Annotated in this window: 99 protein-coding genes and 6 pseudogenes (2 of these 105 only partly in view); 46 read left to right on the top strand and 59 right to left on the bottom strand. The window is 73.3% G+C overall.

The window, feature by feature from the left end; all coding sequences use genetic code 11:
• The 3 genes from D9753_RS20140 to D9753_RS20130 all read left to right on the top strand — a co-directional run.
• Positions 1-393 carry the final stretch of an MFS transporter gene (locus tag D9753_RS20140; protein ID WP_205614210.1) on the top strand. 1,458 nt of this gene lie to the left of the window's left edge, so the window shows 393 of its 1,851 coding nt (coding positions 1,459-1,851); the start codon falls outside the window, past its left edge; the stop codon is at positions 391-393.
• 241 nt (positions 394-634) lie between these two features.
• Complete coding sequence (locus D9753_RS20135) at positions 635-2,206, top strand: sodium:solute symporter family protein (RefSeq protein WP_121788257.1); 1,572 nt, start codon at positions 635-637, stop codon at positions 2,204-2,206.
• A 40-nt stretch (positions 2,207-2,246) separates the two neighbouring features.
• Entirely contained in the window at positions 2,247-2,510 is a 264-nt protein-coding gene (locus tag D9753_RS20130) for a hypothetical protein (RefSeq protein WP_121788256.1), read from the top strand.
• A 112-nt stretch (positions 2,511-2,622) separates the two neighbouring features.
• Here D9753_RS20130 and D9753_RS20125 read toward each other — a convergent pair whose 3' ends face one another.
• Positions 2,623-3,738 (bottom strand): ADP-ribosylglycohydrolase family protein, encoded by a 1,116-nt coding sequence (locus D9753_RS20125; protein WP_121788255.1) that lies wholly within the window; start codon positions 3,736-3,738, stop codon positions 2,623-2,625.
• 187 nt (positions 3,739-3,925) lie between these two features.
• Here D9753_RS20125 and D9753_RS20120 point away from each other — a divergent pair, with 187 nt between their 5' ends.
• Positions 3,926-4,429, top strand: a complete 504-nt coding sequence (locus D9753_RS20120) for a DUF2165 domain-containing protein (protein ID WP_121791182.1) — start codon at positions 3,926-3,928, stop codon at positions 4,427-4,429.
• On the opposite strand, the gene D9753_RS20115 is transcribed toward D9753_RS20120, so the two are convergent.
• The 3 genes from D9753_RS20115 to D9753_RS20105 are packed head-to-tail and all read right to left on the bottom strand — an operon-like array spanning position 4,422 to position 8,524.
• Positions 4,422-4,985 carry a hypothetical protein gene (locus D9753_RS20115; RefSeq protein WP_121788254.1) on the bottom strand — a complete coding sequence of 188 codons (564 nt, stop codon included), beginning with the start codon at positions 4,983-4,985 and terminating at the stop codon, positions 4,422-4,424. The two genes, D9753_RS20120 and D9753_RS20115, sit on opposite strands and share 8 nt — an antisense overlap.
• 59 nt (positions 4,986-5,044) lie before the next feature.
• On the bottom strand, positions 5,045-7,630 hold the full coding sequence (locus tag D9753_RS20110; RefSeq protein WP_121788253.1) for a bifunctional FO biosynthesis protein CofGH: 2,586 nt from the start codon (positions 7,628-7,630) through the stop codon (positions 5,045-5,047).
• A gap of 48 nt (positions 7,631-7,678) precedes the next feature.
• Entirely contained in the window at positions 7,679-8,524 is an 846-nt protein-coding gene (locus D9753_RS20105) for an LLM class F420-dependent oxidoreductase (protein WP_121788252.1), read from the bottom strand.
• A gap of 354 nt (positions 8,525-8,878) precedes the next feature.
• Here D9753_RS20105 and D9753_RS20095 point away from each other — a divergent pair, with 354 nt between their 5' ends.
• Together D9753_RS20095 and D9753_RS36610 are read left to right on the top strand one after the other, a co-directional pair.
• A complete protein-coding gene (locus tag D9753_RS20095) occupies positions 8,879-11,845 on the top strand; it encodes an AfsR/SARP family transcriptional regulator (RefSeq protein ID WP_121788251.1) in 2,967 nt (988 codons plus the stop codon).
• Positions 11,846-12,041: 196 nt separating this feature from the next.
• Entirely contained in the window at positions 12,042-12,215 is a 174-nt protein-coding gene (locus D9753_RS36610) for a hypothetical protein (RefSeq protein WP_163010742.1), read from the top strand.
• A 232-nt stretch (positions 12,216-12,447) separates the two neighbouring features.
• Here D9753_RS36610 and D9753_RS20090 read toward each other — a convergent pair whose 3' ends face one another.
• Positions 12,448-14,799, bottom strand: coding sequence for an outer membrane protein assembly factor BamB family protein (locus tag D9753_RS20090; RefSeq protein WP_121788250.1), 2,352 nt, complete (start codon positions 14,797-14,799; stop codon positions 12,448-12,450).
• A gap of 169 nt (positions 14,800-14,968) precedes the next feature.
• The gene (locus D9753_RS20085) at positions 14,969-15,703 is read right to left on the bottom strand and encodes a VOC family protein (protein ID WP_121788249.1); all 735 of its coding nucleotides are present in this window, start codon (positions 15,701-15,703) and stop codon (positions 14,969-14,971) included.
• 134 nt (positions 15,704-15,837) lie between these two features.
• Between D9753_RS20085 and D9753_RS20080 the strand changes: the two genes are divergently transcribed.
• A complete protein-coding gene (locus tag D9753_RS20080) occupies positions 15,838-16,473 on the top strand; it encodes a TetR family transcriptional regulator (protein WP_121788248.1) in 636 nt (211 codons plus the stop codon).
• Positions 16,474-16,562: 89 nt separating this feature from the next.
• On the opposite strand, the gene D9753_RS20075 is transcribed toward D9753_RS20080, so the two are convergent.
• A complete protein-coding gene (locus D9753_RS20075) occupies positions 16,563-17,015 on the bottom strand; it encodes an Lrp/AsnC family transcriptional regulator (protein ID WP_121788247.1) in 453 nt (150 codons plus the stop codon).
• 82 nt (positions 17,016-17,097) lie between these two features.
• Here D9753_RS20075 and D9753_RS20070 point away from each other — a divergent pair, with 82 nt between their 5' ends.
• From D9753_RS20070 to D9753_RS20060, 3 genes are all read left to right on the top strand, one after another.
• Positions 17,098-17,715 (top strand): LysE family translocator, encoded by a 618-nt coding sequence (locus D9753_RS20070; protein ID WP_121788246.1) that lies wholly within the window; start codon positions 17,098-17,100, stop codon positions 17,713-17,715.
• A gap of 113 nt (positions 17,716-17,828) precedes the next feature.
• The gene (locus tag D9753_RS20065) at positions 17,829-18,497 is read left to right on the top strand and encodes a pyridoxine/pyridoxamine 5'-phosphate oxidase (protein ID WP_121788245.1); all 669 of its coding nucleotides are present in this window, start codon (positions 17,829-17,831) and stop codon (positions 18,495-18,497) included.
• 151 nt (positions 18,498-18,648) lie between these two features.
• The gene (locus D9753_RS20060) at positions 18,649-19,836 is read left to right on the top strand and encodes a flavin-containing monooxygenase (protein WP_121788244.1); all 1,188 of its coding nucleotides are present in this window, start codon (positions 18,649-18,651) and stop codon (positions 19,834-19,836) included.
• Positions 19,837-19,851: 15 nt separating this feature from the next.
• Here D9753_RS20060 and D9753_RS20055 read toward each other — a convergent pair whose 3' ends face one another.
• Positions 19,852-21,093, bottom strand: coding sequence for an MFS transporter (locus D9753_RS20055; RefSeq protein ID WP_121788243.1), 1,242 nt, complete (start codon positions 21,091-21,093; stop codon positions 19,852-19,854).
• Positions 21,094-21,254: 161 nt separating this feature from the next.
• On the opposite strand from D9753_RS20055, the gene D9753_RS20050 reads away from it, so the two are divergent.
• Positions 21,255-22,247 (top strand): GlxA family transcriptional regulator, encoded by a 993-nt coding sequence (locus D9753_RS20050; protein WP_121788242.1) that lies wholly within the window; start codon positions 21,255-21,257, stop codon positions 22,245-22,247.
• 395 nt (positions 22,248-22,642) lie between these two features.
• Here D9753_RS20050 and D9753_RS20045 read toward each other — a convergent pair whose 3' ends face one another.
• The 3 genes from D9753_RS20045 to D9753_RS20030 all read right to left on the bottom strand — a co-directional run bounded on the left by D9753_RS20045 (position 22,643) and on the right by D9753_RS20030 (position 25,900).
• Complete coding sequence (locus D9753_RS20045; RefSeq protein ID WP_163010741.1) at positions 22,643-23,116, bottom strand: ATP-binding protein; 474 nt, start codon at positions 23,114-23,116, stop codon at positions 22,643-22,645.
• Between the two features lie 706 nt (positions 23,117-23,822).
• Positions 23,823-25,385, bottom strand: coding sequence for a maleylpyruvate isomerase N-terminal domain-containing protein (locus tag D9753_RS20035; RefSeq protein ID WP_394346735.1), 1,563 nt, complete (start codon positions 25,383-25,385; stop codon positions 23,823-23,825).
• Positions 25,382-25,900, bottom strand: coding sequence for an RNA polymerase sigma factor (locus tag D9753_RS20030; RefSeq protein WP_121788239.1), 519 nt, complete (start codon positions 25,898-25,900; stop codon positions 25,382-25,384). The genes D9753_RS20035 and D9753_RS20030 overlap by 4 nt, the downstream gene beginning before the upstream one ends.
• A gap of 380 nt (positions 25,901-26,280) precedes the next feature.
• Here D9753_RS20030 and D9753_RS20025 point away from each other — a divergent pair, with 380 nt between their 5' ends.
• On the top strand, positions 26,281-26,655 hold the full coding sequence (locus D9753_RS20025; RefSeq protein WP_121788238.1) for an STAS domain-containing protein: 375 nt from the start codon (positions 26,281-26,283) through the stop codon (positions 26,653-26,655).
• A gap of 180 nt (positions 26,656-26,835) precedes the next feature.
• Entirely contained in the window at positions 26,836-27,348 is a 513-nt protein-coding gene (locus D9753_RS20020) for an EF-hand domain-containing protein (RefSeq protein WP_121788237.1), read from the top strand.
• A gap of 31 nt (positions 27,349-27,379) precedes the next feature.
• Here D9753_RS20020 and purU read toward each other — a convergent pair whose 3' ends face one another.
• The gene (gene purU, locus D9753_RS20015) at positions 27,380-28,264 is read right to left on the bottom strand and encodes a formyltetrahydrofolate deformylase (RefSeq protein WP_121788236.1); all 885 of its coding nucleotides are present in this window, start codon (positions 28,262-28,264) and stop codon (positions 27,380-27,382) included.
• Positions 28,265-28,325: 61 nt separating this feature from the next.
• Complete coding sequence (locus D9753_RS20010) at positions 28,326-28,826, bottom strand: SCO4402 family protein (protein WP_121788235.1); 501 nt, start codon at positions 28,824-28,826, stop codon at positions 28,326-28,328.
• A 117-nt stretch (positions 28,827-28,943) separates the two neighbouring features.
• Between D9753_RS20010 and D9753_RS20005 the strand changes: the two genes are divergently transcribed.
• Entirely contained in the window at positions 28,944-30,269 is a 1,326-nt protein-coding gene (locus tag D9753_RS20005; protein ID WP_163010740.1) for an ABC transporter substrate-binding protein, read from the top strand.
• 31 nt (positions 30,270-30,300) lie between these two features.
• Here D9753_RS20005 and D9753_RS20000 read toward each other — a convergent pair whose 3' ends face one another.
• Positions 30,301-32,088, bottom strand: a complete 1,788-nt coding sequence (locus D9753_RS20000) for a hypothetical protein (RefSeq protein ID WP_121788234.1) — start codon at positions 32,086-32,088, stop codon at positions 30,301-30,303.
• Between the two features lie 201 nt (positions 32,089-32,289).
• A complete protein-coding gene (locus D9753_RS19995; protein ID WP_121788233.1) occupies positions 32,290-33,675 on the bottom strand; it encodes a tetratricopeptide repeat protein in 1,386 nt (461 codons plus the stop codon).
• Positions 33,676-33,942: 267 nt separating this feature from the next.
• Between D9753_RS19995 and D9753_RS19990 the strand changes: the two genes are divergently transcribed.
• Entirely contained in the window at positions 33,943-34,608 is a 666-nt protein-coding gene (locus D9753_RS19990) for a bifunctional DNA primase/polymerase (RefSeq protein ID WP_121788232.1), read from the top strand.
• 161 nt (positions 34,609-34,769) lie between these two features.
• Here the strand turns inward: D9753_RS19990 and D9753_RS19985 are convergent, their stop codons facing one another.
• The 3 genes from D9753_RS19985 to D9753_RS19975 form a co-directional block, all read right to left on the bottom strand.
• Entirely contained in the window at positions 34,770-35,576 is an 807-nt protein-coding gene (locus D9753_RS19985; RefSeq protein ID WP_121788231.1) for a class I SAM-dependent methyltransferase, read from the bottom strand.
• Positions 35,577-35,687: 111 nt separating this feature from the next.
• Positions 35,688-36,581: an alpha/beta fold hydrolase gene (locus D9753_RS19980; protein ID WP_121788230.1), complete on the bottom strand. Its 894-nt coding sequence runs from the start codon at positions 36,579-36,581 to the stop codon at positions 35,688-35,690.
• A 276-nt stretch (positions 36,582-36,857) separates the two neighbouring features.
• Positions 36,858-37,550: a metal-dependent transcriptional regulator gene (locus D9753_RS19975; protein ID WP_121788229.1), complete on the bottom strand. Its 693-nt coding sequence runs from the start codon at positions 37,548-37,550 to the stop codon at positions 36,858-36,860.
• Positions 37,551-37,765: 215 nt separating this feature from the next.
• Between D9753_RS19975 and D9753_RS19970 the strand changes: the two genes are divergently transcribed.
• Positions 37,766-38,521 (top strand): SIS domain-containing protein, encoded by a 756-nt coding sequence (locus D9753_RS19970; protein WP_121788228.1) that lies wholly within the window; start codon positions 37,766-37,768, stop codon positions 38,519-38,521.
• 9 nt (positions 38,522-38,530) lie between these two features.
• Here the strand turns inward: D9753_RS19970 and D9753_RS19965 are convergent, their stop codons facing one another.
• The 3 genes from D9753_RS19965 to pdxH form a co-directional block, all read right to left on the bottom strand.
• A complete protein-coding gene (locus D9753_RS19965; RefSeq protein ID WP_121791179.1) occupies positions 38,531-39,940 on the bottom strand; it encodes a PAS domain-containing protein in 1,410 nt (469 codons plus the stop codon).
• Positions 39,941-40,053: 113 nt separating this feature from the next.
• A complete protein-coding gene (locus tag D9753_RS19960) occupies positions 40,054-40,512 on the bottom strand; it encodes a GNAT family N-acetyltransferase (protein WP_240468228.1) in 459 nt (152 codons plus the stop codon).
• 360 nt (positions 40,513-40,872) lie between these two features.
• Positions 40,873-41,559 carry a pyridoxamine 5'-phosphate oxidase gene (gene pdxH / locus D9753_RS19955; protein ID WP_121788227.1) on the bottom strand — a complete coding sequence of 229 codons (687 nt, stop codon included), beginning with the start codon at positions 41,557-41,559 and terminating at the stop codon, positions 40,873-40,875.
• A gap of 176 nt (positions 41,560-41,735) precedes the next feature.
• Between pdxH and D9753_RS19950 the strand changes: the two genes are divergently transcribed.
• Entirely contained in the window at positions 41,736-42,854 is a 1,119-nt protein-coding gene (locus D9753_RS19950; protein WP_121788226.1) for a citrate synthase 2, read from the top strand.
• A 49-nt stretch (positions 42,855-42,903) separates the two neighbouring features.
• On the opposite strand, the gene D9753_RS19945 is transcribed toward D9753_RS19950, so the two are convergent.
• From D9753_RS19945 to D9753_RS19905, 9 genes and pseudogenes are all read right to left on the bottom strand, one after another.
• Positions 42,904-43,950, bottom strand: a complete 1,047-nt coding sequence (locus D9753_RS19945) for an isopenicillin N synthase family dioxygenase (protein ID WP_121788225.1) — start codon at positions 43,948-43,950, stop codon at positions 42,904-42,906.
• Between the two features lie 219 nt (positions 43,951-44,169).
• Positions 44,170-44,811, bottom strand: a complete 642-nt coding sequence (locus D9753_RS19940; protein ID WP_121788224.1) for a TetR/AcrR family transcriptional regulator — start codon at positions 44,809-44,811, stop codon at positions 44,170-44,172.
• Entirely contained in the window at positions 44,799-45,536 is a 738-nt protein-coding gene (locus tag D9753_RS19935) for an enoyl-CoA hydratase family protein (protein ID WP_121788223.1), read from the bottom strand. The genes D9753_RS19940 and D9753_RS19935 overlap by 13 nt, the downstream gene beginning before the upstream one ends.
• Positions 45,533-45,843: pseudogene (locus tag D9753_RS19930) on the bottom strand (AMP-binding enzyme); the annotation flags it as partial. The gene D9753_RS19935 and the pseudogene D9753_RS19930, both read right to left, overlap by 4 nt.
• A gap of 73 nt (positions 45,844-45,916) precedes the next feature.
• On the bottom strand, positions 45,917-47,077 hold the full coding sequence (locus tag D9753_RS19925; RefSeq protein ID WP_121788222.1) for an acyl-CoA dehydrogenase family protein: 1,161 nt from the start codon (positions 47,075-47,077) through the stop codon (positions 45,917-45,919).
• A gap of 7 nt (positions 47,078-47,084) precedes the next feature.
• Entirely contained in the window at positions 47,085-48,932 is a 1,848-nt protein-coding gene (locus D9753_RS19920) for an acetyl/propionyl/methylcrotonyl-CoA carboxylase subunit alpha (RefSeq protein WP_121788221.1), read from the bottom strand.
• A gap of 8 nt (positions 48,933-48,940) precedes the next feature.
• Entirely contained in the window at positions 48,941-50,539 is a 1,599-nt protein-coding gene (locus D9753_RS19915; protein ID WP_121788220.1) for an acyl-CoA carboxylase subunit beta, read from the bottom strand.
• On the bottom strand, positions 50,536-52,269 hold the full coding sequence (locus D9753_RS19910) for an acyclic terpene utilization AtuA family protein (protein ID WP_240468227.1): 1,734 nt from the start codon (positions 52,267-52,269) through the stop codon (positions 50,536-50,538). Before D9753_RS19910 ends, D9753_RS19915 begins: the two co-directional genes overlap by 4 nt.
• Positions 52,266-53,135, bottom strand: a complete 870-nt coding sequence (locus D9753_RS19905) for a TIGR03084 family metal-binding protein (RefSeq protein WP_121788219.1) — start codon at positions 53,133-53,135, stop codon at positions 52,266-52,268. Before D9753_RS19905 ends, D9753_RS19910 begins: the two co-directional genes overlap by 4 nt.
• 165 nt (positions 53,136-53,300) lie before the next feature.
• Here D9753_RS19905 and D9753_RS19900 point away from each other — a divergent pair, with 165 nt between their 5' ends.
• The 3 genes and pseudogenes from D9753_RS19900 to D9753_RS19890 all read left to right on the top strand — a co-directional run bounded on the left by D9753_RS19900 (position 53,301) and on the right by D9753_RS19890 (position 55,944).
• Positions 53,301-54,422, top strand: coding sequence for a lipid II:glycine glycyltransferase FemX (locus D9753_RS19900; protein ID WP_121788218.1), 1,122 nt, complete (start codon positions 53,301-53,303; stop codon positions 54,420-54,422).
• 32 nt (positions 54,423-54,454) lie between these two features.
• Positions 54,455-54,744, top strand: a pseudogene (locus D9753_RS38720) (ATP-binding cassette domain-containing protein); the annotation flags it as partial.
• A 270-nt stretch (positions 54,745-55,014) separates the two neighbouring features.
• Entirely contained in the window at positions 55,015-55,944 is a 930-nt protein-coding gene (locus D9753_RS19890; RefSeq protein WP_121788217.1) for an EamA family transporter, read from the top strand.
• Positions 55,945-56,263: 319 nt separating this feature from the next.
• Here the strand turns inward: D9753_RS19890 and D9753_RS19885 are convergent, their stop codons facing one another.
• Complete coding sequence (locus D9753_RS19885) at positions 56,264-59,146, bottom strand: FAD-binding and (Fe-S)-binding domain-containing protein (protein ID WP_121788216.1); 2,883 nt, start codon at positions 59,144-59,146, stop codon at positions 56,264-56,266.
• Positions 59,147-59,302: 156 nt separating this feature from the next.
• On the opposite strand from D9753_RS19885, the gene serC reads away from it, so the two are divergent.
• Positions 59,303-60,421: a phosphoserine transaminase gene (gene serC / locus D9753_RS19880; protein ID WP_121788215.1), complete on the top strand. Its 1,119-nt coding sequence runs from the start codon at positions 59,303-59,305 to the stop codon at positions 60,419-60,421.
• Positions 60,422-60,524: 103 nt separating this feature from the next.
• Here the strand turns inward: serC and D9753_RS19875 are convergent, their stop codons facing one another.
• Complete coding sequence (locus tag D9753_RS19875) at positions 60,525-61,373, bottom strand: helix-turn-helix domain-containing protein (RefSeq protein WP_121788214.1); 849 nt, start codon at positions 61,371-61,373, stop codon at positions 60,525-60,527.
• 18 nt (positions 61,374-61,391) lie between these two features.
• Positions 61,392-62,160: pseudogene (locus D9753_RS19870) on the bottom strand (DUF6879 family protein).
• A gap of 174 nt (positions 62,161-62,334) precedes the next feature.
• Here D9753_RS19870 and D9753_RS37145 point away from each other — a divergent pair.
• The 3 genes from D9753_RS37145 (at position 62,335) to D9753_RS19855 (ending at position 63,412) form a co-directional block, all read left to right on the top strand.
• Complete coding sequence (locus D9753_RS37145) at positions 62,335-62,646, top strand: hypothetical protein (RefSeq protein ID WP_205614208.1); 312 nt, start codon at positions 62,335-62,337, stop codon at positions 62,644-62,646.
• Positions 62,630-62,863, top strand: a complete 234-nt coding sequence (locus D9753_RS19860; RefSeq protein WP_121788213.1) for a DUF397 domain-containing protein — start codon at positions 62,630-62,632, stop codon at positions 62,861-62,863. The genes D9753_RS37145 and D9753_RS19860 overlap by 17 nt, the downstream gene beginning before the upstream one ends.
• A 78-nt stretch (positions 62,864-62,941) precedes the next feature.
• Positions 62,942-63,412 (top strand): hypothetical protein, encoded by a 471-nt coding sequence (locus tag D9753_RS19855; protein ID WP_121788212.1) that lies wholly within the window; start codon positions 62,942-62,944, stop codon positions 63,410-63,412.
• Positions 63,413-63,460: 48 nt separating this feature from the next.
• On the opposite strand, the gene D9753_RS19850 is transcribed toward D9753_RS19855, so the two are convergent.
• Positions 63,461-65,044 carry an alpha/beta hydrolase gene (locus D9753_RS19850; protein ID WP_121788211.1) on the bottom strand — a complete coding sequence of 528 codons (1,584 nt, stop codon included), beginning with the start codon at positions 65,042-65,044 and terminating at the stop codon, positions 63,461-63,463.
• Positions 65,045-65,233: 189 nt separating this feature from the next.
• Positions 65,234-66,204 (bottom strand): annotated as a pseudogene (locus tag D9753_RS19845) (WD40 repeat domain-containing protein).
• A 100-nt stretch (positions 66,205-66,304) separates the two neighbouring features.
• On the opposite strand from D9753_RS19845, the gene D9753_RS19840 reads away from it, so the two are divergent.
• Both D9753_RS19840 and D9753_RS19835 read left to right on the top strand, forming a co-directional pair.
• Positions 66,305-67,027 (top strand): GDSL-type esterase/lipase family protein, encoded by a 723-nt coding sequence (locus D9753_RS19840; RefSeq protein ID WP_121788210.1) that lies wholly within the window; start codon positions 66,305-66,307, stop codon positions 67,025-67,027.
• Positions 67,028-67,093: 66 nt separating this feature from the next.
• The gene (locus D9753_RS19835; RefSeq protein WP_121788209.1) at positions 67,094-68,089 is read left to right on the top strand and encodes an aldo/keto reductase; all 996 of its coding nucleotides are present in this window, start codon (positions 67,094-67,096) and stop codon (positions 68,087-68,089) included.
• A 352-nt stretch (positions 68,090-68,441) separates the two neighbouring features.
• On the opposite strand, the gene thpR is transcribed toward D9753_RS19835, so the two are convergent.
• A complete protein-coding gene (thpR, locus tag D9753_RS19830) occupies positions 68,442-69,014 on the bottom strand; it encodes an RNA 2',3'-cyclic phosphodiesterase (RefSeq protein WP_121788208.1) in 573 nt (190 codons plus the stop codon).
• A gap of 38 nt (positions 69,015-69,052) precedes the next feature.
• Between thpR and D9753_RS19825 the strand changes: the two genes are divergently transcribed.
• Complete coding sequence (locus tag D9753_RS19825) at positions 69,053-69,568, top strand: GNAT family N-acetyltransferase (protein ID WP_121788207.1); 516 nt, start codon at positions 69,053-69,055, stop codon at positions 69,566-69,568.
• Between the two features lie 59 nt (positions 69,569-69,627).
• Here the strand turns inward: D9753_RS19825 and D9753_RS19820 are convergent, their stop codons facing one another.
• Together D9753_RS19820 and D9753_RS19815 are read right to left on the bottom strand one after the other, a co-directional pair.
• Entirely contained in the window at positions 69,628-70,974 is a 1,347-nt protein-coding gene (locus D9753_RS19820; protein ID WP_394346734.1) for an MFS transporter, read from the bottom strand.
• 27 nt (positions 70,975-71,001) lie between these two features.
• Positions 71,002-71,439 (bottom strand): MarR family winged helix-turn-helix transcriptional regulator, encoded by a 438-nt coding sequence (locus tag D9753_RS19815; protein ID WP_121788205.1) that lies wholly within the window; start codon positions 71,437-71,439, stop codon positions 71,002-71,004.
• A gap of 154 nt (positions 71,440-71,593) precedes the next feature.
• Between D9753_RS19815 and D9753_RS19810 the strand changes: the two genes are divergently transcribed.
• The gene (locus D9753_RS19810; RefSeq protein WP_121791176.1) at positions 71,594-71,776 is read left to right on the top strand and encodes a ribbon-helix-helix protein, CopG family; all 183 of its coding nucleotides are present in this window, start codon (positions 71,594-71,596) and stop codon (positions 71,774-71,776) included.
• A 25-nt stretch (positions 71,777-71,801) separates the two neighbouring features.
• Here the strand turns inward: D9753_RS19810 and D9753_RS19805 are convergent, their stop codons facing one another.
• Positions 71,802-73,253, bottom strand: a complete 1,452-nt coding sequence (locus D9753_RS19805) for an NCS2 family permease (protein WP_121788204.1) — start codon at positions 73,251-73,253, stop codon at positions 71,802-71,804.
• A 191-nt stretch (positions 73,254-73,444) separates the two neighbouring features.
• Here D9753_RS19805 and D9753_RS19800 point away from each other — a divergent pair, with 191 nt between their 5' ends.
• Entirely contained in the window at positions 73,445-73,711 is a 267-nt protein-coding gene (locus D9753_RS19800) for a DUF2530 domain-containing protein (protein WP_121788203.1), read from the top strand.
• Positions 73,712-73,770: 59 nt separating this feature from the next.
• Complete coding sequence (locus tag D9753_RS19795) at positions 73,771-76,167, top strand: HAD-IC family P-type ATPase (protein WP_121788202.1); 2,397 nt, start codon at positions 73,771-73,773, stop codon at positions 76,165-76,167.
• 138 nt (positions 76,168-76,305) lie between these two features.
• Here D9753_RS19795 and D9753_RS19790 read toward each other — a convergent pair whose 3' ends face one another.
• The 5 genes from D9753_RS19790 to ppk2 form a co-directional block, all read right to left on the bottom strand.
• Entirely contained in the window at positions 76,306-77,193 is an 888-nt protein-coding gene (locus D9753_RS19790; protein WP_121788201.1) for a hypothetical protein, read from the bottom strand.
• A 40-nt stretch (positions 77,194-77,233) separates the two neighbouring features.
• The gene (locus tag D9753_RS19785; RefSeq protein WP_449455871.1) at positions 77,234-78,091 is read right to left on the bottom strand and encodes a calcium-binding protein; all 858 of its coding nucleotides are present in this window, start codon (positions 78,089-78,091) and stop codon (positions 77,234-77,236) included.
• Between the two features lie 22 nt (positions 78,092-78,113).
• Entirely contained in the window at positions 78,114-81,245 is a 3,132-nt protein-coding gene (locus D9753_RS19780; protein ID WP_121788200.1) for a sacsin N-terminal ATP-binding-like domain-containing protein, read from the bottom strand.
• Between the two features lie 153 nt (positions 81,246-81,398).
• Entirely contained in the window at positions 81,399-82,361 is a 963-nt protein-coding gene (locus D9753_RS19775) for a YihY/virulence factor BrkB family protein (protein ID WP_121788199.1), read from the bottom strand.
• A 36-nt stretch (positions 82,362-82,397) separates the two neighbouring features.
• Entirely contained in the window at positions 82,398-83,393 is a 996-nt protein-coding gene (ppk2, locus tag D9753_RS19770) for a polyphosphate kinase 2 (RefSeq protein WP_121788198.1), read from the bottom strand.
• 191 nt (positions 83,394-83,584) lie between these two features.
• Here ppk2 and D9753_RS19765 point away from each other — a divergent pair, with 191 nt between their 5' ends.
• Positions 83,585-85,213, top strand: a complete 1,629-nt coding sequence (locus D9753_RS19765) for an alkaline phosphatase D family protein (RefSeq protein WP_121788197.1) — start codon at positions 83,585-83,587, stop codon at positions 85,211-85,213.
• 1 nt (position 85,214) lies between these two features.
• Here the strand turns inward: D9753_RS19765 and D9753_RS19760 are convergent, their stop codons facing one another.
• Complete coding sequence (locus D9753_RS19760; protein WP_121788196.1) at positions 85,215-85,454, bottom strand: DUF397 domain-containing protein; 240 nt, start codon at positions 85,452-85,454, stop codon at positions 85,215-85,217.
• Positions 85,451-86,296, bottom strand: a complete 846-nt coding sequence (locus tag D9753_RS19755) for a helix-turn-helix domain-containing protein (RefSeq protein WP_121788195.1) — start codon at positions 86,294-86,296, stop codon at positions 85,451-85,453. Before D9753_RS19755 ends, D9753_RS19760 begins: the two co-directional genes overlap by 4 nt.
• 112 nt (positions 86,297-86,408) lie before the next feature.
• Here D9753_RS19755 and D9753_RS38045 point away from each other — a divergent pair.
• Positions 86,409-86,807: pseudogene (locus D9753_RS38045) on the top strand (ATP-binding protein); the annotation flags it as partial.
• Between the two features lie 35 nt (positions 86,808-86,842).
• On the opposite strand, the gene D9753_RS19745 reads toward D9753_RS38045, so the two are convergent.
• Entirely contained in the window at positions 86,843-87,769 is a 927-nt protein-coding gene (locus tag D9753_RS19745) for a DUF3027 domain-containing protein (RefSeq protein WP_121788194.1), read from the bottom strand.
• A 313-nt stretch (positions 87,770-88,082) separates the two neighbouring features.
• Here D9753_RS19745 and D9753_RS19740 point away from each other — a divergent pair, with 313 nt between their 5' ends.
• The 4 genes from D9753_RS19740 to D9753_RS19725 all read left to right on the top strand — a co-directional run bounded on the left by D9753_RS19740 (position 88,083) and on the right by D9753_RS19725 (position 91,603).
• Positions 88,083-89,483 carry an MFS transporter gene (locus tag D9753_RS19740; protein ID WP_205614207.1) on the top strand — a complete coding sequence of 467 codons (1,401 nt, stop codon included), beginning with the start codon at positions 88,083-88,085 and terminating at the stop codon, positions 89,481-89,483.
• Between the two features lie 62 nt (positions 89,484-89,545).
• Entirely contained in the window at positions 89,546-90,019 is a 474-nt protein-coding gene (locus D9753_RS19735) for a DUF2771 domain-containing protein (protein ID WP_121788192.1), read from the top strand.
• Positions 89,992-90,735: a futalosine hydrolase gene (locus D9753_RS19730; protein ID WP_205614407.1), complete on the top strand. Its 744-nt coding sequence runs from the start codon at positions 89,992-89,994 to the stop codon at positions 90,733-90,735. The genes D9753_RS19735 and D9753_RS19730 overlap by 28 nt, the downstream gene beginning before the upstream one ends.
• Positions 90,725-91,603 (top strand): 1,4-dihydroxy-6-naphthoate synthase, encoded by an 879-nt coding sequence (locus tag D9753_RS19725; protein ID WP_121788191.1) that lies wholly within the window; start codon positions 90,725-90,727, stop codon positions 91,601-91,603. The genes D9753_RS19730 and D9753_RS19725 overlap by 11 nt, the downstream gene beginning before the upstream one ends.
• 9 nt (positions 91,604-91,612) lie before the next feature.
• Here the strand turns inward: D9753_RS19725 and D9753_RS38715 are convergent, their stop codons facing one another.
• Positions 91,613-91,996 carry a cold-shock protein gene (locus D9753_RS38715; RefSeq protein WP_121788190.1) on the bottom strand — a complete coding sequence of 128 codons (384 nt, stop codon included), beginning with the start codon at positions 91,994-91,996 and terminating at the stop codon, positions 91,613-91,615.
• A 163-nt stretch (positions 91,997-92,159) separates the two neighbouring features.
• Between D9753_RS38715 and D9753_RS19715 the strand changes: the two genes are divergently transcribed.
• On the top strand, positions 92,160-92,411 hold the full coding sequence (locus tag D9753_RS19715; protein ID WP_121788189.1) for a hypothetical protein: 252 nt from the start codon (positions 92,160-92,162) through the stop codon (positions 92,409-92,411).
• Here D9753_RS19715 and D9753_RS19710 read toward each other — a convergent pair.
• Positions 92,387-93,019, bottom strand: coding sequence for an HAD family hydrolase (locus D9753_RS19710; RefSeq protein WP_121788188.1), 633 nt, complete (start codon positions 93,017-93,019; stop codon positions 92,387-92,389). The two genes, D9753_RS19715 and D9753_RS19710, sit on opposite strands and share 25 nt — an antisense overlap.
• An 88-nt stretch (positions 93,020-93,107) precedes the next feature.
• Positions 93,108-94,199, bottom strand: coding sequence for a hypothetical protein (locus D9753_RS19705; RefSeq protein WP_121788187.1), 1,092 nt, complete (start codon positions 94,197-94,199; stop codon positions 93,108-93,110).
• Positions 94,200-94,297: 98 nt separating this feature from the next.
• Between D9753_RS19705 and D9753_RS19700 the strand changes: the two genes are divergently transcribed.
• A complete protein-coding gene (locus D9753_RS19700; protein ID WP_121788186.1) occupies positions 94,298-97,006 on the top strand; it encodes a helicase-associated domain-containing protein in 2,709 nt (902 codons plus the stop codon).
• A 101-nt stretch (positions 97,007-97,107) separates the two neighbouring features.
• Positions 97,108-98,752, top strand: a pseudogene (locus D9753_RS19695) (DNA repair helicase XPB).
• Here D9753_RS19695 and D9753_RS19690 read toward each other — a convergent pair.
• On the bottom strand, positions 98,718-99,917 hold the full coding sequence (locus D9753_RS19690; protein WP_205614206.1) for a glycosyltransferase 87 family protein: 1,200 nt from the start codon (positions 99,915-99,917) through the stop codon (positions 98,718-98,720). The pseudogene D9753_RS19695 and the gene D9753_RS19690 sit on opposite strands and share 35 nt — an antisense overlap.
• A gap of 240 nt (positions 99,918-100,157) precedes the next feature.
• On the opposite strand from D9753_RS19690, the gene D9753_RS19685 reads away from it, so the two are divergent.
• Entirely contained in the window at positions 100,158-102,200 is a 2,043-nt protein-coding gene (locus tag D9753_RS19685; protein WP_121788185.1) for a HelD family protein, read from the top strand.
• A gap of 99 nt (positions 102,201-102,299) precedes the next feature.
• On the opposite strand, the gene D9753_RS19680 is transcribed toward D9753_RS19685, so the two are convergent.
• The gene (locus D9753_RS19680; RefSeq protein ID WP_121788184.1) at positions 102,300-102,998 is read right to left on the bottom strand and encodes a copper homeostasis protein CutC; all 699 of its coding nucleotides are present in this window, start codon (positions 102,996-102,998) and stop codon (positions 102,300-102,302) included.
• Between the two features lie 123 nt (positions 102,999-103,121).
• On the opposite strand from D9753_RS19680, the gene D9753_RS19675 reads away from it, so the two are divergent.
• Positions 103,122-103,766, top strand: a complete 645-nt coding sequence (locus D9753_RS19675) for an HD domain-containing protein (RefSeq protein ID WP_121788183.1) — start codon at positions 103,122-103,124, stop codon at positions 103,764-103,766.
• 36 nt (positions 103,767-103,802) lie between these two features.
• Positions 103,803-104,894, top strand: coding sequence for a GNAT family N-acetyltransferase (locus D9753_RS19670; RefSeq protein WP_205614406.1), 1,092 nt, complete (start codon positions 103,803-103,805; stop codon positions 104,892-104,894).
• Here D9753_RS19670 and D9753_RS19665 read toward each other — a convergent pair.
• Together D9753_RS19665 and D9753_RS19660 are read right to left on the bottom strand one after the other, a co-directional pair.
• Positions 104,876-105,151 (bottom strand): DUF4031 domain-containing protein, encoded by a 276-nt coding sequence (locus D9753_RS19665; protein ID WP_121788182.1) that lies wholly within the window; start codon positions 105,149-105,151, stop codon positions 104,876-104,878. The genes D9753_RS19670 and D9753_RS19665 overlap by 19 nt on opposite strands.
• A gap of 7 nt (positions 105,152-105,158) precedes the next feature.
• Positions 105,159-105,542 carry a hypothetical protein gene (locus tag D9753_RS19660; RefSeq protein ID WP_121788181.1) on the bottom strand — a complete coding sequence of 128 codons (384 nt, stop codon included), beginning with the start codon at positions 105,540-105,542 and terminating at the stop codon, positions 105,159-105,161.
• Between the two features lie 56 nt (positions 105,543-105,598).
• On the opposite strand from D9753_RS19660, the gene D9753_RS19655 reads away from it, so the two are divergent.
• The 4 genes from D9753_RS19655 to D9753_RS19640 all read left to right on the top strand — a co-directional run bounded on the left by D9753_RS19655 (position 105,599) and on the right by D9753_RS19640 (position 109,751).
• Positions 105,599-106,504 carry a MurR/RpiR family transcriptional regulator gene (locus tag D9753_RS19655; protein ID WP_121788180.1) on the top strand — a complete coding sequence of 302 codons (906 nt, stop codon included), beginning with the start codon at positions 105,599-105,601 and terminating at the stop codon, positions 106,502-106,504.
• 123 nt (positions 106,505-106,627) lie between these two features.
• Positions 106,628-107,551, top strand: coding sequence for an N-acetylmuramic acid 6-phosphate etherase (gene murQ, locus D9753_RS19650; protein ID WP_121788179.1), 924 nt, complete (start codon positions 106,628-106,630; stop codon positions 107,549-107,551).
• Between the two features lie 16 nt (positions 107,552-107,567).
• Positions 107,568-109,091, top strand: coding sequence for a PTS transporter subunit EIIC (locus D9753_RS19645; protein ID WP_121791171.1), 1,524 nt, complete (start codon positions 107,568-107,570; stop codon positions 109,089-109,091).
• 90 nt (positions 109,092-109,181) lie between these two features.
• Positions 109,182-109,751 carry a hypothetical protein gene (locus D9753_RS19640; RefSeq protein ID WP_121788178.1) on the top strand — a complete coding sequence of 190 codons (570 nt, stop codon included), beginning with the start codon at positions 109,182-109,184 and terminating at the stop codon, positions 109,749-109,751.
• A 28-nt stretch (positions 109,752-109,779) separates the two neighbouring features.
• Here the strand turns inward: D9753_RS19640 and D9753_RS19635 are convergent, their stop codons facing one another.
• From D9753_RS19635 to thrC, 5 genes are all read right to left on the bottom strand, one after another.
• Positions 109,780-110,901 carry an NADH:flavin oxidoreductase gene (locus tag D9753_RS19635; protein WP_121788177.1) on the bottom strand — a complete coding sequence of 374 codons (1,122 nt, stop codon included), beginning with the start codon at positions 110,899-110,901 and terminating at the stop codon, positions 109,780-109,782.
• A gap of 233 nt (positions 110,902-111,134) precedes the next feature.
• On the bottom strand, positions 111,135-112,757 hold the full coding sequence (gene groL, locus D9753_RS19630) for a chaperonin GroEL (RefSeq protein ID WP_121788176.1): 1,623 nt from the start codon (positions 112,755-112,757) through the stop codon (positions 111,135-111,137).
• Positions 112,758-113,124: 367 nt separating this feature from the next.
• Positions 113,125-113,328, bottom strand: a complete 204-nt coding sequence (locus D9753_RS19625) for a cold-shock protein (RefSeq protein ID WP_121788175.1) — start codon at positions 113,326-113,328, stop codon at positions 113,125-113,127.
• A gap of 440 nt (positions 113,329-113,768) precedes the next feature.
• Positions 113,769-114,044 (bottom strand): MoaD/ThiS family protein, encoded by a 276-nt coding sequence (locus tag D9753_RS19620; protein ID WP_121788174.1) that lies wholly within the window; start codon positions 114,042-114,044, stop codon positions 113,769-113,771.
• On the bottom strand, positions 114,041-114,224 hold the final stretch of the coding sequence (gene thrC, locus D9753_RS19615) for a threonine synthase (protein WP_163010739.1). 1,100 nt of this gene lie beyond the right edge of the window; only the last 184 of its 1,284 coding nucleotides appear in the window; its start codon lies off the right edge, out of view; the stop codon is at positions 114,041-114,043. Before thrC ends, D9753_RS19620 begins: the two co-directional genes overlap by 4 nt.

The raw sequence follows: 114,224 nt of genomic DNA, 5'->3' as shown, positions 1-114,224 counted from the left end.
CTGGAGCAGGTGTGGGGCGACGCCAACTGGCAACTGTTCAAGGTGACCGATCCGGCGCCGCTCGCCGAGCCGAACGCGGTGGTGGACCGGGCCGAGCAGGGCGAGATGACGCTGGAGGTGCGCAGGGCGGGGCGGATCCTGATCCGGATCCCGTACTCGCCGTGGCTGAGCGTCGTCGACGAGCACGGCAAGAGTGTGCGGCCGCCGCGGCTGTCTCCCGACGCGCCGAAGACGTACCGGAACGTCGACGGGTGTCTGATGCAGACGCCGGAGGACGCGAACGGGGACCGGTGGACGGTGTTGCTGGCGCCGCACACGGGGACGTATCACCTGGCCGCGCCCTATCAGCTACCGCGCGGTACGCCGTGTCCGGACGAGCTGAAGAGGCCGTGAGGGTAGTGGCGGCGGGCCGCGTGCGGGTCCGTCCGCCCGCCTGACGCAGGCCCCGCGGTCGCTCGTGAGCGGCCCGGCCCGCCGCCGTGCCGGCGCGGTGCCGGGCCGCTTTCGTTCGTGGTGCGGCCACGGCCATCACGTTCATGTAGATGAACTCAGATCAGTACCACGGACGATTTTGCCTCGACTTGACTTACCGCTCGCTTGTCGTGTTCATGTGCTCGGACCCACGATCGGGCACATGAACAGTCTCGACTGGGCCGTGCTCATCGGCTACTTCGGCGTGATGGTCGCGATCGGCGTCTGGTCGCACAAGCGCGTGGACAACGTCTCGGACTTCTTCACGGCCGGCGGCAGGATGCCCTGGTGGCTGTCCGGCATCTCGCACCACATGTCGGGCTACAGCGCGGTGATGTTCACCGGGTACGCGGGCATCGCCTACACCTACGGCGTCACCTCGTTCGTCACCTGGTCCTTCCCCATCGCGTTCGGCATCGCCATCGGCTCGAAACTGTTCGCGCCGCGGATCAACCGGCTGCGCTCCCGGCTCCATGTGGCCTCCCCGCTGGAGTACCTGAAGAACCGGTACGACCTGCGCACCCAGCAGGCGCTCGCCTGGTCCGGCATGCTGCTGAAGATCGTGGACGTCGGCGCGAAATGGGCGGCGATCTCCACCCTGCTGTCCGTGTTCACGGGCGTGTCGCTGAACCAGGGCATCCTGATCACCGGCGCGATCACGGCGGTCTACTGCACGATCGGCGGCCTGTGGGCGGACGCGCTGACCGAACTCGGCCAGTTCGTCATCCAGTTGCTGGCCGGTGTCTCCATGTTCGTCGCGGCCGTGCTGAAGCTCGGCGACCGGGACATCGGCTTCCTCGACGCCTGGCACGAGCCGGCCCTGCACGGCCACGGCAAGCCGCTGGTCGGCCCGTACACCACGGTGTTCCTGCTGGCGTTCCTGTTCATCAAGCTCTTCGAGTACAACGGCGGCATGCTCAACCAGGCCCAGCGCTACATGGCGACGGGCAGCGCGCACGAGGCCGAGCGCTCGGCCCGGCTGTCGGCGATCCTGTGGCTGGTCTGGCCGGTGGTCCTGTTCTTCCCGATGTGGATGTCCCCGCTGCTGGTCCACGCGCAGAAGCCGGACGGCTCCGACTCCTACGCCCTGATGACCCAACAGCTACTGCCGCACGGCCTGCTCGGCCTGGTCATCGTCGGTTTCTTCTCGCACACCATGGCCATGTGCTCCTCCGACGCGAACGCGATCTCGGCGGTGTTCACCCGGGATGTGGCGCCGGTGCTGTCGGCGCGGGCACGGGCGTGGGGCGAGCGGTCGGGGCTGGTCGCGGCCCGGGTGACCACGGTCGTCTTCCTCGGCCTGTCCATGGCGGTGGCCACGCAGGTCAACTCGCCCGCGTTCAAGGACATCATCACGGTCGTCATCAAGTGGGTGGCCGGTCTGATGGGGCCGATCGCGATCCCGATGATGCTCGGTCTGCTCCGCCCGTTCCGCCGCTCCGGCCCGACGGCGGCCCTCACAAGCTGGGCGGCGGGCCTGCTGGCCTTCTGGCTGGTCAACTACCCGGTCAACTGGAACATCGACGGAGGCGTCCCGCTCCAGTACCAGGTCTCGGTGCCGCTCGCGGTCTCCCTGGTCCTGTACGTCCTGATCGGCTATCTGAAGCCGGAGGAGACCCCGGCGCGGCTGGCCGTCATCGAGAAGGTCAACACGGACGGGGACGCGGCGGCAACGGTCCCGGTGCCGGCCACGGCGGGAGACGACATCATCGGAGCGCCCAACAAGCCCCTGTAGCCTGCCGGTTGGTCACCAGCTTGGCATGAACGGGGAAAACATGGGTCTGGACTCAGTGCGCGCGGCCTCCAGGGTGGTGGGCCGCCGCACCACTCTTCGCTATCTCGCCGCCGGTGTCGGAGCGTCCCTGCTCGCCGCGTGCAAGGGCAACGGCACGGGCGGCTCCAGCGGTGAGTCGCCCGGTGAGTCGGACACCGGTTCGGGCGAGCGGCTCGAGGTGGAGTACACCAAGCAGGCGGGTGTGCGCATCCGTCACACGGAGACGAGCGGCAGCATGACCGTCCACCACTGCGTGCGGGCCTGAGAGCCGGGAGGGGGGAGCCGCCCACGCCGCGAGGTGCTCCCGGGCGGCGGTGACCGTCTCGGGGGCGCTGTCCACGCGGCCCCCGGGGAGCGGTCCCCGGCTTCTGGCCGCGTCACGCCCTCGGGTACCGGGCCAGCCAGCCCGGTGACGACCCGGCGGGGCCGTGCAGGGCGGGGCCCTGGGTCATCTCCATCGCGAAGTCGTCGGCGAGTTCCAGCATCGTCGGGCGGCCCTCCAGCTCGGCCAGCCAGGCCGGGGGGAGGGCCGTCTCGCCGTGCAGGGCGCCGAGGAGGCCGCCGGTCAGGGCGCCCGCGGCGGCCGAGGGGCCGCTCTGGTTCACCGCCAGGCACAGCCCGTGCCGTACGTCCTCACCGACCAGCGCGCAGTACACGGCCGCGGCCAGCAGCCCGTCCGCCGTGCCGTCCCCGGCCAGCTCCTCCACCCGGTCCGGGTCCGGGACGCCTTGCCGTACGGCGCTGAGGGCGTGCCGCAGGGCGTCCGCGACCGGCTCGTGGCCGGGGCGGACGGCGAGCAGGTCGAGGGCCCCCCGCACGGCACCCTCCAGGCTCTCGCCCCGGGCCAGCCCGTGCACGATCACGGCGTACGCGGCCGCCGACAGACAGGCGAGGGGGTGGCCGTGGGTCTGGGCCGCGCACTCCACCGCAAGCTGGACGACGAGCTGCGGTTCCCAGCCGACCAGCAGTCCGAACGGCGCCGACCGGGCGACGGCCTCCGGCCCCGGTTCGCCGGGGTTCTTCGGCCGCTCCAGCGTGCCCATGACGGCGTCGCCGAGTCCGATGAGCAGCGCCCGGGTCGGCTCGCGGCGGGCGTACAGCCACTCCTCGCGGGCCAGCCACCCGTCGTCCTTGCGGCGTTCGTCCGGTCCCCAGTCCGTCTGGGTGGCGGCCCAGCGCCGGTACGCCCGGTGCAGGTCGGTCGGCGGGTGCCAGGCGCCGGTGTCGCGGCGCACCTGGGCGCGTATCAGGCCGTCGACGGTGAACAGGGTGAGCTGGGTGTGGTGGGTGACCGTGCCCTGCCGCCCGTGTCCGAAGGCGAGGTCGAGCAGCCCCTCGGGGCCGTAGGCCGCCCGGATCCCGTCCAAGGACAGCGCGTCCGCCGGGCCGCCCAGCGCGTCGCCCACGGCGGTGCCGAGGAGGGTGCCGCGCACCCTGCTGCGGAAGTCCTGCTGTTCGGCACGGCCCCAGACGGCGCCGGACGTCGCACCCACCAGGCCTCCTCACGGCACCGTCCATCCGTACGACGCTAGGCACTGTAATCGACCGGGGACGGTCCGTTCAGTGGGGCGAAGCGGGCCGAAGGGGACGGGGGCGGCGCGGGGTGGCGGATTCCGTGCGCGGGGATCGCGGCACCCCCACGCGAGCCGCCCGCGGTCGGGCAAGATGCCAGCCATGGACATGACCACGCGCACCTCGCGCACCTCCAGTACCGCGGCCGGCCTCCTCACCGGCATCATCGCCCTGTACATCGCCCTGGTGGCCGTCGGGAACATCACCGACTTCGGCACCAACCAGCAGTTCGTCCGGCACGTGCTGGCGATGGACACGACGTTCCGGGACGACGCCCTGATGCGGCGGGCCATCACGAGCACCGGCCTCCAGGACACCGCTTACGTCCTGATCATCGCGTGGGAGACGGTGGCGGCCCTGGTCCTGGTGTGGGGCACGTACCTGTGGGCGCGGGGGCGGCACGGCCTCGCCCGGCGCGTGTCCACCTACGGGCTGCTGATGCTGCTGCTGCTCTTCGGTGCCGGGTTCATCGCGATCGGCGGCGAGTGGTTCGCGATGTGGCAGTCGAAGAGCTGGAACGGGCTGGACGCGGCGACCCGGGTGTTCCTGATCACCGGAGTCGCCCTGATCGTCAACCACCTGCCCGGCGACGGGCGGCCGGACGCTAGTTGACGACCGCGACCCTGGTGCCCTGGTCGCCGAAGGCCCACAGCGCGGCGCCGTCCTCCTTGTGCATGCGTATGCCGCCCAGCTTCTGGCCGTTCGCCGGCGGCGGCGAGGCACCGTCCAGGGCGTTGGAGAAGGCTATGTTCACGCCGGACGCCTTGGTGAAGTACATGACGTGCTCGATCTCCACGCCGTCCGAGCCCTTGAGGGACTGGGTGCGCAGGGTGACCGAGTAGCGGCCGGGCCGCGGGTCGACCGTGCCCGGCCACACCGGGAACGTGCGGCCGGCCCGGCCGGTCGCGTCGACCAGCCACACCCGCTTCGCGCCGAGCGAGTAGACGATGCGACGGCCCTCGCCGGACGCGTCCGGCAGGGCCGGCACGGCCGGCGTCCTCGGGGTCGGGGAGGCGTGGGCGCTCGCCGACGCCGACGGGCCGGGCCGGGCCGTCGCGGCCGTGGGATGCGGCGCGTGGTCCGCCTGCACGGCGAGGGCGACGACGACCGCGGTCGCCCCCGCCGTCAGACCGGTGACCCAGGCCCACGAGGGCAGTAGGGCAGCCACGGGTACGCATCTCCTCCGCTACGGGGCCCCTTCTGGGATCGGGGGTCGGATCATCGTACTCAGTCCAGGACGGGCAGCAGTTCCGGCAGGTGCCCGTCGGACGCCTCGGCCGCCCGCCGCCGCTCCCCGGGGACCTCGCCGTAGAGGGTGGTGCGCGGTTTCGCCGGGCGGCCGGCCGCCTCCGCCACCGCCACCAGGTCGCGGACCGACTTGTACGAGCCGTAGGAGGAGCCCGCCATCCGGGAGATGGTCTCCTCCATGAGCGTGCCGCCCAGGTCGTTCGCGCCGGAGCGGAGCATCTCCGCCGCCCCCTCGGTGCCCAGCTTCACCCAGCTCGTCTGGATGTTGGGGATCCAGGGGTGCAGGAGCAGACGGGCCATCGCGGTCACCGCCCGGTTGTCCCGCGTCGTCGGGCCCGGGCGGGCGATGCCCGCCAGGTACACCGGCGCGTTCGTGTGGATGAAGGGCAGGGTCACGAACTCCGTGAAGCCGCCCGTCTCCCGCTGGATCCCGGCCAGGGTGCGCAGGTGGCCGAGCCAGTGGCGGGGCTGGTCCACATGCCCGTACATCATGGTGGACGACGAGCGGATACCCAGCTCGTGCGCCGTCGTGATCACCTCGATCCAGGTGGCCGTGGGCAGTTTGCCCTTGGTCAGCACCCAGCGGACCTCGTCGTCCAGGATCTCGGCCGCGGTACCGGGGACGGAGTCCAGACCGGCCTCCTTCGCCGCGGTCAGCCACTCGCGCACGGACATCCCGGTCCGGCTCGCGCCGTTGACGACCTCCATCGGGGAGAAGGCGTGCACGTGCATGCCGGGGACGCGTTCCTTGACCGCCCTGGCGATGTCGAAGTACGCCGTGCCCGGCAGGTCCGGGTGGATGCCGCCCTGCATGCACACCTCGACCGCGCCGACGTCCCACGCCTGCTGCGCCCGGTCCGCCACCTGCTCCAGTGAGAGCGTGTACGCGTCCGCGTCCGTGCGGCGCTGCGCGAAGGCGCAGAACCGGCAGCCGGTGTAGCAGACGTTGGTGAAGTTGATGTTGCGGGTGACGATGTAGGTGACGTCGTCGCCGACGACCGTCCTGCGGACGTCGTCGGCCACCCGGCACAGCGCGTCCAGTGCCGGGCCGTCCGCGTGGAACAGGGCGAGCGCCTCGGCGTCGGTCAGGCGCGTCGGGTCGTCGGCGGCGGTGCGCAGCGCCCCGCGCACGTCGGCGTCGATGCGCTGCGGCGCCATGCCGGGGGCCGCCGCCTCGCGCAGGGCCTCCCAGTCGCCGTAGACCTCGTCGAAGTCCCCGCGCCGGTCGGCCGTGCGGCCCTCGGTGTCGATGGACGTGTGCAGGTCGGTGCGGCCCGTCGCCGTGAAGGCCTCGTCGGGCTCCTGCCACGGCCGGCCCTCGACGACCGCGTCCGGGCGGGCCAGGCCCGTCGCCGGGTCGGCGAGGGCGCTGACGTGCGGGCGCAGCCGCGGGTCCAGCCAGGGCTCGCCGCGGCGGACGAACTCCGGGTAGACGCAGAGGCGTTCGCGCAGCTCGAAGCCCGCCGCCCGGGACCTCCGCGCCAGTTCCTCGATCTGCGGCCAGGGGCGTTCGGGGTTGACGTGGTCGATGGTGAGCGGGGAGACACCGCCCCAGTCGTCGATGCCCGCCCCGATGAGCCGCTCGTACTCGCTGTCGACCAGGTTCGGCGGGGCCTGCAGGCACGCGGTGGCGCCCATGATGTGCCGGGCGACGGCGACGGTGGCGACGAGGTCGTCCAGTTCGGCGTCCGGCATGCCGCGCATCGCCGTATCCGGCTTGGCGCGGAAGTTCTGGATGATCAGTTCCTGGATGCCGTGGTGGGCGCGGGCGACCTTGCGCAGGGCGAACAGGGACTCCGCGCGCTCCTCGTACGTCTCGCCGATGCCGATGAGCAGGCCGGAGGTGAAGGGCACGGAGGAGCGGCCCGCGTCCTCCAGCACCCGCAGCCGTACGGCCGGCTCCTTGTCCGGGGAGCCGTGGTGCGGGCCGCCCGGCTCGGACCACAGCCGCGTCGCGGTCGTCTCCAGCATCATGCCCATGCTCGGCGCGACCGGCTTCAGACGCTGGAAGTCCGTCCAGCTCATGACGCCCGGGTTGAGGTGGGGCAGCAGGCCCGTCTCCTCCAGGATGCGGATGGAGACGGCGCGGACGTAGGCGATCGTGTCGTCGTAGCCGTGCGCGTCGAGCCACTCGCGCGCCTCGGGCCACCGGTCCTCGGGCTTGTCACCGAGGGTGATCAGGGCTTCCTTGCAGCCGAGGGCGGCGCCCTTGCGGGCGATGTCCAGCACCTCGTCGGGGGACATGAACATCCCGTGTCCCTCGCGGCGCAGCCGGCCCGGCACGGTCGCGAAGGTGCAGTAGTGGCACCTGTCCCGGCAGAGCCGGGTCAGGGGGACGAAGACGCTCTTCGAGTACGTGATGACGCCGGGCCTGCCCGCCGCCTCGAGTCCCGCGTCCCGCACCCGGGCGGCCGACGCGGCGAGGCCGGTGAGCGCCTCGCCGCGCGCCTGGAGCAGGACCGCCGCCTCGGCCACGTCGAGGGCGACGCCGTCCCGGGCACGTTTGAGGGCGCGACGCATGGAGTTCTCGGTGGGGCCGGTTCCGGGGGTCGCGGAAGTCGTCATCTCTTGAGCATACGTTCGCGTTGATCACCCCCACGGGGCCCTCGGGACCTACAGCAGCGGCGTGTACGCGTCGAGCGCGCGCAGCACCTCCGCCTCCCCGGCGGGCGGCAACTGGAGCACGACCTCCTCGACGCCCAGCTCGGCGTAGTGGGCGAGTTTGCCGGGGGTGGGCCGGACGGCGTACGGGACGATCTGGAGGGCGGCCGGGTCACGGCCCGCGTCCTGCCACACCGAGCGCAGGACGGGCAGCGCCTCGGTGAGCCCGCGCCCGCCGATCGGCAGCCAGCCGTCGGCGAACTCGGCGATGTGCGCGAACAGCCTGGGCCCCGCGGCCCCGCCGACGAGCGTGCGGGGACCGGTGACCGGTCCGCGCGGCTCCTGCACGGGCTTGGGGTGGGCGAGGCTGGCCCGCACGCCGCCGAACTCCCCGGCGTACGCGGTGGGCTCCTGCGTCCACAGGGCGCGCATCAGCGCCATCCGGTCCCGGACCAGCGCACGCCGGGTCCCCCAGCGCACCCCGTGGTCGGCGGCCTCCTCCACGTTCCAGCCGTAGCCGAGGCCGAGGGTGAACCGGCCGCCGGACAGGTGGTCCAGGGTGGCGATCTGCTTGGCGAGGTCGATCGGGTCGTGCTGGGCGACCAGGGTGATGCCGGTGCCCAGGCCGAGGCGGTCGGTGACGGCGGCGGCCTGGCCGAGGGCGACGAACGGGTCGAGGGTACGGCCGTACTCGCGCGGCAGATCACCGCCGGCGGGGTACGGGCTGGTGCGCTCCACCGGGATGTGGGTGTGCTCGGGGAGATACAGGCCGGCGAAGCCGCGGGCCTCTAGTTCGCGGGCGAGACGGGTCGGGGTGACGGTCTCGTCGGTGAGGAAGACCGTGACGGAGATACGCATGCGGCATCTGTACCGGGCGCCGGCCCGTCTGTCCATACCGACTGGTCGGAATCGGGCATCCGGAGAGGGCCCGGCCGAGGGCGGCGGCGGTACGGGCGTCCGGCACGGACCTGCCGGCGGTCCGGCTGGGCCCGACGGGCCGAGCGGGCACCCCGCGTCCCCCATGTCCCGCTATAGCGCGCCTGTTTGACGGAACGTCAGTCGTGGCCGTCGGGCGGACCGGATGCGGAGACCGTGTGAGGGCCTTGTGCACCGGAACCCGTCGCCTGTGATCGGCGTCTCCCACGGCTGACGCAACCCCTGGGAACAAGGCAAACTGACGGGGTTGTTCGTGATGCCGAGGGGGACGAACGCATGGACGGTCGGCCGCGAGTACCCGAGCAGCGGTGCGCCGGCTCCGTGGCCACCGCGGAGGCGGCCCCGCTGCGCTTCGGCGTGCTCGGCCCGGTACGGGCCTGGCGCGGCGAGGAGGCGCTCAGCACGGGTTCCCCCCAGCAGCGCGCCCTGCTGGCCGCCCTGCTGCTGCGCGGAGGCCGTACGGCCACGGCGGCGGAACTCATCGACGCGCTGTGGGGGTCCGAGCCGCCGTCCCAGGCGCTGGCGGCGGTCCGCACGTACGCGTCCCGGCTGCGCAAGAGCCTGGATCCCGGCGTGCTGGTCAGCGAGTCCGGCGGCTACGCCGTCCGCGGGCTGCGCGAGGGCGCCCTGGACGCGACGGTCGCGCAGGACCTGGCGACGGAGGCGGAGAAGGCCCGGGCCGCCGGGGACCTCGCCCACGCCCGCACCCTGCTGAACAGGGCACTGGCGCTCTGGGACGGCGAACCGCTCGCGGGCGTCCCCGGCCCCTACGCCGAGGCCCAGCGGGCCCGGCTGGAGGAATGGCGCCTCGGCCTGCTGGAGGCGCGCCTGGACATGGACCTGGAGCAGGGCTGCCACGCCGAGGCCGTCTCGGAACTGACCGCCCTGACCGCCGCCCACCCGCTGCGCGAACGCCTGCGCGAGCTGCTGATGCTGGCCCTGTACCGCAGCGGCCGGCAGGCGGAGGCCCTCGCCGTGTACGCCGACACCCGCCGCCTGCTGGCCGAGGAACTCGGCGTGGACCCGCGTCCCGGCCTGCGGGAACTCCAGCAGCGCATCCTCCGGGCCGACCCGGCCCTGGCCGAGCCCTCGGCGCCCGTGGCGGAGCCCGCCGCGGTGTCCGTCCGCCCGGCGCAACTCCCGGCGTCCGTGCCCGACTTCACCGGCCGGGCCGCGTTGGTGTCGGAGCTGGGCGAGGTGCTCTCCTCGGCGTCCGAGACGGAGGGCCGGGTGATGGCGGTGTCGGCGCTGGCCGGCATCGGAGGCGTCGGCAAGACGACCCTGGCGGTCCACGTGGCCCACCGCGCCCGCACCGCCTTCCCCGACGGCCAGTTGTACGTGGACCTCCAGGGCGCGGGCCCCCGCCCCGCCGAACCGGAGACCGTCCTCGGCTCCTTCCTGCGCGCCCTCGGCACCGCCGACTCCGCGATCCCCGACTCCCCGGCGGAACGGGCGGCCCTGTACCGCTCGGTCCTGGACGGCCGCCGGGTCCTGGTCCTGCTGGACAACGCCAAGGACGCGGCCCAGGTACGGCCCCTGCTGCCCGGCACCGAGGGCTGCGCCGCCCTGGTCACCTCCCGGGTCCGCATGCTCGACCTCGCCGGGGCCCACCTGGTCGACCTGGACGTGATGTCCCCCGACGAGGCCCTGTGCCTGTTCACGAGGATCGTGGGCGAGGAACGGGTGGCCGCGGAACGCGAGGCCGCGCTGGACGTGGTCGCCGCCTGCGGCTTCCTCCCCCTCGCGATCCGCATCGCCGCCTCCCGGCTGGCGGCCCGCCGCACCTGGACGGTGTCCGTCCTCGCGGCCAAGCTCGCCGACGGACGCCGGCGTCTGGACGAGCTCCAGGCCGGCGACCTCGCCGTGAAGGCCACCTTCGAACTGGGCTACGGCCAGTTGGAACCCGCCCAGGCCCGCGCCTTCCGCCTGTTGGGCCTCGCCGACGGCCCCGACCTCTCCCTGGCGGCGGCGGCAGCGGTCCTGGACCTCCCCGCGGACGACACGGAGGACCTCCTGGAGTCCCTGGTGGACACGTCCCTCCTGGAGTCGGCGGCACCCGGCCGCTACCGCTTCCACGACCTGGTCCGCCTCTACGCCCGGGCGTGCGCGGAGCGCGACGAACAACCGCCGGGCGAACGGGAGGCGGCCCTGTCCCGACTGCTGGACTTCTACCTGGCGACGGCGGCGGGGGTCTACGCCATCGAACGGCCCGGGGACCGGCTGGTGGACCACCGGGAGGCCACGGCGTACCCGGGGCTGGCCTTCGACGACCGGCACCAGGCCCGCGACTGGCTGTACGCGGAGGCCACGACCCTGCTGGCGTGCGTGCGGCAGTCCACGGCTCCCGGCCGCCTCAGGCGCGCCGTGGATCTGCTGTGGGCCGCCATCGACCTGACCGAGTCGGGCGCCAACTCCCGGGAGTACGAGGCGACCGGCGACTCCATCCGCGCCGCGGCACGGGCGGCGGCCGACCGGCACGCGGAGGCACGCGCCCTCGTCACCCTGGCCAACGCCCATCATCTGACCGGCCGGTTCGAACTCGCCGACGAGGAGGCCGGCCAGGCGCTGCGGCTCGCGGACCTGACGGGAGACCCCCTCCCCTGCTGCTGGGCCTCCAACATGCTGGGCATCATCGCGCTGTACCAGGGCCGGTTCGAGGACGGCGAGAAGCACCTGACCCGGGCCATCGACAGCTTCCGCTCCTGCGCGGACCGCCCCGGCGAGGCCAGCGCCCTGTGCAACCTCTCGCGGATCCGGCTGGCCATGGGACACACCCGCAGCGCCGTCTCCCTGGCCCAGCAGGGCACCGACATGTACGACGACATGGGGCACGCCCTGAAGGGCGCCAACGGGCGGTACGCGCTGGGGCTCGCGCTCACCCAGTGCGGCCGGTACGAGCAGGCCGCGGAGCGTCTGGAGGAAGCGCTCTCGGTGTTCCGGGACAGCCGGCAGCGTCTGTGGGAGGGCATGTCACTGTTCCGGCTCGCGGAACTCGCCCTGGCGGCCGGACGCCCGGCGCAGGCGGCGACCGATGCCGAGACGGCGCTCGCCCTCCTGCGCGAGGTCGGGGGCGACTGGCGGCGCGGGAACGTGCTCACCGTGCTGGGTCGCGCCCTGACCGGCATCGGGCAGCCCGGCCGGGCACAGGTCTGCTGGCAGGAGGCGCTCGAGATCTTCGACGCCCTGAAGGCCGCGGAGGCCGGGGAGGTCAGGGCCCTTCTCCAGCCCCGTGCCCTCGCCTGAAGCCGGGCGCGTTCATCGTTCGTTTATCGCCTCAGGGCACTCTCGTGCTGTCGATCCGTCACGTCGGGGGGCACGCGGGCCGGCGAGCGGCCACACCGTAAGGTGTAGCGGCCCGAAGGCCCGTCCGGTGGCACTCGGGGGAGTGCCGGACGGGCCTTCCAGGCCACGGAGCAAGAACTTTCAGGGGAGCGAAGTCATGAGCGACAACCAGACGACCGAGGCAGCGGCGGCGAACACCGAGGCGGCCGAGATCACCACGCTGAACAGCCACGCCACCATCCAGCCGGTGAAGCTGAGCCCCGTCTCCGGTGACGGGACCACCGGTGAGGCCACGCCGGACAACTCGCACGCCACCGACGAGACGGTCTGACCGGCCTCTCATCCGACGGGGGAATCGGCCGCGGCGGCGCGGAGGGGGAGCCGTCGCGGCCGAGGCATGTCCGGAAGCCGGTGGTTCCCGGGAACCACCGGCGCCGCGCCGTCGGGCGGGACGGCCGGGGGGCGTGCCGTCTGGCGGGGGCCGGGTGGCGGGGGTAGCGTCGGCCGTGGACGGCCGCCGTCCGGAGCCCTTCCGTGTACACCGGTGCGACGGCCGTCGCGCGCTACGCGGTCCGCGCGGTCCCCGTGCCCTTCTCCGCGTCCAGCGCGTACACGCACCGGTCCTTGCTGCACGCGTACACCACCCCGTCCCGGACGACCGGCGAGCCGGTGATCTCACCGCCCGTGGCGAGCTTCCAGCGCAGCCGGCCGTCGTCGGCCTTGAGGGTGTACAGCAGGTGGTCGGTGGAGCCGAAGTGGATGCGGCCCTCCGCCACGGCGGGCGCGCCCACGACGTCACCGCCCGCCTGGAAGCGCCACTTGGGCGTGCCCGTGACCGCGTCCAGGGTGTACAGCCCCTTTCCGCTGCCGACGTGCACGTGCCCGGCGGCCACCAGGACGGGCTCCACCGAGGAGCGGGCCTCCGTCGCGATGCGCCAGCGGTCGCGGCCGTCGGCGGCGTCGAGGGCGTAGACCGTGCCGAGGTAGTCGGCGAGGTAGACGCCGCCGCCGGTGACGGCCGGGCCCGGGGCGAACGCGGGCGGGGACAGGAAGACCGCGGGGGCCTCGAAGTGCCAGCGGACCATGCCGCTCGCCGCCTCGACGGCGAGGACCCGGGTGCCGGCGGAGAGGTAGACGCAGCCGTCGGGGGCCGGGGCGAGACGGACGGGGACGCCGCCGCAGGAGGCCGCGTCGCCGATGGGGTACGACCAGCGTTCCTCGCCGGTGCGGGCCTCCAGGGCGCGCAGCCGGGCGTCCTGCCACACGTAGACCGTGCCGTCGTGGACGACCGGGCCCGCCTCGGGGGACTCGAAGTCGGTCTGGCAGCCGGTGATCTCCCACAGCTTCTGGCCGTTGACCGCGTCCCAGGCCTGCGCGCCGCCGCCCCGGGTGCCGGTGACGACGGTGCCGCGGTCGGCGTTCAGGGAGTACACCCACGCGTCCGTGGACAGCCGCCACAGGTCGGTGCCCTCGCGGGCGTCCAGGGCGAACAGGGTGGGACCGTCGGAGGCGTGGACACGGCCGTCCGCCACCGCCATGGACCAGGCCACGTCCCGGGTCTTGAACCGGCGGCGGCCGGTGGCCACGTCCAGGGCGTGCACCTCGAAGGAGGTGACGTAGACGAGGTCGCCGTCGACCGACGGGGTGCCCCAGACGTCGTTGGACATGCGGAAACGCCAGGGGCGCCAGCCACCCGAGGTCTCCGGGGGCGACGGCGGCACGGGCGGTACGGCGGGGTCGGCGCCGGCCACGCCGGGGCGGGGCCGGGACCAACTGGCCACCAGGCCGGCCTCGGGCGGCGGCGCCTTGACGGCCGCGGCGCGGGCGTCGGCGACCCGGGGGCCGGGGCCGATGGGCACCTGGGCGCCGGCCAGCCGGATCGGGCCCGTGTCGGGGGCTCCGGCCGGGGTGGGCACGGACGCCGGGACCGGGGGGTCGTAGGGCGGCGGCGGGGGGACGGCCTGCCGGCCACCGCTGCGGGGTCCGCCGGTGGCGACCGGGGCGGCCTTGACGGCCGTACGGCCGCCGCGGCGGGTCTCGATGAGCGCGACCGCCTTCTCCGGCAGCCAGGCGGAGGCGGTGCCGCTGTCGTCGGAGCCGGAGCCGAACAGGTGCGGGGCAAGCTGCGACTGGAGGTCGGCGGGGCTGGGGCGGCCGGTGGCCTCCATCTGCATGCAGGCGTCGATGAGCGGGCGCAGTTCGTCCGGGAGGCCGGTGAGGTCGGGGCCCTCGCGGAGCAGCATGAAGACGGTCTCGACCGGGTTGGCGCCGTGGAAGGGCGGGTGGCCGGTGGCCGCGAAGACAAGGGTGGAGCCGAGCGAGAAGACGTCGCTGGCGCCGGTGACGCTGCGGGAGTCCTTGGCCTGCTCCGGGGACATGTAGGCGGGGGTGCCGACGGCGACGTTCGTCATCGTCAGCCGGGTGTTCGAGACACCGGAGGCGATACCGAAGTCGATCACCCGGGGGCCGTCCTCGACGACGAGGACGTTGGACGGCTTGAGGTCGCGGTGGACCAGGCCCGCGCCGTGGATGGACTGGAGGGCCTCGGCGACGCCCGCCGCGAGCCAGCGCACGGCCTGCGCCGGGAGCGGCCCGCAATCGTTCACTATCTCTTCCAGCGAGGGCGCGGGCACGTAGGCGGTGGCCAGCCAGGGCACGGCGGCGCGCGGGTCGGCGTCGACCACGGCCGCGGTGTAGAAGCCGGAGACCGCGCGGGCCGCCTCCACCTCGCGGGTGAAGCGGACGCGGAAGAGCTGGTCCTCGGCCAGCTCGGTGCGCACCGTCTTGATCGCCACGCGCCGGCCGGACGCCGAGCGCGCGAGATAGACCAGCCCCATGCCGCCGGCCCCCAGCCGGCCCAGCACCTCGAACGGCCCGATCCGCCGCGGATCGTGCTGCGTAAGCTGATCCACCACTTGCCTGCCACCTCCCCGTACGAGCCGCGCCACCCACATATGTACGCGACCGAAGTGCAGCGTCTCACCACCGCACCGCCATGGCGGCACGCACCCCGATTCTTCCTGGCCGGGCGGCTGGTTGCGAACCCGGTCAGATATCGGGGTGTCTCATGTCAAAGCGGACGCGTCAGCGCGCCAGCAGCGCGAACGACGCCCCCTGATTGTCGGTGACCACGGCCACGCGTCCGTACGACGCCTCGAAGGGTGGCGCCTGCACCCGCCCGCCGAGCCGCCCCACGAGCCCCAGGGAGTCCGCCAGCTCCGCGACCCGGAAATGGGCGAGGAAGTGCGAGGGCATCTCGGCGGGGAACACCTCGGTGACCTCCGCGCGGCCGAAGTCGGGTTCGGCGCCGCCACCGAACAGGGCGTCGTGGAAGAGGCCGCCGTAGAAGGCGTTGGCGCCGGCGGTGTCCCGGGTGTACAGCTCGGCCCAGACGAAGGTGCCGGGCTCGTGCCGCCGGTCGAAGCCGCGGTGGGTGCCGGGCTGCCACAGCCCGAACACCGCGCCCTCGGGGTCGGCGGCCAGGGCGGCGGTCCCGAGGTCGCCCACCGGGAACGGGGCCATGACCACCTGCCCGCCGGCCGCCGTGATCCGCCGGCCGAGGGCCTCGGCGTCGGAGGTGGCGAAGGAGACGGTCCAGACGGTGGGCATGCGGCCGTCCGACTTCGGGGCCAGCGAGGCGACGAGGCCGCCGTCCAGCCGTGCCCACACGGCGGAACCGTGGGCCTCCTCGAAGGTCCACCCGAAGAGCCCGCCGTAGAACCGCTTGCCCGCCTCGACGTCGGGTAGCTGGGCGTCGACCCAGCAGGGGACGCCCTCCCCGTACACCTCTTCGTTCCTGGATGCCCTGTTTTCGGCCATGCGGTCAAAGTAACCGGGCCGCGCGCAGCGCGCAGACCAGGCACGCCACCCTCGATCCCCCCGCGCACCCCATTTGCAGTCGGCCGAATCGCGCTCCCATCACCCCTCGGTAAGCTGACGACATGACAGGACAGGTGCGTACCGTCGACGGCCGCGTGGCCGGCCGGCGTGGGCAGGCGACCCGGCAGAAGCTGCTCGACTGCCTCAGCGAGATGCTCAGCTCCTCCCCCTACCGGGACGTCAAGGTCATCGATGTCGCCCGCAGGGCGGGGACGTCGCCGGCGACCTTCTACCAGTACTTCCCGGACGTCGAGGGCGCCGTCCTGGAGGTCGCCGAGCAGATGGCGGCCGAGGGCACGGGGCTGACCGAACTGCTCGGGGGACGCACCTGGGCCGGCCGGTCGGGCTGGCAGACCTCGCAGGAACTCGTGGACGGGTTCCTGGAGTTCTGGCGCCGCAACGACGCGATCCTGCGGGTGATCGACCTCGGCGCGGCCGAGGGGGACAAACGGTTCCACAAGATCCGCATGAAGATCCTGAACTCGGTGAACACCTCTCTCGCCGGCTCCATCGCCGAACTCCAGTCCAAGGGCAGGGTCGACAAGGACGTGAACCCGGCGGCGGTGGCCGGTGCGCTGGTCGCCATGCTCGCGGCGGTCGCGGGCCACCAGAAGGGCCCCTCGCCCTGGGGCGTGAAGGCGGCCGAACTCAAGCCCGCTCTGGCGCTGTTGGTGCACCTGGGCGTGACCGGCAGGAAGCCGAGCAAGTAGCGCCCACTCCTTATGCCACTCCTTATGTCCCGGCCCATGTCCTGTCCGGCAGGCGGTGGTTCACCCGAGGTGAACCACCGCCTGTGTCGTCATGCCGGCAACGGCCGGTCCCGCACCACGTGTTTCATCACCAGTGTCGACGTCAGCCGCTGCACCCCCGGCAGGGTCGCCAGCCGCTCGTCGTACAGCCGCTGGAAGGCGGCCAGGTCGGCGGTGGCGACCCGGAGCAGATAGTCCGGTTCCCCGAAGAGCCGCTGGGCGTCCAGCACATGCTCCAGCTCACCGACCGCCCGCTCGAACCCGGCGACCGTGTCCCGGTCCTCCTGCCGCATGGACACGAAGACCAGTGCCTCGAAGTTCAGCCCGAGCGCCGTCGCGTCCACCACCGCGCGGTAACCCTGGATGGCGCCGGACCGCTCCAGCTCGCGCAGCCGCCGGTGGCAGGGCGAGACGCTCAGCCGCACCCGGGCGGCCAGCTCGGTCACGGTCAGCCGCCCGTCCTCTTGCAGCTCGGCAAGGATTTTCCGGTCCACATCGTCCATGAAGAAGATATTTGCTCAGACCTCGCGATCATGGGCAAACTTCGGGAACACTTTCGGGCCATTCGGGCCTAATGTCCCCGACATGGACTCGGGACTGCTCTTCTCCTTCCTCGTCGTGGACCTGCTGCTGGTGTGCGTGCCGGGCGCCGACTGGGCGTACGTCATCGCGGGCGCCCTGCGCGGCAGCCCGGTCCCGCGCGCGGTGGCGGGCCTGGTCTGCGGATACGCGCTGCACACGGCCCTGGCGGCGGCCGGCCTCGCGGTGCTGGTGGCGGGCTCCCCCCGGCTGCTGACGGCGCTGACCGTGGCCGGCGCCGGCTATCTGCTGTGGCTGGGCTGGGGCGTCCTGCGCCGCCCGGCGGCCCCCGGCGCCGCCGACGGGCCCCCGCCGGCCGGGCGGCCGTTCCTGCGCGGCGCGACGATCAGCGGCCTGAACCCCAAGGGCCTGCTGCTCTATCTCTCCGTCCTCCCCCAGTTCCTCACCCTGCGCGGCGCCCACCTCCCCGTCCCCGCGCAGACGGCGGCACTCGGGCTGCTCCACATGGCGTGCTGCGCGGCCGTCTACCTCAGCGTCGGGGTCCTCGCCCGCACCCTGCTCACCGCCCGCCCCGCGGCGGCGCGCGCGGTGACCCGCACCTCCGGCGCGGCGATGCTGGGCATCGGCGCCCTGCTGCTGGTGGAACGGCTGGCCACGCTCTAGGGTTCCCGCGCCCGGGGCCCCGGGGACGGCGGCGCCCGGGCCCGCGGCGCGAGGCATCGGGGACAGTGGCGTCGGGCGGGAGTGAGACCGCGTCCACCGGTGATACTCGCCCCATGGCACAAAAGGATCTCCACGTACTCCTCCGCTCGCTGCGCGTCTGGGACCCCGGGGTGACGGAGCTGCGTCCCTTCGACCCGGACACGGCACCTCCCACACCGCTGACCCTGTTCACGGACTGGTTCGCGGAGGCGGTGGCGGCGGGGCAGCCGGAGCCGCACACCATGTCGCTGGCGACCGTGGACGAGGAGGGCCGGCCGGATGCGCGGATCGTGATGCTGCACGGCGCCGACGCGGACGGCTGGTCCTTCGCCACGCACGCCACGAGCCGCAAGGGCCGCGACCTGGGCGCCCGGCCGTATGCCGCCCTCACCTTCTACTGGCCGGTGCTCGGGCGGCAGGTACGGCTGCGGGGGCCGGTGGCGGCGGCGCCGTCGCCGGAGAGCCAGGCCGATCTGCACGCGCGCTCCACCGGCGCGCTGGCCGCGGCGCTGACCGGGCGGCAGAGCGAGGAGCTGTCCTCGGCGGCCGAGCTGCGGGAGGCCTCGGAGGCGGCGTGGGAGAGGGCACGGGAGAACCCGGACGAGCCGTCGCCGACCTGGACGCTGTACCGGGTCCGCCCGGAGACGGTGGAGTTCTTCCAGGGGGACGCGCGACGCCGGCACGTCCGGCTGGAGTACCGGAGCACGGGGTTCGGCTGGAGCAGGGGCCTGCTGTGGCCCTGAGGGCGCCGGCCGGGCACTGAGCCGGGGGTCCACCGGGCGGGGCGTGCCGGCGGCCGTGGGCGCGCCGCGGGCCGGGCGCCGTGATCAATCCGCAACCGATTCCGGTCTTGACCGAGACCCATCAACCTGGTGGGTGATTACGCTCCCGCTCATGGCCGTCTCCCGCCCCTCCCCCGCCCCTCTCCCGCCGACCCCCGCGGACCGCCCGGTCTACGTCATCGGCGCCGGTCCGGGCGGCCTGGCCGCCGCCCACGCGCTGCGGGCACGGGGCGTACGGGCCGTGGTGCTGGAGAGGTCCGACCGGGTGGGCGCCTCCTGGCGCCGGCACTACGACCGGCTGCGGCTGCACACCACCCGGCGGCTGTCCGCGCTGCCCGGCCTCGCCATCCCCCGCCGGTTCGGGCGCTGGGTGGCCCGGGACAACGTGGTGCGCTACCTGGAGAAGTACGCCGAACACCACCGGCTGGAGATCGTCACCGGGGTGGAGGTGCACCGCGTCGAGCGGACCGGGGACGGCACCGGCTGGCTGCTGCACGCCTCCGGCGGACGGGAGCTGACCGGCACCGCGGTGGTCGTCGCGACCGGCCACAACCACACCCCGCGCGTCCCCGACTGGCCCGGCCGCCGGACGTACACCGGGGAGTTCCTGCACGCGGGCGAGTACCGCGCCGCCGGGCCGTACGCCGGCCGGGACGTGCTCGTCGTCGGCATCGGCAACACCGGCGCGGAGATCGCCGTCGACCTGGTGGAGGGCGGGGCCGCGCGGGTGCGGCTGGCGGTGCGCACGGCGCCGCACATCCTGCGCCGGTCGACCCTCGGCTGGGCCGCCCAGTACACGGGCGTGCTGGTCCGGCGGCTGCCGGTGCGGCTCGTGGACCGGCTCGCCGGTCCGGTGACCCGGCTCAGCACCCCCGACCTCTCCGCGCACGGGCTGCCGCGCCCGGACACCGGCCTCTACAGCAGGGTGCGGCAGGGCGCGATCCCGGTCCAGGACGTCGGCCTGACCGACGCCGTGCGCGGCGGCAAGGTGGAGATCGTCGCCGCCGTCGAGGCGTTCGACGACGGGAAGGTGGTCCTCGCCGACGGCAGCCGGATCACACCCGACGTGGTGATCGCGGCGACCGGGTACGTCCGGGCGCTGGAGGGGCTCGTCGGGCACCTCGGGGTGCTGGACGAACGCGGGCGGCCGGTGGTGCACGGCGGCCGTACGCCCGCGCAGGCGCCCGGCCTGTACTTCACCGGCTTCACCAACCCGATCAGCGGGATGTTGCGGGAGCTGGCGATCGACGCGCGCAGGATCGCGCGGGCCGTCGCCAGGAGCCTTCCCGCCCGGGGGTGACCCCGCCGGGCGCCCTCACGCGGCGACCGGGAGGGCGGCCGGGCGGCGGCGGATGACCAGGGACATGAGGGCCGCCGCCGCGCACAGGGTGCCGGAGGCGTACCAGACCAGGTCGTACGAGCCGAGGACGTCGTGGGCGAGACCGCCGAGGTAGGCGACGAGGGCGGCGCCGATCTGGTGGGAGGCGAGGACCCAGCCGAAGACGATGGCGCTGTCCTCGCCGAACCGCTCGCGGCACAGGGCCAGGGTGGGCGGGACGGTGGCCACCCAGTCCAGGCCGTAGAAGACGATGAAGAAGAGCATCGGCGGGTGCACGGCGGGACCCAGCAGCATCGGCAGGAAGAGCAGTGACAGGCCGCGCAGGGCGTAGTAGACGGCGAGCAGGCGGCGCGGTTCGAAGCGGTCGGTGAACCAGCCGGAGGCGATCGTGCCGACGACGTCGAACACGCCGATCACCGCGAGCAGCGAGGCCGCCGTCGTCACGGGCATCCCGTGGTCGTGCTCGGCGGGCACGAAGTGGGTCTGGATCAGCCCGTTGGTGGAGGCACCGCAGATCGCGAAGGTGCCGGCGAGCAGCCAGAAGGTGCCCGTCCGGGCGGCAGAGGACAGGACGGTCAGCGTGCGGCGGGCTGCGCCGGTGACGGGCGGCGGCTTCGGCACGAACTCCCGCGCGCCGTACGGAGCCACGCCCACGTCGGCCGGGTGGTCGCGCAGCAGCAGCCAGACGAAGGGCACCACCGCGAGCGCGGCAAGGGCGACGGTCACCGCGGCGGGACGCCAATGGTGCCGCTCGACGATCCGGGACAGCAGCGGCAGGAAGATCAGCTGCCCGGAGGCGGAGGCCGCGGTGAGGATGCCGCTGACCAGGCCGCGCCGCTCGGTGAACCAGCGGTTGGTGACGGTCGCGGCGAAGGCCAGCGCCATGGAGCCGGTACCGAGGCCGACCAGCAGACCCCAGCACAGCCACAGTTGCCAGGCCGCCGTCATCCAGACCGTCAGCCCGGAGCCGGCCGCGATCACGGTGAGCGCGACGGCGACCACGCGCCGTATGCCGAAGCGGTCCATCAGCGCGGCGGCGAAGGGCGCGGTGAGGCCGTACAGCGCGAGGTTGAGGGAGACTGCCGCGCCGATCGTGCCGCGCGACCAGCCGAACTCCTGGTTCAGCGGGTCGATGAGCAGGCCGGGCAGGGAACGGAAGGCCGCCGCGCCGATGATCGTGACGAATGTGACGGCGGCGACGAACCAGGCACGGTGCACGCGGTGGTGGCGGGCCCACGGGGCCTGGACGGGAGCGGCGTCCGGGGCGGGGGTGGCGTCCGGGGCGGGGGCTGGGCTTGTCCGAGTCACGTCACCCAGCCTCCGATCCTCGCGCGCGTGCGACGAGTGGCCCGGAGGACAGCCTTCGCTACGATCGGGCCATGACATCCAGGGAATTCCGGCCGCACCGGGTCGCCGTCCTCGCCCTGGACGGCCTGCTGCCCTTCGAACTCGGCATCCCGCACCGGATCTTCGGCCGCCCTCGGGACGCGCGGGGACGGCACCTGTACGAGGTCGTGACCTGCTCGGTACGGCCACCCGGCCCGGTCGAGACGGACGCCGACTTCACCGTGCACGTCACCCACGGCCCCGAGGCGCTGGCCACGGCCGACACGGTGATCGTCCCGGCGTCGCACGAACGCGGCCCGGTTCACGACGAGGGCCGGCTCACCGACGACCTGGCCGCCGCCCTCGCCCGCATCCGCCCCGGCACCCGGCTCGCCTCCATCTGCACCGGCGTCTACGTCCTCGCCGCCGCCGGCTACCTCGACGGCCGCCCGGTGACCACGCACTGGGCACACGCGGAACACCTCCAGCGGATGTTCCCGCGGATCCGGGTGGACGCGGACGTGCTGTTCGTCGACGACGGTGACGTGCTGACCTCGGCCGGGGTGGCCGCCGGGATCGACCTGTGCCTGCACATGGTCCGCCGCGACTTCGGCACGGCCGTCGCCAACGAGGTCGCCCGGAGCACGGTCGTACCGCCCCACCGCGACGGCGGCCAGGCGCAGTACATCCACCGCCCGGTCCCCGATCCGCAGTTGGCCACGACGGCCGCCGCCCGCGCGTGGGCGCTGACCCGGCTGCACGAACCGATCCAGCTACGGGACATGGCCGGGCGGGAGGCCATGTCGGTACGCACGTTCACCCGCCGCTTCCGTGAGGAGGTCGGCGTCAGTCCCGGCCAGTGGCTCACCCGGCAGCGCGTGGAACGTGCCCGGCATCTGCTGGAATCCACCGGTCTGTCCATGGACCAGGTGGCCCGGGAGGCGGGCTTCGGCACGGCTCAGTCGATGCGGCAGCACCTCCTGCAGACACTCGGGGTGACGCCGACGGCGTACCGGCGGACGTTCCGGGCGGCCAGCGGCATCTGAGCGCGAGCACCGCTCCGCCGGACGGCGAAAAGTTATCCACAGCCTGTGGAGTAAAAAGACGGACGCGCTCCCCCACCGTCGGCGGTCGCCGGGGACACGGGGACACCGGTGGTGATCGTCTGGATGCCGGCCCCGCGCGGGGCACGCTCGTGGCGGCAGGGGGGTTGGCGGCGCGCCCCCCAAGCGTCACCGCGCGCGCCGCCCTCCGATGCGACCCACGCTCGACGAGGGTCGCCGTCACCCGGGCCCTCGCCGTCCCCTCGCGGCGAATCGACGTCCACCAGCCTGATCAGACAACGGGCTGACGTCAACGCCGGTACGGGCGTTGCCCGTCCACGCGCTCTGCGCGGACCCCGCGCACGGGTGCACCGCCGGCGCACCACCGCGCGGAGGGACTACACCACCTCGAACGCGAAGCCCTCGTACGCGGAGAGCGCGCCCCCGTACGCCGTCGCCGCGCTGTCCCGGGGCTTGGAACAGCGGTCCAGCTCGCACCAGATGCTCTTCCCCGCACCGTCGGGGCTCCAGCCCCAGCGGTCGGCCAGACAGTCCACGAGGGCCAGGCCGCGGCCGCCGGTGGCGTCACCGCCGGCACAACGGGGCACAGGAGCGCGGGAACTGGTGTCGGCCACCTCCACCCGCACCGTGGCCGACGCGGCCCTCCCGGCCACCGGACCCGGCAGGCACAGGCGCAGCACGGCCGGACGGCCGGTGTGCACCACGGCGTTGGTCACCAGCTCGGAGACGAGCAGGATCAGGGTCTCGGCCAGCGGTTCGTCGGCCGTTATCCCCGACCCGGCGAGCCGCGAGCGGGCCCACTTCCTGGCCCGTCCCACCTCCGCGGGGTCGGGCCGGATCTCCAGCTGCACTTGAAGCACCTGCACCGCTCACACCATCCGAACCGGCGGACACATGACCCCACGCCGGCCGCGCGTCACGGCGTCAGCCGCGGCGGCGATCACGACGAGGGCCACGATCGTAGCCATTTTCTGCATGGCCAGGACAACGGCCAGAGCAGGGGTCACGTTGTGTGACTCCCTTGCGAGACAGCATGGTTGACGTACAGTCACCCCAACAAGCGCTTCGGGCATATTCCCGCGCGAAGGAGTACGCGTGAGGCATACTGTGCGACGCTCGTGCCGGGGAGTCGAACAGGCGACGGCCGAAGGCCCGACCGCCCTGCCAGCAGCGGCGCGCACCGCACGGCCCGGCATCGCCCCAGGGGCATCACCGGCCCGGCTCGTCCGCGCAGCCACTCGCATCCCACACAAGGTACCGGAGCGGACGCCCGACTCCAGGCCGTGACAAGTCGCGGTATGGACACAACCCGGTATCAACGCTCTGTGATGCCGACACGCCACGATCCGCGACATCAAAGGCCAAAGCTTTCGGCATCCCGCCCCCGCCGCAGCCGCGAACCGACCCCCGGCCGCCGCCCCCGCCCGGCCCCTCCACCTTCCGATCGTGGCGGTCGGAAGGGGGTGTCGATCCGCCGGGCGAGAACGCCCGTGGCCCCCTTCCGGACCGACGCGGCCACGGCGGTGCGAACGGGGACGGCGCGCCGGCCGGCTCCTGTCACATCCGGCTCAGGCTTGCCGTGGCGAAGAGTACGTCTCTGATCGCCTGGCGGTCGCCGCGCCGGCCCGCCGCGGCGTCCTCCGGGGAGATGTGGCCCGCGGCCAGGTGGCAGAACTCCACACCGTCCAGGGCGACATGGGCCACCTCGTGGTCGGCTGAGCCCACCGCCGCCGGTGAGTCGAGCGGGATCAGCCACTCGCCGCCGGCCGCGCCCTCGATCTCCAGGCGCAGACTGCGTCCGGGGGCGCCGGCCGGGACCAGGTGGGGTGTCCGGTCGCCCGGTGCGGACAGGCCCGCGCGGCGGCGTTCGGCGAGTACCACCGGCAGCAGCCGGGCCGCGAGGTCGATCATCCGGTTCAGGTGGCGCGGGGCCGGCGGCTCGTACGGGTAGTGCACCGCCTCCGCGATGTCCGCGGCGTGCACCCAGCACTCGAAGGCGCGGTCCAGCATCGCGTCGTGCAGGGGCAGGGCGAAGTCGCCGTACGCCACCGGCAGTCCACCGGCGTGGCTGCCCGTGAAGGACACCGTCCGCACCAGGTTGTGGCTCTGCTCCCGCCAGGGGCCGCGGACCGTGCGGGTCGGCGGGAAGCGGGAGGCCCGCCAGTACGCCTCCGTGCGCCCGGCCGGGCCGGTGACGCCATCGCCGTGCCCGGGCGCGGCGGGGAGCGGGTCCTCCAGGCCGAGCGCCGTCGCGACCAGCCCGTCGACCGACAGCAGGTGCGCGATGACCCCGGCGACGGTCGTACGGCGGCCGGTCGGGCGGTCGTCGTCGAACCAGCGCAGCCGCACCGGCGCGTGCCACTCCGCGTCGCCGAAGTCCTGGAGCAGCGCGTCCAGGCGGGCGGTCTCGGCGTCGTAGGGCAGCGCCCAGTCGGGCACCGGGATGCGCGGCGGCCGGCGGCTCAGGCAGTTCTTCAGGACGCGGGTGCGCAGGGCCGGGTTCAGGTCGAGGCTCTCCGGCTGGTGCAGCAGGCCGACGGCCTCGCGCAGCCGGCGGGCCTCGTCGGCGCAGCCGCCGCAGTCGCCCAGGTGCTCCTCGACGGCCGCCGTCTCCGCCGCCGAGCAGGCGGCCAGCGCCCAGGCACCGAGAAGCGACTTCAGGACACCGTGCGACAGACCGGACGACGCGGGCGCGTGCCCCGCCGGACCGGACAGGCCGGACGACGCGGGCGCCTGGCCCACCGGGCCGGGCAGCCGGAGCCCGCTGTCCTCGACGGAGGCGCGGGGTGTGGGTATCCGGGGCTGCCGGGCGGGGCCGGAACCGCCGTTGCCGTGCGACGCGCTCCCCGCACCGCCGTCGGCGCCACCGGAGACGGGCGACGCGTCCCCCGTGCCGGCGTCCGCGTCCGTGCCGGCGGCGGCGTCCGTGCCGGCAGCGGCGTCCGTGCCGGCAGCGGCGTCCGTGCCGGCAGCGGCGTTCCCACCCTCGTGGGCCGGGTGGCCGGGGTTCGGGTCGGCGGCGGCGTGCGGCTGTTCGCCGTCGGTCTCGTGGGCGTGCCGCTGCTCCGGTCCGCGGTCCTCGTGTCCGTCGTGCGCCTCGCTCCGGTCCGCGCCGCTCACGCCGCACCTCCGTGTTCCGGCGGTGTCCCGGCGTCGTGGGCGGTGGACAGCAGTTGGAGGCCGAGGCGGAGCCGGCGGCGGGCCTCCTCCTCGGTCACTCCGAGGTCGGCCGCGGTCTGGCGGTAGTCGCGGCGCCGGGAGTAGGCGAGGTCCAGGGCGGCGCGCAGTGGGGCCGGCATGGAGTGGACGATGTAATCGGCGCGGGCGGCGACCGAGGCGCGGCGGACGGTGTTCTCCAGTTCCTCGGGCCGGGGCTGCTCCCGTTCCTCCCGGTCGCGCAGCCGCCGGACGGCGGCCCGGTGGGTGAGGCCGGCGATCCAGGTGCGCAGGGGACCCTGTCCGGGGTCGTAGGTCTCGGGGTGTTCCCAGACGTGGGCGAAGATCTCGCGGGTGACGGCGTCGGCGGCCTCCTCGGCGCCCAGGACGCGGTGGGCGAGGCCGTGCACGAGGGAGGCGAACCGGTCGTACAGCTCGCCGAGGGCCGCGGCCTCTCCGCGGGCGAGCCGCTGCTGCATTTTCCGGTCCCAGCGGGGTGGTACGTCCTTCCGGCCATGCCGTCCCCTTCCCTCGCGCGTGTCCGGCCCGACCAGCCTGTCGTCCCTGCCGTCCCGAATGTAGTCGGCACGTCTGACGGTGCACGCCCCTCTGTGTCAAAGTGCGCCCCCCGGAGCACCGCAGGTGATAGTGCCCCCTTCACACATCCTTCACGCCCAACGCGTGCGCCTCTGATCGAACATGATCGATGGTGACCGAAATGAGTCCCTTGTCGATCATCTGCCGTTTACCGCTTGGCGTTTCAGGGAACGGCCGCTGGGCAGCAGCCCGGAAGGAAACGCAGGAACTGCTTCCGTTTCCGGGCGGTTCCGGGAGATCCGGCGAACGGAGGGGCAGGGCCGTGGCATTCAACGTGACCGGCGTCGAACGGGGCGAGTGGACCGTGCTCCGGGTCTCCGGGGAACTGGACCTGATGACCTCCCCGGTGCTGCGCCAGCGGGTGCACGATGTCGTCGCCGAGGGCAATCACAGCCTGGTCGTGGACCTCTCGGACGTCTTCTTCTGCGATTCCAGCGGAGTCGGCGTGCTCATCGCCTCCCGTCGGCTGATCCGCTCCTGTCAGGGCCGGCTCCGGCTGATCCTGCCGGACCGGGGCGCGGAGGACGGCTCGCACGTCAACCGCGTCCTCGGCGCGCTCGGCGTCCGGCGCCTCTTCGACGTCCACCCCGACCTCGACGCGGCGACCAACGACGAGGCCGGGCCCCTCTCCGCCTGAGCGGCCCGCACGACTGCGTGACTCGGCCACATCGTTGTCGCGGAATTCCCCCGGTCTTGGCACAACTGCCGGTTTCCCGCCACCTGGCGGTCACCCGCGTCGTACGCTCCCTGCCAGGCCGGCCCCACCGACAGGCGCGGCCCACATGGACGACCCCCACATAAGGCGGCCCGAACAGACATGGTCAGCACCGAGTACGAGCGCAGGATCGCCGCCCGGTTCGCCACCTTCGACCAGGACGGCAACGGCACCATCGACCGCGCGGACTTCAACGCGGCGGCCAAGGCCCTGCTCGCCGAGTTCGCCGTGCCCGCCCGTTCCGACCGGGGGCAGGCGCTGTACGCCGGCGCGGAGGCGTTCTGGCAGGGCATGGCCGGCATCGCCGACCGGGACGGCGACCAGCGCATCACCCGCGAGGAATTCGTCACCGGGGCGGTCAAGCGGCTGCGGGACAACCCCGGCCGCTTCGCCGAGATCGCCCGCCCCTTCCTGCACGCGGCCCTGGCCGTGGCCGGCGCCGACGACGACGGCCGGCTGGGCACCGCCGAGACCGCGCGTGTGCTGCGGGTGCTGCGCGTGCCGGAGGAGGTCGCCCGGCAGGTCGCCGCCGACCTCGACACCGACGGCGACGGCGGGATCGGCGAGGCCGAGATCGTACCGGCGTTCGCGCGCTACTTCACGGTCGCCGAGTAGCCACCGTGGCCGCCGTAGCCACCGTGGCGGCTCAGGCGAAGACGACCGTCCGCCGGCCGTTGAGCAGGATCCTGCGCTCCGCGTGCCACTTGACGGCCCGCGCCAGCGCCTGGCACTCCACGTCCCGCCCGACGGCCACCAGTTGGTCCGGCGTCACGTCGTGCCCGACCCGCTCGACCTCCTGCTCGATGATCGGCCCCTCGTCGAGGTCGGCGGTGACGTAGTGCGCCGTCGCCCCGATCAGCTTCACGCCCCGCGCGTGCGCCTGGTGGTACGGCTTCGCGCCCTTGAAGCTCGGCAGGAAGGAGTGGTGGATGTTGATGATCCGCCCGCTGAGCTGCTTGCAGAGGTCGTCCGAGAGGACCTGCATGTAGCGGGCGAGGACGACGAGTTCGACGTTCTCCTCGCGGACGATCTGGAGGAGCTTGCCCTCGCCCTCCGCCTTGTTCTCCCTCGTCACCGGAATGTGGTGGAAGGGGATGTTGTACGAACCCACCAGCTCCTGGAAGTCGGTGTGATTCGACACCACCCCGACGATCTCCACGGGCAGCGCCCCGGTCCGCGCCCGGAACAGCAGGTCGTTCAGGCAGTGCCCGAACTTGCTGACCATCAGCAGGATCCGCATCTTCTGGTCGGCCCGGTGGATCTGCCACTCCATGTGGAAGGAGTCACCGATCGCGGCGAAGCTCGCCCGCAGCTTCTCCACCGTCACCGGCGCCTCGGCCGAGAAGTGGACGCGCATGAAGAACAGACCCGTGTCGTGGTCGCCGAACTGCTGGCTGTCCTCGATGTTGCAGCCGGTCATGAACAGGTAGCTGGACACGGCGTGCACGATGCCCTGCTTGTCCGGGCAGGAGAGCGTGAGGACGTACTGGTCGGCCGGCGCGGCGGCCGAGGAGGCGGACTGCTCGTTCATGCACCACAGGGTCCCATACCGGCGGCCCGCCGCCCCCGCCCGTCCGCCAGCCGGACCCGCGCTACGCGCTGCGGGTCTGGATGCGCAGGATGTCCAGGCTCTTCGGCGGCGCCTCCGGGTCGTCCCCGTCGCTCACCGACATCCGCACGTGCGCGTCACGCGCCGCCCGCACCGCCTCCGGCCACCCGGGATGCTCCAGGTACGTGGCGACCGGCGCGTCCGGCCCGACCTGGTGCATGATCCGCAGCACCCGCAGCACGGCGGTGTCGACGAGCGCCGCCTCCTGCGAGTCGCGGAAGACGGTGCCGACGTACTTCTCCGCGGACCAGTTGTCCAGCCAGGTGTCCTCCACCAGCCGGTACACGGCGTCGGTGACGTCACCGAAGCCGTCCGCACCGGCCAGCCAGACGTCCCGCTGGAACACCGGGTCGGAGAGCATGTGCAGCGCCGAGCGCACGTTGCTGCGCCACCGCCACCACGGCATGTCGTTCAAGGGCATGCCGCCCATGGTGGAGGAGCGACGGCCGCGACGGGAAGTGTTCTCCGAACCTTGCACGGTCATCGATCGTACGTTCCGCCCGTCGCGGGTCCCACCGGCCCCCGTAATTCATCCCGGCGTCACCCTTTGTCGACCGTGGGTCACTTCCGGGTTAGCGGTGTGAGGGAATCGTGTGTGCGCATGACCGGCAGGCGACGCACCCGCAGCACCTTTCCTCCCGTACCGTCCCGTGCTGTCAGAGCCACCGCCCTCGCGGCGGGCGCCGTGGCTCTCTGTACGTCGCTGACCGCCGCGTGCGGGGTCGTCCCCGGTGCCACGGGGGGCTCCGGGGACGACCCCGTCAAGGTGATGACCTGGGCCCCGCAGGACACCGACGCGACCAACAAGCCCGGCATGCCGGCGATGGCCCGCGCCTACGCCCGCTGGGTCAACGCGCACGGAGGCATCCACGGCCACAGGCTCCAGGTGCTGACCTGCAACGACCACAACGACAGCGTGGGCGCGGCGAAGTGCGCCCGGCGGGCGGCGGACGAGAACGTCGTCGCGGTCGTCGGCTCCTACAGCCAGTTCGGCGACTCCTTCCTCGCCCCTCTGGAGGGCGCCGGCATCCCCTACATCGGCGGCTACGGCGTCACCAACGACGAGTTCACCGGCTCCATGTCCTACCCGGTCAACGGCGGCCAGCCCGCCCTCCTGGCCGGGCTCGGCGAGGCCCTCGCGGACGGCTGCGGCAATGTCGCCCTGGTCCGGCCCGACAGCATCGCCGGCGACCAGTTGCCCACGATGCTCGACTCGGGGCTGCGGGTGGCCGGGCACCCGGACGCCGGCGACCAGCCGGCCGCGGAGGACGCCACCGAGTACGGCGGCCAGGCCGAACGGGCGCTGCGTTACGCGACCGGGGACACGGCGCGGAAGGGCTGTGTGGTGCCCGCGCTCGGGGACCGCACGGACACCTTCATGGACTCCTTCCGGCGGGCCCGCGACGACTTCCCGCGGGTGCGCACGGCGACCGTGCTGGGCAGCGTCGACCAGACCGTGATCGATGCCACCGGCGGGGCGTCGGGCCCCTACGAGGGGGCGTACATCACCGGCTGGTACCCGGTCGCCTCCGATCCGCGGTGGGCCCCGATGAAGAAGGTGATCAACGAGGAGGCCTTCGGCGACAACCGCATCGATCCCGCGGACGCCGGTGTGCAGACCACCTGGATCGCCTACACCGTCCTCAGGGCCGCCCTGGAGCGGATCGGTGGCGGCGAGGTGAGCGCCGACACCGTGCGGCACACCCTCGGCGGCGGCCTGCGCGTCTCCACCGGCGGCCTCACCCCGACCCTGCGCTGGCCCTACGAGAGCAGGCTCGCCGCGGTCGGCTTCCCGCGGCTGGTCAACGCCGACGTCACCCTCCAGGTCGTCCGGGACGGCAGGCTGGTCGCGGCCCGCAAGGGCGTCGGCCGCGGCACCGGGATCACCGACATGACGTCGACCCTGGAGCACGCGGACGTGCCGTGACGGGTCCCGGCGGCCGGGACCCGTCGGGCGGTCATAGCTGGGTGGGCTGGCGCTGGGTCAGGCCGTACTTCCGCGCGATCGTGTTCCACAGCGCCGCCGCCTTCGCCTTCTGCGCGCTGGCGGTGCCGCTCTCCCGGTTGCCGGCCTGCGTCTCACCGGTGGTCCGGGCGTGCCCCTTGTGGCAGACCTTGCGGTTCTTGGCCTGGTCGGCCCAGACCGCGTAGTGGTTGTCGGCGGCGGCGGACGCCTGCCACGCGCTGGTCAGCGCGGCCGTCAGGTCGCCGCTGCCCGGAAGCTCGTCGACGGACAGGCTGCCGAGCCGGGTGACCAGCCCGCCGCGCTGCTTGGCGGCGTCCCGCAGGTCGGCGGCGGCCCGGTCGAGGTTGTCGCACCGCCGGACGTCGGTCACCGCCTGGATCACCGAGGCACGGCTGCTGCCGCTGTCCGCGAGCAGCTTGTCCAGGTCGACCGCCTGTTGCCGGGCCGGGTCGACGGTCGGCGAGGCGGAGCCGTGGGTGGTGGGGGGAGCGCTGGCGGCCGTCTTGTCGTCGGTGCCCCCGTCCTTGCCGCCCCCGCCGCTGAGCAGCGCGCCGGCGCCCACGCCGAGCACGACGAGGCCGATGCCGATGGCGGCGATCAGCGGCAGCCGCGACCGGCCCCGGCGCCGCCCGCCCTCGTCGTCCGCCTCGGGGCCGTACGACGGCCGCGCCGGGCGGTACGGCGCCTGCGCCGGGCCGGGGTGGGGGTCAGGCACCCGGGGGAGCTGCTGGGTGGACCCGGCCGGGCTGTCGTCGCCCGCCGGGCCGCCGCGGAAGAGGTTGTCGAACTCGGCGGGCGGCTGCCGGTCCCCGCCGGCCGCCTGGGCCTGGGCGGCGTAGGGCGGGATGTACTGCGTGGCCTCCGCGTCGGAGTGCGCGGGCGCCGCCGGGCGGGGCCCGTGGCCGAGGTACCGCGTCTGCTCACCGGCCGACCCGGACGGCGCCGTGCCGGGCGGCACCGGGGGGAGGTACTGGGTCGCGGCCTGGTCCGCGGGGGCCGCCTGGACGGGCGGGATGTACTGGGTGGCGCCCTCGTCGGCGGGGCCGGCGGGTATCGGCGGAAGGTACTGGGTGGCTCCGTCGGCCATGGGCGGCAACGGCGCACCCGCCGCCGGGTACTGGGGGTGCTGCGGGGACTGGGGGTGCTGCTGCGACTGGGGGTGCTGGGGCTGGGGCTGCCCGTAGGGGCCGGGCGTACCGTACGGGGGCTGCTGGGGCACGCCGTAGCCACCGCTCTGCGGGCCGCCGTACTGCTGCCCGCCCTGCCCGGCCGGATCGCCCTGAGCACCGTACTGCTGCGCCCCCTGCCCGGCGGGACCGTTCTGGCCGCCGTACTGCTGCCCGCCCTGCCCGGCGGGACCGTTCTGGCCGCCGTAGTACTGCGCGTCCGGGCCGGCCGGGGAGCCGTACGTGGGGGGCTGGCCGCCGGGGCCGTACGCCGGGGCCTGGGCGCCGTAGGACGGGGTCCGGCCGCCGTACGACGGGGCCGGGGCGCCCTCGGGGGGCAGCGGGCCCGGGTTCCCGGGGGGCGGGGACTGCGGGCCGGAGCCGTCCGGGGTGCCCCACTGCGGGGCGGCCACCGGGGGCAGCCCCTGATCCGGCTGGGGTGCCTGCCGCTCCGGGCCCCGGGGGCCGCCCCAGGCCTGGCCGCCGGCCGGGGCCGCGGGGGCGGGCGTTCCGGTCGTGCCCGGCAGCAGGGGCTCGCCTCCGTCGGAGGGCAGCACGATGCCTTCGCGCGCGGGCCGCGCCGAGGGCTCCTCGCCCTGTCCACTCTGCGTCACCGGGACTCCTACTAATGGGGGACCTTGTGAATCGTCGGCTCACGCTATCGGGTCCCCCGAGCCGGGTGCCACGCAGCTCAGGACGCAATCCCCTTTCCTGTGACGGCGGTAACAGAGCCGCCCCACGACGCGCCCTTCACGCCACCGGGCGCACACCCGGCCGTCGTTCGCCGTCCGTTCACCCCCTGGCCGGGTGGGTGTTCACGCGGCCTGCGGAAGTTCCAGGCGCGCCCCGAACTCCCGCACCACCGCCTCGTCCCCGAACGGCTCCAGCCGCTGCTGGAGGTCGTCCAGGTACTCGGCGCCCCGGTTGGACCGCAGGGTCTCCAGCAGCTCGACCGCCCTCATGCCCGTGCTGCAGGCCTGTTCGATCTCGCGCTGCTGCACCTGGGCCGTGGCCAGCAGCACATAGCCGATGGCGCGCCGGCGGGCGCGGGACTCGGGGTGTCCGGCCAGCGACTGCTCGGCGTACCGCGCCGCCTGCTCGGCCTGTCCGAGGTCACGGTGGCAGTGCGCCAACTCGTCGGCGAGGTAGGCCTCGTCGAAGTGCCGGATCCACACCGGGTCGTCGCCGCGGGAGTCGTCCGCCCGCTCCATCGCCGCGACCGCCCGCCCGGTGGACGCCTGCGCCGCGCGCGCGTCGCCGAGCAGGGCGTGCCCGCGTGCCTCGGCCCCGTGGAACATCGCTTCCACGCGCGGGGTCACCTGCCCGCGTGCCCCTTCCTGCGCCGCCCGCGCCAACTGGGCGATCTCCCGCGGGTTTCCGAGCTGGGCGGCCAGGTGGCTCATGGAGGCGGCGAGGACGTAGCCGCCGTACCCCCGGTCCCCGGCGGCCTGGGCGAGCCGCAGCGACTGGATGTAGTACCGCTGGGCCAGGCCCGGTTGCCCGGTGTCCACGGCCATGTACCCGGCCAGTTCGGTCAGCCGGGCGACGGCCGCGAAGAGTTCCCGCCCGACGGCCTCCCGGTAGGAGCCCGCGAGCAGTCCGGAGACGACACTGTTCAGGTAGTGCACGACGACCGGGCGCACGTGCCCGCTGCCGTACTGGTGGTCGAGGTCCGTCAGCGACTGGGTCATGGCCCGTACGGCGGCGACGTCCGACTGGCCGACGCGCGGGCCCGCCTGCCGGGCGACCTGGGCGTCCGGCGCCGAGATCAGCCAGTCGCGGCTGGGTTCGACCAGCGCGGAGGCGGCGACGGAGGAGCCGGACAGGAAGTCCCGGCGCCCCACGTCGCTGCGCCACAGCTCGCAGACCTGCTCGATGGCTCCCAGTACCGTCGGCGAGAACTGGAGACCGACCCCCGAGGCGAGGTTCTTGCCGTTGGCCATGCCGATCTCGTCGATCGTGACCGTACGGCCGAGCTTGCGCCCGAGCGCCTCGGCGATGATCGCCGGCGCCCGGCCCCGCGGCTGCTGGCCGCGCAGCCAGCGTGCCACGGACGTCTTGTCGTAGCGCAGGTCGAGACCGTGCTCGGCGCCGCACATGTTGACCCGCCGGGCCAGCCCGGCGTTCGAGCACCCCGCTTCCTGGATGAGTGTCTGGAGGCGTTCGTTCGGCTGCCTCGCCACGAGCGGCCTTGCGGCCATGTGCTACCCCCTGCGTTGCGATCCCCTGGAGCGTGAAGTTCAGGCCGGGAAGATCACTGCCCAGCCGACATACCGCCAATGCACGACATGTGCGTTTTGCCGGGGTAACGACGGTTGCCCTCCCCCTTCCTGGCTACCCACCCCACGCCTCGCCTCCTCCCGCGCGCCCCCGCACGTGCTCCCATGCGCCCCGACTGCCGGACCGGTGCTCCTCCCCCGCGCGCGCCGCGGCCGTAACCCCGGGTGGGTGAGGGAGTTGAGAGGGGCGTGGAAGAGACGATCGCGGGCGCCCAGGACACTCAGACTGCCGGTCACGTTCCGCAGCAACGGGGGGAATCGCTGCTGGAGAGCGCCGTACGGTACGCCGAGGAGCGGCACTGGGACGTGGTCCCGGGAAGCTGGCTGGAAGCGGTCGACGGGGTGCCGTACTGCTCGTGCCGTGACGTCTCCTGTCCCGCGCCGGGTGCGCACCCCGCGCGCCCCGACTGGGCGGCCCAGGCGACCGGCAGCGCGACCGTCGTGCGCCGGATGTGGCAGCAGCAGCCGACGGCGTCGATCCTGCTGCCGACGGGACGGACCTTCGACACGCTGTCCGTTCCGGAGAGCACGGGGTTCCTGGCCCTCGCCCGGATGGAGCGGATGGAGCTGTCGCTCGGGCCGGTCACGCTGACTCCTGACCGGCGGATGCACTTCTTCGTGCTGCCGGGGGCCGGCGCGAAGGTGCCGGACCTGGTGCGGAAACTGGGGTGGTCGCAGTCGTCCCTGGATCTGCTCGCGCTGGGCGAGGGCGCGTACGTGGCCGCGCCGCCCACCCGGCTCGGGTCCCGGGGGGCCGTGCAGTGGGCCCGCCGGCCGACCCCGGCGAACCGCTGGCTGCCGGACGCGGAGGAACTGATCTCCCCGCTGACCTACGCGTGCGGCCGGGACCGCTAGCCATCCGCCGCCGGCCGGGACGGGGGCGACCGGGCCCGGCCCACGTCCGTCCGCGTCCGCTCGGGGCCGCTCGAATCCGCTCGGGGCCGCTCAGGTCCGCTCGGGTTCACCTGGGGCGGCGGCGGGAGACGTGACCGGGCCGGGTCAGGGACGTCGGGCCGTCAGTATGCGCAGGCGGAAGCGGCAGTCCAGGTCCTCGTCCTCGTCGGTGACGGCGGCGGACCGGGTGCGGAAGGTCTGCCCGAGCGCGGCCAGGCCAGCGCCGCGGTGTCCAGCGCGGCGAGGTCGTACATGCCGGACAGCGCCCTCCAGACCCGCTCGGGCGGCCCGCCGATGTCGACCGTCACCGTCTCCCACTCCGGCTCACCGGCGAACCCGGCCCCGGCGATCAGCGCGCCGAGCGCCTCGGGGTCCCGGGCCCGGCGGTCGCCCAGCGCCGGCATCCGGCGGCCGGCGGGCGCCCCGGCGAGCGCCTGCGGCAGCAGCTCGCCGAACAGCTCGTACGCCGTCCCGCCCCCGCCGGCCCCGATGGCGCACACCAGCAGGCCGCCCGGCGCCAGCACCCGGGACAGCTCGGCGAGGACCTGGTCCAGGTCGGCCATCAGCATCAGCGCCAGGTGCGAGACGCAGGCGTCGAAGGCGCCGGTACGGAACGGGAGCCGCTGCGCCCGGGCCTCCAGCAGGGCCGCCGTGGACAGCCCCGGCCGGCGGCGGGCCAGGGACAGCGAGCGTGGTGAGAGGTCGACCCCGGCGAGCCGGCGGCCCGGGGTGCGGGCCAGCAGCTCCAGCAGCAGGCCGTCACCGCAGCCGAGGTCCAGGACGCGGCGGCGGTCGGCGACACGGTCCCGCAGGGCCTCGTAGCCGGTGCGGGCGCCGGCGGCGCGGGCCGCGGCGAACACCTCGGTGGTCACCGCCGGCCGCTCGGCGTGGAAGCCCTTCAGGAAGTCCTCCTGGGTCCGGGTGCTCATGACGCGGTCCTCACTGTGAGTACGGGGGGGCGGTGACCCTTGAGGCGGAGGCGGAGGCGGGGCGGCCGGGGACAGGATGCGGCCGTCAAGGACAGGGGTGGGCGTGGTTGGTCAGGCGGTGAGGACGCGGCCCAGGAAGGGTTCGACCGCGGCGCGCCAGGACTCGGGGTGGTCGTAGTGGGCGAGGTGGCCGGCGTCGGGCACCTCGGCGTAGACGCCCCGGGGCAGGACCCGGACCATCTCCTGGGCCTCGGCGCGGCCCAGTTCGCCGTCGAGACCGCGGACGACGAGCGCGGGGCACCGGACCTGGGCCAGTTCCTCCCAGTGGGCGTCGTACACCCAGGCCTCGCGGGAGCTGAGCATCTGTTCGGGCTCGAACACCGGCCGCCAGCCGTCCTCGCACTCGTGCATCACCTCGGCGTAGAACGCGCCGCGCGCCGGGTTCGGCCGCTCCACCCAGGGGTCGTGCTCGCCGAAGAACGCGCGGACGTCGGCGAGGCTGGCGAACGGGAGGGGCCAGGACCGGAACCAGTCGGCCCAGTCCCGTTGTGAGGCCGCGCCGAGGGCGGAGGCCCGCATGTCGCAGATGATCAGCCCGCGCACCAGGTCGGGGCGTTTGGCGGCGAGCTGCCAGGCGGTGAGGGCGCCCATGGCGTGGCCGACGAGGAGGACCGGGCCGAGGCCGAGCTGCTCGACGGCGGCCTCGGCGTCCTCGACGTAGGCCTCGCGGGTGTAGGCGGCCGGGGCGGGCTTGTCGCTCTGGCCGTGGCCGCGCTGGTCGAGCGCCACGGCGCGGTGGCGCCCGGCGAGCCAGCGGGCGGTGGCCGCCCAGTGGGAGGCGCGGCCCATCAGGCCGTGCAGTAACAGCACGCCGGGGGCATCGGACTCCGCTTGCACGCCCGGCTCCCCCGTCGGTTCCGGAGGTTCCGCTTTCGGAGGGTCCGCGAACTCCCAGGCGGCCAGGCGCACCCCGCCCGCTCCCGTCACGTCGATACGCCGTGCCATCGGCCTGGTACCCCCCAGCTCCGCGTGCCTCGTCGTCCACTTGTTTCAGGCTATCGAATGCCTATTCGAAAATACTGTCTCTGCGGACAACACCCCTCATTCGAGTGACACCTCTCAAGGAATGATCGCCGTGACCGAGGGGATCTCTTCTGTCAGGAGGCGGACCGCTCGGGGAAAAACGGTCCGAGGGGAAATGACCCTGGGAGCTCGGGGCTCCGGGTCAGCACAGGGGAGGACGGGTCCCGGCGCCGCACGGCGCCGGGACCCTCTCCCGTCTCAGCGCTTGGCCACGAACACATGAGAGGCGACGTCCGCCGCCAGCTCGGCCGCCTCGCCGCCGCTGCCCACCAGCACCCCGCCGGGCGACTCGGTGACACTCACCACCGAGCCGGGCTGCACGCCCGCCCGCCGCAGCGTGTACATAAGCTGCGCGTCCGTCTGGATGGGCTCACCGATGCGGCGCACCACGACCGTCTTGCCGTCGGTGCCCGGGTCCAGGTCGGCCAGCGACACCATGCTCTCGTCGAGGAACGCCTCCGCCCCGTCCTTCTCGCCCAGCTCCTCCAGGCCCGGGATGGGGTTGCCGTACGGCGACTCGGTCGGATGCCGCAGCAGCTCCAGCACGCGGCGCTCCACCGCCTCGCTCATCACGTGCTCCCAGCGGCACGCCTCCGCGTGCACCTGCTCCCACTCCAGGCCGATCACGTCCACGAGGAGACATTCGGCCAGCCGGTGCTTGCGCATCACGCGCGTCGCCAGCCGGCGCCCCTCGTCCGTCAGTTCCAGGTGCCGGTCGCTGGCCACGGACACCAGGCCGTCGCGCTCCATCCGCGCCACCGTCTGGCTCACCGTCGGCCCGCTCTGGTCCAGCCGCTCCGCGATGCGGGCGCGCATGGGGACTACGCCTTCCTCTTCGAGTTCGAGGATGGTGCGGAGATACATCTCCGTGGTGTCGATCAGTCCGGACATACGTGCCCCTCGATTACCTCGGCCGGCAGCCCGACGCGTGCGCTGGCCCTGGACCCAATTCTGCCGGATCCCACTGACAAGCGTGCGGCGCCGCGGAAACGGGGGCCCGTCCGGCCGGGGCCGGCACCGGTACCCGGCGCCGTCGGCCGTATTGACACCGCACTGGTCCAGACCGCACGGTGATCCGCGACACAGACGCTGCGAAGGGGCACCGCATGAGCGACGGCACGCCTGCCGACCTGTTCTTCGACGCCGCCGTCGGCCTGCTGCAACGGGTCCGGGACGAGGAGGCCGGGGCGATCACCGCGGCCGGCACCCTGCTCGCCGACACCGTCGCGGCCGGCGGCCGCCTGTTCGCCTTCGGCGCCGGACACTCCTCCCTGGCCGCCCAGGACGTCGTCTACCGCGCGGGCGGCCTGGCCCTGATGAACCTGCTCGCCGTCCCCGGTGTCGTCGGCGTCGACGTCACCCCCGCCACCCTCGGCTCCGCCCTGGAACGCGTCGACGGCCTCGCGAGCGCCGTCCTCGGCACCTCCCCGGTCCGCGCCGGCGACGCCCTCCTGATCATCTCGCTCTCCGGCCGCAACGCCCTGCCCGTGGAGATGGCCCAGGGCGCCCGCGCCCTGGGCGTGAAGGTCATCGGCGTGACCTCCGTCGCCTACGCCACGGACACCACGTCCCGGCACGCCTCCGGCACCTTCCTGAAGGACCACTGCGACATCGTCCTCGACTCGAAGATCGCGGTCGGCGACGCGGAACTCACCCTCGACACCATCCCGGCGCCCTTCGCCCCCGCCTCCACCGTCGTCACCACCGCCCTCGTGCAGGCCGTCATGGCGACCGCCGCCGCCGCCCTCGCCGACCGCGGCATCGAGCCCCCGCTGCTGCGCTCCGGCAACGTCGACGGCGGACACGAGTGGAACGGCCGGGTGATGGAGGAGTACGGCGACCGGATCTTCTACCGCCGCTGAGCGGGGAGGCTACTCCCCCGGTCGCCCCCGCAGCGCCTCCGCCAGGTCCAGGGCCGCGGCGATCCGTACGGCCACGTCCTCCGCGTAGGCCGTGTCGGACCGCTCGAAGCGGTTCCGGCCGGCCCCGCGCAGGAACGTCACCACGCCCAGCGTCCGCCCCCGGCTGCGCAGCACCGCGCACAGCGCGTGCACCGCGTCGCCGGGCCACCGCCGCTCCAGCGCCCACTCCCGCGCCCGCTCCGCCGGCACCGACCCGGCGTCCGCACGCACGATCCCGGCCCGCTCCACGCACTGGAGCGCCGGATGCCCCTCCGCGTACCGCACGGGCAGTCCCGCCGCACCCGTCGGCACGCTCGGGCCGGGCGCTCCGGCGGGTGTGGCGGCGAGCCGTACCAGCCGTACCGGATCCGTGCCCTCCTCCTGCGCGCCCTCCGCGCGCGGGGTGCCCGCCACCCGGTCGATGAGCGCGTGGTCGGCGAAGCCGGCGAGGGCGAAGTCCAGGTGGACGGTCGCCGCCTCGGCCGGGTCCTCGCACTCGGCCGCGGCCCGGACCGCCCGGTGCAGTTGGTTGGCCCGGAACCGCAGCAGGGCCGTCTCCTGCTCGCCCTGCCGGGCCTCGGTGACGTCCTGGAACAGCCAGGCCACGCCGAGCGGCACCGGCTCCTCCGCGAGCGGTGACGCCAGCCGCAGGAACCCGCTGCGCCAGCAGCGCCGCTTCTCGCCCTCCGGTGTGCGCACGCCGACCCACAGGTCGGCGGGCGCGGGCGGCGCGCCCTCGGCCAGGACGTGGGTGAGCGCCGCCTCCAGCTCCTCCACGCCCCGCCCGAGCAGTTCGCCCAGCGGACGCCCCAGCACGGACGTGCGTCCCACGCCCAGGGCCCGTGCCGCGTGCGCGTTCACCACGGCGGGCCGCAGGTCGGCGTCGACCAGTACGACCCCCCAGGACGCGTTCTCGAACAGCGCCTCGCTCAACGCGATGGACCGCTCCAGGTCGATCTGCGCGTGCACCTCGCTGAACGCGCAGTACACCCCCGCGGGTTTCCCGTCGGGCCCGCGTACGGCGGCGGACTGGGTCCGCACCAGCACCCGGCCGCCGTCCTTGGTCACCAGCGCGAACTCGTGCACCTGTCGCCCGGGGGCCCGCATCACCGACATCAGCCGGGCGTGCACCTCCTCGGCGTCGGCGCTGCGCACGGCCCAGCCGGCGAACCCGTGCCGGCCGACGGCCTCACCGGCCGTCCAGCCGAGGATCCGCTCGGCCTCCCGGTTCCAGTGGGTCACCACCCCGTCGGCGTCGAAGGCGCAGAGGGCTGCGTCCATGCCGTCCAGCAGTGCGGCGAGCAGGTCCGAACCCCCGGGCTCACCGGGCTCGTCCGGCCCCAGCTCGTCCGTGGTCCCACTCCGCCGCGAAGCACTCACCTGGACCCCCTGGAGGCTGCGTCCGCGCACGTACGGCGCTCGGTCCGCTCATTGGCCTTCATTCAACTGGAACGTGACACAGCCCACATCCTGTTCCCGCAAGATTGCGGCAATCAATCCCCGGGCCCGCCCGGCGGGAGCCGCAGATCCACCCACTCGTCCGGTTCGCCTTCCAGCACGTACCGCTCGACCTCCACGAACCCGTGCCGCAGGGCGAACCGCAGCCCGTCCTCGTTCGCCGCGAGCACGCACGTCTCGATCACCGCGGCGCCGAGCACGCGCGCGTGTGCCCGCCCGTCCTCCCACACCGCCGTCCCGAACCCGCGTCCCCGGAACGCGGGCAGCACGCGCGCGATGACGGTGGCCACGCCGTCCCGGCCCGTCGGGGGCCGCACGGTGGAGCACCCGACGACCACGTCCCCGAGGTAGGCGTTGGCCAGCCGGTACCACTGCCGTCGCCGCCGGGCGTCCTGCGGGGACAGGGCGGCGGGCGGTACGACCGCGTTGTGGACGTACCGCCAGTGTTCGAGCATGTCGTCGTCGTCGACGGCGACGATCCGAAGTCCGGTCACGCCAGCACGTCTACCATCCGCGTCGCCCGCCTGTCAGGGGAAACCCCCGGCCCGGGAGAGTTCCGGCGGGCCCGGTGCGCGGGCCGCCGGAAAAAACGGTTGAGTCCACCGGGCCGCCTTTCTACGCTGGGGGCACGTACGAAAGGAGGTGATCGGGTACATGAGTGAAACCCGGACGCGCGAGGTGGCTGCGGGCTAGCGGCCCGCCACCACACCCAGTGCGGTGCCGGACCGGCGTGTGCACCACGCGGCCGGCCAATCCAACGCAGTCACCCGACCCGCGGGCTGCCGGTACGTCCGGCCGGCTCCTCTTCGAGGAACCCAGCCCGCGGGTCGTCTGCGTTCCCCGGTCCCTCCCGGTCAGGGGCTGAGGCGTTCCACGCGCCAGGTGCCGTCGGGCCGGGCGGCGTAGCGCAGGCGGTCGTGCAGCCGGTTCTCGCGGCCCTGCCAGAACTCGACGGTCTCCGGCGCGACGCGGAAGCCGCCCCAGTGGGGCGGGACCGGGACCTGTTCGTCGGCGGGGTAGCGGGCCTCGAGCGCGGCGTAGGCGGTGTCCAGGTCGGTGCGGGAGGCGATCACCGTGGACTGGGCGCTGGCCCAGGCGCCCAGCTTGGAGCCGTGCGGGCGGGTGCGGAAGTAGGCGGCGGTCTCGTCGCGGCCGGTGCGGCGGGCGGTGCCGGTGACGATGACCTGGCGGGCCAGCGGATGCCAGGGGAAGAGCAGACCGACGCGCGGGTTGTGCGCGAGGTCGCGGGCCTTGGGCGAGTCGTAGTTGGTGTAGAAGACGAAGCCGTCGGTGTCGTACTGCTTCATCAGGACCGTGCGGGAGCTGGGCCGGCCCGTCGGGTCGACGGTGGAGACGACCATCGCGTTGGCCTCGTAGAGCGTGCCGTGGGCGGCCGCCCGGGCGGCGTCCTCGAACCAGCGGGCGAACTGGTCCATGGGGTGGGTGGCGAGGTCCTCCTCGGCGAGGCCGTCGGCCCGGTACTGCTTGCGCATGGCGGCGGGATCGAGGACGGGGTCCAGGAACGGGTCGCGGTCGGTCACGCGGTCATCTTGCCGTATCGAACGGGTATGGCACCGGGTGTCGTGTGGTCTCCCCAAGTCCGGCACCGGGGGTTATCGTGCTGATCCCCTTGCGGTTGGGTTCACCACGGGTGACCACCGGCCGATCGGGGCATCACCGGGGTGACCGCCGGCCGTACATCACGAGGAGCCGCCAGATGTCCGACTTCGTACCCGGGCTCGAAGGAGTCGTCGCGTTCGAGACGGAGATCGCCGAACCCGACAAGGAGGGCGGCGCCCTGCGCTACCGGGGCGTCGACATCGAGGACCTGGTCGGGCACGTCTCGTTCGGGAACGTGTGGGGGCTGCTGGTCGACGGCGCGTTCAACCCCGGTCTGCCGCCCGCCGAGCCGTTCCCGATCCCGGTGCACTCCGGTGACATCCGGGTGGACGTGCAGTCGGCGCTGGCGATGCTGGCTCCGGTGTGGGGCCTGCGGCCGCTGCTCGACATCGACGAGCGGCAGGCGCGGGCGGACCTGGCGCGGGCCGCCGTGATGGCCCTGTCGTACGTGGCCCAGTCCGCGCGCGGGCAGGGGCTGCCGATGGTGCCGCAGCGGGAGATCGACAAGGCGCACTCGGTGGTGGAGCGGTTCATGATCCGCTGGCGGGGGGAGCCGGACCCGAGGCACGTCGCCGCCGTGGACGCGTACTGGACGTCCGCCGCCGAGCACGGCATGAACGCGTCCACCTTCACCGCGCGGGTCATCGCCTCCACCGGCGCGGACGTCGCCGCCGCGCTGTCGGGTGCGGTGGGCGCGATGTCCGGGCCGCTGCACGGCGGTGCGCCCTCACGGGTGCTCGGGATGATCGAGGAGATCGAGCGGACGGGCGACGCGGAGGCGTACGTCCGGCGGACGCTGGACCGCGGTGAGCGGCTGATGGGGTTCGGGCACCGGGTGTACCGGGCCGAGGATCCGCGGGCGCGCGTGCTGCGGCGTACGGCGCGGGAGCTGGGGGCGCCCCGGTTCGAGGTCGCCGAGGCGCTGGAGAAGGCCGCGCTGGAGGAGCTGCACAACCGCCGGCCGGACCGGGTGCTCGCCACGAACGTGGAGTTCTGGGCGGCGATCATGCTGGACTTCGCCGAGGTGCCGGCGCACATGTTCACGTCGATGTTCACGTGTGCCCGGACCGCGGGCTGGTCGGCGCACATCCTGGAGCAGAAGCGCACGGGGCGGCTGGTGCGGCCCTCCGCGCGGTATGTGGGGCCGGGGTCGCGCCGTCCGCAGGAGATCGAGGGATACGCCGACATCACGGACATCGCCGACGTCGCCCGCTAGGGGGCGGAGCCGCGTACCGGTGCGGCTCCGCACCCTCCCGGGCGGTGTGTCACGCCGGTGTCAGCAGGCCCGCGTGGTGGCGTTCGGCGACCAGCGGGTGGGCCCTGAGCTTCCCCTTCAGTTCGTTGTAGCCGTACTCCGCGTGCAACGGGTTGGCCGGGTCGGCGGTGATGCCGGGGGCCTTCGACGCGTGCGGGAAGGGCAGCGGCTCGATGCGCGCGTCCAGGCGCGGGTTGTAGAAGAACGGGACGGAGAACCGCTCGGTGGCGCCGGGCGGGCTGACGACCCGGTGGTTCGTGGCCAGGAGGTAGCCGTCGGTCGCCACCTCCAGGAGTTCGCCGAGGTTGACGACGAAGGCGCCCTCGATGGGCGGTACGTCGTGGAAGCGGCCGTCCTCGCGCTGGACCTGGAGGCCGCCGACGGTGTCCTGGAGGAGCAGGGTGAGGAAGCCGTAGTCCTTGTGGGCGCCGACGCCCTGGCCGGTGCCGTCGTCCGCGCTGCCGGGGTAGCGGACGAGCTTGAGGTGCGGGTGGGCGTGGGCGCCGAACACGGGGTCGTAGAAGCCGGCGGGGGCGCCGATGGCGGTCAGCAGTTCGCGCAGCAGGCGCTGGGCGACCGCGCTCAGCCGGTCGATCCAGGCCAGGGCGGCCGTGCGCAGTGCGGGCAGGGCGGCCGGCCACTGGTTGGGGCCCTGGAGCCACCAGTAGGGGGGTTCGCCGGGGCCGGGGACGCGGGCGGGGCGTTCGGCGCCGATGTCGAGCTGGTCGCGCCAGTCGCGGGAGCCGCCGGTGCGCTCGTCGCCGGTGCGGGTGTAGCCGCGGAAGTGCGGGGAGTTGACGTTGTCCAGGGCGAGCCGGTCGGCCTCGGGGAGGGCGAAGAAGGCGCGCATGGCGGTGAGCAGGGCGTCGGTCTCGGCCTGGGTCACGCCGTGCCCGGTCAGCTGGAAGAAGCCGACGTCGTGGGCGGCGCTGTGGAGCTGGGCGTGGAGCAGGGCGCGGGCCTGGGGGCCGCGGTCGGCCGCCGACAGGTCGATGATCGGGAGCTGGTGGTACGACGGGGTCGCCGGGGTGTGCGTCGTCGCGGGGTGGATCGTCATGGTGCGTCCGCAGGGTGTACGGGGCACGGGTGGCCGCCGAGGGGTCGAGAGCGGCCCCCGGGTGCCGGAAGAGGAAGGGAGAAAGGGGGCTGGATCAGGCGGAGAAGCGCCGACAGCCCATGCTCGTGACGCGCACGTAGTCCACGTGGCGGCGGCGGACGAGCATCGGAGGCATGGGCCCAAGAGTAACCCCCCGTGCCGGTGGTGCGTCCGAACTCGTCAGCCCGGGTTTCCGCCCGCGTTCCCGCCCGGGTCACGGCCCAGGCTCTGATCCAGCAGGGCGGCCCACTGGGCCACGACCCGCTGCCGGCGGGCGGTGTCGTCGGTGAGGAGGTTGGCGAGGCCGAGGCCGCGGGCCATGTCGAGGAGGCCCTGGACGCTCTCGCGGGCGCCGGGGCGGGTCTCGTCGGCGCCGAGGAGGTCGACGGCGATGCGGTGGGTCTCGCGGCCGACGCGGGCCTCCAGCTCGGTCACCCGGCCACGGAGCTGCTCCTCGTCCGAGGCGGCGACCCACAGGTGGAGGGCGGCGCGGAAGAGGGGGCCGGTGTAGAGGTCGACGAGGGCGGCGACGACGGCGTGGCGCTCGGCGGGGCCGTCCGGGAAGAGGGCTCTGAGGGCGGTGGAGCGTTCTTCGGCGACGTACTCGACGGCGGCGGTGAAGAGGTCCTCGCGGGTGGGGAAGTGGTGCTGGGCGGCGCCCCGGGAGACGCCGGCCCGTTCGGCCACGGCGGCGACCGTGGAGCCCGCCCAGCCGTGCTCGGCGAGGCAGGCCACGGCGGCTTCCAGCAGCCGCTGCCGGGTGGCCCGGCTGCGGTCCTGCTTGGGCACCCGCTCGCGTTCCGTCGTACTCACACCACCCATGCCGCGTCCCGTCCCTCCAGGAAGGCCGTCATCCCCTCCCGGGCGTGGGCGGAGGAGAACAGCCGGGCCGAGAGCGCGGTCAGCTCCGCCGCGTCCCGGTCGAACGTCTCCAGCACCCTAGCCGTGAGCAGCCGTTTGGTCTCGGCCAGGGCCTCGGGGGAGGAGCGGCGCAGGCCTTCCAGGACGGGGGCGAGGGCGTCGTCCACATCGTCGGCGCACGCCGTGAGCAGGCCCGTGCGGACGGCCTCCGCGGGGTCGAAGCGCGCGCCGGTGAGGTAGTGGCGGGCGAGGGCTCGGGGGTCGGCGCGCGGGAGCACCGGCAGGGAGATCACCGCGGGGGCGAGGCCGATGCGTACCTCGGTGAAGGCGAAGGTGGCCGCGGTGGAGGAGACGGCGATGTCGCAGGCGGCGAGCAGGCCGAGGCCGCCGGCGCGGACGTGTCCCGTGACGCGGGCGACGACCGGTCGGGGCAGTTCGACGATCTGCCGCAGCAGGGCGACCAGGGCGTGGGGGTCCGGCGGGTCGCGCAGGTCGGCGCCGGCGCAGAACGTCGTACCGGTGTGGGTGAGGACCACGGCCCGTACGTCCGGGTCCCGGCCGCAGTCGGCCAGGGCCTCGGCGAGTGCGGACACCAGGGACGCCGAGAGGGCGTTGCGGCTGCCGGTGGCGTCCAGGCTGAGGGTGTCGACGCCACGCGCGCGCGTGCGTCCGATCGGTGCGCTCATGTGTGCTCCCTGAGCTGCCGTCGCACGATCTTGCCGGAGGCGGCGCGGGGGACGGCGCCCCTGATAGTGATCCGGCGGACGCGTTTGCAGGGGGCGACGCGTTCGGCGACGTACAGCGGGACGTCGTTCCCGGTCAGGTCGGCGGCGGTGGGGCGGCGGACGACGAAGGCGTGCGGGATCTCGTTGCCGTCCTCGGTGCGGGCGCCGACGACGGCGGCGTCGGCGATGCCCGGGTGGGTGAGCAGGAGAGCCTCCGGTTCGGGTTGATGAGTTCCTTCACCCGGTCCACGACGAACAGCCGGCCGTCCGGGTGGGCAGGCCGACGGGCGGGACGTCTGCGTACTCGCTGCGGAACACGGGTCCTCCAGGGCGGACGCGGCCTAGTACGACTTGGGCAGGCCCAGGGTCTGGTGGGAGACGTAGTTGAGGATCATCTCCCGGCTGACCGGGGCGATACGGGCCACGCGCGCGGCCGTCACCAGCGAGGCGAGCCCGAACTCCCGGGTGAGCCCGTTGCCGCCGAGGGTGTGCACGGCCTGGTCGACGGCCTGCACACAGGCCTCACCGGCCGCGTACTTGGCCATGTTGGCGGCCTCGCCCGCGCCGGCGTCGTCGCCCGCGTCGTACAGACGGGCCGCCTTCTGCATCATCAGCCGGGCCAGCTCCAGGCTGATGTGCGCCTGCGCCAGAGGGTGTGCGACGGCCTGGTGGGCACCGATGGGCGACTTCCACACGGTGCGTTCGCGGGCGTAGGCGACGGCCCTGGCGAGGGCGTAGCGGCCCATGCCGATCGCGAACGCGGCCGTCATGATCCGCTCGGGGTTGAGCCCGGCGAATAGCTGGAGCAGACCGGCGTCCTCGTCACCGACCAGCGCCTGTGCGGGCAGCCGCACGTCGTCCAGGACCAGCTCGAACTGCTTCTCCGCGGCGGTGAGTTCCATGTCGATCGGGTGGCGCGAGAACCCCTCGGTGTCGCGCGGGACGATGAACAGGCAGGGCTTGAGGGTGCCGGTGCGGGCGTCCTCGGTGCGGCCCACGATGAGCGTGGCGTCCGCCTGGTCCACGCCGGAGACGAACACCTTGCGGCCGGTCAGGAGCCAGTCGGCGCCGTCACGGCGGGCGGTGGTGGTGATGCGGTGGGAGTTGGATCCGGCGTCCGGCTCGGTGATGCCGAAGGCCATGGTGCGGGTGCCGTCGGCGAGTCCGGGGAGCCAGGCCCGTTTCTGCTCGTGCGTGCCGAAGCGGGAGATCACCGTCCCGCAGATCGCGGGCGAGACGACGAGCATCAGCAGGGGCGACCCCGCCGCTCCCAGTTCCTCCAGCACGATGGAGAGTTCGGCGATGCCGCCGCCTCCGCCGCCGTACTCCTCGGGCAGGTTGACCCCGAGGTAGCCGAGTGCGCCGGCCTCGGACCACAGTTCGGTGGGGTGGCGGCCGTCCGCGATGGTCCGGGTGAGGTAGTCGCGGCCGTAGCGCCCGCCCAGGGCGGCGACCGCGGACCGCAGGGCCCGGTGCTCTTCGGATTCGATGACGGAGGTCATGGCGCTCCTAGGATTCTTGTACGACGGCGAGCAGCAGGCCCGGTTCCACCTGCTGTCCCGGCCTGGCGTGCAGGGCGGTGAGCGTTCCGGCGGCCGGGGCGGAGATCCGGTGCTGCATCTTCATCGCCTCCAGCCAGATCAGCGGCTGGCCCGCCTCGACGGCCATGCCCTCCGCGAGGCCCTCGGCGACGCGTACGACCGTGCCCGGCATGGGGGCCAGCAGGGAGCCGGGAGCGAGCCGGGCGGCGGGGTCGGGGAAGCGGGGCAGTGCGGTGAGGGCGGTGCCATCGACGTGGATCCGGTCGCCGTACGCGGACACCTCGAACCGGCGCCGGACGCCGTCGATCTCGAGGACGACCAGACGGGCGTCGGCGTGCACGACCCGCACCCCTTCCGCCGTGAGGCCCTGCCTGGTGTGCCGGTAGCGGACCTCGTGCTCCTCGCCGTCCCTCGCGTACCGCTTCACCTGAGGCTGCGACGACACGTTGCGCCAGCCGCCGAAGCGGGAGCGGCCGTGGGCGTCGGCCAGGGCGGCGGCCAGGGGGGCGTACGGGTCGTGGGCCGGCGTGGTCAGCCCGGCGAGGTGACGGTCGTAGAAGCCGGTGTCCATGCGGGCGGACGTGAACTCCTCGTGCCTGAGGGACCGCACCAGCAGGTCGCGGTTGGTGACCGGGCCGTGCACCGTGGCCCGCTCCAGCGCGCCGGCCAGCCGGCGGATCGCCTCGGCCCGGGTGGGGGCGTGGGCGACGACCTTGGCGAGCATCGGGTCGTAATGGACGCTGATGGGGTCGCCGTCGGTGTAACCGGTGTCCAGGCGGACGCCGGCCGGTACGGCGAGCCGGTACAGGATGCCGGTCTGCGGGGTCCAGTCGCGGGCCGGGTCCTCGGCGTACAGGCGGGCCTCGACCGCGTGGCCGCTCGCGCGGGGCGGCACGGTGTCGAGGGCGTGCCCCTCGGCGATCCGGATCTGCTCCGCGACGAGGTCGATCCCGAACACCGCCTCCGTGACCGGGTGTTCGACCTGGAGCCGGGTGTTCATCTCCAGGAAGTGCGCGCGGCCGTCGGCGACCAGGAACTCCACCGTGCCGGCGCCGACGTAGGAGACGGACCGGGCGGCGCGCACCGCCAGCGCGTACAGCTCCTCGGTGAGCGCGGCCGGCAGGGCCGGCGCCGGGGCCTCCTCGATCACCTTCTGGTGGCGGCGCTGGAGGGAGCAGTCGCGGGTGCCGAGCGGCCACACGGTGCCGTGGGTGTCGGCGAGGATCTGCACCTCCACATGGCGGCCGTGTGCGAGGTACGGCTCCACGAACACCTCGCCGTCGCCGAAGGCGCTCGCGGCCTCCGCGCGTGCGCCCTCCAGCGCGGCCGGCAGCTCCTCCGCGCGGCGCACGATCCGCATGCCGCGCCCGCCGCCGCCGGCCGCCGCCTTCACCAGGACCGGCAGGTCGGCGTCGGTGACCCGGTCCGCGTCGAGCGGGGCGAGGCCCATCAGCCGCTTGGCGCGGGTCTTGGACGCCATGGCCTCGATGGCCTGCGGGGGCGGCCCGATCCAGGTCAGACCGGCGGCCTGGACGGCGCGCGCGAAGCCGGCGTTCTCCGACAGGAAGCCGTACCCGGGGTGCACGGCGTCGGCGCCGGCGCTCAGGGCCGCCCGCACGATCAGGTCGCCGCGCAGATAGGTGTCGGCGGGCGCCACGCCCGGCAGCCGTACGGCCGTGTCGGCCTCGCGCGCGTGCAGCGCGGCGGCGTCCGCGTCCGAGTGCACGGCGACCGTGCGGATGCCGAGGCCGGCGCAGGTACGGAAGACGCGGCAGGCGATCTCGCCCCGGTTGGCGACGAGCACACTGGAAATCACGGGATCCCTCACATCCGGAAGACGCCGAAGCCGCCGCGCGCGCCCTCGTAGGGGGCGGTGTGCAGGGCGGAGAGGCACAGGCCGAGAACGGTGCGGGTGTCGCGCGGGTCGATGACGCCGTCGTCGTACAGCCGCCCGGACAGGAACATGGGCAGCGACTCGGCCTCGATCTGCTGCTCCACCATGGCGCGCAGCGCCGCGTCCGCGTCCTCGTCGTACGGCTGTCCCTTCGCCGCCGCCGACTGCCGGGCGACGATCGACAGCACGCCGGCGAGCTGCTGCGGGCCCATGACGGCGGACTTGGCGCTGGGCCAGGCGAACAGGAACCGGGGGTCGTAGGCCCGGCCGCACATGCCGTAGTGCCCGGCCCCGTACGACGCCCCCATGAGGACCGACAGGTGCGGGACCCTGCTGTTGGCGACCGCGTTGATCATCATCGCGCCGTGCTTGATGATCCCGCCCTGCTCGTACTCCCGGCCGACCATGTAGCCGGTGGTGTTGTGCAGGAAGAGCAGCGGGATGTCGCGCTGGTTGGCGAGCTGGACGAACTGGGCGGCCTTCTGGGACTCGGCGCTGAACAGGACGCCCCGGGCGTTGGCCAGGATGCCGACGGGGTAGCCGTGCAGGGCCGCCCAGCCGGTGACCAGGCTGGTGCCGTACAGCGGTTTGAACTCGTCGAAGTCGGAGGCGTCCACGATCCGGGCGATGACCTCGCGCGGGTCGAAGGGGACCTTCAGGTCCTCGGGGACGATGCCCAGCAGCTCCTCCGGGTCGTACCGGGGCGGCTCGGCCGGGCCGGGGTCCGGGTGGGCCTTGCGGTGGTTGAGACGGGCCACGACCCGCCGGGCCTGGCGCAGCGCGTCGGGCTCGTCCAGGGCGAAGTGGTCGGCGAGGCCGGACACGCGCGCGTGCATCTCGGCGCCGCCCAGGGACTCGTCGTCGCTCTCCTCACCGGTGGCCATCCTCACCAGCGGCGGCCCGCCGAGGAACACCTTCGCCCGCTCCCTGACCATGATCACGTGGTCGGACATGCCGGGAACGTAGGCGCCGCCGGCGGTGGAGTTGCCGAAGACGACCGCGATCGTCGGGATGCCGGCGGCGGAGAGCCGGGTGAGGTCCCGGAAGACGGCGCCGCCCGGGATGAAGATCTCCTTCTGGGAGGGCAGGTCGGCACCGCCGGACTCCACCAGGCTGATGCAGGGCAGCCGGTTGGCGAGGGCGATGTCGTTGGCGCGCAGGGCCTTCTTCAGGCTCCAGGGGTTGCTGGCGCCGCCGCGTACGGTCGGGTCGTTGGCGGTGATCAGGCACTCCACGCCCTCGACCACGCCGATGCCGGTGACCAGGGAGGCGCCGACGGGGTGATCGCTGCCCCAGGCGGCCAGCGGGGACAGCTCCAGGAACGGGGTGTCGGGGTCCAGCAGCAGTTCGATGCGCTCGCGGGCGAGCAGCTTGCCGCGCTCCCGGTGCCGCCGGACGTACTTCTCGCCGCCGCCGGCGAGCGCCTTGGCGTGTTCGGCCTCCAGGCCGGCGAGCTTGGCGAGCATCGCCTCGCGGTGGGCCCGGAAGTCGGGTCCCGTGGGGTCGAGGGCCGTTCGCAGAACCGTCACAGCAGGGTCTCCGGGATGTCCAGGTGGCGGGAGCGCAGCCATTCGCCGAGGGCCTTGGCCTGCGGGTCGAAGCGGTGCTGGGCGGCGACGCCGGCGCCGAGGAGACCCTCGACGACGAAGTTCACGGCGCGCAGGTGCGGCAGCACGTGCCGGGTGACGGGCAGGTCCCGGACCTCGGGGAGCAGCCGGCGCAGGCGTGCGGTGGTCAGCGTGTGCGCGAGCCACCGCCAGGCCTCGTCCGTCCGCGCCCACACACCCACGTTGGCGTTCCCGCCCTTGTCCCCGCTGCGGGCCCCGGCGACCAGGCCGAGGGGCGCGCGGCGGACCGGGCCGGGCGGGAGGGGTTCAGGGAGGGGCGGAGGCGGTACGGCCTCCAGGGGGCGCGTCTCCTGGGGCGGCGGCACGGGGACCCGGCGCCCGTCATGGAGGACGGCCATATGGGCTACGGCCCCATGGGGCACGTACACATCCTCGAAGACCCCATAGGGAGCGCCCTTTCCGGGTGGGGACAGCATGTGGAAGCCGGGGTAGCTGGCGAGCGCCAGCTCCACGGCGGCCCCGCTCAGCGCCCGCCCGACCACCTGTGGATCCGGGTCCCGTACGACGAGCCGCAGCAGCGCGCTGGCCGTCTCCTCGGTGTCGGCGTCGGCGCGGTCGGTGCGCACCAGGTCCCAGCGGACCTCCTCCGGCGGCGACGCGGCGAGCGCGCCGGCGAGCTGCTCCCGCACCAGGGCCGCCTTGGCCTCGATGTCGAGCCCGGTGAGGACGAGCACGACCTCGTTGCGGAAACCGCCGAGCCGGTTGAGCCCGACCTTGAGGGCGGGCGGGGGCGCCTCGCCGCGCACGCCCTCGATCCGCACCCGGTCCGGCCCGTCCCGGCCGAGCCGTACGGTGTCCAGCCGGGCGGTGACGTCGGGGCCGGCGTACCGGGCGCCGCCGGTCTCGTAGAGTAGCTGGGCGGTGACCGTGCCCGGGTCCACGAAGCCGCCGGTGCCGGGGTGCTTGGTGATGACGCTGCTGCCGTCGGCGTGGATCTCGGCGAGCGGGAAGCCGGGCCGGCGCACGTCGCCCTCCGTGAAGAAGGCGTAGTTGCCGCCGGTCGCCTGGGTGCCGCACTCCAGTACGTGTCCGGCGACGACGGCACCGGCGAGACGGTCGTACTCCCCGGGCTGCCAGTTGAAGTGGGCGGCGGCGGGCCCGGTGACGAGCGCCGCGTCGGTCACCCGGCCGGTGACCACGATGTCGGCGCCGGCCCGCAGGCAGGCGGCGATCCCGAAACCGCCGAGGTAGGCGTGGGCGGCGAGGGTTCCGGGGTGGGCCGCGCCCAGGTCGTCGCCCTCGACATGGGCGACCCGCACCGGGACGCCGAGCCGGTCCGCCAGCTTCCGTATCTCCCCGGCGAGTCCGGCCGGGTGCAGACCGCCCGCGTTGGTGACGATCCGCACCCCGCGCGCGTGGGCGAGGCCGAGGCAGTCCTCCAACTGGCGCAGGAAGGTACGGGCGTACCCGGCGGCCGGGTCCTTCAGCCGGTCGCGGCCGAGGATGAGCATGGTGAGTTCGGCGAGGTAGTCACCGGTGAGGACGTCCACGTCGCCGCCGGTGAGCATCTCGCGCAGGGCGTCGGAGCGGTCGCCGTAGAAGCCGGAGAAGTTGCCGATACGCAGGGCCACCGGCTCGGACGCGTCGGACCCGGTCGGCGCCACCGGCTCGGGCGCGCCTGAACCGGTCATGGGGTGGTCCCCTCGTCCCGGTGGGGTTGGGAGGCACCGGGTGGAGGGCCGGAACCCCCGGGTGCGGCGTCGGCGTGGTCGGGGCGCTTCGGCGGGCGGCCCGTGCCCGGGGGGCCCGCGAAGGCCTGGGCGATGCCGAGCCAGCGGTCGGCGTCCGGGCCCTCGGCGTGCAGGGCGAGGTCGGCGCGGTGGGCGCGCTGGGTGACGAGGAGGCAGAGGTCGAGGGCGGGGCCGGTGACCCGCTGGGCGGCGTCCGGCGGGCCGTAGGCCCACATCTGTCCGGACGGCGCGGTCACCTCGATGCGGAACTCCTCCGCCGGCACAGGCAGCCCCCGTGCCCCGAAGGCGAAGTCCCGGGCTCGCACCCCGATACGGACCACATGCCGGAGCCGGTCGGTGGGTGCGCGGACCACACCCAGGGCGTCCGCCACGTCCTGCCCGTGGGCCCAGGTCTCCATAAGGCGACCGGTGGCCATAGAGGCGGCCGACATGGGTGGCCCGAACCAGGGGAAGCGGCTGCCGCTCGGGGCGGCCCGCAGCGCCGTGTCGAGCGCGGCCCGGCCCTCCCGCCACCGGGCCAGCAGTTCGGCGGGCCGGAGGCGGGCGCCCTCGTCGGCGGCCTCGTCCACGAAGGCGTCGGGTGACGTCAGGGCCGGACGGAGCACCGTCCCGAACCCGTCCTCGTCCGTCACGGCGAGCAGCGCGGCCCGGTCCGTCCAATGCAGGTGGGCGATCTGGTGGGCGATGGTCCAGCGTGGGGCGGGCGTACCGAGGGCCCACCGCTCCTCGGGCAACTCGGCGACCAGCAGGTCGAGTTGCTCACTTTCCTCACGCAGGTCGTCGAAGACGGGCGTCGGATCGGACATGGGGGGAGCATGGCAGCGGGAGCAGAAACAATCAAGCATGCTTGCATGAATTGGTCCCCCGCTCACCCGGACGCGGAATGGTGCTCCAGGTGGGCGAGCGGAACCGAGGCCGGCCGCAACGCGCTCATACAGTGACCGGAGGAGCCGAACCGAAGGAGCCCGCGCATGCGCCTCACCGTCCGCCCCGTGTCCCGCGCCGACCACCTCTCCTTCGTGGCACAGCGCCCTTCGGCCAGCCATATGCAGGTGCCGTCCTGGGGTGACGTGAAGCCCGACTGGCGGGCCGAGAGCCTGGGGTGGTTCGAGGAGGACGGTCGGCTGGCGGGAGTCGGCCTGGTGCTGTTGCGCCCGCTGCCCCGGACGAAGCGGTACCTGGCGTATCTGCCGGAGGGTCCGGTCATCGACTGGCGGACGCCCGACCTGGAGCACTGGCTGGAGCCGATGCTGGCCCATCTCAGGAACCGGGGTGCCTTCTCGGTGAAGATGGGGCCGCCCGTGGTGACCCGGCGGTGGAGCCCCGAGGCGGTGAAGGCCGCGATCGCCGACCCCGACGCGCACCGGCTGCGCGATGTGCCGGCGACGTCGGAAGAGCCGGGCGGCATCGAACTCGCCGACCGGCTGCGCCGCATGGGCTGGCGGCAGGCCGAGCCGGGCGGGGAGGAGGGCTTCGCCGCCGGGCAGCCCCGGTACGTGTGCCAGGTGCCGTTCGCCGGACGATCGCTCGAGGACATCCACCGCGGGCTCAACCAGCAGTGGCGACGCAACATCAAGAAGGCCGAGAAGGCGGGCGTGAAGGTCGTGCGGGGCGGCCCGGAGGACCTGCCGGCCTTCTACGAGCTGTACGCCGAGACCGCCGAGCGCGACCGGTTCCTGCCGCGCCCGCTGCCGTACTTCCAGCGCATGTTCGGCGCGCTCACCGCCGAACACCCCGACCGGATGCGGCTGTACCTCGCCCACCACGACGGGGACGTGCTCGCCGCGGCGACGATGCTGGTCGTCGGCGGCCATGTCTGGTACTCCTACGGTGCCTCCACCAGCCGTAGGCGCGAGGTCCAGCCCAGCAACGCCGTGCAATGGCGCATGATGTGCGATGCCCATGAACTCGGCGCCCACGTCTACGACTTCCGGGGCATCACCGACACCCTGGAGGAGTCCGACCACCTGCTCGGCCTGCTGCGCTTCAAGGTGGGCGCGGGCGGCGAGGCCGTGGAGTACGTGGGCGAGTGGGACTTCCCGCTGAACCGCCTGCTGCACAAGGCGCTGAACGTCTACATGGCCCGACGCTGAGGCCCTCCCCGGCTTGCACAGCGGATTCGACAGCCTGCGGCCGGCCCGGTGCCGGCGACCGGGCGATCCTGGACGCCGCACCGGCCGCCGACACCCACGACTTCGTCCTCGGGCTTCCCGACGGCTACGACACCCGGGCCGACGCCCACTCGGCGCGGCTGTCCGGCGGCCGGTCGCAGCGTCGGCGATCGCCCGCGCCATTCTGCGGGACGCGCCCGTCCTGGTCCTGGACGGGCCGACCACCGGGCTGGACGCGATGGCCGCCCGCCGCGTCGTCACACCGTTGCGCCGCCTGATGGCGGGCCGTACGACGATCATGATGCCTACGAGTACGGGTACGGGCACGACTACGGGTACCCGGACGGAAGCCGGCTCCGGCCACAGGGCCTCTGAGCCGAGCGACCCGAGTGATCCGAGTGATCCCAGCGACCGGAGTGATCCGAGCGACCGGAGTGATCCGGTCCCAGCATCCGGGACAGTTCCTAAAGGGGTTCACGCACCTGTCGAAGTCCATTACCCTGGACGCAAAAGTACATCCCGATGAACTCCGGCGACCGTACCCCTCACCCCGAGCCAAGCCACAGGACCGCCCGTGACCGCCAGATCCAGCACCGCCACGCCGACCCCGGTCGCCCCCGCCCCGGGGCAGGGCCGCCTCGGCACGCTCGGCCCCGTGGGGCTGGTCCTGACCGGCGGCATCTCGGTGCAGTTCGGCGGGGCCCTGGCGGTGACCCTGATGCCCAGGGCGGGCGCGCTCGGTGTGGTGACCCTGCGCCTGCTCGCGGCGGCGATCGTCCTCCTGGTGGTCTGCCGGCCCCGGCTGCGCGGGCACTCGCGCACCGACTGGGGGACGGTGATCGTCTTCGGCATGGCGATGGGCGCGATGAACGGCCTGTTCTACTCGGCGGTCGCCCGCATCCCACTGGGCCCGGCGGTCACCCTGGAGGTCCTCGGCCCGCTGACCCTGTCCGTCCTGGCCTCCCGCCGCGCCGTCAACGCGCTCTGGGCGGGCCTGGCCCTCGCGGGCGTGTTCCTCCTCGGCGGCGGAGGCTTCGGCGACCTGGACCCCACAGGTGTCGCCTTCGCCCTGGGCGCGGGCGCCATGTGGGCGGCCTACATCATCTTCAGCGCTCGTACGGGGCGCCGCTTCCCCCAGGCCGACGGTCTGGCGTTGGCCATGGCGGTCGCGGCCCTGCTCTTCCTCCCCCTCGGCATCACCGAGGCGGGCACCCGCCTGCTGAACCCCACCACGATCGCCCTCGGCTCGGCGGTGGCGCTGCTGTCCTCGGTCCTGCCCTACACCCTCGAACTCCTGGCCCTGCGCCGGCTGCCCGCCTCCACCTTCGCCATCCTGATGAGCCTGGAACCGGCCCTCGCGGCCACGGCCGGCTTCCTGATCCTCGACCAGGCCCTGTCCGCCACGGAGGCCGCCGCGATCGCCCTGGTCATCGCGGCGAGCATCGGCGCGGTACGCACCCAGGTGACCCGAGGCAGACTCCCCCTCCCCGTCGAGGGCCAGTGACGCCCCACCTGGCCGGCCCGGCCGAGGACCGGTGCCCGCCGTCCCGCGTATCGCGTCGGGCTCCGGCGGACTGTACGGATCACGTCACCTGGACTCGACCGCGGGTCGCACCGGCTCCCACCGGGCCCCCGGACAGTGCGGTCGCGTGACGCCATCGCGTTCCGGCCGCTCCCCCGGTGCCTCTGCTGTGACGCGGTGACGACTCAGGTGATCGTGCTCAACGGTGGTTCTCGGCGTCACCCGCGGCCCAGCCCCCGGACGCCGGCGGGCCCACCGCGTCTCCCCCAGGTGACCGACGTGGCGGCCGGTCGTCTCGCGGTCACGGCGTCGGCTTCGTCGTCCCCGTCCTCCTCTCCAGTGCCTCCGCCAGTACCTCCGCCAGGTGCCTGCCCCGGACTCCGGCGAGCTGGTCCAACTGGGTACGGCAGGAGAAGCCGTCCGAGAGGATCACCGTGCCCTCGGGTGCCTCCCGTACGGCCGGCAGAAGCTGCTCCTCCGCGCAGACCCGGGAGACGTCGAAGTGGCCTCTCTCGAAGCCGAAGTCTCCCGCGAGGCCGCAGCAGCCTCCGCTGAGGTCGCCGGTGAGGCCCGCGGCGGCGCGCAGCCGGCGGTCGGGGGTGTCACCGAGCACCGCGTGCTGGTGGCAGTGGGTCTGGCCGGCCACCGGGCGGTCGACGGCGGGCGGTGTCCAGTGCGGGGCGTGCCGCTCCAATGCTTCGGCGAAGGTGAGGACCGCGGCGGACAGCCGGGCGGCACGCGGGTCGTCGTGCAGGAGTTCCGGGAGATCACCGCGCAGGGCCGCGGCGCAGCTCGGTTCCAGGACGACGACCGGCAGTCCGGCCCGCAGTACCGGTTCCATCAGGTCCAGGGTGCGGCGCAGCACCGCACGGGCGCGGTCGAGCTGGCCGGTGGAGACATAGGTCAGGCCGCAGCAGACCCGGGCGCGGCGGGCCGTGAGCAGCGCGGTCGCCGCCCTGGTCCGGCCGTCGCCGATCACTCCCCGGTGTGGTGGCAGCGTCGGCGGGAGGGCCACGCGCAGGCCGGCGTCCTCCAGGACGCGGACGGCGGCCCGGCCGACGGACGGGGTGAGGTGCTCGGTGAAGGTGTCCGGCCAGAGGACGACGAGGTCCCCGGTGCCCCGGGTGGGTTTCCTGCGGCGCCACCACGCGGTGAACGTCCGTGCCGCCAGCCGGGGGATGTCCCGTTCCGCCGCGATGCCGCCCAGCCGTTTGCCGAGGGCCGCCAGCGGCCGTATCGAGGCGAGCGCGTTGAGGAGGGGGGCCGTGCGCGTGCGGGCGGTCCAGCGCAGCCACTCGGGGAGCCGGCCCATGCTGTGGTGGGCGGCGGGGCGACGGCGGCCGGCGTAGTGATGGTGGAGGAACTCCGCTTTGTAGGTGGCCATGTCGACGCCGACCGGGCAGTCCGAGCGGCAGCCCTTGCAGGACAGGCAGAGGTCGAGGGCGTCCCGGACCTCCGTGGACCGCCAGCCGTCGGTGACCAGTTCGCCCGCGAGCATCTCGTGCAGCAGGCGGGCCCGGCCGCGGGTGGAGTGCTGCTCCTCGCCGGTGGCCCGGAAGGAGGGGCACATCACGGCGGGGCCGGTCATGGAGGCCGTACGGCACTTGGCGACGCCGACGCAGCGGCTGACGGCCGCGCGGAAGTCGCCGCCGTCGGCCGGGTAGCCGAAGGTCACGTCGACCGGGCGGCGGGGCAGGACGGAGAAGCGGAGGTTGCTGTCGAGCGGGGCGGGACGGACCAGCATGCCGGGGTTGAGCAGGTCGTCCGGGTCCCAGAGGGCCTTGGCGCGTTCGAAGAGCCGGACCGTCTCCGCGCCGTACATGCGCGGCAGCAGTTCCGCGCGGGCCTGTCCGTCCCCGTGCTCCCCGGACAGCGAGCCGCCGTGCTGTGTCACCAGGTCGGCCAGTTCCTCGGAGAAGCGGCGGAAGCGTCCGACACCGGCCTCGGTGAGCAGGTCGAAGTCGATGCGGACGTGGATGCAGCCGTCGCCGAAGTGGCCGTAGGGCGTGCCGCGCAGCCCGTGGGCGGTCAGCAGGGCGCGGAAGTCGCGCAGGTAGGCGCCGAGGCGGGCGGGCGGCACCGCGCAGTCCTCCCAGCCGGGCCACGCCTCCGTGCCGTCCGGCATCCGGGTGGCCGTGCCGGCCGCGTCCTCACGGATGCGCCACAGGGTGCGCTGGGCCGCCGGGTCGGTGACGACCAGGGCGTCCACGACGTCGGCGGCGCGGATGATCTCCCGGGCACGGGCGTGTGCCTGCGCCGCCGTCCGGCCGCCGGTCTCCACGAACAGCCAGGCGCCGCCCGGGGGCAGGCCGGCCCCGGCCGGAACGAGGTCGGCGGCCATGCCCTCCACCGTCAGCGGTCCGTGCGGCAGCAGGCCCGCGGCGGCTTCGGCGGCGGCGCTCTCGTCGGCGTACGACAGGACCGCCAGGGCGCGCGCCCGGGGGACCTCGACCAGGCGGACCACCGCTTCGGTGAGGATGCCGAGGGTGCCCTCGGAGCCGCAGAAGGAGCGGGCGACGTCCGCGCCCCGCTCGGGCAGGAGCGCGTCCAGTGCGTAGCCGGAGATGCGGCGGGGCAGGTCCGGGAAGCCCGTGCGCAGCCGGGACAGCTCGCCCGCCACCAGCTCCCGCAGGCCGTCGGGGGCGCCCGCCCAGTCCTGGCCGGGCCGCAGCCGCTGCCCGCGCGCGGTGAGGACGGACAGCTCCCGTACGTTGTCCGCGGTGGTGCCCCAGGCGACCGAGTGGGAGCCGCAGGAGTTGTTGGCGATCATCCCGCCGAGCGTGCACCGGCTGTGTGTGGACGGGTCGGGGCCGAACCGCAGTCCGTGCGGGGCGGCGGCCTCCTGGAGGCGGTCGAGCACGAGTCCCGGCTGCACGACGGCCGTCCGGGCTTCCGGGTCCAGCCCCAGCAGGCCGTTCATGTGCCGGGTGAAGTCCAGCACCACGCCCGTGCCGGTCGCCTGCCCGGCGATCGACGTGCCCCCGCCGCGCGCCACCACCGGCACCCCGTGCGCCCGGCACACCTCCAGCACGGCGGAGACGTCGTCGGCGTCCCGGGGGGCCACCACGCCCAGGGGCACGCGCCGGTAGTTGGACGCGTCCATGGTCACCAGTGCCCGGGAGCCCGCGTCGAAGCCGACCTCGCCCCGGACGGCCCCGCGCAGCTCACCCGCAAGATCTGTCATGCGTCCAGGATGCATCCGATCACGCACAGTCACCGCCTCTTTTCCACAACCCCATCCGTATCGTCGTACAACCTCACAAGTCAGCGTCCCGTGCGACTCGTCTCATCCGACGGACACGCCGCTCCCCCGGCCGACGCCACGGGCTAACCTCGTCCCGTGGCCGACATCCAGATTCCCGCTGACATCAAGCCCGCCGACGGACGCTTCGGCGCGGGCCCCTCCAAGGTGCGCACCGAGGCGCTGGACGCCCTCGCCGCCACCGGTACGTCCCTGCTGGGCACCTCGCACCGGCAGGCGCCCGTGAAGAACCTGGTCGGCAAGGTCCGCGAGGGCATCTCCGAGCTGTTCTCCCTCCCCGAGGGCTACGAGGTCGTCCTCGGCAACGGCGGCTCCACCGCCTTCTGGGACATCGCCACCCACGGCCTGATCGAGAACAAGTCGCAGCACCTCACCTTCGGCGAGTTCTCCTCCAAGTTCGCCAAGGCGGCCAAGCTCGCCCCCTGGCTGGCCGAGCCCACCGTCGTGGCCGCCGACCCCGGCACCCACCCCCAGGCGCGGGCGGAGGAAGGCGTCGACGTCTACGCCTTCACCCACAACGAGACCTCCACCGGTGTCGCCATGCCGATCCGGCGCGTGGCCGGCGCCGACGAGGGCGCGCTCGTCCTGGTCGACGCCACCTCCGGCGCGGGCGGCCTGCCGGTCGACATCGCCGAGACGGACGTCTACTACTTCGCCCCGCAGAAGTCCTTCGCCTCGGACGGCGGCCTGTGGATCGGTGTCTTCTCCCCGGCCGCGATCGAGCGCGCCGAGCGCGTCCACGCCTCCGGCCGTCACGTCCCGGAGTTCTTCAGCCTCCCCACGGCGATCGACAACTCCCGCAAGAACCAGACGTACAACACCCCGGCCCTCGCCACGCTCTTCCTGCTGAACGAGCAGCTCGAGTGGCTCAACGGCCAGGGCGGCCTCGCCTGGTCGACGGCCCGCACGAAGGACTCCTCGACCCGTCTGTACGGCTGGGCGGAGGAGTCCAAGTACGCGAGCCCGTTCGTCGCCGACCCGGCCGAGCGTTCGCAGGTCATCGGCACGATCGACTTCTCCGACGAGATCGACGCCGCCGCCGTCGCCAAGGTGCTGCGCGCCAACGGCATCGTGGACACCGAGCCGTACCGCAAGCTGGGCCGCAACCAGCTACGCGTCGCGATGTTCCCGGCGATCGAGCCGGCGGACGTCGAGGCGCTGACGAAGTGCGTCGACTACGTGATCGAGAAGCTGTAGCCGTCACCGGCACGACAGCGAGGGGCGCCCGGTGAACACCGGGCGCCCCTCGTGTGTCAGCCCCTGTGGGAGACCTCCGACGAGGTGGCGCGGCCGTACGTCCTCAGACCTTGATGCTCCGGCGGACACGGGCGATCACCTGCTGGGCTTCGGTGCCGAACACGGCCGACTCGGCGAAGGTGTCCCACACGCGACGGTAGAGGGCGATCGTTTCTGCCTCGTCCAGCCAGAGTTCGGCGTGCCAGTCCTCGACCACGACCAGACGCTCGTCGAGTACGGAAAAGGGGTTGCCCGGCGGGATTCGGAGTTCTGCGTCCAGGGGCAGGATGCCGAGGCGCACCGTGTCCATGCCCACCACGCCGGACAAGCGGTCCAGTTGAGCAACCAGGACCTCCGCGGGACACACTCGGGCCCGCAGGGCCCCTTCCCACATGAGCAGGTTGAGCCGTCTACCGGGTCGGTACAGCCAGTCCTGCCGCTTCATCCGAGCCCTCACGGCCTCTTCCATGTCTCGCGGGGAGGAACGGAGATCGGTGTAGCGCTCAAAGATGCATCGGGCATACTCGGCGGTCTGAAGCATGCCGCTGACCGCGTTGTTCTCCCACATGTGCAGAACCCGGGACTCCGCGACAAGCGCATTCCAGGTTTCCTGCACAGGGCGGTGACCTGCCGCCAACTGGCGCTGCCAGGAGCGGATATGACTCTCGAAACCCCTGAGCCGGGCGCGGAGTTCATCGAAAGCGGCCGACTGCCCCACGGCATCGGTCCATGCGCGCAGGTCATCGTCCGTGGGGGTCTGCCTGCCGTTCTCCAGCTTGCTGACCTTCGACTGCGGCCACCGCAGCCGCTGGGCCAGCTCCGTACCGGTGAGCCGGCCATCAGGGCTCTCGACGCGAAGCTCCCTGAGCCTGTGGCCCAGCTCCGCGCGCGCTCTCTGATAGTCCGTGCTCACCGGTACTCGCTCTTGTCCTTACGTGTCGCTGTGCATCTCCGCCGTGAACTGCTTCCACGGTACGGCGTGGTGCCAGGCAGCATCCCGCACCATGCAGCAGCGCACCACCTCCGCGGGCTCGGTGATCAGGTCCACATGCGTGAGCTGATCGTCGTCATCGAAGCGCAGGAGGGCGATGAGGCGGCTGTCGAACAGCCAGAAGTCCTCGGCGGGCAGCCGAAGCCGGTCCGCGTCGGTGCGCCACATATTGCGGATGTCCTCGCCGAGTCCGACGTTCCACCTTGCGCTGTCGAGGAGGTATCGCTGACCGGTGGTGGGGGGGCTGGTCCACGATGCGTACCCGCTCGACCCGCCTGCCCTGCGCTGCGTGAGCGCGAATCGTCTCGGCCCACCAGCTATAGACCGATTCTGAATCCTCGCTCTCACCGATCGTTCCGTTCTTGACGAACCGCTTCCACCGTTCACCCGTTTCGTCACTCGCGTACCGGCGGCGCGTCTCCAGTCGCCACGCCGTGTGCTCGAACTTTTCGAACAGTGTGTGGAACTCACCCAGATCGATCGTCCGCACCTGCCGTGTCCGCTCCTTCGGGCCCCAGTCCACCAGGAGATCCCGTGGCACTACGACGGCGACCTCGCCCTCTGAAAGATGCTGAAGCTGTTCGACCTCCTCCGGATCGGTGAGCGGAGGACCGTGCACGATCACCTCCCCACTGTCCAGATCCTCGTGGACGGACGGGCATCCGGTAACACCGCTCCCGGTCCCGTTGAACCGCAACCTGCGTGCCACGCACAACCACCCCCTGGGTGTCGATGATGTTCGTGCGCCAGCATGGCGGTACCTCAGAGTGAATGTCCATGCATTCTGAGTGACCTCACGAGAATAGTGGAGAATATTCGATCCGTTGCTCCCCTCCCCCTCTCTACGGTCATCCCCGAAGCCACACCCACTCGGGGAGACACGGTGACACGCATGGTGAACGCGCGGCAGAAGCACTCGGCGCACCTGCCCCACGGCTTCGACGCCTGGCTGCTGGACTGCGTCCCCGTCGCCGGTTGCGACGTGTGCGTCGCGAACTGGCGGCAGCTCCTCGCCTGCGAGCAGGCCGGTGACATCACGCGGGCGGGGCGTCACGCCACCGAGATCCGTGACCACCCGTCGGGCGTCCACGACCGCCCCTCTCCCCCCATGGACTCCCGCCCGTCCAGGGCGGCGGCGGCCGGACACGGCCGCGACAGCGGAGCAGGAAGGTGCACCGATGGTGAACGGAAGTGACCTGTACGCCCTCGACCTCGACAGCGCCTCGTTCGTGAAGGCGTGCGGGGGAAGTACTCACCCGGACGGCGAGGCCTGCGTGACCCTGGCCCGTATCGGCGAGGACGCCTGGGCCCTCGGTGACAGCAAGCGGCCCGACGCGCAGCCGTTGCGCTTCACCTCGGCCGAGCTGGCAGCCGCCGGCCTCGATCCGGCGCGGTTCGGCCTGTCGGTCTGAGTAACCAGCCGGTCCCCGCGTGGCGCAGCCGCGTCAGGGACCGGCTGCCCTCCTTCTACGCACCGAGTGGGACATCCCGTGCACCATCACGCCTACCTCTGGACCGGGCCCAAGGCCCGCTTCGACCAGGAGGCCCTGCGACGGCCTCCCCATCCCGATCCGCCTCCGCCCGGCAGCAGCCCCGAGCTGATCCAGCGGTACCGCACGGCCGCCGTCGAGTTCCCGGCCTGCGACCTGCCCCCGTTGGAGACGGGTTACTGGCTCGCCAAGCCACGCCGACTGGTGCGCGGCACATGGCAGGACGCGAAGGCGGCGGCAGCCTGGCTGAGTGACCGTCTCACCGAGTACGCACCCCGGTTCGCATCCGAGGCACAGCGCAGCGGCACGCGTCTGAGCACCCTCGTCACCTCCGCAGCCGAGCGGCTGGAATCGGGTGGTGACGTCTCGCTCGGTTTCTACCTCGAACGTCCCGCGTACCTCTCGTTGGCGCTGGTGAGCTGCGCCCCGAACCATCAGCTCCCCACCCTGCCGTGCCCGCTGGGCGTCTGAGGGGAAGGGCGCCCGGTGGCCACCGGGCGCCCTTCGCGCGCCGGCGGGTCAGAAGCGGGGGCTTCGGGGGGTGTGCCGGGGTGCCGGGATGATCTGCGGTTTCACGCCGAGGCCCTGGCTGCCGGACGACTTGCAGGTGACGTCCCGTGCCGGAAGCCTCCCGGTGCTCAGGTAGGCGTTGACGGTGCGGTCGGCGCAGGAGCGCGGGTCCATGGAGTAGACGCCGTGGCCCTCGCCGCCCTTGACGTACACCATGCGCGACCCCCTCAGGGCGCGGTGCATGCCCAGGCCGCTGGCCAGAGGCGTCTGGGGGTCCCACTGGTTCTGCACGGTGAGCAGACCGACGTGGTTGCGGACGGCGGTGACGGGCTCGGTCGGCTTGTCCCAGAACGCGCAGGGCGTGATGTTGGAGCCGAAGTCGCCGTAGAGCGGATACCTGGCCTTGTCCCGGATCGCGTCACGCCGGTACTGCTCCGGGTCGCGCGGCCAGGCCCCGGTGTCGCCGCAGACCACGGCCCAGAAGACAGCGCTGCCGTTGTCGGCCGGCGGCTGCGCGGCGGAAGCGGCGGAAGCCCTGGAACCCGCGTGGGCCGCGGACCAGCGCGGCTCCTGCTGGACGCCCGGGAGGAGGGCGTGGCGGGAGGGCGCACGGCCGTCGGCGGCCTTCTTGAGCTGGACGACCGCCTCAGCCGCGTACTTGGGGCTGAAGAACGCGCCGCGCAGGGCTGCGCGGATGTCGTCACCGGTGACCTTCGCGTCGCCGTCCTCAATAGGGGTGCGGTCGGCCCGGGCGATCAGATCCCAGAACGACTTCCTCACCTGGGTCGGGGTGGTGCCGAGCTTGTAGGTGCGGTGGTGCTGCGCGGTCCACTTCGTCCAGCGGGTGAACGCCGGCTCGCTGCCCTCCGCCCAGATCTGGATCATGCCGCGCCAGACACGTGCCGGGTCGACCGCGCTGTCCAGCACGAAGCGGTCGGTGCGCTCGGGGAAGAGCTGCGCGTAGACGGCACCCAGGTACGTGCCGTAGGAGTAACCCAGGTAGGAGATCTTCTTCTCGCCGAGGACGGCGCGGACGACGTCCATGTCGCGGGCGGTGTTGCGGGTGGTGATGTACCGGAGTCTGTCGCCGTTCCGGGCACGGCACTTGTCGGCGACGGTCCGGGCCCACTTGACGTCGTGGCTGAACGTCGCGCGCTTGTAGGGATGTTCGGAGTTCTGCTCCGTCTCCGTGAGACGGCAGGTGACCGGGCTGCTGCGCCCCACGCCCCGCGGATCGAACCCGATGAGGTCGTACTGCTCGCGGACCTTCCTGGGCAGCACGTCCTTCATCATGACGGGCATGCCCAGGCCCTCGCCCCCCGGACCGCCGGGGTTGAAGAGGAGCGCGCCGTGCCGCTTGCCCGGGACGCCGGCCTTCAGGCGGGAGATGGCCAGCTTGATCGTCGTGCCGTCCGGGCGGCTGTAGTCGAGCGGGACCTTGATCGTCGCGCACTGGTACGCAGCGGGCTCAGACGCGTCGCATCTGTGCCACGCGGGCTTCTGGTTCTCGTACTTCCCCAGCGGTTCCGCCGCGGTGGCCTGCGCCGGCGCGAGAGCGGGAAGCAGCGTTGCCGTGACGCCCACGGCAAGCATGGGCGCCAAGCGTCCTTTCCGCACGATAGCCGTTCCTTTCCGTCAACTTCCGGGACACGGACACCATTTCGTGTTCACGGAGGTCATCGGATCCATCTGCGGAACAGTCTTGCTACGCCTCACGGAGGAGGCGGAAATGGACGTGCGGAGGAGAACCCGGAAGGGCTGATTTCCCTCCGCCCACCGCGTTCAGCCGCGCCGCAGCCGTCGCAGGCCGAACAGGGCCGCCAGTCCGGCCACCACGATCACGGCGCCGACCTTGAGGCTCGCACCGCCGCCCTTGTCCTCCGAGGCGCCGGAACCGCCCTTCGCAGACGGCGACTTCGCGTCCGGGCGGGCCGGGGCGTGTCCTCCGCCCGGACGGCGCTGCCCGCGCCCTCGCTGCCGTACATCAGCTTGGTGCCGTCGGCGGAGTACGACACCGACTCCCCCTGTCCCTGCAACGGCACGTCGAGGCTGCCCTCGCGCTTGATCCGGCCGCCGTCGAAGCCGTAGTACACGCCGCCGAAGTACCCGCGGGCGGCGAGCTGCCGGCCGTCCGGGGAGAACGCGGCGTCGGTGGCCCAGAGGTCGACGGCGGCGACGGGCCGGAAGACGTTGGCGCCGGAGGTGGACAGGGTGGCCGGGCCCTCGTACAGATGCCCGCCGTCCTGCTTCTTGTCGATGATGTAGACGCGCCCGGTCGTCGGATGGACGAGCAGCGACTCGGCGTCGCGGGGCCCGTTCGCGTACTTCACGACGTACTGCGCGGCCGTGACCGTCCGGTCCGTCAGCCGCTTCGGCTCGGGGAACTTGTAGATCCACACATACGGCCACCGGCCGCCGAAGTTGTCGCCGATGTCCCCGACGTAGATCTCGTTGTGCGGGCCGATGGAGACGGCCTCGACGTCGCGCGGGGAGCCGATGCCGCGCAGGGTGATCCGGGCGACCGTCCTGCCGGTGGCGCTGTCGACGGCGTAGAGGTACGGCCCGTCGTCGCTGTCGTTGTGCGTCCAGTAGACACCGGGGTGCAGACGGGAGGCGGCGAGCCCGCTGGATTCGGTGATCCGTGGATCCTTGAGGGTGAACCCCCGGTCGCCGGTTCCGTCGGCGGCGGAGGCGGGCAGCGCGCAGGCGCCGGCGAGCAGCACCCCGGCGAGGACGGCGAACGATCGACGCATGCCCCCAAGCCTGCCATCACCGGCGGGTGTTCGGGGGACGTGCTCCGCCTCACACGCACCGTGGATCCCACCGGCTCCCGCGATCGTCCATCATGACCGGATGCTTAGGTTCATGCCCGTGGGCGACTCCATGACGATCGGGAGCGCGGGCGACCACACGTGGCGTTACCGGCTGTGGCGGCACCTGTGCACGTCGCACGGCGGCCCGTTCACCTTCGTCGGCCCGCGCGAGACGCTGTACGACAAACAGGACGACGCCCCGACGTCCCTCGCCTACGCCGAGCCCGCCTTCCCGTGCGCGCACCTGGCGGGCTGGGGCGAGGGCTGGCTGCACATGGTGCCGCTGATCGGCGACGCCGTACGGGCCCACCGCCCCGATGTCCTCCTCGTCTCCCTCGGCTTGATCGACCTCGGTTTCTACACCAACGCCGAGCAGACCGCGGACAACGTACGGGCCTTCGTCGCCGCGGCCCGCGAGGCCGACCCGCGCATCCGCATGGTGCTGCTGCCGGTGATCCCGAACATCAGGGCCGCGGCCGACCCGTCCTTCGCCGAGCAGGTGGACCGGTTCAATGTCCTGCTCGCCAAGGCCGTGGCCGACCTGGACGAGCCCCGCTCGCCCCTGCTGTCCGCCTCGCCACCGGAGGCGTACGACATCGACACCGACACGTACGACGGCACGCATCCCAACGCGCACGGCGAGCACCGGATCGCGGGGGCGTTCGCGGGGGCGATGTGGGAGGCGTGGGGGGTCGGACGGCCGTACGCGGCCGGAACGGACCGGCCGGGTTCCGGCGTTCCCGGTCACCCTGCGCACGGTTGAACCGCGCGGCCGTGGACGGCCGGGGGCCTTGCCTGGAGCGCACTCCAGGTCGTTGGCTGGTGAACCATGAAGTACACACAGCTCGGACGCACGGGACTCAAGGTCAGCCGACTCGTCCTCGGGACGATGAACTTCGGCCCGCAGACGGACGAAGCGGACAGCCACGCGATCATGGACGCGGCGCTGGACGCGGGCATCAACTTCTTCGACACCGCGAACGTCTACGGGTGGGGCGAGAACAAGGGCCGGACCGAGTCCATCATCGGGAACTGGTTCGCCAAGGGCGGTGAACGGCGCGACAAGGTCGTCATCGCCACCAAGGTGTACGGCAACATGGAGCTGGACGGCGCGTCCGTGTGGCCCAACCAGGACAAGCTCTCCGCGCTGAACATCCGGCGCGCGGTGGACGCCAGCCTTAAGCGGCTCCGGACGGATCACATCGACCTGTACCAGTTCCACCACATCGACCGGAACACCCCGTTCGAGGAGATCTGGCAGGCGATCGACGTCCTCGTCCAGCAGGGCAAGATCCTCTACGCCGGCTCCTCCAACTTCCCCGGTTACAAGATCGCCCAGGCCAACGAGACGGCCGCCCGCCGCGGCGGCACCCTCGGTCTGGTCAGCGAGCAGTGCCTGTACAACCTGTACGAGCGCCGGGCCGAGATGGAGGTCATCCCGGCCGCGCAGGACTACGGTCTCGGCGTCATCCCGTGGTCGCCGCTGCACGGCGGCCTGCTGGGCGGGGTCCTCAAGAAGGAGGTCCAGGGCGGGCGCCGCGGCTCGGGCCGGGCCTCGGACACCCTCGGCGAACCGGCCGCCCGCGCGCGGATCCAGGCGTACGAGGACCTGCTGGACAAGCACGGCCTGGAGCCCGGCGAGGTCGCCCTGGCCTGGCTGCTGACCCGCCCCGGCGTCACCGGCCCGATCGTCGGCCCGCGCACGGCCGAGCAGCTCGATTCGGCGCTCAGGGCGGTGGAGCTGGAGCTGAGCGAGGACGTGCTCTCCGGCCTGGACGAGATCTTCCCGGGCCCGGGCCCGTCCCCGGAGGCCTTCGCCTGGTGACAACGGCCGGCCCCGGCCGCCCCACAGGGCCGGCCGGCACCGCCCCCTCCGCGGGGCCCGCGAGGTACGCCGGCGCTCCGCAGGGGGGCGGAGACCGGCGGCGGCGCTCCGCAGGCGGGGCAAGGACCGGCGGCGCTCCGCAGGCGGGGCGGCGTACGACGGTGCTCCGCGGGGGCGGGGGGAGCGGTGGCTGCGGGGCCTGGGACGGCCGGCAGCCGTCACCCCGCCGACGGCCACCGGCGGTCGCAGGGGTCGCTACTTCACGGCCGCCGCCAAGGCGACCACCACGAACATCAGCACCAGCACACCGGCCATGATCCGGTTCCGCGTCTTCGGGTCCACGCCGTCGAGCCTAACTGCCCGCGCCGAGGGCCCAGCGGGCGACCGCCTCGTACCGGGGCTGCTCGCCGGGCACCCCGGACCTCGGCAGGCTGCTGCGCACGAGGGCGAGGTCCGCGACCGTCCAGGGGGTGCCGGTGAACTCCGCCAGCGCGGTGACGAACGGCTGCACGTCCACCGCCTCCCGGCTGCGGGCCAGCGTGAGATGGGCTTTGTAGCGCCGGTGCTCCCCCATCGGCACCCCGGCCTTCCGTGCCGCCGCCTCGGCCCGGCCGGCCAGCAGCCCCAGGGCCTCCACGTCTCCCCGGACGCCCGCCCACAGCGCACGGCCCTGCCCGAACCGGCCGCCGCCCGCGAGGCGCAGGGCGAACGGCGCCGTACGGTGGGCGGCGCGGGCCAGGCGGTCCGACAGGGCGGGTACGAGGTCGTCGGTGACCTCGCCGTAGAAGGCGAGGGTGAGGTGCCAGCCGGGACGGCCGGTCCAGCGCAGCCGGCCGGCGCCCGGCAGCTCACCCAACCGGGCGGCCTCGGCGGCGAGTTCGTCGGTGACGTCCTCCGGGGGCAGTACGGCGGCGAAGAGTCTCATGTCTTCACCATCCCAAACGCCGGGGGCAGAATGATCCGATGCCGATCACGATCCGCGAAGGCGGCCCCGACGACGTTCCCCTGATCCTGGGCATGCTGGACAGCTCCGTGGAGTGGCTGGTCTCACAGGGCCGTACCCGGCAGTGGGGCACCGAGCCCTGGTCGGGGAATCCCCGGGCCGTGGCCATGGTCGAGCGGTACGCCACCCTGGGCCGGCCGTACGTGGCCGAGGTGGACGGCGTCCCGGCCGCCACCCTCACCCTCACCGACGCCCCGAGCCCTTACCTGGAGCCCGCCGACGAACCCGAGCGGTACATCAGCCTGTTCGCCTCCGACCGCCGGTTCAAGGGGCGGGGCGCCGGGGCCGCCCTCCTCGCCCACGCGGCCCAGGTGACCCGGCGGGAGGGGGTCTCGCTGCTGCGGGTGGACTGCTACGCGGGCGACGACGGCAAGCTGGTCGCCTACTACGAGCGCAACGGCTTCATCCGGACCGAGCCCTTCACCTACGGCGAGGACGCGTGGCCGGGGCAGGTGCTGGCCCGGAGGGTCCTGTAGGCCCCCGGCTCCTGCGGGTTCCCGGGGACCCCGGGACCACTGGGGCTGCCCCGGGCCGCTCACGCCGCCGTGGCCAGCCGTTCCGGCTCGCGCGGGACGAAGCGGACCCGGGGGTGGCCGTGGTGCCAGCCCACGGACAGGCGCAGGCCGCCGACGCGGGCCAGGACCAGTCCGACGGCACCGGCCGCGACGGCCGACACCACACCGCCGGCCGCGAAGCCGATCCGGGCGCCGTAGGTGTCGGTGATCCAGCCGACGACCGGCGCGCCGAGCGGCGTACCGCCCATGAAGACCATCATGAACAGGGCCATCACCCGGCCGCGCATGGCCGGGTCGGTGGCCATCTGGACCGCCGTGTTCGCGGTGACGTTCACCGTCAGGCCGCAGATGCCGATGGGGACCATGAGCAGCGCGAACAGCCAGTACTGGGGCGCGACCGAGGCCACCGTCTCCAGCGTGCCGAAGGCCAGCGCGGCGGCGATCAGGACGCGCAGCCGGGCCGTGCCGCGCCGGGCGGCCAGCAGGGCGCCGACGAGGGAGCCGACGGCCATCAGGGTGTTGAAGAGGCTGTAGGCGCCCGCGCCGGCGTGGAAGACGTCGTCCGCGTAGGCCGACAGCCACACCGGGAAGTTGAAGCCGAACGTGCCGATGAAGCCGACCAGCACGATCGGCCAGATCAGCTCCGGCCGCTTGGCGACGTAGTCCAGGCCCTCCCGCAACTGGCCCTTGCCGCGCGGCGCGCGCTCGACCACGTGCAGCTCGCGGGCCCGCATCAGCAGCAGGCCGGCGAGGGGCGCGGCGAAGGACAGGCCGTTGGCGAGGAACGCCCAGCCGGTACCCACGCCGGTGATCATCAGGCCGGCGACGGCGGGCCCGACGAGCCGGGCGGACTGGAAGTTCGCGGAGTTCAGGCTGACCGCGTTCTGGAGCTGGTCGGGGCCGACCATCTCGGAGACGAAGGACTGGCGGGCCGGGTTGTCGAGCACGGTGGCGAGGCCGACGGCGAACGCGGCGACGTAGACGTGCCACACCTGGACATGGCCGGAGAGGGTCAGCGCGGCCAGGACCAGACCGGTGACGGCCATGGCGGACTGGGTGCCCAGCAGGGTCGGCCGCTTGGGCAGGCGGTCCACGAGGACGCCGCCGTAGAGGCCGAACAGCAGCATCGGCAGGAACTGCAGGGCGGTCGTGATGCCGACGGCCGCGGAGGAGCCGGTGAGCCCGAGGACCAGCCAGTCCTGGGCGATGCGCTGCATCCAGGTGCCCGTGTTGGAGACGACCTGGCCCAGGAAGAAGAGGCGGTAGTTCCGGATCTTCAGGGAGCTGAACATCGAGGTCGTGCGGGGAGCTGGGGTAGTAGTGGCGGTCGGTGCGGGGGCGGAAGGTGTTCCCGATCCCGTACTCAAAAGCGTTCGCCTCCTCCGTCGGCTTGCTTACAGATGTGCGAGCTTCTCCAGCACGGGGGCGGCGGTGCGCAGGGCGACCCACTCGTCCTCGGCGAGTCCCTCGACCAGGCCTGCCAGGAACGCGTTGCGCTTGCGGCGGCTCTCCTCGAGCATGGCCTCGGCCTGCTCGGTCTGGGTGACGACCTTCTGCCGCCGGTCCTCGGGGTGCGGCTCCAGCCGGACCAGGCCCTTGGCCTCCAGCAGCGCGACGATGCGGGTCATCGACGGCGGCTGGACGTGCTCCTTGCGGGCCAGCTCGCCCGGGGTGGCCGAGCCGCAGCGGGCGAGGGTGCCGAGCACCGACATCTCGGTGGGGCTCAGCGACTCGTCGACCCGTTGGTGCTTGAGCCGACGGGACAGCCGCATGACGGCGGAGCGGAGGGCGTTCACGGCGGCAGCGTCGTCGCCATGGGTAAGATCCGGCATGTTCTTTAGCGTAACTCATTACTCTCGCTAAAGACCACCGGGAACGGCCGTGGCGCCCGTGACGCCCGCCACTGCGCCCACGCATCACCCGTACGAGTGAGCCGGTCGCGGAAAACGGCGCACCGGCGGGCCGCCTGTGGCGACCCTCGTACGCATGGGGACCAGTGTGCTCAGCCTGCGGATGGACAGGGAGCTGCTCGAGCGGCTCCGGCACCACGCGGCGAAAAGAGGAATGAGCGTCCAGGACTATGTCGTCCGGACGCTCATTCGCGGTGACTTCGACGAGCGGTTCCGGGCCGCCGTCGAGGAGACGGAGAGGTTCTACGGGGTCACGTGAGACGGGTGGGGCGGGTGGTCGGGGCTCACGTCAGGCCGAGGGCCGGCATCAGGTAGTAGAACGCGAAGACGGCCGAGACGGCGTACATCGCCACCGGGATCTCCCGGGCCCGCCCGGCGGCCAGCCGCAGCACCGTGAAGGTGATGAAGCCCATGCCGATGCCGTTCGTGATCGAGTACGTGAACGGCATCATCAGCATGGTCACGAACGCCGGGATCGCGATCGTGTAGTCGGCCCAGTCGATCTCCTTGATCGAGTTCGACAGGATCAGGAAGCCGACCGCGACCAGCGCGGGGGTGGCCGCCTGGGACGGGACCATCGTGGCGATCGGGGTGAGGAACAGCGCAACGGCGAACAGGCCGCCGGTGACGACGTTCGCCAGGCCCGTGCGGGCGCCCTCGCCGACGCCGGCCGTGGACTCCACGAAGGCCGTGGTGGCCGAGGAGGAGCTGGCACCGCCCGCGGCGACCGCGAGGCCGTCCACGAAGAGGACCTTGTTGATGCCGGGCATGTAGCCCTGGGCGTCGGTCAGCTTGGCCTCGTCGCTGATGCCCATGATCGTGCCCATCGCGTCGAAGAAGCACGACAGCAGGACCGTGAAGACGAAGAGGATGCCGGTCAGCACGCCGACCTTGGAGAACCCGCCGAACAGGCTGACCTGGCCGACCAGGCCGAAGTCGGGCGTGGAGACCGGGTTGCCGGGCCACTTCGGGACGGTCAGGCCCCAGGACGGGATCGTGGCGACCGCGTTGATGACGACCGCGAGGACGGTCATGCCGACGATCGAGATCAGGATGGCGCCCGGCACCTTGCGGACGATGAGCGCGAAGGTGAGCAGGGCGCCCAGGATGAAGATCAGCACCGGCCAGCCGGTGAGGTGACCGCCGGTGCCGAGCTGGAGCGGGACGGTGGTCTGGGCCGCGTCCGGCATCCGGGTGACGAACCCGGAGTCGACCAGGCCGATCAGCATGATGAACAGGCCGATGCCGATCGCGATCGCCTTGCGCAGGCCGAACGGCACGGCGTTCATGACCCGCTCGCGCAGGCCGGTGGCGACCAGCAGCATGACCACGAAGCCGGCCAGGACGACCATGCCCATGGCGTCCGGCCAGGACATCCGGGGCGCGAGCTGGAGCGCGACGACGGAGTTCACGCCGAGGCCGGCGGCGAGCGCGATCGGCACGTTGCCGATGACGCCCATCAGCAGCGTGCTGAACGCGGCCGTCAGCGCGGTGGCGGTCACCAACTGGCCGTTGTCCAGGTGGTGCCCGTACATGTCCTTCGCGCTGCCGAGGATGATCGGGTTCAGCACGATGATGTACGCCATCGCGAAGAAGGTGGCGAAACCACCGCGGACCTCACGGGCGACGGAGCTGCCGCGCTCGGAGATCCGGAAGTAGCGGTCGAGGGGACCGAAGCCGGACGCACCGCCCGGCTTCTCGGGGGTGGGGACCTTGGCAGGTGCCGAGGTGGACATGCGCAACCTCATCACCAGCGGGGTTCCCCCGAGCCCCGTTGGAGTTTCATACGAGCGGAAGTGGTCAGAGACAAACGGTTTCAGTATGAAGGTATGAGAGAGAAGATCGCTATCTCCGCGCGTAGAACGTGCCTGGCACCGATGTCGTGCGCGCCGCCCGCCGCGTCCGCGCCGCCTCGTAAGCTGTCCCCATGGCCAAGTGGACCCCTCAGCACGAAGCGCCGGAGCCCCTGGAGGGCCCCGTGGTCGCCACCATCACCGGCGTCACGATCGTGTGGTTCGTGCTCTTCCTCGTCCAGTTGCCCTTCTACGGCTGGTTCCAGGACCACGGGCACCTGTGGTGGCTGTGGACGTGTCTGGCGGGCGGCGGTCTGGGCCTGATCGGCGTCTGGTACGTGCGCAGGCGGGACGCCGCGCTCAAGCGGGCCGCCGCGCCGCGGCCCGCGCCCGCCGAGTAGCCGCCCGGCCGGCCCGATCCGGCGGGCGACGGGGCGGAACCGCACGTACCGTCGAGAACATGACCCCCATAGGCGCGGGTGCGGAACTCGACCCCGTCCACCCCGCGACCCCGCCCGCGCACCGGCCGGGCGGGCTGACCGGGGCCGAGGTCGCGGAACGCGTCGCCCGGGGACAGGTCAACGACGTGCCGGTGCGCGGCAGTCGGTCGCTCCGGGAGATCGTCCGGGCGAACGTCCTCACCCGGTTCAACGCGATCATCGGCGTCCTCTGGCTGGTCATGCTGTGCGTCGCACCGGTCCAGGACAGCCTCTTCGGCTTCGTGATCATCGCCAACACCGGTATCGGCATCGTGCAGGAATGGCGGGCGAAGCAGACCCTGGACTCGCTCGCGGTGATCGGGGAGGCCCGGCCGACGGTACGGCGGGACGGGTCCGCCGTCGAGGTCGGCACCGACGCGATCGTCCTGGACGACCTCGTCGAGATCGGCCCCGGTGACCGGGTCGTGGTCGACGGGGTGTGCGCGGAGGCGGACGGTCTGGAGATCGACGAGTCGCTGCTCACCGGCGAGGCCGAGCCGGTCGTCAAGCGCCCCGGCGACCGGGTCATGTCCGGCAGCTTCGTCGTCGCCGGCGGTGGTGCCTTCACCGCGACCCGGGTCGGCCGCGAGGCCTACGCCGCCCAGCTCGCCGAGGAGGCGTCCCGGTTCACGCTCGTCCACTCCGAGCTGCGCACCGGCATCTCCACCATCCTCGGGTACGTCACCTGGATGATGGTCCCGGCGGCCCTCGGACTCGTCGTCACCCAGCTCGTCGTCAAGAGCGACGCCCCCGCGGACGCCGTCGCCCGCACGGTCGGCGGCATCGTGCCGATGGTCCCGGAGGGGCTGGTGCTGCTCACCTCCGTGGCCTTCGCGATCGGCGTCATCCGGCTGGGCCGCAGACAGTGCCTGGTGCAGGAGCTGCCGGCCATCGAGGGGCTGGCCCGCGTCGACACCGTCTGCCTGGACAAGACCGGCACGCTCACCGAGGGCGGCATGAACGTCACCGGGCTGCGGCCCCTGGACGGTGCGGACGAGACGTACGTGCGCAAGGTGCTCGGCGCGCTCGGCGAGTCCGACCCGCGTCCCAACGCCTCCCTCAAGGCGATCATCGACGCCTGTCCGGACAGCGACGACTGGCGGTGCGTGGAGTCGCTGCCGTTCTCCTCCGCCCGCAAGTACAGCGGGGCCGCGTTCAGCGAGGGCGACGGCGAGATCAGCACCTGGCTGCTGGGCGCCCCCGACGTCCTGCTCGACCCCGCCGCCCCGGCCCTGGCCGAGACCGGGCGGCTGAACGAGCAGGGGCTGCGGGTTCTGCTGCTGGCCCGGGCCAACCGCGACCTGGACGACGCCGAGCCGGCCCGGGGTGCCCGCCCCACCGCGCTGGTCGTGCTGGAACAGCGGCTGCGCCCCGACGCGGCCGGCACCCTGCGCTATTTCGCGGAGCAGGGCGTGCGCGCCAAGGTCGTCTCCGGGGACAACGCGGTGTCGGTCGGCGCGGTCGCCGCGAAACTGGGACTGGAGGGTACGGCGGTGGACGCGCGGCGGCTCCCCGGCGACCGGCCGGCCCTGGCCGAGGCCGTCGACGCGAACACCGTCTTCGGGCGGGTCGGCCCGCGGCGGAAACGGGACATGGTCGGCGCGCTCCAGTCACGCGGGCACACGGTCGCGATGACCGGGGACGGCGTGAACGACGTCCTGGCGCTGAAGGACGCGGACATCGGTGTCGCCATGGGCTCGGGTTCGGAGGCCACCCGGGCGGTGGCCCAGATCGTGCTGCTGGACAACAGCTTCGCGACCCTGCCCTCGGTGGTCGCCGAGGGCCGCCGGGTGATCGGCAACATCACGCGCGTGGCGACACTGTTCCTGGTCAAGACCGTCTACTCGGTACTGCTGGCGGTGCTGGTGGTGTGCGCGCGGGTGGAGTACCCGTTCCTGCCCCGGCATCTGACCCTGCTGTCCACGCTCACCATCGGCGTGCCGGCCTTCTTCCTCGCCCTGGCGCCCAACGGGGAGCGGGCACAGCCCCACTTCGTGCGCCGGGTGATGCGGTACGCGGTTCCCGGGGGCGTGGTGGCCGGCGGGGCGACCTTCGTGACGTACCTGCTCGCCCGCCACCACTACACCGGCCCGGGCGCCCTGGAGGCGGAGACCAGCGCGGCCACCCTGACCCTGTTCCTGATCTCCCTGTGGGTGCTCGCGATCATCGCGCGGCCCTACACCTGGTGGCGGGTGGCGCTGGTGGCGGCGATGGGCGTGGCGTTCCTGCTCGTCCTCGTGGTGCCGGCCCTGCGGGAATTCTTCGCGCTCGAACTGGTCGGCGTGGAGCTGCCGTGGACGGCGGCGGGGGCGGCGGTGGGGGCGGCGGTTCTGCTGGAGTTCGTCTGGAGATGGGTGGGCCGCCGGTTCGGGTCCTGAGATCCGATCTCGATCATTGCTCAGGACCCGAACCGGCCCGGCTGCGCCGAACGACCGTCGTGACCGCCGCCTCACGGTGAAGGGCCCCGGGAGCACTCTCGCTCCCGGGGCCCTTGACCGTTCCTTGCGTCCGGCGTCCTACTGCACGTCGACGAAGTCACCCGTGGCGCTGACCGCCGGGGTGGTCGAGCTGCCCGCGAAGGAGAAGCGGTAGTAGCCGTCGGCGGTGGCCGTGGTCGTCGTCCGCAGGTTGCCCGTGGAGTCCGTCTTGACGGTCTTCAGCGTGGTGTAGGTGCTGGAGTCCTTCTTGCGGTACTGGAGCGTGACCGGCTGGCCGGTGTAGCCGTGGTACTTGTGGTCCTCCCAGTTGGCGCGGGCGAGCTTGCCCGTCACGGTGAGGGTCTTGCCCTTCTTCACCGGTTCCGGGGAGGCGTTGACCGTCAGCGTGGAGGCGCGCTGGACCAGGGTGGTGCCCAGGCCGAACTGGACGGCCGACTTGTCGTTGTCCATGTCCAGGGCGAGGCCCGCGCCGTGCCAGGTGCCGGCCTGGCTGTTGAACAGCTTCAGGTCGGCGTCGGTCTCGCGCGGGTTGATGTCGATCGGGCCCTTGCAGGCGGCCGTCGTGGACGTCTTCTTGACGCAGGTGGCCGGGTCCTCGCCGCCCAGGACGTTGTCCGGGTCGTCGGAGGAGCCGTGGTAGATCAGCGGGCCGGTGGCGAACCCGTCGCTGGTCGGGTCCAGGCCGGCGGCGTGGGTCAGCGTGAAGGTGACCGTGGTGGAGACGCGGTTGGTCGTACCGACCTTGACCGCCTTGGCGATCTTGAAGTCGGAGAAGGACACGTCCAGGTCGCCGATCGGCGCGGCGGTGGCGGTGAAGGCCGCCTTGCCGGACGTGTGCCGCGCGAGGGCATCGGCGACGGCGGCGCGGTAGGACGACCCGCCGTCGGCCGCGTGCGCGGCCGGCAGGGCGAGGGCGGAGAGGGCCAGGGCGCCGGAGACGGCGGCCACAGTGGCACGGAAGCGCATGTGTTCCTGTTTCCTGTCGGAGAGAGTGCTTGGGGCCCGGCTACTTCACGTCGACGAAGTCACCGGCGGCGCTGACCGCGGCGGTGGTCGAGCTGCCCGCGAAGGAGAAGCGGTAGTAGCCGTCGGCCGAGGCGGTGGTGGTGGTCTTCAGGTTGCCCTTGGAGTCCGCCGTGACCGTCTTGAGCGTGGTGTACGTGCTGGAGCCGCTCTTGCGGTACTGGAGCTTGACGGCCTGCGAGCCGTAGCCGCCGTACTTCAGCGACTCCCAGTCGGCGCGGGTGAGGGCGCCCGTGACGGTGAGGGTCCTGCCCTTCGTCACCGGCTCCGGGGCCGCGTTGACGGTGAGCTTGGCGGCGCGCTGGAAGGAGAAGGAGCCGGCCTTCTCCTTCCAGCTGTAGTCCTCGTCGTTGGCGTCGACCCACGCGTCCACGTACCACGTGCCGGCGCTCTTGTCGGTGAGGTAGTCCGTCCTCGGGTCGATCGTCACCGAGGCGGTGCAGGTGGAGGTGGTGGTGTTCACCTTGGCGCAGGTGGGCTTGCTCGTCGTCGCGTAACCGTTGTCGGGGCCGTAGAGGTCGAACTCGTCGGCGCCCTTGATCCCCGAGCCGTCCGTGGCGGTCACGCTGACCTTGACGGTGACCGCGCTGGAGGTGCCGATCGACACCTTGTTGTCACCGTCCACGACCACCTTGGTGATCTTGGTGTCGCCCTGGCTGCCGTCGGCCTGGGCGGCCGGCACGGCGAGGGCGGACAGGGCCAGAGCGCCGCCGACGACGGCGACAGAGACTCGGAGAGACTCGGATGCGCATGTGTTGTCCCCACGTTCAGATCCAGAGAGTCGCGTGACTCCACACATGTGACGTGGGGACATAGTGAAAGGTTGTACTAGTGATCGGATTTTCGTAGAAGAGCGGTCGCGGTCAGTCGAACCACCGGTCCCGCGCCAGTTCCTCCGTCCGCGACGGGTCCTCCAGCAGCAGCGCTGCCACCTCGAACCGCCGCGGCCACTGATCCGCCGCCCACGCCAGGCCCGCGGCGACGCCCTCCAGGGTGGCCGCGTGCAGCACGCCGTCGTGGGTGAGGCGCCAGTCGATCCCGACGCCGTCCACGACGAGTTCGCCGTGCTCGACGTACGTGCCGGGCGTACGCGGCCCGAGCAGCACCCGCACCGGGCGGGGCACCTCGTGCTCGGTTCCCTCCGAGTGCACCTCCCCGGTGACGGACTCGCTCAGGCGTCGCACCTGGAGCAGCTCGGCCAGCTCGGCGGCCCGCGCGGGCCGGACCGGCAGCAGCGGCACCCCGGCGGTGAACGGCAGCAGGTCCGGGGAGTCGACCACGACGGCCGCCCCGGCGTCCACGACCTCCACCCGCCCGCCGACCACGGCCCGCAGCTCGTCGGGCAGCGTCACCTGCTCGGGGTCGAGTTCCGCCAGCGCCCCGTACAGGCCGTGCAGTTGGGCGGCCGTGACCGGGCGGTCCGGGTCGGCGAGCCGGTCGAGCAGTTCGGCGGCACCGCCGGGTTCGTCCAGCAGCGCGCCGAGGGAGGTGCGCACGCCGAGCGCCCGCAGCACCTGCTCGTCCTCGAACCCGGTGGCGTCGGCCTCGTCGTACAGGCCGCGCAGCAGCGGGTCCCCGCCGGCGGCGAGGAGACCGGCCGGGCGCCGCCCGTCCAGGACGGGGTGCCCGCGCAGCCACCAGGCGGTGTACGGCCGTACGGCCTCGTGGGTGCCGTCGGGCAGCAGGATCCGCACCGGCTGGGTCAGGGCGTCCCGCAGCGGCGGCCGGGCCAGCAGGGCCAGCGCCTCGGGCCAGTGGGCGTCGTCCACCAGGTCCAGATCGCGGACGGCGACGAGTTCGGTGGCGACCGGCGGCACCGGGCTGTCCGGGAACCGGTCGAGGATGTCCTCGCACCACACGTCGACGGCGTCCAGCAGGCCGGCGTCGTCGGGTTCGGCGTAGTCGCTTTCGCGGGGCTCCAGTTCGTCCGGGTCGAGGACGACGTCGGTGGCGCGGACGAGCGCGAAGTCGGCGAGCACCCCGCAGGCGGCCAGCGGCTGCTCACCCCACCGCTCGGCCAGGCCGGCGTCCACGGCGGCCAGTTCACCGTCCCGGATCACCCGGGCGAACGGGCTGCCGGGGAGGACGAGTTCACCGGCGGGCGCGAGTTCACCGTCCTCGTCGGGCAGTGCGAGGGCGCCCAGCCAGGGTTCGTCGCCCGGCTCCAGCCCGGCGTCCCGGACCAGGGCGAGGACGGTCTCGGCCAGTTCCTCGGCGTCCGGCGCGTCCTCCTCCCAGCCGATCCCGCCGCCCTCGTCCAGGGAGCCGGCCACGGCGGCCCGCACCTGCGGGGTGGTCAGCACCGCGCGCGGCGACGCGGGCAGCGCGCCCAGCTTCTCCAGCAGCGGGTGCGCGGCGTCCTCGTGGGCGACCTTCAGCCCGAGCCGGCCGAGGACGTCCGGGTCGACGGGGGCGGCGTCGGGGGTGGGCAGGAGGACCTGCCGGGGTCCGACGGCCGTACGGCCGTCCGCGAGCGGCACCGGCAGCCCGGAGAGCCGGTCGGGGTCGACCCCGGCGAGGCTGTCGTAGAGCCGCCACCACCAGTCGGGGTCCTTCTCCAGCCCGGCGAGCCGGTCGACGGCGTCGGCGAGCGGCAGCCGGGCCACGCCGAGGGTGCGCAGCTCGGTGCGCCGCTCCAGCCCGGCGGGCAGCAGCGTGGGCAGCACCTCGGCGAGGACGCGTACGGTGCCGGACCCGGCGCCCTCCACGACCTCGGCGTCCCGGGGCCGCAGGGCCTCGGGCAGCTCCTCGTCGCCGCCCGTCTCCACGGCCGGCGGCAGGAAGGCGGTCCGCGGCAGCCGCTGAAGGACCGCCTGCCGCAGCGCCCCGTCCAGCTCGCCCCGGCCCAGCGGCCCGGGCACGAGGCCGATGATCCCGTCCGTCACCGGCCGCCACCCGGCGAGGAGTTCGGTGTAGACGTCGGCCGCGCGCTGCACCAGGAAGTCGGTGAGGGGGCCGGGTGCCGCGTGCCGGCGGGTGGTGTCGAGGGGGAAGGAGGCGATGAGCAGGGCGGGCACGCCCAGGGGCTCGTCGCTGGGGGTCGGCGCGTGCAGGACGGCGCTCGTGCGGGGCGGCACCGGCCGCCCCTGCTCGTCGGCGGGCACCGCCCAGGTCACCGACCAGTGGGGCCGCAGCCGCTCCTCCACGGGCCGGTCGGCGAGCAGGTCGGGGGTGAGCGGGCCGTGCGCGGACGCGGTCCGCCACGCCGTCGCGCCCTCCCGGGAGTCCTCCACGACGGTGACGGCGTCCCGCACGTGCCGGCGCAGGGTCCGGGCCGGCGCGTCCTCGACCTCGATCACGACCTCTTCCAGGCCCGGCAGGGCGAGGAGCAGCGCGTCGTCGACGGCGTCGAGCAGCCGCTCGGCGAGACCGGCCGCGGCGGCGTCCCGCAGCGGCAGGATGACGGCGGTGTCGTACGGGTCCGGGGCCGTGCCCTCGGCGGCGAACGGCAGCCGCAGCAGGGGCACGTGTCCGTCGCGGCGCCGCACCTCGTCACCGAGTCCCGGACTGTGCCGGGCGGTGCCGGCGGCCAGTTCCCGCGCCTCGGCGAGGGACCAGCGCACCCCGCCGTGCCGTCCCACGATCGCGGGTTCGTCCGTCACCGCGAGGACGGCGGCGAAACCGACGCCGAACCGGCCGACGGCGCCGTGCGTGTTCCCGGCGTCCCGCTTCGCGGAGGCCCGCAGCGTGGACAGCGACTCGACACCGCCCGCGTCCAGGGCCGCGCCGGTGTTCGCGGCCACCAGCACGCCGTCGCGGAGGGTGAGGCGCAGCCGCCCCGGTACGTCCGCCCGGGCGGCGGCGTCGGCGGCGTTCTGGGCCAGCTCCACCACGAGCCGGTCGCGGTAGCCGCCCAGGACGAGGTCCTCCTCGGCGTTGGCGTCCTCACGGAACCGGGCGGGGCTGGTGGCCCAGGCGTCGAGAACGCCGCGGCGCAGACGGGCGGTGCCGAAGGGGTCGGCGCCCTCGGCCGCAGGCCGCACGAACTTGCTCACGTTCACTCTCCTCGTCGACGTGAGGTCGAAGGTACAGCGCGGGCGGTCGGGAGACCGAAGGGGCGGGGTGACCGCGGGGCCGGGGACGGTCGCCCGGGTACGGCAACACCGGTGGCCAGGGGGAACACCGCTCGGCGGCGTCATGCCCCCGGGTCAGGGTCCCGGTCCGGGATCGGGGTTGACGGCACGGCCCAGACCGGCGCGCGCGGCCTCTAGCTGGGCGGCGAACGCGATGCCCAGGAACAGGGCGACCGCCGTGAGGTTGGCCCACAGCAGCAGGGCGACGAACGCGGTGAGAGGCCCGTACACGGCGCCGAAGGAGCCGCTGCGGGAGACGTAGAGGGTCAGCAGCCAGGTCGCGACGACCCACAGCACCAGGTGGACGGCGGAACCGAACGCCAGCCAGGTGTACCCGGGCTGGTCCCGGCGCGGCGACCAGCGCAGGATGACGGCGGACGCGACCCAGGCGAGGGCCGTGCCCACGGGCACCTCCAGGGCGCCCCACCACGCCGGAGGCGCGGACAGGCCGAGCGCCTCGGTCGTCGCGGCGCCGACGGCCTCGCCCGCGACGAGGACGAGGAAGCCCAGGACCATCGGCACCCCGGCGGCGAAGGCGAGGAGCACGGCCCTGCCGTACTTCCGGGGGAAGGGCCGGTCCCGTTCGATGCCGTAGATGCGGTTGGCGCCCCGTTCGACCTGGCCCATGGCCGAGGCCAGGTTGAGGACGGAGAAGGCCAGGCCCAGGCAGAGCGCGACCTTGCCCCACATGTCGGAGCCGGCGGTGCGGCGGGTGCCGCGCAGCGCGTCCTGGATGACGTCCGAGCCGCCGCCCGGCACGATCCTGCGCAGGGTCAGCTCGATGACGCGGCCCACGCTCTCCGTGTGCGCGGCCGTGGCGAGGCCGACGAGGGCGATGACGAGCGGCACCATGCCCAGCACGATCTGGAAGCCGAGGGCCCGCGCGTTGGTGAAGCCGTCGGCGTAGCGGAACCGGGAGAACGCGTCGAGCAGCAGCCGTACGCCCCCGTAGCGCCGCAGCGCGGTGAACGCCTCGTCGCCGGAGAGTTCCTCCCCGATCATGTCCCGCGTCTGCGGGACGTGGACCACCGTCCCCATGGTCTGCGTCTCCTCAGCGGTGGAAGCGGGCGGCCGTCACCGCGGGCCCGGATGGTTCCCGGGACCGTTGCCGGGCCCGGCCAGCGGTGTCGGCGACAGCGCCGTGGGTTCCTCACCCGGCTCCAGCAGGGTGTCCGCCGCGCCGACGATCAGCGGATCGGGGGTGCCGACCGCCGTGGCGTCCTTGGCGAGGTAGTCGAAGCGGTCGAGCAGACTGCGCATCGCTTCCAGCCGGCCCCGCCGCTTGTCGTTGTTCTTCACGACCGTCCAGGGCGCGTGTGCCGTGTCCGTCGCCCGGAACATCGCGACCTTGGCCGTGGTGTAGTCGTCCCAGCGGTCGAGGGAGTCCAGATCGGTGGGCGAGAGCTTCCAGCGGCGTACCGGGTCGATCCGGCGGATCGCGAACCGGGTGCGCTGCTCGGCGCGGGACACCGAGAACCAGAACTTCACCAGCAGGATGCCGTCGTCGGTGAGCAGCCGCTCGAACATGGGGGTCTGCACGAGGAACTGCTCGTACTCGGCTTCCGTGCAGAAACCCATGACCCGTTCCACTCCCGCCCGGTTGTACCAGGAGCGGTCGAAGAAGACGATCTCGCCGCGGGCGGGGAGGTGCGTCACGTACCGCTGGAAGTACCACTGTCCCGCCTCGCGCTCGGTGGGCTTGTCCAGCGCCACCACGCGGGCCCCCCGGGGGTTGAGCCGCTCGGTCATCCGCTTGATGGTGCCGCCCTTGCCGGCCGCGTCCCGGCCCTCACAGACCACGACGACCCGCCGGCCCGTCTCCTTCACCCAGCGCTGGAGTTTGAGCAGCTCTATCTGGAGTATCCGCTTGGTCCGCTCGTACTCGCGCCGGCCGAGCCTGCTGTCGTAGGGGTGGTTCTCCCGCCAGGTCTCGACCGGCCCGCCGTCGGCCCCCAGGAGCACCGGCCGTTCCGGTTGCCGGTCGTCCACCTCCAGACCCCGCAGCAGGTCGTCCTTCCTCACCGTGCCGTGGGTGCCCCGTGTCTCCGTCACCTGCTCGTGCTCGGCCATGGACCGCCTCTCCCGCCTGGCCACTCGCCGGGGCCATCCCGCCGGACCCCACCGCGGTCCTTCTCCCGCCTGCCCGCGAAGACCGAACCCAGACACACGACCTGGCCGCCGGATGACCGCCGTCCGCCTCCGCCCTGTACGGTCGCTACGGTCGTCCCTATCCGTACAGCGCGAGACAGGAGGGCCCGCACGTGCCGGAACTGCGTCTGGGACCAGTGCTGAGGTACACCGACGACTCGTGCGCGACCGTGTGGGTCGAGACGAGCCGGCCCTGCACGGTGCAGGTGCGCTGCTCGGACGGTGCGGGCGGCACGGCCCCCACCTTCCAGGTGGCCGGACACCACTACGCGCTCGTCACGGTCACCGGGCTGCGGCCGGACGGTTCACCGTCGTACGAGGTGTTCCTGGACGACGCCCCGGTGTGGCCGCTGCCCGACTCCCGCTTCCCGCCCTCCGTGATCCGGGCACCCGGCGCCGGCGACGCCGTCCGGGTCACCTTCGGGTCCTGCCGCTGGGCGGCGCCCCCGGCCGACGGCACCGACCCGGTCGGCCCGGACGCCCTGGACACCCTCGCCACCCGGCTGGCGGCCGACCCCGGCGCCCGGCGCCCCGACGTCCTGCTGCTCCTGGGCGACCAGGTGTACGCGGACGAGACCTCCGAGAACACCCGGCGCTGGCTGGCCGGCCGCCGCGACCTGGACCAGCCGCCCGGCAGCCAGGTCACGGACTACGAGGAGTACTGCCACCTCTACCACGAGTCCTGGCTCGACCCCGAGATCCGCTGGCTGCTGTCCACCGTGCCCAGCTTCATGATCTTCGACGACCACGACATCGTGGACGACTGGAACACCTCCGCCTCCTGGCTCGCCGACATGCGCGCCACCGACTGGTGGCAGGAACGGCTCCTCAGCGGCCTGATGTCCTACTGGGTCCACCAGCACCTCGGCAACCTCTCCCCCGCCGAACTGGCCGCGGACCCCGCCTACGCCGCCGTACGCGCCGCCCAGGACGGCACCGACGCGCTGCGCGACCTCGCCACCCGCGCCGACGCCGACCCCACCGCGGTCCGCTTCAGCTACCGCCGCGACTTCAGCCGGGTCCGCGTGGTGATGGTGGACTCCCGGGCGGCACGCGTCCTGGACGAGGACCGCCGGTCCATGCTCGCCCCCAGCGAGGCCGACTGGCTGCGCGAACAGGTCCTGTCCGACCCCGGGTCGTACGACCACCTGCTCCTCGGCACCTCCCTGCCCTGGCTGCTGCCGCACCTCGTGCACGACACCGAGAACTGGGACGCCGCCCTGTGCGCCGGGGAACGCGGGGCGCGCTGGGCCCGCTTCGGCGAGTACCTGCGCCGCCGCGCCGACCTGGAGCACTGGGCCGCCTTCCCCCGCTCCTTCGCCTCCCTCGCCGCGCTGATAGCCGAGACCGGGACCGCGCCGGACGCCCCCGCGAGCGTGTGCGTCCTCTCCGGGGACGTGCACCACGGCTACCTGGCCCGGGCCTCCTGGCCCACCGACGGACCCGGCACCCCCGTCGTCCAGCTCACCTGCTCACCCGTCCACAACTCCGTGCCCCTGTCGATGCGGATCGGCTTCCGCTTCGGCTGGAGCGCGCCGGCCCGCCTGCTGGGACGCCTCCTCGCCCGGCACGGCCGCTGCGAGCGGCCTCCGGTCACCTGGCGGAAGCAGGGCGGGCCATGGTTCGGCAACCAGCTCATGACCCTGACCCTGCGCGGCCGCGCGGCCCACCTGCGCCTGGAACTGACCACCCCGGAGGCGGAGTTGCGCACCGCGCACGAAACCACGCTGACACGGGGGTAGTTCAGCCGACGGCCGCGTGCCTGATGAAGTCGGTCCAGGCCGCGGGCGCGACGGTGAGGACGGCTCCGCCGGTCTGCTTGGAATCGCGGATGTGGATGGTGGAGGGGGCGGTGGCGACCTCGACGCAGGAGTCGCCCTCGCTGCTGCTGCTGTAGGTGCTCTTGAACCAGTGCAGGCCGACTTCGACGCAGGAATCACCGTCGGGGCCGTCGCTGTAGCTGCTCTTGAACCAGCGGATCATGTTGCCCCCAGCAGATGCTCGATGAAGGACCTCGACTCGCGAGGAGTGAGCGCCTGCGCCCGGATGATGCCGTAGCGCAGCTCAAGGATACGGAGGTGCCTGGGCTCGTCGACTGGTCGGCCGTTGACCACGGCTGGTGACCGGCCCACTGCCGAGCCGTCCGCGAACTTCAGTACCTCGATGCCACCGGCCGAACCGGCGTGCTCCTCACGGTCCATGGGCATCACTTGAAGCTCGACGCTGCGCAACTCACCAGCGGTGAGCAGGTGTTCCAGTTGGCGGCGCAGCACTTCTTTCCCTCCGAGCGGTCGTCGTAGCGACCACTCTTCCAGGACGAAGCTGACCTCGGGCGCCGGATCCCGCTCGAAGATGGACTTTCGAGCCATCCGCGCTGACAGGTACCGCTCCACCTCTGCGTTGCTGTAAGCGGGGCGCCGCATGAGAAGCAGGGCGCGAGCATACTCGGACGTCTGCAAGAGCCCGTGGATGTTCAGGGGATCGTAGAGCTGAACCTCGACCGCCTTGGCTTCCCTCTCCGCCAGCGCCCGGACCTTCTTCGGATAGCGGACCTTCTCCACGTCCTCCTTCATCGCGGCGAGCAGCCCGCCCGCGTCGAGGATCCTGTCGGCCTTGTCGAGGTACTCCGGCCTGGGGATCCGTTTGCCGGACTCGATCTTGTAGACCATGTCCTCGCCGTACCCCGCGGCCTTGCCGAAGTCGGCCACGCGCATGCCCCGCGCCTCGCGGCGCAGTCTCAACTGGCGCCCCACCGTGGCGATGACGGCGAGCCCCCAGTCGTCATCGGGATCGACCTCCCACCCCGGCTCCTCTTCCTCGCTCACAGCGCGCCCCCTTCTCGACAGCCCGGACCCGTCCGGACAAGCGATGGACAGTGACCGTACGCAACCGCGCAGTCACTGTTCACAGGTAGCAGGCGCGGCCACTCTGAGTGCTGTGAACGAGCAAATCTCCACCCCCGTCCCGAACTTCACGGTGCAGCTCTCGCCCACGCCCCGAGGGGCCCGGCTGGCCCGGCTGCTGGCCACGGAGCGGCTCCGTGCCTGGGGACTTCCGCTGGACCCCGCGGAGCTGATCGTGGCGGAGCTGGCCGCCAACGCGGCCACCCACGGCCGGGTCACGGGCCGGGACTTCCGGCTGACGCTGTACGCCGTCGGGGACACCCTCCGTATCGAGGTGACCGACACGCGCGGTGACCGGCTGCCCGAGCGCGGCCGGCCCGCACCGGACGCCGACACGGGCCGGGGGCTGCTGCTCGTGGACGCGCTCGCGCGGCGGTGGGGTACGGCGCCCGGGCCGTCACCGAGGAAGACCGTGTGGGCGGAGGTGTGCCTGCGGTCGGGGGACGGCCCGGCGGCGGGAGCCGTGGGTCAGGAGTGCCCGAGTTCCGCCGTCTCGTCGTCGCCGATGTCCGGGACGGAGCCGGAGTCGCGGGCGGGGCGGAGCGGGAAGGGGTCGACCCGGGTCTCGTCGATGACCGGCGCGGCCGGCTGCGGGGGCTTGGGCATGACCGCCGCCTCGGAGTGGCCGCCGCAGCCGTAGGCGAGGGAGACCACGCGGCCGTCCGCCGGCGAGAACTCGTTGGCGCAGACGCCGAAGGCCTGGCCGAGGGAGCCGCCGATGGGGGTGAGGAAGCCGCAGCTCACGCAGCTCGCGGGGGCCGCCTCGGCCATGGGGGTCTTGGGGCCGAAGGCCTCTTCCCAGCGGTCGGCGGCGCTGTGCAGGCCGTACCGGGACAGGACGCGGGCCCGGCGCATGCCGAGTTCCTCGGCGACGGCGGCGATCGTCCCCCGGGCGGGGATGGCCGGCAGAGCGGCCGGGGCGCCGGGGGTGACGTCGGCGTCCTCCGCCTCCGCCAGTTCCCGCATCTCCTCGGAGACCGCCGCGCTCGGCAGCGGCTCCTCCTCGCCGGTGTAGCCGGGCTCCAGGCGCAGGTCGTCCTGGTCGGTGGGGAGCAGGTCGCCGGGGCCGAGATCGCCGGGGCGCAGGCGCTCGCTCCACGGGACCCACTCGGGGGCGAGGAGGGCGTCGGGGCCGGGCAGGAGGACGACCTCGTCGAGCGTGACGGCCTTGGCGCGGGAGGCGCGGGCCACCGTCACGGCCCAGCGCCAGCCGCGGTAGCCCAGCTCCTCGCACGCGAAGAAGTGCGTGACAACGCGGTCGCCCTCGGACACCAGGCCGCTGTGCTCACCGACCACGCCGGGCGCGGCGGCCTCCTCGGCGGCGGCGCGTGCGAGGTCGACGGCCTCGGCGCACAGGCGGTCGGGGGTGCGGCTTCGCGTGGTCGCTGCGCTCACAGGTATCGCTTCTCTCCTACGCCGTCTCATCGAGTGCGGCTGCCTCCGGCGGTTTCGCCTACGGAGCGGACCAGGGGACCGCATCGACGTCTGCATCCGCGCGCCCGGGCGCACCTCTGCCATCCATTCTGCGTTATGGCTGAGATAGGCACGCTACACCGGGCGGGATTCGTGGATTCCCCGACCCGGCCACCCGCCCCGGCCGAGTGGCGGGCGCGGGACCCCGATCCGAAGCCCCGGCGGGCCCCGATCAGAGCTTTGTACGCCGCCACACGCATCTTAAGGGCACTATCCAAGCCGATCTGGGGGCACTATGAACGTCGTGGCAGCCGCGGACAAGGTAGAGGGTCGGGGCGGCGGTTCGGGCCGGGTGGGTGGCGCCGTCCGCTCGGTGGGGCGTGCCCTGCACCTTCCGGTCACCGGCCCGGCGCGGGGCATCCGCAGAGTGACGCACGCGCACGGGGCCGGCGAATCGGGCCTGGGCAAGCTGATCGAACTGCACGCGGTGAACGGCGCCGGCGACGTGATGATCACCGTGGCGCTCGCCTCCACCGTGTTCTTCTCCGTGCCCACCGACGAGGCCCGCGGGCGGGTCGCGCTGTACCTCGCCATCACCATGGCGCCGTTCACGGTGCTCGCTCCCGTGATCGGGCCCCTGCTGGACCGGCTGCCGCACGGGCGGCGGGCGGCGATGGCCGGGGCGATGCTCGCGCGGGCGCTGCTCGCGCTGATCATCTCGGGCGCGGTGGCGAGCGGCAGCCTGGAGCTGTACCCGGCGGCGCTGGGCGTGCTGGTGGCGTCGAAGGCGTACGGCGTGGTGAGAAGCGCCGTCGTGCCCCGGCTGCTCCCGCCCCGGTTCTCGCTGGTGAAGGCCAACTCGCGGGTGACCCTCGCCGGGCTGCTCGCCACCGGTGCCGCCGCGCCGGTCGCGGCGGGACTGCACGCCATGGGCGATCCATGGCCGCTGTACGGCGCCTTCGTGATCTTCGTCGGGGGAACGATCCTGTCGTTCTCCCTGCCGCCCAGGGTCGACTCGGCCAAGGGCGAGGGCAGGGCACTGCTCGCGGGCGACGAGGGCCGTCCGCACAGCTCGTGCCGTATCCCGACGAAGCGGCCGGGGCTGCGGACCGTCGGGCCCGCCGTCACGCACGCGCTCGGCGCCAACGCCGGCCTGCGCTGCCTGTCCGGCTTCCTGATCTTCTTCCTCGCGTTCCTGCTGCGTGAGCACCCGCTGACCGGGGAGAGCGCGGCGGTGTCCCTGGGCGTGGTGGGGGTCGCGGCGGGGACGGGCAACGCGCTGGGGACGGCCGTGGGGGCGTGGCTGAAGTCCCGCGCACCGGAGATCATCATCGTGACCGTGGTCGCGGTGGTCCTCGGCGCCGCGATGATCGCCGCCCTGTTCTTCGGGGCGTTCCTGGTGGCCTGCCTCGCCGCCGTCGCCGGGTTCGCGCAGGCGCTGGCCAAGCTGGCGCTCGACGCGCTGATCCAGCGGGACGTGCCGGAGGCGGTGCGGACCTCGGCGTTCGCCCGCTCGGAGACGCTGCTCCAGATGGCGTGGGTGTTCGGCGGCGCGGTCGGCATAGTGATGCCGCTCAACGGCACGGTGGGGCTGCTGGTCGGCGCCGCGTTCGTGGCCGTCGGCTGGCTGACCACGCTGCGGGGGCTGCTCGCCTCGGCCCGGCACGGCACCCGGCCCCGGGCGCAGGTGGCGTGACGATCCGGGCACGCCGCACCCCGCGTGGGCGGACGGCCACGGGCGCCCGATAGCCTTCGGCCATGACCACGCTGCAATCCGTTGTGCGACGCCGCCGCGCCGTCGCCGCCGCCGGCGCCGTTTCCGCCGGACTGCTCGTCCTGTCGGCCTGCGACAAGCCGACCCCCGTCGCGACGATCACCGTCGGCAGGAGCTCGGTCAACGCCGAGGCTCTCTGCTACAACGACGGCAAGGCCCTCGACGACAAGTCGCTGGCGAAGTGCGTCAAGAAGGCCGGCGACGTCGAGTCGATCAAGGTCGGCCAGGACGAGACCGTCCGCGTCGGCGTCGACCCGAAGATCGCGGACGCCGGCTGGATCCTCCTGGTGAACGGCCGCCAGTTCACCGACACCAGCAAGGAGACGTACCGGACGATCCCGAGCAGCGCCTTCTTCAGCGCGCAGTACGGCACCCAGGGCAACACCAACACGGTGTCCATCCGCATGGGCGGCAAGTCGAACGAGGGCGTCTGGTCCTTCAAGCTGAAGAAGGCCTGATCACGACGGCGGTACGGGTCCTGGTCGCCACCGCGGTCCCCGTCGAGCGGGACGCGGTGGCCCGGGCGCTGCCCGCGGCCGAGGAGATACGGCTGCCGGGTGCGGTGCTGTGCCGTACGGCCGCCGGCTGGGACCTGCTGGCCGCCGGGGTCGGCCCGGCGCTCGCCGCCGCGTCCGCCGCCGGTGCCCTCACCGCCGCCGCGCTGGCCGGCCGGCCCTACGGCCTGGTGGTCTCGGCCGGGATCGGCGGCGGCTTCGCGCCCGGCGCGCCCGTCGGCTCGCTCGTCGTCGCCGACGCGGTCACCGTGGCCGACCTCGGCGCCGAGACCGCCGACGGCTTCCTGCCGGTCACCGAACTCGGGTTCGGAAACGTCACCCACCGCCCGCCGGAATCACTCGTACGAGTGGTGTCCGAGGCCACCGGTGCCCGCACCGGCACCATCCTGACCGTCTCCACCGTCACCGGCACCGCCGCCCGCGCCGCCGCCCTGCGCGCCCGGCACCCCGGCGCGCTCGCCGAGGGCATGGAGGGGTTCGGGGTGGCCGAGGCCGCCGCCGCGCACGGGGTGCCCGTGCTGGAGATCCGCGCCGTCTCCAACCCCGTCGGGCCCCGCGACCGTGCCGCCTGGCGCATCGGCGACGCCCTCGCCGCCCTCACCGAGGGCTTCGGGAAGCTCGCGCCCGCACTGGAGAGTTGGAACCCCCATGAGCACTGAGCCGCTGAAGATCGCGTACTCGCCCTGCCCCAACGACACCTTCGTCTTCGACGCCCTCGCCCACGGACGCGTCCCCGGCGCCCCCGCGCTGGACGTGACCTTCGCCGACATCGACATCACCAACGGCATGGCCGAGCGCGGCGAGTCGGACGTGCTGAAGGTGTCGTACGCCGTCCTGCCGTACGTCCTCGACACGTACACGCTGCTGCCGTGCGGCGGCGCGCTGGGCCGGGGCTGCGGACCGCTGGTCCTCACCCGCGAGCCGGGCGCTGGGGGCACCTCCCACGCTTTCGGCAGTGGGGGACTCACGGGCCGTACCGTCGCGGTGCCCAGCGAGAGGTCCACCGCCTACCTGCTGTTCCGCCTGTGGGCCGCGGACACGCTGCCGGGCGGGGTCGGCGAGATCGTCGTCCTGCCGTTCCACGAGATCATGCCGGCCGTACGGGACGGCAAGGTGGACGCCGGACTGGTCATCCACGAGGCCCGGTTCACCTACCGGAACTACGGGCTGCACAAGCTCGCCGACATGGGCGAGCACTGGGAGCGGACCACCGGGCTGCCGATCCCGCTCGGCGCGATCATCGCCCGGCGCGCGCTGGGCGCCGAGACGCTCGGCCGGCTCGCCGAGTCCGTCCGCGCCTCGGTGCGGGCCGCCTGGGACGACCCGGAGGCCTCCCGCCCGTACGTCCTGGCGCACGCCCAGGAGATGGACCCGGCCGTCGCCGACCAGCACATCGGGCTGTACGTCAACGAGTTCACCGCCGACCTCGGCGAGGACGGGTACGCCGCGGTCCGCGGGCTGCTCACGCGCGCGGCGGCCGAGGGACTCGTACCGCCCCTCGGCCCGGACGCGCTCGCGTTTCCCTGACGGTGTGCCCTACACGTCCAGTTGGTCGGCGACCGCGCGGAGCAGGCCGGCGATCTTCTTGCCGGAGACCTTCTCGGGGTAACGGCCCTTCTCGAGCTGCGGCGTGATGTTCTCCAGCAGAGTCGTCAGGTCCTGCACGATCGAGGCCAGCTCGTCCGGCTTCTTGCGCTGGGCGGCGGCGACCGACGGCGTCGGATCGAGCACGATGACCGACAGCGCCTGGTCGCCGCGCTGGCCGGCGACCACCCCGAACTCCACGCGCTGACCCGGCTTGAGCACATCGACTCCGGCGGGAAGAACCGAGGAATGGACGAAGACGTCACCGCCGTCGTCGCGGGAGAGGAAGCCGAAGCCCTTCTCGCTGTTGAACCACTTGACCTTGCCGGTAGGCACGTCTGTCCTCGTCCTCGTACTCGTCGGGGGAATGCTTCGGAAACGGCTCTTGATAGCACAGAGCGGATCGGCCGTGACCCGCCGCTACCAAGGCTAATGGTCTTCGGGCGGGTGACAAGACGGCCCCCGGCTGTTCTCTCGCGCCAGGAACTACCCTGGTCCGGTGCGTGACAAAACCCAACCGAATTCCACCGCGCCCGGTGACCGGCTGATCCGCGCCGGTGCCGTCGTCTTCTTCGTCGGGGCCGTGGCCACCCTGGTCACGGTGGCTCCGATGCTGCTCGGTGCGACGCCCTTCCCGACGTACATGTTCGGTCTGAGCATGCTCATGGCCGTCGGGTTCCTCGTCGCCGGCGCCGGTGTCCTGCGGTCCGTCGCCGCGGGACGGCGTCAGGCGAGGGACGCCTCCCGGTAGCCGGCGAGCCACGCCGGGAACGCCGACAGGTCGTCCAGGACGACGTCCGCCCCGGCCGCGCGCAGCTCCTCCGCCGGGCACGGGCCGGTCGCCACGGCCACCGAGAGCGCCCCTGCCGTACGGGCCCCGCGCACGTCGCCGACGTGGTCGCCGACGTACACGCCCGCGCCGTGCTCGCGCAGCGCCAGCGCCTTCTGCTCGGCCCACAGGTCACCGACGACCACGTCCGGCTCGATGCCGAGGTGGGCCAGGTGCAGCTTGGCGTTCGGCTCGTACTTCGCCGTCACCACCATCGTCCTGCCGCCGGCCGCCCGCACCGCGTCGATCGCCTCCCGGGCACCGTCCATGGCCGGCGTCGCGGTGATGGCCCTGGACGGGTACATCTCCCGGTACAGATCGGCCATCACCGGCACCTGATCGGCCGGAAACCAGTGGATCAGCTCCTCGACGAGCGGCGGTCCGAGCCGGGTCACCGCGAGATCCGCGTCGATGAACGTCCCCGTCCGCTCCGACAGCGCGAGATAACAGGCGCGGATGCCCGGCCGCGAGTCGATGAGGGTCATGTCCAGGTCGAACCCGACGGTCAGTGAGGAAGCCATACCCCACATTGTGCCGGTCCCCGGAAGAGGCGCGGGGAACCGCGCGAGCGACCACGGCCCACCCGCGCCCGGGTCCCGCCGCGAAGCGACCCGTCGCTCACCGCGCCCGCTGGGAGCGCCAGGCCAGGTACAGCGCCGTGGCCACCGCCGCTCCCCTGACGACCCACGGCCAGGTCTCGCCGACGGCGTCGTTCATGTGGCCCTGGGCGATCGGCTCACCCCACCGCCCGTCGTTGCGCCCCCACAGCCACACCAGCCCGGCCGCGACCGCCGCACCGGGCAGCACCAGCACCGCCCACTTCGTCTCCGCGGGCGTCAGCCGCCGGGAGCCGTAGGCGATCAGCCAGCCCAGCAGCAACGGGATCCAGTTGCCGAGCACGGCACCGGCGACCAGCGCGGCGGCACCCAGCAGCAGGAGCGGGTTGGACCACCCGGCGGCGGGTCCGCGAAGTCCGCGGCGCCGGACGGTCCCGGCCACGACGTCGGATTCGGTCCCGGCGCCGTCCCCGTCGGACCCCGCCGCCACGGCCTTGTGCCCCCTACGCCGGCCCGCCTTCCGGGCATCGGCTCCGTCCGCCTTCCGGGCATCGGCTCCGTCCGCCTTCCGGGCGTCCGGGCCCTCGGCCTGCGGGGGCCGTCTGAGCAGCTCCGGGATCTCCACCCCGCCGACGAACCCCGGCACCGGATCGAGGTCCGCCACCGGACCGCCGGGACTCATCCGCCACCAGTCGGGCGCCGCGTCCCCGTCCCCCAGCTCGTGCGCGGGCGCGAGATGCGGCGGGGCCGGCGCGGCGGGCGGGGCCGGCTCGGCGGCGCGCGGACGCGGTACGGCCCGCCCCCACCGCGACCGCCCCCGGACCCCCTGCTCCGCCGACTCCGCCGGCTCCGCCGTCCCCGCCGCCCGCTCCCGGGCCGCGGGCTGCGCCGGCACCGCCGTGCTGGGCGGCTGTGGTCCCCCGGCGGTGCCGTCCGCCGCCGAGACCACCTCGTCGGGGCTGCCCAGACGCTCCAGGATGCGGCGGACGGCGGCGGGCGAGTCCACCGTCGTCCTCGCCCGCGACCGGTCGATCTCGTTGCGCAGTTCCGACACGAGCCGCATGCGGGTGGCCGACGGAAGCTGCCGTCGCTGCGCGATGTCTCCGACGCGGCTCAGATACTCGTAGACGACCTGGTCGCTCTCGATCCCCACGAAACCCCTCCGGGGTGACGCCGACTGAAACCCCGTGAGGACCGTACCGCTTCTTTCCCGGCGCCCCCGGCACGGTGAAGTCCGCTACCGTTGGCCGGATGAGCCCCGAGGCCCACTCAGTCCCTCGGTCCCTCGCGGAAGCGCTCCGCGCCAGGGACGACGCCTCCCTGACCGCACTGCTGCGCAGCCGCCCGGACCTCATCACCCCCGTCCCCACCGACCTGACCCAGCTCGCCACCCGCGCGGGCACGCGGGCGTCGGTGCTGCGCGCCCTGGAGCGGCTGGACCGGTTCGCGCTGCAGACGGCGGAGGCGCTGGCGGTGGCCCCGGACCCGGCGTCGTACGGCACGCTGCTGGGGCTGATGGCGGGGGACGCCGTGGACGAGGCGGTGGCCGCCGCGCTGCCGCGGGCCCTGGCCACCCTGCGCGAGCAGGCGCTGGTGTGGGGCGACGACGACCGGCTGCGGCTGGTGCGGACCGCCCGCGAACTGCTCGCGCCGTCCCCGCAGCACCCGTCCCCGACCGGGCTGGGCCCCACCGTGCAGGAAGCCACCTCGGGCATGTCGCCGGGCCGCATCCAGGAGATCGTGACGGCGGCCGGGCTGCCCTCGACCCATGACTCGGTGTCCGCGGTGACCGCGCTGACCGGGCTGTTCACCCACCGCGGGAAGATGGCGAAGCTGCTCGCCGGGGCGCCGGAAGCGGCCCGGGAGGTGCTGTCCCGGCTGGTGTGGGGGCCGCCGTACGGGCAGGTCACCGCGGACCCGGCCGCGCATCTGCGCTGGCTGCTGGACCGCGGTCTGCTGCTGCCGACGGCCCCCGGCACGGTCGTCCTGCCCCGCGAGGTGGCGCTGCACCTGCGGGAGGGCCGCGCCCACCGCACCCCCGAGCCGCTGCCGCCCGCGGTGGCGCCGGCCGCGACGCACAGCCCGCAGGTGGTGGACGCGACGGCCGCCGGGCAGGCGTACACCGCCCTGGCCACCGTCGAGGAGCTGCTGAAGGGCTGGGACGAGGGCGGGCCGGCGGTGCTGCGGGCGGGCGGGCTGAGCGTCCGCGACCTGAAGCGGACCGCCGTCGCCCTGGACGTGTCGGAGCCGGTCGCCGCCTTCTGGGTCGAGCTGGCCCACGCGGCCGGTCTGATCGCCTCCGACGGCGAGGCCGACGAGCGGTACGCGGCCACGCCCGCCTACGACGAGTGGCTGGAACTGCCCCCCGCCGAACGCTGGGGCCGGCTCGCCCAGGCCTGGCTGACGGCCACCCGCACCCCGGGGCTGATCGGCGGCCGGGACGCCAAGGACCGCACGCTGTCGGCGCTGGGCCCGGGCCTGGACCGGTCCGCCGCGCCCGAGGTACGGCACCGGGTGCTGGCCCTGCTGGCCGCGCTGCCGCTGGGCGCGGCCCCGGACGCCCAGTCGGTGCTGGGCCGGCTGCGCTGGGAACACCCGCTGCGCGGCCCGGTGGGCGTCGCACCGCGCGAGCGCGGCGGGGCGTGGGGGAAGGACGGCGGTGAGGAGGACCTGCGTTCCCGGCTCGCCCGCTGGACCCTGACGGAGACCGAACTGCTCGGCGTGACCGGGCGCGGCGCGCTGTCGGCGCACGGACGCGCCCTCCTCGGCACACCCCCCGCCGCCCCCGCCTCCGGTGCCCGCTCCGGTTCCGCGAGGCCTGCCCCGCCCGCGGCCGGGCCGTCGGCGACCGGCTCCCCCGCACCCGGCGGCGTGTCCGCCCCCGGCGCGTCCGCTTCCGGCCCTTCCGCTTCCGGCGCATCGGCTGCCGCCCCGGAACCGGCCGGCCCCGGTGACAAGCTCCCCGTGCACCACCACCGGCCCGCCGTCCCGCTCGCGCCCCTCTCCGACGCCGACCAGGGCGTCGCGACCGCCGCCGCGGCCCGGCTGCTCGCCCCGCTGCTGCCGGAGCCCCTGGACCACGTGCTGCTCCAGGCCGACCTGACCGCGGTCGCCCCCGGCCCGCTGCGCCGCCCGCTCGCGGACATGCTCGGCGTGCTCGCGGACGTGGAGTCCAAGGGCGGCGCGACCGTGTACCGGTTCACACCGGCGTCCGTACGCCGTGCCCTGGACGCCGGCCGGGCCGCCGCCGACCTGCACGCCTTCCTCACCGAGCACTCCCGCACCCCGGTCCCGCAGCCGCTCGCCTACCTCATCGACGACGTGGCCCGCAGACACGGCCACCTGCGGGTCGGCGCGGCCTCCGCGTACGTCCGCTGCGACGACGACGCCCTGCTGAACGAGATCCTCGCCGACCGGCGCGCCGCCGGTCTGCGCCTGCGCCGCCTCGCCCCGACCGTGCTGGCCACGCCGAGCGACCCGGCGACGCTGCTGGAGGGACTGCGCGCGATGGGCTACGCGCCCGCGGCCGAGTCCGCCGAGGGCGACGTCCTGATCGCCCGCGCCCACGCCCGCCGCACCCCGCCGCGCACCGCGCCCGAGCCGGTGCCGGAGGGGCCGCCGCCGCCCGACGCCACGCTGCTCGCGGCGGCGGTCCGCGCGATCCGGGCCGGTGACCTGGCCGCCACGACCCCGCGCAAGCCCGTCGACGGGTCCCCGGCGGGCGGCGAACTGCCCCGTACGTCCTCCGCCGACACCCTGGCCACCATGCAGGCCGCCGTCCTGACCGGCGACTCCGTGTGGATCGGTTACGTCAACGCCGAGGGTGCCGCCAGCCAGCGGGTCATCGCCCCGATCCGGGTCGAGGGCGGCTTCGTGACGGCGTACGACCACACGGCGGACGAGGTGCGGACGTACCCCCTGCACCGGATCACGGGCGTCGCCGAGCTGGCGGAGGACTGAGACCGCCCCCCTGACGCCGCCGGCCCACCGGAACCCGCGGGGATCCCCGCCCGATGAGGGCACACTGGACGTTTGGCTATTGCGGAAAGGGTGTGCCGCGCGTGAACGGTCCACTGATCGTCCAATCCGACAAGACCCTGCTCCTGGAGGTCGACCACGAGCGGTCCGGCGAGTGCCGGCGCGCCATCGCGCCCTTCGCCGAGCTGGAGCGGGCACCCGAGCACATCCACACCTACCGGGTGACCCCGCTCGGCCTGTGGAACGCGCGCGCCGCCGGCCACGACGCCGAGCAGGTCGTGGACGCCCTCGTGGAGTACAGCCGGTACCCCGTGCCGCACGCACTGCTCGTCGACATCGCCGAGACGATGGACCGCTACGGCCGCCTCACCCTGAGCAAGCACCCCGCGCACGGACTCGTCCTCACCACCACCGACCGCCCGGTGCTGGAGGAGGTGCTGAAGTCCAAGCGGATCGCCCCCGCTGGTCGGTGCCCGCATCGACGCGGACACCGTCGCCGTGCACCCCTCGGAGCGGGGGCAGATCAAGCAGACGCTGCTGAAGCTGGGCTGGCCGGCCGAGGACCTCGCCGGGTACGTCGACGGGGAGGCGCACCCCATCGACCTGCTGGAGGACGGCTGGGCGCTGCGGCCGTACCAGAAGCAGGCCGTGGAGAACTTCTGGCACGGCGGCAGCGGTGTCGTGGTGCTGCCCTGCGGCGCCGGCAAGACGCTGGTCGGCGCCGGGGCGATGGCCCAGGCGCGGTCCACCACCCTGATCCTCGTCACCAACACCGTCTCGGCCCGGCAGTGGAAGCACGAGCTGGTGAAGCGGACGTCGCTGACCGAGGAGGAGATCGGCGAGTACAGCGGGACGCGCAAGGAGATCCGTCCCGTCACCATCGCCACCTACCAGGTCCTCACGACCCGGCGGAAGGGCGTCTACCCGCACCTGGAGCTGTTCGACTCCCGGGACTGGGGGCTGATCGTCTACGACGAGGTGCACCTGCTGCCCGCGCCCGTCTTCAAGTTCACCGCCGACCTCCAGGCGAGGCGGCGGCTGGGTCTGACGGCGACCCTGGTCCGCGAGGACGGCCGCGAGTCGGACGTGTTCTCGCTGATCGGGCCGAAGCGGTTCGACGCGCCCTGGAAGGAGATCGAGGCGCAGGGCTACATCGCGCCCGCCGACTGCGTCGAGGTCCGCGTCAACCTCACCGACTCCGAGCGGCTGGCGTACGCCACCGCAGAGGCGGAGGAGAAGTACCGGTTCTGTGCGACCACCGCCACCAAGCGGAAGGTCACGGAGGCGATCGTCCGCCGGTTCGCGGGGCAGCAGATCCTGGTCATCGGCCAGTACATCGACCAGCTTGACGAGCTGGGCGAGCACCTGAACGCGCCCGTCATCAAGGGCGAGACCTCCAACGCGCAGCGGGAGAAGCTCTTCGACTCCTTCCGCCAGGGCGAGATCAGCGTGCTGGTGGTGTCGAAGGTCGCCAACTTCTCCATCGACCTGCCGGAGGCCACGGTCGCCATCCAGGTGTCGGGCACGTTCGGCTCCCGGCAGGAGGAGGCCCAGCGGCTCGGCCGGGTGCTGCGCCCCAAGGCCGACGGCCACCAGGCGCACTTCTACTCGGTCGTCGCCCGCGACACCCTCGACCAGGACTTCGCCGCCCACCGCCAGCGGTTCCTGGCGGAGCAGGGGTACGCGTACCGGATCATGGACGCGGACGACATCCTGGCGGAGAGCTAGGCGCTACCGGACAGGCCGCCTGCGCGGCGCCCGGCGGCAGGAGGAACGGCAGGAGCAACGGCACCAGCGGATACGCGGCTGCCAACGGCTGCTGCCACCACGGCAGTCGCAGGTCCAGGGCGCCCTCGTGGGGGACCAGCCACATCGTGCGGGCGGTGAAGACGAGGGCCACCAGCACGGCCGTACGGGTGCGGCCCTCCGCCAGCAGCACCGCGAGCAGCGGCACGCACCACACCCAGTGGTGGGTCCAGCTCACCGGGCAGACCAGCAGGGCCGTGAACGCGGTCAGCAGGACGCCGTGGCTCTCCCGGCGGGCACGGCCGGCCAGCGCGAGGCCCGCCACCGTGAGGGCCGCCGCCGGCAGCGCCCAGGCGAGGCCCGGCGCGGGGTCGTGCAGGGCCCGCGCGACCAGCCCCCGCAGGGACTGGTTGTCCACGATCCACGCCTTGCCCACCCGGCCGGTCTCGTACAGCCGCCGGGTCCAGAAGTCGGTGCTCGCCGCGGGGAGCAGCAGGAAGCCGAGCAGGACGGTGGCGGCGAGACCGGCCGCCGCCGTGGCCGCCTGCCGTCGGCGTCCGCGCAGCAGCAGGTAGACCAGGAAGAGGACCGGGGTGAGTTTGACGCCGGCCGCCAGGCCGAGGGCCAGGCCCCGGGCGCGGGCGCCGGGCGGCCGGGTCAGGTCCCACAGGCTCAGGCAGACCACGGCCAGGTTGACCTGGCCGAACAGCAGGGTCTGGAAGACCGGTTCCAGCCAGAGCGCGGCGGCGGTGGCCGTGCACAGCAGGGCCGGGGACAGCGGGCGGGACGCCAGGCGGGCCGAGAGGGCGACCAGGACGGCGAGCAGAGCGGCGTTGCCCGCCAGGGAGGCCGCCTTCAGGGCCGGCACGGGCAGCCAGGCGGCGGGGACGAAGAGGAGGGCCGCGAAGGGCGGGTAGGTCGCCGGGAGCCGCCACTCGGTGACCGTGAAGCCGTACAGGTCGCCGCCGTGGGCCGCGGCGGCGCCCTCGGCCCGGTACACCAGCAGGTCGGCCATCGGGGCCCGCTGCGCCACGCACAGGGCGGCGAAGCAGCCGAGGGAGAGCACCAGGAGCAGCACGGGCAGGACAGGCAGGGCAGAGGCACGGGCACGAGGAGGGGCAGGGGGGAGGGCCGGGAGGAGAGGCATCACCGTCCGTTTCCACACGGATGTGACCTTATGTCGCTCCTGGGGTCACGCGCGCGGTGAATCCCTGCACCACCGAGATCCGGTGGCCCCGCCCTGCGGCACCGATATTCGGTGGCCCCCGCCCGCCGGTCCCTCTAAAATCCTCGCTCTTGCCCGCCTCCGCCACGGAGCGCCGCCGTCCGGCCGGAAACCGGACGGCACCGACACAGCCCACGCAGCAGGCCCACCGGAGGCACCCCCTTGTCCACGCCCACCGATGACCCCCTGGCCCGGGAACGAGCCCACCTCGCCGCGTCCCGTGCCGCCCTGCGCGCCATGCGTCAGGACGCGGAGGCCCTGGACATCCGTGACGTCACCGCGAACTGGGTCAACGCCGAAGTGCTCGCCCGGCAGATCGAGGACCGCGTCAAGGCGCTGGCCGACCTCAGCGACACCCCGCTGTTCTTCGGCCGCCTCGACTACGAGGAGCAGCGGTGGGAGACGGGCGGGCGCTTCTACATCGGGCGGCGGCACGTGCACGACGCCCACGGCGACCCCATGGTCATCGACTGGCGCGCACCCGTCTCGCAGCCGTTCTACCGGGCGTCCCGCAAGGACTCCCTGGACATCGGGCTGCGCCGCCGTTTCGGTTACACGGGCGGGGACCTCACGGCGTACGAGGACGAGCACCTCGGCGACCCGGCCGGCCCGGCGGACTCCTCGGAGGGCGGCCCCACCAGCAAGCTGCTCCAGCAGGAGATCGAACGGCCGCGCGTCGGCCCGATGCGGGACATCGTCGCCACCATCCAGCCCGAGCAGGACGAGATCGTCCGCAGCGGGCTGGGCGGCACGGTCTGCGTGCAGGGCGGCCCGGGGACCGGCAAGACGGCCGTCGGCCTGCACCGGGTGGCCTACCTGCTCTACGCCCACCGCGAGCGGCTGGCCCGCACCGGCACCCTCGTCATCGGGCCGAACCGGTCCTTCCTGCACTACATCGAGCAGGTCCTGCCCGCCCTGGGCGAACTGGCCGTGCAGCAGGCCACCGTGGACGACCTCGTCGCCCACGTGGAGGTGCGCGGCACGGACGACGCGCCCGCCGCCGTCGTCAAGGGCGACGCCCGGATGGCCGAGGTGCTGCGCCGGGCCCTGTACTCCCACGTGACCATGCCGGCCGAGCCGGTCGTGGTGGTGCGCGGCTCGCGGCGCTGGCGAGTACCGGCGTACGAGCTGGAGGTCATCGTCCGGGAGCTGCTGGCGCGGGACATCCGGTACGGGGCCGCCCGCGAGGCCCTGCCGCAGCGCATCGCGCACGCGGTGCTCGTGCAGATGGAGCGGGCCGGGGAGGCCCCGGACGACCGGGTACAGGACGCGGTCGCCCGCAACGCCGCGGTGAAGGCGGCCGTGAAGAGCGTCTGGCCGGCCGTCGACCCGGCGAAGCTGGTACTGCGGCTGCTGACCGACGCGGAGTTCCTCGCCGAGCACGCCGCCGGCCTCCTGGACGAGGACGAGCAGCGGACGATCCTGTGGGCCAGGCCGGTGCGGGGCGTGAAGGCGGCCAGGTGGTCGGCGGCGGACGCGGTGCTGATCGACGAGGCGGCCGACCTGATCCAGCGCACCTCCTCGCTCGGCCATGTCGTCCTGGACGAGGCGCAGGACCTGTCCCCGATGCAGTACCGGGCCGTCGGCCGCCGTTGCACCACCGGCAGCGCGACCGTCCTGGGCGACCTCGCGCAGGGCACGACCCCGTGGGCGACCCGGAGCTGGGCGGAGGCGCTGGGCCACCTCGGCAAGCCGGACGGGGCCGTCGAGGAACTGACGGCCGGCTTCCGTGTGCCGACGGACGTGATCACGTACGCCTCCCGGCTGCTGCCCCACATCGCGCCCGGCCTCACCCCGGTCGCCTCCGTCCGGGAGAACCCGGGCTTCTTCGACATCCGTACGGTCGCCGAGCCGGCCGGTGTCGTCGCCGCCTGCGCCGAGCTGCTGCGCAACGAGGGCTCGACCGGTCTGATCGCGGCCGACGCCCGGATCCCGGAACTGGCCGAGGCGCTGACCGCGGCCGGCATCGGGTACCTCGGGCCGGGCCAGGAGACGACCCGCGAGACCCGGCTGACCCTCGTCCCGGCCTCCCTCGCCAAGGGCCTGGAGTACGACTACGTGGTCCTGGACGAGCCGCGGGCCGTGGTGGACGGCGAACCGGACGAACGCACGGGCCTGCGCCGGCTGTACGTGGCGCTGACCCGTGCCGTGTCGGGCCTGGTCGTCACCCACTCGGCCCCGCTGCCCGCCCAGCTCGCCGGGTAGCGCACGGCACCGTCGGCGCGGTCCCCGCTTCCGGCCGGGTGAGGAGGGCGGCCGGGGACAGGGGCGCACCCGTGGTGAGGTGACGGCGGACGTGGCGGGTCAGGCGGCGACGGCGTCCAGGGTCGTGCGCCACCGGGTGACCGCCTCCGCCGAGACCGGGCCCTGCCAGCCGTCGGGGCGGGCCGCGCCGCCGATGTGGAACGCCGTGAGGCCCCCGGCCCGCAGCCGGGGCACGTGGTCGAGCCGGAGGCCGCCGCCCACCAGGATCTGCTGCGCGTACCCGGGTTCGCCGCCGCGTGCCGCCTCGGCGAGCAGGGTGGGCAGGCCGTCGTCCACGCCCGTGGCGGAGCCGGCGGTGAGGTAGGTGTCCAGGCCGGGCAGGTCGGCGAGGTGTTTGCGCAGGGCGTCGCGGTCGGCGGCCCGGTCGATCGCCCGGTGGAACGTCCAGGGGCAGCCGTCGAGCGCGCCCACGACCCGCTCCACGGCGGGCAGGTCGACACCGCCGCCCGCGTCCAGGAACCCGAGCACGAACTGGTCGGCGCCGGCCGCCCGCAGCTCGCCGGCGATCCCGGCGAGCCGTGTCACGTCACCGGCCGCGAACCCGTCCGCGAGGCGGAGCATCACGCGCAGGTCGATGTCGACGGCGGCGCGGATCGCGGCGACGGTGGCGGGCGAGGGGGTGAGCCCGTCGGCCGCCATCTCGGTGACCAGCTCCAGCCGGTCCGCGCCTCCGGCCTGGGCGGCGACCGCGTCCTCGGTGTCGAGGGCGATCACCTCCAGGACTGCACGCTTGCTCATGGCACCCCATTTCCTCCGCGACTACAGGTCTAGTCCAATCAAAGCCTACGCCCGAACGGGGCCGCCCCTCACCCGGACGGGACCGGGGCGCCGGCGGCCGGCCGGCGCGGGAGAATGCCGTCCATGGCCGACCTCGACGCCCTGCGTCTCCGTTTCGCCCGCGCCCTGGAAGCCGCCCGCGCCCCCGGCGGCGGCCCCGACCCCACGCCGTACGCCGACAACCTGCTCATCCGCTGGCAGGAGCCGCAGCGCCGCTACCACACGGTGGCCCACCTCACCGAGGTGCTCGACCGTGTCGACGTCCTGGCGCCCTGCGCCACCGACCCGGACGTGGTCCGCCTGGCCGCCTGGTTCCACGACGCCGTCTACCTGCCCGAACGGTCCGAGAACGAGGAGCGGTCGGCGCGGCTGGCCGAACGCGCCCTGCCCGAGGCCGGCCTGTCCGCCGCGAAGACGGCCGAGGTGGCCCGGCTGGTCCGGCTCACCGTCACGCACGACCCGGCTCCCTCCGACCGCGACGGGCAGGTGCTGTGCGACGCCGACCTGGCCGTCCTGGCCGCGCCCCCGTCGGCGTACGCCGCCTACACCGTCCGGATCCGCGAGGAGTACCACTTCGTCCCCGACGCCGCCTTCCGCACGGGCCGTTCGGCGGTCCTGCGCCAACTCCTGGACCTGCCACGCCTGTTCCGCACGCCGTACGGCCAGGAACACTGGGAGGCCACCGCCCGCCACAACCTCACGGGCGAGCTGGAAATGCTGTCGACCTGAGGACGGCCCCCGCCGTACTGTGCGCGCATGCGGACGATGAGCGGGGACCAGGTGGATGCGGCCGTCGCGAGCTGCACGGCGACACTGCGCGCCGGAGTGGACCGGGACTGGGACACGGTCCACGCGGCCGGCATGGACTGGACCTGCCGTACGACGGCCTTCCACATCGCCCAGGCCTTCACTCACTACGCGAGCCGTCTCGCCGGCCGCGCCCAGGACCGCTTTCCGCTGGCCATCACCCTCCCCGAGGGCGCCGACAACGCCGGACTGATACAGGTGATCGAGGCGACCGGCGCCCTGGTGGCCGCCGCCGTACGCACCGCGCCGCCCGGGGTCCGCGCCTTCCACCCGCAGCCCTTCGGCACCGCCGACCGCGAGGGCTTCGCGGCGATGGCCGTCAACGAGTCGCTCCTGCACACCCACGACATCGCGCGGGGTCTCGGCCTCGCCCACGAGCCCGACCCGGACCTCGCCGCGGCCGTCCTCGCCTGGCTGTTCCCCCACGTCCAGCCCGGCCCCGAGCCCTGGCCGACCCTGCTGTGGGCGACCGGCCGCGGCGACCTGCCCGGCCGCGCCCGGGTCACCGACTGGACCCTGTACAACAACCTGGTCATCCCCACCGAGCGCCTCCTCCTCACCGGCATCCGCCCCGCCGCCGCCGACGATGTGCGCCTGGGCGGGAAGGGCGGCCTGGACTGGCTCGGGGACGGCCCGCACGAGGGCACCCGGCAGGCCTGCTCGCATCTGATGAAGGCCTACGAAACGGGCATGCACCGCCCGGAGTTCGGCGTCTTCGCCCTCGTCCGGCCCGAGGACGGCCGGGCCGTCGGCGGCATCTGCTTCCACGGCGCCCCGGACGCGGAACGCCGGGTGGAGATCGGCTACGACCTGATCGAGGCCGCCCGCGGTGAGGGCTACGCCACCGAGGCGGTGCGCGGCCTGACCGAGTGGGCGCTGGCCCGGGACGACGTCGACATGGTCATCGCGACCATCGAGCCGGACAACCTGCCCTCGCAACGGGTGGCGACCCGGGCCGGATTCGTCCGGGCGACCGTGGAGGAGGAGCGGACCGCCCACGAGGAGTACGACATGGAGGGCGGCCTCCGGCTCTACGTGCGCCGCACCTGACGACCCTTCGGCCGGCGCAGCCCGGACGCCCGCAGCAGGCGCACCACCTCGCGGCTGCGGACCTCCACCGCCCCGGCGGCCACCGCGTCCGCGTACCGGTGCGACGGCAGGTCGTAGTGGTCGCGCTCGAAGGCCCGCCGCGGAACGCCCAGCGCCTCGGCGAACCGGTGCAGTTCGTCGTAGGACACGTCGCTCACCAGGTGCGACCACATGCGCCCGTGTCCGGGCCAGGCCGGCGGGTCGATGTAGACGGTCATCGGCGCCTCACGAGGACCCCGTCCCGCCCGTGGCCGAGCCGAGCGAGCCCACCGGGGCGACCTTCACGCCCGCCTTGTGGCACACCCAGTGCGGGTCCGGGCCCAGTTCCGGTTCCACCTCCAGGGCGTGCGGCTCGCCGCCCCCGCACACCGGGCACAACGGCCAGCGGCCGTACCGGTCCAGCAGCGCGTCCTGCACGTCCTGCGCGACCAGCCCGGCGACATAACCGGCGCCCTCCGGCCACTGCTCGACCCACCAGCGCCGCTGCACGACCGAGTCCTCCACCAGCGAGACCACGTCCGGCTCCGCGGCCCGGCCCGCGACCAGGTCCGCGAGCACCAGGGCACGGGCCGCGTGCAACGCCTGTTCCAGGGGGCTGATGGGTTCCATGCACCCCATTGTGCGCACTCTTGACCCCGGTACGGAACCGAAAATATCTTTCAGAGGTGACCCAGGACCTGAAGGAAAGTTTCGGCAGTCCGGGCGGCTCCCTCGCCGCCAAGGTGCGCACCCTCGCCCCCTCCATGACCCGCTCCATGCAGCGCGTCGCCGAGGCCGTCGCGAGCGACCCGGCCGGCTGCGCCGCCCTCACGGTCACCGGCCTCGCCGGGCTCACCGGCACCAGCGAGGCCACCGTCGTGCGCACCGCCCGGCTGCTCGGCTACCCCGGCTACCGCGACCTGCGCCTCGCCCTCGCCGGACTCGCCGCCCAGCAGCAGTCCGGCCGCGCCCCCGCCATCACCACCGACATCGCGGTGGACGATCCCCTGGCCGACGTCGTCGCCAAACTGGCCTACGAGGAACAGCAGACCCTCGCCGACACCGCCGCCGGACTCGACACCGGCCAACTGGGCGCGGCGGTCACCGCGCTGGCCGGCGCCCGGCGCACCGACGTGTACGGCATAGGAGCCTCCGGGCTCGTCGCCCAGGACCTCACCCAGAAGCTGCTGCGGATAGGGCTCATAGCCCACGCGCACAGCGACCCGCATCTCGCCGTGACCAACGCGGTGCAGCTCCGCTCGGGAGACGTGGCGATCGCCATCACGCACTCCGGGTCCACCGGGGACGTCATCGAACCGCTCCGGGCCGCCTTCGAGCACGGCGCGACGACCGTCGCCATCACCGGCAGGCCCGACTCGCCCGTCACCCAGTACGCCGACCTGGTGCTGACCACGTCGACCTCGCGGGAGTCGGAGCTGCGGCCCGCCGCGATGTCGTCCCGGACGAGTCAGCTACTGGTGGTGGACTGCCTGTTCGTCGGGGTCGCCCAGCGGACGTACGAGACGGCGGCGCCCGCCCTGGCCGCGTCGTACGAGGCGCTGGCCCACCGGCACCGCAGCGCTTCGCGGTAGAACGCACGACGTACCGTTCGCGGGGATCCGCGGGCCGACTGGGCTTGTCGCGCAGCTCCCCGCGCCCCGAAACCGGTTCACTGGCCCCCCTGTCCCAAGAGTCACCGGAGAGAGCCACCCCCCATGACCTCTCATGACCTGCGCACCGAACTGGCTTCCCTGACCACCGAGGCCTTCCGGCCCGAGCTGGCCGACATCGACCGGCTGCCCACCCTGGAGATCGCCCGGCTGATGAACGGCGAGGACGCGGGCGTGCCCGCCGCCGTCGCCGCCGAGCTGCCACGGATCGCCGCCGCCGTCGACGCCGTCGCCGACCGCATGACCCGCGGCGGACGGCTCGTCTACGCCGGAGCCGGGACCGCCGGCCGGCTCGGCGTGCTGGACGCCTCCGAGTGCCCGCCCACCTTCAACACCGACCCCGCCCAGGTAGTCGGCCTCATCGCGGGCGGCCCCGACGCCATGGTGACCTCCGTGGAGGGCGCCGAGGACTCCGCGGAACTGGCCCGCAGGGACCTCGACGCGCTGAAGCTGAACGCCGAGGACAGCGTGGTCGGCGTCTCCGCCTCCGGCCGCACCCCCTACGCGGTCGGCGCCGTCGAGCACGCCCGCGCACTGGGCGCGCTGACCGTCGGCCTGGCCTGCAACGAGAACAGCGCGCTGGCCGCCGCCGCCGAGCACGGCATCGAGGTCGTCGTGGGCCCGGAGCTGATCACCGGCTCCACCCGGCTGAAGGCGGGCACGGCCCAGAAGCTCGTCCTCAACATGCTGTCGACGATCACGATGATCCGGCTCGGCAAGACGTACGGGAACCTGATGGTCGACGTGCGCGCCTCCAACGAGAAGCTGCGGGCCCGCTCCCGCCGGATCGTCGCGCTCGCCACCGGAGCGGGCGACGAGGAGATCGAGGAGGCCCTCACCCGGACCGGCGGCGAGGTCAAACACGCGATCCTGGCGCTGCTCGCCGGCGTCGACGGCCCGACGGCCGCCCGCCTTCTGGAGGAGTGTGACGGCCATCTGCGTGCCGCGCTGGCGCACGCCCCCCGCTGACCCGCACGCTCGGGGCGTGCGCATCGACCCCGCCTCCACCGCGACCGCCGTCCTCGCCCGGGTGGGCGGACCGGCCAACGTCGTCTCCGTGACCCACTGCATGACCCGCCTGCGGCTGACCCTCGCCGACCCGGCGGCCGGGGACGAGGAGGCCCTGCGGGCCGTACCCGGCGTGCTCGGGGTGGTGAGCGGCGGGGACATGTGGCAGATCGTGCTCGGGCCCGGCGTGGTCGACGAGGTCACGGCCGAGGTCCGCACGCTGCTCGCCGCAGGGACCACCGACACCACCGACGCCGCCGCCCCCGAGACGGCACCCGACCGGGCGGCCCGGGCCCCGGAGGACGTCCGGCGCCGTGACGCCGCCCCCGTCCGGACCGCCCTGCGGCGCGTCGCGCACGTGTTCGTCCCGCTGATCCCCGCCCTCATCGGCTGCGGCATCCTGGCCGGGCTCAACGGCCTGCTGCTGAACGCCGGCCTGCTGCCCGCGCTCACCCCCGCTCTGTCCGCGATCGCCTCCGCGTTCATGGCCCTGATCCCGGTGTTCGTCGGCTACAACACGGCCAAGGAGTTCGGCGGCACGCCCGTGCTGGGCGGGGCCGTCGCGGCGGTCGTGGTGTATCCGGGCGTGGCGAAGGTGACGGCGTTCGGCGTGCACCTGGCGCCCGGGCAGGGCGGGGTGCTCGGCGCGCTCGCGGCGGCGTTCCTGGCCACGCGGGTGGAGAAGTGGTGCCGGGGCCGGGTGCCGGGCGCGCTGGACGTCCTGCTGACCCCGGCCGTGACGGTCCTCGTCGCCGGCCTGGTGACGCTGTACGGCCTGATGTACGCGGCCGGGACGGTGGCGGCGGCGATCGGCACGGCCGCGACCTGGCTGCTCGCCACCACCGGCGCCCTGGCCGGGCTGCTCCTCGGCGGCCTGTTCCTCCCCCTGGTCATGCTGGGCCTGCACCAGGCCCTGATCCCGCTGCACGCCACCCTGATCGAACAGCAGGGCTACACGGCACTGCTGCCGCTGCTGGCGATGGCGGGCGCCGGGCAGGTGGGCGCTGCCCTCGCGGTCTACGTCCGCCTCCGTCACGACGTCCCGCTGCGGACGACGATCAGGTCGGCGCTCCCGGCGGGCCTGCTGGGGGTCGGCGAACCCCTGATCTACGGCGTCTCCCTGCCGCTCGGCCGGCCGTTCCTGACCGCCTGCGCGGGCGGGGCGGCGGGCGGTGCGTTCATCGGCTTCTTCGCCATGCTGGGCACCCGGGTGGGCGCCACGGCGATCGGCCCGTCGGGCTGGGCCCTGTTCCCGCTGCTGGCCGGGAACCGCGGCCCGGCCATGCTGGCCTCGGTCTACGCGGGCGGCCTCCTCACCGGCTACCTGGTGGGCTTCCTGGCCACCTACCTCACCTTCCGGCCCACCGACACCACCGGCACCACCGTCACGACCGGCACGACCGGCACCGTCGACACCGCCAGCACCACCGGCACCACGAGCACCATCGGCACCACCGGCGCCACCTCCACCGGCACCGCCACCCCGGCGCCCGGCACCTGAGCGCGCCCACCGGAGACGCCCGGCCCACGACCCGGGATCCCGGGTCCGGGCGGGCAGGGCACCATGGTGGGGAGGAGGCGACCGATCGACATGAACCATGCCCAGCTCACCGCCCTCGGACGGGCTCTGCGGCTGCTCGGGGAGCACGGAGAGGCCCTGACCGCCGACACGCCGGACGCGCGGCTGCACGAGATCAGGAGCGATCTGCGGCGCGCCCTCGACCTGCTGGAGGACAGCGTCACGGCCGGCGCGCCCGCCACCCGGTGCCCCGAGCATCCGCAGGGGCCGGTCGACGAGAGCGCCCCCGACCTGTGCCTGCTGTGCGAGACCCGGCGCCGGGCCGCCCGCCGCTCGGAGTTCCGGGGCCGGCCCCGGCCCGGCGAGCCGGTGCCGTCGGCCCCCTCCCGCTACGGCGTCCGCGGCGACCGGCCAGAGCCCCAGCAGCGGTGGCTGCCGGAGCTGTGGAACGGGCAGGAGTGGCAGCTTTGCGGCACACCCCGGCGGGACCTCCGCGAGGCCGAGGCGTACCTCGCGGCCCAGCGGCGCGGCTCCCGCCCGGCCATGGCGTACCGGCTCGTGCACGAGTTCACCGACTACGAGGTGCTGCGGGTGTGGGGAACCCCGGTACGGGTCGACATCGAGCCCATGGGCAATCTGTAGCCGGAGCGGCGCGGGGCCCGCGGCCGGGTCAGCTCAGGGTCTTGATCGCCGCCGCGTCGTACGGCTGCAGCTCGTCGAAGCGGTCGGCGAGCACCTTGGCGGCCCACTCCGGGTCCTGGAGCAGCGCGCGGCCGACGGCGACCATGTCGAACTCGTCGGCCTCCAGGCGGTCCAGGAGGTTGTCGAGGCCGCGGACCGGGGAGCCCTCGCCCTCGAAGGCGTGCACGAAGTCGCCGTCGAGGCCGACCGAGCCGACGGTGATGACCGGCTTGCCGGTGAGCTTCTTGGTCCAGCCGGCCAGGTTCAGGTCCGAACCGTCGAACTCGGGGAGCCAGTAGCGGCGGGTGGAGGCGTGGAAGGCGTCGACACCGGCCTCCGCCAGCGGGGTGAGGATGGACTCCAGCTCCTCGGGGGTCTGCGCGAGCCGGGCGTCGTAGGCCTCCTGCTTCCACTGCGAGTAGCGGAAGATGATCGGAAACTCCGGGGAGACGGCGTCGCGGACGGCGGCGACCAGCTCCGCCGTGAACCGCGCCCGGGCCACCGGGTCGCCGCCGTAGCCGTCGGTGCGGCGGTTGGTGTACGCCCACAGGAACTGGTCGAGGAGGTAGCCGTGGGCGCCGTGGATCTCCACGCCGTCGAAGCCGATGCGCTCGGCGTCCGCCGCGGCCCGGGCGAACGCGCCGATGACGGCGTCGATGTCGGCCTGGGTCATGGGGGTGGCGTCCGCGGTGCCGTCGACGCGCAGGCCGGAGGGGCCGTGGGAGGGGGCGTCCGGGAAGGGCGCGTCACCCTCGTTGCGGACGGTGCCGATGTGCCAGAGCTGCGGGACGATCGTGCCGCCGGCCGCGTGCACGTCCTCGGCGACCTTCGCCCAGCCCGCCAACTGCTCCTCGCCGTGGAAGCGCGGGACGCGGTCGCTCTGACCGGCCGACTCGTGGCCCACGTAGGTGCCCTCGGTGACGATGAGGCCGACACCGGCGGCGGCGCGGCGGGCGTAGTACGAGCGCACGTCCTCGCCGGGGACGCCGCCCGGGGAGAACATGCGGGTCATCGGCGCCATCACGATCCGGTTGGGGACGGTGAGGCCGTTGAGGGAGATCGGCCGGGACAGGATCCGGGCCGCGCGGGAGGCGGGGGTCGTGACGGTCACGTGGGGGCTCCTCGGGGATTCACTCGGTAGACCAGTCGGTATGTGCGCACGCAATGTTGCACCTAATGAATAAACCTCCGGCACGCGTTCGCGCATTCCACCCGCACCCCACCGGCTCCGTGACCCCGGTCACACCGCACACCCGTCGCGGGAAACGCCCGAGGGCGGCACCCCCTGCGTCAGCAGGAGGTGCCGCCCTCGGTCGGAAGGACAGGCGATCAGCCGGAGGCCGATCAGAAGTCCATGTCACCGCCCGGCATGCCGCCGCCGGCCGGCGCGGCGTTCTTCTCCGGCTTGTCGGCGATGACGGCCTCGGTGGTGAGGAACAGCGCGGCGATGGACGCGGCGTTCTGGAGCGCGGAACGCGTCACCTTCGCCGGGTCGATGATGCCCTCGGCGACCAGGTCGACGTACTCACCGGTCGCGGCGTTCAGGCCGTGGCCCGGGGTGAGGTTGCGCACCTTCTCCACCACGACACCGCCCTCGAGGCCGGCGTTGACGGCGATCTGCTTCAGCGGGGCCTCGAGCGCGATGCGCACGGCGTTGGCGCCGGTCGCCTCGTCACCCTCGAGCTCCAGCTTCTCGAAGACCTGGGAGGCCTGGAGCAGGGCCACGCCACCACCGGCGACGATGCCCTCCTCGACGGCCGCCTTCGCGTTGCGGACGGCGTCCTCGATGCGGTGCTTGCGCTCCTTGAGCTCCACCTCGGTGGCGGCACCGGCCTTGATGACCGCGACACCGCCGGCGAGCTTCGCCAGGCGCTCCTGGAGCTTCTCGCGGTCGTAGTCCGAGTCGCTGTTCTCGATCTCGGCGCGGATCTGGTTGACCCGGCCGTTGACCTGCTCGGAGGAGCCCGAACCGTCGACGATGGTGGTCTCGTCCTTGGTGATGACGACCTTGCGGGCACGGCCCAGGAGGTCCAGGGTCGCGTTCTCCAGCTTGAGGCCGACCTCCTCGGAGATGACCTCGCCGCCCGTGAGGATGGCGATGTCGCCGAGCATGGCCTTGCGGCGGTCGCCGAAGCCCGGGGCCTTGACGGCGACGGACTTGAAGGTGCCGCGGATCTTGTTGACGACCAGGGTCGACAGGGCCTCGCCCTCGACGTCCTCGGCGATGATCAGCAGCGGCTTGCCCGACTGCATGACCTTCTCCAGGAGCGGGAGCAGGTCCTTGACCGAGGAGATCTTGGAGTTGGCGATGAGGATGTAGGGGTCCTCGAGCACCGACTCCATGCGCTCCATGTCGGTCGCGAAGTAGGCGGAGATGTAGCCCTTGTCGAAGCGCATGCCCTCGGTGAGCTCCAGCTCAAGACCGAAGGTGTTGCTCTCCTCGACGGTGATGACGCCTTCCTTGCCGACCTTGTCCATGGCCTCGGCGATCAGCTCGCCGATCTGGGTGTCGGCGGCGGAGATGGACGCGGTGGAGGCGATCTGCTCCTTGGTCTCGACGTCCTTCGCCTGCTCCAGCAGGGCGGCGGAGACGGCCTCGACGGCCTTCTCGATACCGCGCTTCAGGGCCATGGGGTTGGCGCCGGCGGCGACGTTGCGCAGGCCTTCCTTGACCAGGGCCTGAGCGAGAACGGTCGCGGTGGTCGTACCGTCACCGGCGACGTCGTCCGTCTTCTTGGCGACTTCCTTGACCAGCTCGGCGCCGATCTTCTCGTACGGGTCCTCGAGCTCGATCTCCTTGGCGATGGAGACACCATCGTTGGTGATCGTGGGGGCGCCCCACTTCTTCTCGAGGACGACGTTGCGGCCCTTGGGGCCGAGCGTCACCTTTACGGCGTCCGCGAGCTGGTTCATGCCGCGCTCGAGGCCGCGCCGCGCCTCCTCGTCGAACGCGATGATCTTGGCCATGTGAAGTGGTCCCTCCAGGACTGGGGGTGATTCCTTCGGACCGCGCCCGCGCCCGCGACGGACGGCTCGCCGGCCGCGTGGTTCCTTGCCCCACTTGGCCTGCGGGCCTCACCGACCCGGTCCTTCGTTGTCACTCTCACCTTCAGAGTGCTAACGCCAATGATTAGCACTCGGCATGGTCGAGTGCAAGCGCCTCGCGGGGTAACGGGCCCTCCGTCAGCCCCGCGCGAACACCGGGCGCGGACACGGGACCGGGCACGGACGGACGCGGATCCCGCCCCGGACCGGGCACGGAGCAGGCACGGACCCGGGCACGGCGAAGGGCCCGCACCCTGTGCCGGTGCGGGCCCTTCGCCACAAAAGACGTTCAGGCGCCGAGGCGAACCATGTCGGCCTGCGGGCCCTTCTGGCCCTGCGAGATCTCGAACTCCACCCGCTGGCCCTCTTCCAGGGTGCGGTAGCCGTCCATCTGAATGGCGCTGTAATGGACGAAGACGTCCGCACCACCGTCGACCGCGATGAAGCCGTACCCCTTCTCCGCGTTGAACCACTTGACGGTGCCCTGAGCCATGCCTAACTCCCCTATTACTGGCCCTTGCACAGATCCGCACTTCGCGGACCCGGGTCAGACCTCACCCCCCATTGGCCGGGGGCGTGCGCCGGAACGCGTCGACCGCGGCTGAATGTATCTGTCCAACTGCCCTCTGCAACAGGTCAATCGGACGAGAAATCTGGAAGCGAGCGGTCCGGAATGTGGCGAGAATTCATCCGACTTCAGGGCAAGTCGGGCCCCACAAAGGGAACAAATGCCGCGGAACACCCCAGCACTTTGGCTGTTTCTTGTCGGGCGCACAGCACCGAATGAAGGGCCGCCGACCCGCGGACCGCGACCGTGTTCCCCAACTCTACCGCGCTCAATCACACAGAATTGCCCCCTCCGCTTCTCTTGTGGAGGGGGCAATCGCAGGAACAACATGTAACCGACGTTACCGAAGGTAATGATGCGGCGGATCAGCCGCCGGCGACCGCCGGAATGATCGACACGCCCGCGCCGTCCGGCGTGGCGGTCTGCAGGCCCTGCTCGAAGCGGACGTCGTCGTCGTTCACGTACACGTTGACGAACCGGCGCAGCTTGCCCTGGTCGTCCAGCACCCGGGCGGCGATCCCCGTGTGGTTCCTCTCCAGGTCGGCGATGACGTCGGCGAGGGTCGCGCCCTCGGCGGCGACCTCGGCCGAGCCGCCGGTGTAGGTGCGCAGGATGGTGGGGATGCGAACGGTCACGCTCATGCGAGGCCAGCCTCTCGGAAGGAGTCCAGGGTCGGGCGGATGGTGGCGGTGAGGCCGGTCCCGGCCACCGCGTCCAAAGTCTTCAGGCCGTCGCCGGTGTTGAGGACGACCGTGGTCTTCGCCGGGTCCAGCACACCGTTCTCGATCAGCTTGCGGGTGACGCCCACGGTGACCCCGCCG

Source organism: Streptomyces dangxiongensis (assembly GCF_003675325.1).
Taxonomy (GTDB): domain Bacteria; phylum Actinomycetota; class Actinomycetes; order Streptomycetales; family Streptomycetaceae; genus Streptomyces; species Streptomyces dangxiongensis.
The sequence above is the reverse complement of the archived record's forward strand: the minus strand, read 5'-3'. Positions and strand labels throughout refer to the sequence as shown.

Excerpts from the sequence above, each read along its gene's own strand:
- D9753_RS19660 (WP_121788181.1), bottom strand. The coding sequence starts at position 105,542 with ATGGAACCCATCAGCCCCCTGGAACAGGCGTTGCACGCGGCCCGTGCC.
- D9753_RS19950 (WP_121788226.1), top strand. The coding sequence starts at position 41,736 with ATGTCCGACTTCGTACCCGGGCTCGAAGGAGTCGTCGCGTTCGAGACG.
- D9753_RS20085 (WP_121788249.1), bottom strand. The coding sequence starts at position 15,703 with ATGGCCGAAAACAGGGCATCCAGGAACGAAGAGGTGTACGGGGAGGGC.
- D9753_RS19620 (WP_121788174.1), bottom strand. The coding sequence starts at position 114,044 with ATGAGCGTGACCGTTCGCATCCCCACCATCCTGCGCACCTACACCGGC.
- D9753_RS20060 (WP_121788244.1), top strand. The coding sequence starts at position 18,649 with ATGGCCGTCTCCCGCCCCTCCCCCGCCCCTCTCCCGCCGACCCCCGCG.
- D9753_RS19670 (WP_205614406.1), top strand. The coding sequence starts at position 103,803 with ATGAGCGGGGACCAGGTGGATGCGGCCGTCGCGAGCTGCACGGCGACA.
- D9753_RS19980 (WP_121788230.1), bottom strand. The coding sequence starts at position 36,581 with ATGGCACGGCGTATCGACGTGACGGGAGCGGGCGGGGTGCGCCTGGCC.
- D9753_RS19985 (WP_121788231.1), bottom strand. The coding sequence starts at position 35,576 with ATGAGCACCCGGACCCAGGAGGACTTCCTGAAGGGCTTCCACGCCGAG.
- D9753_RS20130 (WP_121788256.1), top strand. The coding sequence starts at position 2,247 with ATGGGTCTGGACTCAGTGCGCGCGGCCTCCAGGGTGGTGGGCCGCCGC.
- D9753_RS20065 (WP_121788245.1), top strand. The coding sequence starts at position 17,829 with ATGGCACAAAAGGATCTCCACGTACTCCTCCGCTCGCTGCGCGTCTGG.
- D9753_RS20120 (WP_121791182.1), top strand. The coding sequence starts at position 3,926 with ATGACCACGCGCACCTCGCGCACCTCCAGTACCGCGGCCGGCCTCCTC.
- D9753_RS19625 (WP_121788175.1), bottom strand. The coding sequence starts at position 113,328 with ATGGCTCAGGGCACCGTCAAGTGGTTCAACGCGGAGAAGGGGTACGGC.
- D9753_RS19970 (WP_121788228.1), top strand. The coding sequence starts at position 37,766 with ATGAGCGACGGCACGCCTGCCGACCTGTTCTTCGACGCCGCCGTCGGC.
- D9753_RS19740 (WP_205614207.1), top strand. The coding sequence starts at position 88,083 with ATGAACGTCGTGGCAGCCGCGGACAAGGTAGAGGGTCGGGGCGGCGGT.
- D9753_RS20075 (WP_121788247.1), bottom strand. The coding sequence starts at position 17,015 with ATGGACGATGTGGACCGGAAAATCCTTGCCGAGCTGCAAGAGGACGGG.
- D9753_RS20010 (WP_121788235.1), bottom strand. The coding sequence starts at position 28,826 with ATGACCGTGCAAGGTTCGGAGAACACTTCCCGTCGCGGCCGTCGCTCC.
- D9753_RS19995 (WP_121788233.1), bottom strand. The coding sequence starts at position 33,675 with ATGGCCGCAAGGCCGCTCGTGGCGAGGCAGCCGAACGAACGCCTCCAG.
- D9753_RS19840 (WP_121788210.1), top strand. The coding sequence starts at position 66,305 with ATGCTTAGGTTCATGCCCGTGGGCGACTCCATGACGATCGGGAGCGCG.
- D9753_RS19675 (WP_121788183.1), top strand. The coding sequence starts at position 103,122 with ATGGCCGACCTCGACGCCCTGCGTCTCCGTTTCGCCCGCGCCCTGGAA.
- D9753_RS19680 (WP_121788184.1), bottom strand. The coding sequence starts at position 102,998 with ATGAGCAAGCGTGCAGTCCTGGAGGTGATCGCCCTCGACACCGAGGAC.
- D9753_RS20005 (WP_163010740.1), top strand. The coding sequence starts at position 28,944 with ATGACCGGCAGGCGACGCACCCGCAGCACCTTTCCTCCCGTACCGTCC.
- D9753_RS19710 (WP_121788188.1), bottom strand. The coding sequence starts at position 93,019 with ATGTGGGGTATGGCTTCCTCACTGACCGTCGGGTTCGACCTGGACATG.
- D9753_RS19905 (WP_121788219.1), bottom strand. The coding sequence starts at position 53,135 with ATGTCCGATCCGACGCCCGTCTTCGACGACCTGCGTGAGGAAAGTGAG.
- D9753_RS19665 (WP_121788182.1), bottom strand. The coding sequence starts at position 105,151 with ATGACCGTCTACATCGACCCGCCGGCCTGGCCCGGACACGGGCGCATG.
- purU (WP_121788236.1), bottom strand. The coding sequence starts at position 28,264 with ATGAACGAGCAGTCCGCCTCCTCGGCCGCCGCGCCGGCCGACCAGTAC.
- D9753_RS19805 (WP_121788204.1), bottom strand. The coding sequence starts at position 73,253 with ATGTCCACCTCGGCACCTGCCAAGGTCCCCACCCCCGAGAAGCCGGGC.
- murQ (WP_121788179.1), top strand. The coding sequence starts at position 106,628 with ATGACCTCTCATGACCTGCGCACCGAACTGGCTTCCCTGACCACCGAG.
- D9753_RS19775 (WP_121788199.1), bottom strand. The coding sequence starts at position 82,361 with ATGGGGACGGTGGTCCACGTCCCGCAGACGCGGGACATGATCGGGGAG.
- D9753_RS19800 (WP_121788203.1), top strand. The coding sequence starts at position 73,445 with ATGGCCAAGTGGACCCCTCAGCACGAAGCGCCGGAGCCCCTGGAGGGC.
- D9753_RS19925 (WP_121788222.1), bottom strand. The coding sequence starts at position 47,077 with ATGACCTCCGTCATCGAATCCGAAGAGCACCGGGCCCTGCGGTCCGCG.
- D9753_RS19790 (WP_121788201.1), bottom strand. The coding sequence starts at position 77,193 with ATGCGCTTCCGTGCCACTGTGGCCGCCGTCTCCGGCGCCCTGGCCCTC.
- D9753_RS19815 (WP_121788205.1), bottom strand. The coding sequence starts at position 71,439 with ATGCCGGATCTTACCCATGGCGACGACGCTGCCGCCGTGAACGCCCTC.
- D9753_RS20050 (WP_121788242.1), top strand. The coding sequence starts at position 21,255 with ATGACATCCAGGGAATTCCGGCCGCACCGGGTCGCCGTCCTCGCCCTG.
- D9753_RS19910 (WP_240468227.1), bottom strand. The coding sequence starts at position 52,269 with ATGACCGGTTCAGGCGCGCCCGAGCCGGTGGCGCCGACCGGGTCCGAC.
- D9753_RS20020 (WP_121788237.1), top strand. The coding sequence starts at position 26,836 with ATGGTCAGCACCGAGTACGAGCGCAGGATCGCCGCCCGGTTCGCCACC.
- D9753_RS19975 (WP_121788229.1), bottom strand. The coding sequence starts at position 37,550 with ATGTCCGGACTGATCGACACCACGGAGATGTATCTCCGCACCATCCTC.
- D9753_RS19945 (WP_121788225.1), bottom strand. The coding sequence starts at position 43,950 with ATGACGATCCACCCCGCGACGACGCACACCCCGGCGACCCCGTCGTAC.
- D9753_RS36610 (WP_163010742.1), top strand. The coding sequence starts at position 12,042 with ATGAGCGACAACCAGACGACCGAGGCAGCGGCGGCGAACACCGAGGCG.
- D9753_RS20070 (WP_121788246.1), top strand. The coding sequence starts at position 17,098 with ATGGACTCGGGACTGCTCTTCTCCTTCCTCGTCGTGGACCTGCTGCTG.
- groL (WP_121788176.1), bottom strand. The coding sequence starts at position 112,757 with ATGGCCAAGATCATCGCGTTCGACGAGGAGGCGCGGCGCGGCCTCGAG.
- D9753_RS19810 (WP_121791176.1), top strand. The coding sequence starts at position 71,594 with ATGGGGACCAGTGTGCTCAGCCTGCGGATGGACAGGGAGCTGCTCGAG.
- D9753_RS19850 (WP_121788211.1), bottom strand. The coding sequence starts at position 65,044 with ATGCTTGCCGTGGGCGTCACGGCAACGCTGCTTCCCGCTCTCGCGCCG.
- D9753_RS19935 (WP_121788223.1), bottom strand. The coding sequence starts at position 45,536 with ATGAGCGCACCGATCGGACGCACGCGCGCGCGTGGCGTCGACACCCTC.
- ppk2 (WP_121788198.1), bottom strand. The coding sequence starts at position 83,393 with ATGGCCGAGCACGAGCAGGTGACGGAGACACGGGGCACCCACGGCACG.
- D9753_RS20030 (WP_121788239.1), bottom strand. The coding sequence starts at position 25,900 with ATGCAGCAGCGGCTCGCCCGCGGAGAGGCCGCGGCCCTCGGCGAGCTG.
- D9753_RS19735 (WP_121788192.1), top strand. The coding sequence starts at position 89,546 with ATGACCACGCTGCAATCCGTTGTGCGACGCCGCCGCGCCGTCGCCGCC.
- D9753_RS20110 (WP_121788253.1), bottom strand. The coding sequence starts at position 7,630 with ATGACGACTTCCGCGACCCCCGGAACCGGCCCCACCGAGAACTCCATG.
- D9753_RS19760 (WP_121788196.1), bottom strand. The coding sequence starts at position 85,454 with ATGATCCGCTGGTTCAAGAGCAGCTACAGCGACGGCCCCGACGGTGAT.
- D9753_RS19860 (WP_121788213.1), top strand. The coding sequence starts at position 62,630 with ATGGTGAACGGAAGTGACCTGTACGCCCTCGACCTCGACAGCGCCTCG.
- D9753_RS20095 (WP_121788251.1), top strand. The coding sequence starts at position 8,879 with ATGGACGGTCGGCCGCGAGTACCCGAGCAGCGGTGCGCCGGCTCCGTG.
- D9753_RS19795 (WP_121788202.1), top strand. The coding sequence starts at position 73,771 with ATGACCCCCATAGGCGCGGGTGCGGAACTCGACCCCGTCCACCCCGCG.
- D9753_RS19725 (WP_121788191.1), top strand. The coding sequence starts at position 90,725 with ATGAGCACTGAGCCGCTGAAGATCGCGTACTCGCCCTGCCCCAACGAC.
- D9753_RS19885 (WP_121788216.1), bottom strand. The coding sequence starts at position 59,146 with ATGACAGATCTTGCGGGTGAGCTGCGCGGGGCCGTCCGGGGCGAGGTC.
- D9753_RS20135 (WP_121788257.1), top strand. The coding sequence starts at position 635 with ATGAACAGTCTCGACTGGGCCGTGCTCATCGGCTACTTCGGCGTGATG.
- D9753_RS19690 (WP_205614206.1), bottom strand. The coding sequence starts at position 99,917 with ATGCCTCTCCTCCCGGCCCTCCCCCCTGCCCCTCCTCGTGCCCGTGCC.
- D9753_RS20105 (WP_121788252.1), bottom strand. The coding sequence starts at position 8,524 with ATGCGTATCTCCGTCACGGTCTTCCTCACCGACGAGACCGTCACCCCG.
- D9753_RS19700 (WP_121788186.1), top strand. The coding sequence starts at position 94,298 with ATGAGCCCCGAGGCCCACTCAGTCCCTCGGTCCCTCGCGGAAGCGCTC.
- D9753_RS19640 (WP_121788178.1), top strand. The coding sequence starts at position 109,182 with ATGAACCATGCCCAGCTCACCGCCCTCGGACGGGCTCTGCGGCTGCTC.
- D9753_RS19900 (WP_121788218.1), top strand. The coding sequence starts at position 53,301 with ATGCGCCTCACCGTCCGCCCCGTGTCCCGCGCCGACCACCTCTCCTTC.
- D9753_RS19940 (WP_121788224.1), bottom strand. The coding sequence starts at position 44,811 with ATGGGTGGTGTGAGTACGACGGAACGCGAGCGGGTGCCCAAGCAGGAC.
- thpR (WP_121788208.1), bottom strand. The coding sequence starts at position 69,014 with ATGAGACTCTTCGCCGCCGTACTGCCCCCGGAGGACGTCACCGACGAA.
- D9753_RS19835 (WP_121788209.1), top strand. The coding sequence starts at position 67,094 with ATGAAGTACACACAGCTCGGACGCACGGGACTCAAGGTCAGCCGACTC.
- D9753_RS19825 (WP_121788207.1), top strand. The coding sequence starts at position 69,053 with ATGCCGATCACGATCCGCGAAGGCGGCCCCGACGACGTTCCCCTGATC.